The following is a 114,403-nucleotide window of genomic DNA, read 5'->3' as shown; positions in this document are numbered from 1 at the left end:
CCATGTTGCCCGTCACGGCACTCTCCGCGATCTTGTCCTTACGGACGTAGTGGAACATTTTCGGGGTGTCGTCACCCGTGGTGTCTGTTCCCTCCGGCCGAGTGTCGACCTCGGGCAGCGTTTGCGTACTCACGCCGCCAATGATGCCGGAAACGACCCGGTGGTCGCGCACCTGCTGGCAGGATGCGCCCATGTTCCAGAAGGTGATGGCCAGCTTCGGCCAGGGCGGCGCCACGGTCGACGCCCGGATTCTCGATCGGCACGTGCGCCCCGGCGGCACGCTGCGCGGCGAGGTGCTGCTCGCCGGTGGACAGGTCGACCAGGAGGTCGAGTCACTCGGCGTGACCCTGTTGGCCAGGGTCGAGCAGGGCACGGGCAACGGCGCGCAGCCGACCCTGGTCGACCTGCCGTTCCAGGAAGTGCACCTGGCCGGCAAGGAACTGGTCCGGGCGGGCGCCCAGATCAAGGTCCCGTTCGAGGTGCAGATGCCGTGGGAGACGCCGGTCACCACGGTGTTCGGCAAGTACCTCACGGGCATGGCGGTCGGGTTGCAGACCAACCTGAACCTGCTCAAGACCGTGGTCGACCCGCAGGACGTGGACGCGATCCCGATCGAGCCGCTGCCCGCCCAGCACCGCATCCTGGACGCGATGAGCAGGCTCGGCTTCCAGTTCCGCTCGGCCAACCTGGTCAAGGAGCGGCTCAACGGCGCCGACCAGCAGCTGCCGTTCTTCCAGGAGATCACCTTCGGGCCGTCGCCGGCGTTCGCCAAGGTGTTCAACGAGGTCGTGGTGAGCTTCCTCGCCCGGCCCCGGGACGTGCAGGTCGTGCTGGACGTGCACAAGCGGGTCCGGGTGACCAAGGGCGGCGGCGGGCTCGGCGAGCGCGGGCAGGCGATGCTCGGCCTGTTCCCCGTCGACTACGCCGCGCTCGGACGCACCAACTGGGAACAGCAGATCGAGGGCTGGCTGCGCGAGGTGGCCAAGCCGCGCGGGATCTTCGACTGACCGAGCCGGCGTGCCGGCCCGCCAGGACAATCGAGCGATGACCGAACCCGTGGCGTCCCGGCCGCACATGCCGGACTACGTGGTGACCCCGCCGGGCGACGAGTCGGGGTTGCTGCCGTGGTCGTGGGCGCTGGAGCGGATGGGCGACAGCCACAACTTCTGGCTGGCCACGGTCTGGCCGGACGGCCGCCCGCAGCTGACGCCGGTGTGGGCGGTGTGGGACGAGGGCGGGCTGTGGTTCTCCGCCGGCCCCCGGTCCCGCAAGATCCGCAACATCCGGGCGGGCTGCCGGGTCGCGGTGTCCACGGAGGACCCGGAGAACCCGGTCGTGCTGGAGGGCACCGCCGAGTTGGTGGACGAGCCGGAGCGGTTGGCCAGGTACGTGGCGGTGGTCAACATCAAGTACCGCACGGAGTACCCGGTCGAGTTCTTCAGCCCCGATCAGACGATCGTGGCCAAGGTACGGCCGGAGTGGGCGTTCGGGATGAAGTCGAACGACTTCGACGGATCACCCACCAGGTGGACGTTCCCACCCGACCGGTGAGCCCGCGCCCCGCGGTTATCCTCGGGCGGGGACGGCGAAAATGACCATGTCGGAGGTAGTCCAGTTGCGTACCGTGTGTGCCCAGCGCCATGACCGTGGCGCGCGCCCATGACCAGCCTCGAGGAAAGCGGGCACATGCTGGTTGCCGAGGAGGTGGCGGCGGCGCTGGCCGACGGCACCGCCGTGGTCGCCCTGGAGAGCACGATCCTGGCGCACGGCCTGCCGCCCGGCCGCAACCGCGAGGTGGCCACCTCGGTCGAGGACGCGGTGCGCGCCGTCGGCGCCGTGCCGGCGACGATCGCGGTGCTCGACGGGCAGCTGCGGGTGGGGCTGGACGACCCCGGCCTCGACCGGGTCTGCGACCCGGCGTCGGGGCTGGCCAAGCTCTCGGCGCGCGACCTCGGCCCGGCGATCGCGCTGCGCCGCGACGGCGCGACCACGATCGCGAGCACGACGCTGATCGCGCACGCCGCGGGGGTCCGGGTGTTCGGCACCGGCGGGCTCGGCGGGGTGCACCTGCCGGCGCCGGGGGCGGCCTCGTCCTGGGACGTGTCGGCCGACCTGGACGTGCTGGCCACGACGCCGGTGGCGGTGGTGTGCTCCGGGGTGAAGTCGGTGCTGGACATCGCGGCGACGATCGAGGTGCTGGAGACCAGGTCGGTGCCGGTGCTCGGCTACCGCACGGACACGTTCCCGGCCTTCTACCGCAGGGAGTCGGCGTTCCCGGTGCCCTGGCGGGTGGACTCCCCGGCCTCGGCCGCGCGGGTGATCGCCGCCCACCGCGCCGACGGGCCCGGCTCGGGGGTGCTGGTGGTGAACCCGGTGCCGCCGGAGCACGAGCTGGACGCCGACCTGCACGACCGGCTGCTCGCCGAGGGGATGGCCATGGTGGCCGAGGCCGACGTGCGCGGCGGGGACGTGACGCCCCTGCTGCTGGAGCACTTCCACACCGCGAGCGACGGCGCCTCGCTGGACGCCAACGAGGCGCTGGTCCTGGCCAACGTCCGGCTCGCCGCCGAGATCGCCACCCGCCTGCCCTGACTCAGGGGCGGCCGGTGGCGTAGAGGCGGGCGATGACGTCGTCGATCTCGGGTTCCTGGACGGACAGGTCGCGGAGGGCGACGGTGCCGGCGAGGCGGGCGACGACCTCGCCGGCGGTGGTGTCGGCCAACGCGAGGGTGACGCGCAGGCCGTCGGCCTCCACGCGTTCCACCGCCGCGCCGGGGATGGTCAGGTTCTCTGGCCACGGGGTGTCCAGGTCGACGACGACGCGGCGCTGGGAGCGGTAGGTCTCGTGGAGCTCGCGGACGGTGCCGTCGTGCACCACCCGGCCGTGGTCGATGACCACCAGCCGCCGGCAGAGCTTCTCGATGTCGGCCAGGTCGTGGGTGGTGAGCACGATCGTGGTGTCGCCGCGTGCGTCCAGCTCACCGAGGAAGCCGCGCACGGCCTGTTTGCTCAGCACGTCCAGGCCGATGGTCGGCTCGTCGAGGAACAGCACCTTCGGACCGTGCAGCAGCGCGGCGGTCAGCTCCCCGCGCATCCGTTGGCCAAGCGAGAGTTGGCGTACCGGGGTGGCGAGGAACTCGTCGAGGTCGAGCAGCTTGCGGCAGCGCAGCAGCCTGGCCGCGTGGTCGGCCGGCGGCACCCGGTACACGTGGCGCAGCAGGGAGAACGACTCCGCGAGCGGCAGGTCCCACCACAGCTGTGAGCGCTGTCCGAACACGACCCCGATCCGCAGCGCCAGCTGGGTCCGTTGCGGCACCGGCGTCAGCCCGCACACCGACAGCCGACCGCCGCTGGGCGACAGCACGCCGGTCAGCATCTTCAGCGTGGTCGACTTGCCGGCTCCGTTCGGTCCGATGTAGCCGAGCAGCTCCCCCTCGGGCACCGCGAGGTCCACACCGTCCACAGCGGACACCACGCGGCGTTCCCTGCGCAGCCTGCCGACCTTGTGCCAGACGTCGAAATCCTTACGCAGTGCGGAAGTCTCGATGATCACGAGCCGGTACTCCGATAGTGACGAATGCCGGTGCGCCAGAACAACGCGGCGAGTCCGGCGGCGAACATGGCGACGATCGGCGAACACCAGCGCAGCCAGTCGGGCAGGCCGAGCGGGTCGGACTGGCCGAGCAACGCCAGCGCCGGCAGGTACGCGACGAACGCGAACCCCAGCCCGTAGGCGAAAACCCGGCGGAACAGTCCATCGAAGACAGTCATCGGGTAGGAGGTGAAGTCGCGGCCGCCATAGGTGAACGCGTTGGCGATCTCCCCGGACTCGATCCACCAGAACGCCACCGTCGCGCAGGCGACGAACAGCGCGCCGAAGAACACCGCGGCGGCGGCCGGCGCCAGCACCACCCACACCACCGCCAGCGGCGACCACGCCACCGGCGCGACCACCACCGCGATGACGTAGACGACCAGCCCCTGGACCACCCGGCCGACCCGGCGCGGGGAGAAGTCCATCGCGACCAGCTGACCGAGCGCGGACAGCGGCCGGACCAGCACCGCGTCCAGCAACCCGGTGCGCACATAGAGCCGCAGCCGCTCCACGTTGCCCACGACCAGGTCGGCCATCGGGAACGCGCACGCCGAGATGCCGACGATCAGCAGCACCTCCGTGCCGCCGAACCCGCCGAGGCGGTCGTTGACGCTGAAGATCACGAACACCGTCACGACGTCGAGCGCGGTCATCAACGTGCTGAACACCAGCTCCACCGCGAACGACAGCCGGTACTGGGTCTGGCTGCGCACCTGCGCGGCGAGCAGTCGAAGATACGGCTCAACCACCCTGGACCACCAGCCTGCGCAACGCCCGCCGCTGCACCGTCCTGGCCACCGCGACCACCACCACCAGCCACGCCACCTGCCCGGCGACCAGCGCCACCCCGGACCCGCGCGCCACCAGCACGTCCAGCGGCGCCTGCAGCAGCGAGGGGAAGGGCGTGCCGACCCACAGCAACGTCACCAGCCAGTCCGGCAGCAGCGGTAGCGGGAAGTACAGCCCGCTCGCCGCGCCAGCCAGCAGCCCCCACAACGTGTTCACCCCACGCACGTCCAGCAGCCAGAACGCGGTCAGCGCCACCAGGTACAGGCAGGTCGCGCTGATCAGCACGGCCAGCAGCACCGACACCGCGAACAGGCCGTAGGTCACCGGGTTCGCCGGCAGGAACAGGTCGAAGGTGAGCAGGCCGACGGCCACCGGCACCACGAACCGGGTCAGCATGGCGTAGCCGGCCCGGCCCAGATCGCCGGCCAGGAACATCGTCATCAGGTCCACCGGCCGCAACAGGTCGGCCACCACGTCCCCGGTACGCACCCGCTCGGCCAGCTCGGGCGTCGACCAGAAGTTCACCACCGCGAGCAGGCCCTGCCCGACCCAGACGAACGTGGCGAGTCGCGCCTGGTCGTAACCGCCGACGTCGCCGGTCGCGCCGGCCACCGAGAGCAGGATGTAGCAGCGCATGAAGCCGAACATGGTATTGGTGAACGCGCCGGCCAGCGTCGCCTGCCGGTAGGTCGAGTGCCGCCGGAAGCCCGCGCCGGCGACCGCGACGAGGGTCGCGACGATGCCGCTGGTGTTCGCGCCGCGCACGCGGTTAGCCTCGCCTGTCGGAGATCGTTCTAGCGGGCGGGGCGCATGTGGGCACTGTGATCGTGGTCGGGGACGTCGCGGTGGACGTGGTCGCCACCCATACCTTGCCGGTCGTGCACGGCGGAGACTCGCGGGCCCGGATCGCCCTCACGACCGGTGGCGCGGGCGCGAACACCGCGGCGTGGCTGGCGTGGTGCGGGGTCGAGGTGGTCCTGGTGGCACGGGTCGGCGAGGACGTCGCTGGGCGGCAGGCACTCGAAGAGCTAACCACCGCCGGGGTGCGCTGCGCATTCACTTTTGACCAGGCGGCCACGACCTGTTGTGTGGTCGTGCTCGTGGACACCGAAGGCCAGCGCAGCATGCTGCCCGACCGGGGCGCGAGCGCCAGGATGACGCCCGCCGACCTCGACCCCGGCCTGCTCGCCGGCGCCGACCACCTGCACCTGTCCGGCTACGTGCTGCTCGACGAGTCCACCGAGGGCGCCGGGCTGGCGATGCTGGCCGCGGCCTCGGCGGCCGGCCTGAGCACCTCGGTCGATCCGCAGTCGGCCGGGCTGATCACCGACCCGGCGCGGTTCGTCGAGCAGTTGCGCGGGGTGGACCTGCTGTTACCCAACCTCGACGAGCTCGAGGCGCTGACCGGCTCCCGGGACGCGGCGAGCGCGGCGACACTGCTGGAGCACTTCGGCGCGGTCGCGGTCACCACCGGGCCAGACGGCGCGAGCTGGGTCGACCGCGACGGGATCGTCTCCGTGCCGGCCGACCCCGGCGACTGCGTCGACTCCACCGGTGCCGGCGACGCGTTCGACGCCGGCCTGCTGAGCGCCTGGCTGACCGGGAAGTCCACTGAGGACAGCCTGTTGGCCGGGGTGCGCGCCGGCGCGCTCGCGGTCGGCGGGGTCGGCGCCCAGCCGGCTAACCCTCGATGACGGAGTGGCCGTTGCCCTCGATCGCCGTCGACGAGCGCTGGTAGCGGTTGACCTCCTCCGCCCTGCGCGGCGGACGGTCGTTGGCGATCAGCACCGCGATCCACGGCAGCGGGATCGACAGCAGCACGAAGCCGAGCGCGAGCCACCAGGTGTCGTAGAAGATGCCGGCGAGGATCAGGCACGGCACCCGCAACAGCATCATGGTCAGGTATTTCCGTTTGCGCGCCGCGAACTCTTCTTCGTATGACGGCGCCGCCTCGGTGATGAGAACCGGGGTGTCGTCCCGCTCGGCCTTCACGACACCACCTCCTGGCACCCATGCTGCCACCTCCGGCGCCTCGCTGGGCCATCCGGGTGGAGATGGGTCGCTCGACCGGGTACAGCCGGTATGAAGGTGACATGACGGTGAGCGGGCTCGACCATCGACCGGACCTGTTCGCACAGCGCCCACTGGAGCGTCTGCGGTACGCCATCACCGAGTCCAACCTGCTGCGCCACCTCGATCCGACGCCCCAACGGGTGCTCGACGTCGCGGGCGGCACCGGGGTGGAGGCGGTGCGCCTGGCCGCGCTCGGCCACGAGGTGACAGTGCTCGACCCGGCGGGCGCGATGCTCAACCTGGCCATCGAGACCGCCGAGAGCCTCGATGTCGGCGACCGGTTACACGTGGTCCAGGCCGGTGCGCTGGACGCGCCGGAGGTGTTCGGCCGGGGCGAGTTCGACCTGGTGCTGTGCCACAACCTGCTGCACTACGTCGACGAGCCGGGCGAGGTGCTCGCCGCGGTGACCGCGCCGCTGCGCGACCGTGGCCTGTTGTCGCTGCTCGGGCCCAACGCCGACTTCGACCCGCTGCACGCGGTGGTCCGCGGCCTCGACCCGGACGAGGCGCTGCGGTCGATGCTCGAGGAGCGGCCGGCGCCGGTCGGTGAGCTGATCGCCATCCTGGCCGAGCTCGGGGTCAGCGAGGTGGTCCGCTACGGCGTGCGCTGCGTGGCCGACCTGATCGACCGCGACCACGCCGAGGACCCGGCGTTCTTCGCCGACCTGACCCGGCTGGAGATCACGCTGGCCGACCGCATGCCCCAGCTGCTGACCGCCCGCTACTTCCACCTGGTGGCCCGCGGCTAGGACCTGCCTGCCACCATGGCCGCCGTGCGGGCGGTGGTGGCGAGGGTGACCTCGGCGAGCGTGACGGTGGCCGGCGAGGTGGTGGGCGAGCTCGCCGAGCCCGGCCTGCTGGTGCTGCTCGGGGTCACCACCACCGACACCCCGGCCCAGGCCGCGACGATGGCCCGCAAGCTCCACGAGCTCCGCGTCCTGCGCGACGAGCAGTCCTGCGCGACGGCCGACGCGCCTCTACTCGTTGTAAGCCAGTTCACTCTTTACGGTGACACTCGAAAGGGTCGTCGTCCTTCGTGGACGGCCGCCGCGCGACCGGAGAGTGCCGAGCCGTTGGTGACCGCCGTCGTCGCCGATCTGCGTGACCGCGGTGCACGGGTGGAGACTGGAAGGTTCGGCGCCATGATGGCGGTCACGTCGGTGAACGACGGCCCGTTCACCGTCATCGTCGAGGTCTGAGCGCGGTCCGACCGCGGTCCGACCGCGACCTCGGCAACAGTCCCGACACACACCCGACATACCGCCCGACGCGCTGTCACGTTCGCCGAGTTCCCACCGTCTCTAAGGAAAACCTCAGGAAAAGCTCAGCCTTGGTGGAGCAACCGGTGTGGCATGCATGACGTCATCCAGGTTGAGATCTCGGGAACGAAACGAGCTACACGCGCGTTTTCCAGAATGTCCAGCCAACGACGGCCCAGGCGAGTACCCAGCGCCTGAAGACCCACAGCACACCCGGTCGATGGCTCACCGGACCACGGTGCCGGTGTGTGACACAGAGCACACCGACCCATGAACAGGGGGAGGGAGAGCATGACGGTCCCAACACAGCGCGAACCGGAGCCCGGCGAGATCGATCTCGACACGCAGAGCCCGGCGGCCGACTTGGTCCGCGTATACCTCAACGGCATCGGCCGGACCGCGCTCTTGACCGCGGCCCAGGAGGTCGAGCTGGCCAAGCGCATCGAGGCGGGCGTGTTCGCACAACACATGCTCGAACCCGACTCCGCCGAGCCGGACGGCGCGAGCCGCGCCGAGCTGGCCGCGCTCGTCCGCGATGGTCACCGAGCCAAGAACCACCTGCTCGAGGCGAACCTGCGGCTCGTCGTGTCGCTGGCCAAGCGCTACACCGGCCGCGGCATGCCGCTGCTCGACCTGATCCAGGAGGGCAACCTGGGCCTGATCCGCGCGGTGGAGAAGTTCGACTACACCAAGGGCTTCAAGTTCTCCACCTACGCCACGTGGTGGATCCGCCAGGCGATCACCAGGGGCATGGCCGACCAGGGCCGCACCATCCGGCTGCCGGTCCACCTGGTCGAACAGGTGAACAAGCTGGCCAGGATAAAGCGCGACCTGCACCAGCAGCTGGGCCGCGAGGCCACGCACGACGAGCTGGCCAACGAGGTCGGGCTCACCCCGGAGAAGGTCTCCGACCTGCTCGACCACGCCCGCGACCCGGTCAGCCTCGACATGCCGGTCGGCTCGGAGGAGGACGCCCCCCTCGGCGACTTCATCGAGGACGGCGAGGCGACCGACGCGGAGAGCGCGGTGATCTCCGGGCTGCTGCACGACGACCTGCGCCGGGTACTGGCGACGCTGGACGACCGGGAGCAGTCGGTGATCCGGTTGCGCTACGGCCTCGACGACGGCCAGCCGCACACCCTCGACCAGATCGGCAAGCGCTTCGGGTTGTCCAGGGAGCGGGTGCGCCAGATCGAGCGCGAGGTCATGTCCAAGCTGCGGCAGGGAGAACGCGCGGAACGACTCCGCGCCTACGCCAGCTGACCAGGTAGCTGACCAGGTAGGGAGCCACGTCGCGAAGCCGTGCAACGCTTCGTGGCGTGGCTCCGTCCTCTCTACGGAGGCGACTCCGCCAGATGGACCGGCATGTGGACTGGCATTGACAGGTGCCGCCGCACACGGCACGGTCGATGGACACGACTACGCGGCGCGGACTGTTAACGACGGTGCGTGATCGCTTGCGGCGGGAGGTCGGGACGGCCGGGGGCCGCCCCGGCCTTCCGGCATCTGGCGGTCGGTGGTGTTGGCCACCACCAGGAACAGCCGGCTCCGGTCGGGCGGTAACGTCGGGAATCCCACCACGCGACCAGGGAGTCCTCACGTGACCGCTTCCTTCGACCACGTCGAGTTGTTGCCGCTCGGGCAGGACACGAACACCGAGTACCGACTGCTGTCGGCCGACGGGGTCACCAGCGTGGCGGCGGCCGGCCGAACGTTCCTGCAGATCGAGCCGGACGTGCTGACCCTGCTCGCCAAGGAAGCCATCCGCGACATCCAGCACCTGCTCCGCCCGTCACACCTCGCGCAGCTGCGCGCGATCGTGGACGACCAGGAGGCCAGCGGGAACGACCGGTTCGTGGCCATGGACCTGTTGCGCAACGCGTGCATCTCCGCCGGCGGTGTGCTGCCGATGTGCCAGGACACCGGCACCGCCATCGTCATGGGCAAGCGGACGGAGAACGTGCTCACCGGCGGCGCGGACGAGGCCGCCATCGCGCGCGGGATCTTCGAGGCCTACCAGGAGTTGAACCTGCGCTACTCGCAGCTCGCGCCGGTCACGTTCTGGGAGGAGCGCAACACCGGCACCAACCTGCCGGCCCAGATCGAGCTGTTACACAAGGACGGCGAGCAGCCGGAGTACGAGTTCCTGTTCATGGCCAAGGGCGGCGGCAGCGCCAACAAGACCTTCCTGTACCAGGAGACCAAGGCGCTGCTGAACCCCACGCGGCTGGCCAGGTTCCTCGACGAGAAGCTCCGTAGCCTCGGCACCGCCGCCTGCCCGCCCTACCACCTCGCGATCGTCGTCGGCGGGACGTCGGCCGAGCACAACCTCAAGGTCGCCAAGCTGGCCTCCGCCAGGTACCTGGACACCCTCCCGCTGGCCGGCTCGCCGCTTGGCCACGCGTTCCGCGACGTCGACCTCGAGGCGCAGGTGCTCGAGCTGACCAGGCAGTTCGGCATCGGCGCGCAGTTCGGCGGCAAGTACTTCTGCCACGACGTGCGGGTCATCCGCCTCCCCCGCCACGGCGCGTCCTGCCCGGTGGGCATCGCGGTGTCCTGCTCGGCCGACCGGCAGGCCAAGGCGAAGATCACCGAGTCCGGGGTGTACCTCGAGCAGCTCGAACGCGACCCGGCCCGGTTCCTGCCGGAGGTCGCCGACGACGAGCTGACCGACGAGGTCGTCCGGATCGACCTCAACCAGCCGATGGCCGAGATCCGCGCGCTGCTGAGCACGCTGCCGGTCAAGACCCGGCTCTCACTCAACGGCCCGCTGGTGGTCGCCCGCGACATCGCGCACGCCAAGATCAAGGACCGGCTCGACGCCGGCGAGCCGATGCCCGACTACCTGCGCGACCACCCGGTCTACTACGCGGGTCCGGCCAAGACCCCGGACGGCTACGCGTCCGGCTCGTTCGGGCCGACCACGGCCGGGCGGATGGACTCCTACGTCGAGCAGTTCCAGGCCACAGGCGGCTCACAGGTCATGCTGGCCAAGGGAAACCGGTCGCGGCAGGTCACCGACGCGTGCCAGGCCCACGGCGGGTTCTACCTCGGCTCGATCGGCGGCCCGGCGGCCAGGCTCGCGCAGGACTGCATCAAGCGGGTCGACGTGCTCGAGTACCCCGAGCTCGGCATGGAGGCGGTGTGGAAGATCGAGGTGGTCGACTTCCCGGCGTTCATCGTGGTCGACGACAAGGGCAACGACTTCTTCGCCGGGACCTCCCAGCCGACCCTGCAGATCGCGTTCCGCCGCTGAGCCCGCGGGGCTACTCGCTCAGGTGGACTCTGCAGATCGCGCCCCGGCCGCTGAGAGGTGCGGGGCTCTACTCGCTCAGGTGGACCGTGCGGTCGCCGAGCGGGCCGTCCAGGGTGACCGCGACCGGGCGCGGGGTCAGCACCGAGGTGCACATCTGGCCGTCCGGGTCGCCGCCCTGCGGCTGGGCCTGCGGGCCCAGCTCGATCCGCACCTCGGTGGGTGTCTGGCCGGTGATCCTGGCCTCGACGCCGCCGCAGCCGCTGGTGGCCATGGCGACCATCTGCAGCGAGCGGCCGTCGTCGTAGAGCCACACCAGGCCGCGGTACTCGTTGAGCTCGGACACGCCGGTCGCGTCGACCTGCGCGGAGGGCACCTGGGTCACGCCGGGCGGCACGACCGGCCCGTCCGGCGCCAGGCTGACCGGCGGGGTCGGCGTCGCGGGCGCCTCGGTCGGATCAGCGGGCGCGATGACCGACGGTTCGGTGGTCGTCGGTTCGGTGACCGTCGGGTCCTGGGCCGGGCCGGCGCCGGAGTCGGCGGCCTGCCCGCATCCGGTGAGCCCACCGAGTGCGGCGGCGGTCGAGACCGCGATCAGTAATCCCCTCATGATCGTGGGACGGAAGCCGGCCGGGTTCCGGTTGCACGAGCACGGTGCCCGGTCGCGTGCGGGGACGCGGCCGGGCACCCTCGGGCAGGTCAGCTCTTGCGCTGCTCGTTGTTCAGCACGACGGTCCGCTGGTCCAGCGGCTGGTCGAGCTCGGTGGTCACCTTCGGGTAGCGCAGGTCCATCGTGCAGGCCTGTTGCCCGCTGGGCACGGTCTCGACCATGGTCACCACGACCTTGGTGGCGTCCTGCGTCGGCACCTCGACGCTGGCCTTGCCGCAGCCGCCCTCCTGCGCGACGACACCGATCGTGCGGCCGTCGTCCTCGGTCCAGACGAGCACCGGGTAGCCCTTGGGCAGGGCGGTGGCGTCGATCTGCCCGGCCGTGACGGACTCGCCGCCCGACGGGGGCTTTCTGGCGGGCTGGCGATCCGGCTCGGTGCTCGGCGGCGCCTGCGTGCTCGTCTCCGGCGGTCGGGGGTCGCCCGCGCCGCCCTGGTCATCCTGAGTGTTGGCGCAGGCGGTCAGGAGGAGCAGGACACCGGCGCCAACAACGATTCCTGGGCGTCTCATGTCAGAAGGACGAAGACCGCCTCGGCTGCCGTTGCACGCGGGTGGTCAAACACTACTTTCGTAGGACAGCGACCGAAGCCTGCGCGGTCCGGTGTCCGGCCGGGACGGTGGCCTGCCGACGAGCACCCGCCCGCGCAGCACCGCGACGCCGTCCGGGGAGGCGAGGATCGGCTCCAGGGCCAGCCAGCGGACCGCCGGCACGTCCTCGGCCAGCGCGGCGACCCGGACCACCAGGTCGGCCAGCGCGTCCAGGTCGACGGGCTCGCCGCCCCGGTAGCCGGTGAGCAGCGGTGCCGCCTTGGGAGCGCGGACCAGCCAGGCGGCGTCGACGTCGGTGAGCGGCAGGGCGCGGTAGGCGCGGTCGCCGAGCAGATCGCTGACCACTCCGGACAGTCCGAAGGAGATCAGCGTGCCGAAGGACGGGTCGTCCTGGACGCCGATGGCGCAGCCGGTGCCGGGACGCGCCATCCGTTGCACGTAAACGGATTCGACGCCGGACAGCTCGGCCAGCTCGGCGTACGCGGCCCGCACGGAGTCCTCTGTGGACAGATCGAGCCGGACGCCGACCAGACCGGGGCGACGCCAGAACCGTTCGCCGGTCGCCTTGACCGCGACCGGGAAGCCGAGCTCGGCGCCCGCCGCGACGGCCTCCCGCGCGCTGGTCACCACCCGGTAGGCAACCACGTCGATGCCGTAGCAGCCGAGCAGCGTGACCACCTGGTCGTCGGTCAGCTCGACCGGACCGTCCACATCAGACAATGTGCTGGCGACGAGTTCCCGCGCCCGCTTGACATCCGGGTTCGCCGGCCGGGCGAGCTCGCCCTGCGGAGCGGCGCGCCAGCCGGCGTAGCGGGTGGCCCGGGCAAGGGCGAACACCGCGCGCTCCGGACTCGGATAGCTCGGGATCGAGCCGCGGCCGGGAGCACCGCCCGGCCCAGGGACCGCGAGCTCGTCGGGAATGCCCTCGGTGGCCAGGAACGTGGAGACGATCGGCTTGCGCTCGTCCAGGTCGGCGACCGCGTCGCGCAGCGCCCTGGCGTAGGCCGCGCCCGGGGTGGTCAGCGGCGGCACGAAGACCACGACCAGCGCGTCCACCTCGGGCTCGCGCAGGGCGTCGCGCACCGCGCCGGCGAGCACGTCCGGGCCCGCCTCGGCGCCGACGTCGACCGGCGGGCGGGCGAGTTCGAGGTCGCGGGCGAGCGCGGCGTCGGCGGCGAGCACGCCGATGGCCGAGGAGTTGCCCACGATCGCGACCCGGTCACCGCGCGGCAGCGGCTGGTGGGCCAGCAGCAGCGCGGTGTCGAAGAGCTGGGCCAGCGACTCGACCCGGATCACGCCCGCCTGCTCGAACAGGGCGGCCACGCTCGCCTCGTCGACCGGGACCGAGGTGGCGGCCAGCGCGGGCAGCACGGCGTTGCGCCCGGAGCGCACCGCGACGATCGGCTTGACCCGGCCGAGCCGGCGGGCCAGCCGGGCGAACTTGCGCGGGTTGCCGAAGGACTCGAGGTAGAGCAGGACGACGTCGGTTGCCGGGTCGGTTTCCCAGTACTGCAGCAGGTCGTTGCCCGACACGTCGGCGCGGTTGCCGGCGGAGACGAACGTGGACAGGCCGAGTCCCCTGGTGGCCGCGTCGGCGAGGATCGCGGTGCCCAGCGCGCCGGACTGGCAGAAGAAGCCGGTGCGGCCCTGGCGGGGCAGGGCGGGGGCGAGGGTGGCGTTGAGCCGGACGGCGGGGTCGGTGTTGAGGACGCCGAGCGCGTTCGGGCCGACCACGCGCATGCCGTGGGCGCGGGCCTCGGTGGCCAGGCGGCGTTCGGCGCTCTGGCCGTCGGGGCCGGTCTCGCCGAAGCCGGAGGAGATGACCAGCAGGGCCTTGACGCCCTTGTCCAGGCAGGCGTCCATGACCTCGTCGATGCTGGCGGCCGGCACGGCGACGACGGCGAGATCGACCGGGTCGGGGATGTCCAGGACGCTCGGGTAGGCGCGCACGCCGCGCACCGAGGCGCGGTCGGCGTTGACCGGGTAGACCGGGCCGGTGAAGTCGGCGCGCAGCAGGTTGCCCAGGACGGCGTAGCCGATCTTGTCGGGGTCGGCGGAGGCGCCGATGAGCGCGACCGAGCGGGGGTGGAGCAGGTTGTGCACGCTGCGCGCCTCGGCGGCCTGTTCGCGCGACCAGGCGACCGCGACGGACTCCTCGGTGGGGTCGATGGCGAACTCGAGGTGGTAGACGCCTTCCTCCATGGCGCGGGTGACGTGGTAGCCGGCGGCGCGGAAGACGCCGAGCATGCCGGAGTTCTCGGCGAGCACCTCGGCCTCGAAGGTGCGGATGCCGCTCTCGCCAGCGGCCGCGGCGAGGTGTTCGAGCAGGATCGGCCCGAGCCCTCGGTGCTGGTGGGCGTCCTCGACGACGAACGCGACCTCGGCCGATGGCCGCTCCCCGAGCCGCTCGTAGCGGGCGACGGCGATGACGTCGTCGCCGAGCAACGCGACGAACGCGACCCGGTCGCGGTGGTCGACGGTGGTGAACCGTTCGAGGTCGCGGGGCGGGATCTTCGGGTAGGCGCCGAAGTAGCGCAGGTAGCGGGTGCGCTGGGACATGCGGCCGTGGAAGGCGACCAGCGCGTCGGCGTCAGTGGGCACGATCGGTCTCAAGTGGACGGTGCCGCCGTCGGACAGCACCACGTCCGCCTCCCAGAGCCTGGGGTAGTCGAACGGGTCCATGGTGTGGTGGTCCTCAGTCCCGTGGATCGCCGGGATCCAGGCCGTGCAGGGGGAAGATCGCGTGCCGGGTGTCGCGGATGCTCTTGTCGACGGCGAGTTCGCTGGTGCCGTCCCATGGTTCGTGGTCGGTGCTCTTGCCGTCACCCATGGTGGCTGGCAGTTCCGCGGTGGGCGCGATCCGGTCGATCAGGTCGGTCCACTCGCGCGGCAGCGGGGTGGCCGGGTCGATGTCCCGGTCGAGCATGGTGGCGATGAGGTGGGTCCACGACCGGGGGACGACGCGGATGAGCTGGTATCCCCCGCCCCCGGCGGCCAGCCAGTTGCCGCCGGCGTACCGCTCGGCGAGGTCGCGGACGGTCTGGTAGATGCGCCGGTGCCCGTCCACGGACAGCGAGAGCGCGGCGAGCGGGTCCTCGTCGTGGGTGTCCACCCCGCACTGGCTGACCAGCAGCTGGGGCTGGAAGGCCTTGAGCAGCGAGGGAACCACGGCGTGGAAGGCGCGCAACCAGGCGCGGTCGTCGGTGTGGGGCGGGAGGGCGAGGTTGACCGAGGTGCCCTCGGCGTGCTCGCCGCCGGTCTCGTCGGCGAAGCCGGTGCCGGGGAAGAGGGTGAGCGGGTTCTGGTGCATGGAGATGGTGAGCACGCGCGGGTCGTCGTAGAAGGCGGCCTGGACGCCGTCGCCGTGGTGGACGTCGGTGTCGAGGTAGGCGATGCGGTCGTAGCCGTTGTCCAGCAACCAGGAGATGGCGATCGCGGTGTCGTTGTAGACGCAGAACCCGGCGGCCCGGTCGCGCATCGCGTGGTGCAGGCCGCCCGCGATGCTGACCGCGCGTTTGGTGGCGCCGGTGGCGATTTGCCTGGCCGCGACCAGGGAGCTGCCGACGACCATCGCGGAGGCCTCGTGCATCCGGTCGAAGATCGGGTTGTCGGAGGTGCCGAGCCCGTGGCCGACATCCCAGCCGGCCAGCGGCGCCTCCCGGACGGCGGCGAGGTAGCCGGCGTCGTGGACGCGCTGGAGTTCCTCGTCGGAGGCAGACTCCGGCACGAGCAGCTCGACCCCGTCGAGCACCCCGAGCGCGGTGGCCAGGCGGACGGTCAGCTCCAGCCGGATGGGGTTGAGCGGATGCTCACCGCCCAGGTCGTAGCCGAGCAACGCCGAGTCCCAGACAATCGCGGCTGGCAAGACCATGCGGTCACCCTAACCTCGCCACGCCACCCCGGCCGATCCCGAGTGCTCGACGCGGTAGGCCACGCGGTCTCAGCCGGGCTCCGCGCCGGTGGCGACGGGCCGATCGGGATCGGCACTCCACTGCGACCACGAGCCGACGTAGAGCCGGGCCGGCGCGAGCGCGGAGGTGATTCCGGCCACTTCCAGCGCGAGCACCACCGAGGCGGCCGTCACACCCGACCCGCAGTACGCACCGACCGACGCGCCATCACCATCACCACCGTCGGCGTCGGCACCCACGTCGGTTCCGGTGCGGACGCCGACCTCGGCGAAGCGGGCCGCCAACTGGGCGGGCGTGCGCCAGCGGCCGTCGTCACCGACGTGGCCGGCGAACGGCGCGTTGACCGCACCCGGGATGTGCCCGGCCCGCGGATCGATCGGCTCCACGTCGCCGCGGTAGCGCTCCGGCGCGCGGGCGTCGATCAGCACGCCGCGGCGTGCCAGGTCGGCGGCCTCGGCCGTCTCGATGACGGGCATGCCGCCGGGCCGCACGGTGAGGTCGCCCGGCTCCGGGGTCGCCGTCGCGGTGGTGACCGGGTGGTGCCCAGCGCTCCAGGCCGCGAACCCGCCGTCGAGCACGCTCACCCGCGCGTGCCCCGCCCAGCGCAGCAGCCACCACGCCCGCGCCGCGACCGACCCGTTGTCCGCGTCGTAGATCACGACCGGCTGGTCCGCGCGCACCCCGGCGGCACACAGCGCGCGCTGCAGGAGGCCGGAGTCGGGCAGCGGGTGTCGCCCCCCGGCACCGGGCGGCCCGGCGAGGTCGGCGTCCAGGTCCAGGTGGACCGCGCCCGGCAGGTGCCCGTTGTCGTAGTCCACCCGTCCCGGCGGGCCGCCAAGACGCCACCGCACGTCCAGCACGACGGGCGGCCGCGGCCCGGCCAACGACACGGCGAGTTCGGTGCACGACACAAGCGGCGAGGTCACCGCGCCATTCTGGCCGACCCGGCACCAGTTCCGAACCGCGGACACGAATCGTGGGATGCTCCTTTCAGCCTTTCGGGTCAGTGCGTTGCGACTCCCACGTTGGTGCGCGCGCGGGCACTTCACCCTGTGCGACCGCGCGAATGCTCCAACCGGGCGAACGACTAATATGGATGCCGGACGAAGGGGATTGGCGTGAACGAGCTCATCGACACCACCGAGATGTACCTCAAGACGATCTACGAGCTTGAGGAGGAGGGCGTCGTCCCGCTGCGCGCCAGGATCGCCGAACGTCTTGGCCAGAGCGGTCCCACGGTCAGCCAGACGGTCGGCCGCATGGAACGTGACGGGCTCGTCATCGTCTCCAGCGACCGCCACCTGGAGCTCACCGACCACGGCCGCGCCCTCGCCATCACCGTCATGCGCAAGCACCGTCTCGCCGAGCGGCTGCTCGTCGACGTGATCGGCCTGGAATGGGAGCACGTCCACAGCGAGGCCTGCCGCTGGGAGCACGTGATGAGCGAGGCCGTGGAGCGCAAGCTGGTCAAGCTCCTCGGCCACCCGACCACGTCCCCGTACGGCAACCCCATCCCCGGCCTGGACAAGCTCGGTGAGGGCGAGCCGGCGCCGCCGGTCGAGGCCGGCCTCGTCCGCGTCGACGACGTGGCCCGGCGCGGCGGCGGCAAGGTCGAGATCCGCCGCATCGCCGAACACGTCCAGCTCGACCCGGACCTGATGGCCGAGCTCAAGGTCGTCGGCGTCGTCCCCGGCCAGACCGTCAACGTGGGACCGTCCAAGGGCGACGGCAACACCATCGAGGTCAGCAACGAGCACGCGTCCGCGCAGGTCGCGCCCAGCGTGCTGCACGCGGTGCTCGCCCGCGCCAAGTGAACGACCGCGGCGAGCGAGAGGACGGCCGCGTGTGGGCCAGGTGACCGCACCCCCCGAGGCCGGCGGTATACCGGCCAGGGCGGCGGCCGAGTTCGCCCAGTTGCACGGCCAGTCCCCCACCGGCGTGTGGTCGGCACCGGGACGGGTGAACCTGATCGGCGAGCACACCGACTACAACGACGGGTTCGTGCTGCCCTTCGCGTTGCCGTTCCGGATCGCGGTGGCCGCCAGGGCCCGCACGGACGGACAGCTGGCGATCACCACCGTCGGTGACGACGGCCGGCCGCAGCGGGCCGAGCCGGTGGCGGTCGACGCGCTGGCGCCGGGCGAGGTGGCCGGGTGGGCCGCGTACCCCTCCGGGGTGAGTTGGGTGCTGGGTCACGAGGGTTTCCCTTCTGGTGCCGATCTGCTCATCGCCGGCGACGTGCCGGCCGGGGCTGGGTTGTCCTCCTCTCATGCGTTGCAGTGCGCCACCGCGCTGGCGCTGCTCGGCCTGGCCGGGGTCGAGCTGGACCAGCCAGGAGCACCGGACCGGGCCACGATCGCCGCCTGGGTGCAGCGGTCGGAGAACGACTTCGTCGGCGTCCCGACCGGCCTGCTCGACCAGACCGCGTCCCTGTCCTGTGTCGAGTCACACGTGCTGTTCCTCGACGTGCGCTCCGGGGTGATGGAGCAGGTGCCGTTCGACACCGTGACGGCGGGCTTCGACGTGCTGGTGATCGACACCAAGGCCCGGCACTCCCACAGCGACTCCGGCTACCGCGAGCGCCGCGCTGGGTGCGAGCGCGCCGCCGGGTTACTCGGTGTGCCCGCCCTGCGCGACGTGTCCACCGACGGGACCGGGACACTGGGTCTCGACGGGGCCCAGGCCCGGCTGCCGGCCCAGCTCCGCCCGCTGGTCCGGCACGTGGTGACCGAGAACGACCGGGTGGAGCGCACGGTCGAACTGCTGCGTGCCGGGCGGCTCACCGAGATCGGCGAACTGCTCACCGCGTCGCACGTGAGCCTGCGCGACGACTACCAGGTGTCCTGCCTGGAACTGGACATCGCCGTGGACGCGGCGCTCGCGGCCGGCGCTCTGGGTGCCAGGATGACCGGCGGCGGCTTCGGCGGTTCCGCGATCGCGCTGGTGCCCCGCACGAAGCGGACCACCGTCGGGGACGCGGTGCTCGCGGAGTTCGCCGAGCGCTCGCTGCCGGCGCCAGGACTGTTCACGGCGGTGCCCTCGGCGGGTGCGGGCCGCGACAGCTGAACCAGGAAGCGAACATGCGGGCGGCGACCCGCGAACCCCAGGAAGCGAGGACCGCGGTGAAGCTGCTCGTGACGGGCGGAGCTGGGTATGTCGGAAGCGTCTGCGCGGCCCGGCTGGTCGAGTCCGGCCACGAGGTCGTGGTGCTCGACGACCTGAGCACCGGACACGCCGACGCCGTGCCGGCCGGTTGCCGGTTCGTCCAGGGCGATCTGGCCGAGGCGGCCCCCGATGTGCTCGCCGAGGGCTTCGACGGCGTGCTGCACTTCGCGGCCAAGTCGCTGGTGGCCGAGTCGATGCAGGATCCGGCGAAGTACTGGTCGGGCAACGTGCTCACCTCACTTCGGTTGTTGGACGCCATCCGGGACGCCGGCACCCCACGGTTGGTCTTCTCGTCGACGGCGGCGGTGTACGGCCAGCCCGATCAGGTGCCGATCCCGGAGGGGGCGGCCACCCGGCCGACCAACACCTACGGCGCCTCCAAACTGGCCATCGATCACGCGATCACCTCCTATGCCACCGCGTACGGCCTGTCCGCGGTGAGCCTGCGGTACTTCAACGTCGCCGGCGCGCACAGCGGGTTCGGCGAGCGGCACACCACCGAGACCCACCTCATCCCGCTGGTGTTGCAGGTGGCCCTCGGGCAGCGCGCGGCGATCCACGTCTATGGCGAGGACTACCCGACCCCGGACGGCACCTGCGTCCGGGACTACATCCACGTCGGTGACCTCGCCGACGCGCACGTGCTGGCCCTGGAGCACGCGGCGCCGGGCACCCACCGGATCTACAACCTGGGCAGCGGCACGGGATTCTCCGTGCGTGAGGTCATCGACGCCTGCCGGTCGGTGACCGGCCACGCGATTCCCGAGGAGGTGAAGGACCGCCGTGCCGGCGACCCGGCCACGCTGATCGCGTCGAGCGAGCTCGCGCAGTCCGAACTCGGCTGGAAACCCCAACACACCGACCTCGAGGGAATCGTGCGAGACGCGTGGGAGATCGTCGTTCCGCCTCCCCGGAATTAAAAGTGTTGGTTACGTTGGGTTGGCTTCCTCCGGGTGGGCACTGGGTTGGTGGCTGGGTTGCGTTCCGTTCCCCTTGGGTGCGGTTGGGAGCGTGGTTGACAGTGGGGGCTCATGGCTGCTCGTTGTGGGTGGCGCGGGTGGCGCGGTCGACGCTGGTGGCCAGGATGTCGCGGAGGGTCTCGGGGGGTGTGCCGAAGTCGAGGGCCTTGCGCAGCAGGAAGGTCATGCGGTGGTCGGGGTCGGCGTCCAGGGCCACCTCCATCGCCATGCCGGCGAGCACGGCCGAGCCTCGCAGGTAGGCGCACAGTGCGAGCAGGCATGCCGGTTCGGCGCGTTCCGGTGGGGGCACGGTCCTGACCAGGACCATCCACAGTCGTTCCGCGCCGGCCGCCTGGTCGTCCAGCGACAGGATCAGGCAGGCGTCGCGCACCCGCTGGTGGGTCAGCGCGACGGCCAGGCGCACGATCTGCTCGTCGTCCGGCTCGGGTAGGGACTCCTGGGCGGCTGCGGCGTCGACGGCGGCGCGCACCTCGGCATGGAGGCTCGCGACATCGCCCGCCTCGGTCTCGGTGACCGCGGCCAGCAGCTGGGCACGGTGGGCCACCCGGTCCTCGTCGTCCGGGGCGAGCACCTCGAACATGTCCTCCCGGCTGGCGAAGGTGACCATGCCCTCGACCGCCTGCATCGCGACGAGTGCCGAGGTGTGTGGGTCGGGCACCTGCCCGGTGCACTCCTCGTCCTCGTAGCACCACCACGTCGCGCCGGGTTCGAAGCCGGGCACCCACGCCGAGTGCGGGAGCCGGACGCCGAGGGCGGCGAGCTCCGTGGCCAGGAACTCGGTGAGCTCGCGATGAGGCAGGTCGGGTGGGTCGGCGTCGCCGCCGCCGACGATCACGGCGAACGCCAGGACGACGTCGTTCTGGTCCAGGATCGCGCGCAACCGGTCGACAAGTGCCGGTCTGTCGTCGGTCTCGTCGAGGCCGACACGCATGGTCGGGCCGAGGCGGTGGGTGTCGCTGACGGAGAAGGTGGCGAGCACGAGCGAGTCGACCGGGATGAAGCCGAGCTGACCGGGCAGGCCGGTGATCAGCTCGCCCAACTCGGTGATGCGGAACTCGCCGGGGAGGGACTGGGGCACGGGTGGCGTTGTCATGCCTCCACCTTGCGCGCGGACGCAGCGGCGGACAGCGACGAATACCCAACCTGTGGACAACCGGGGGCCTTGTGGACAACTGGCCGCGACAACGCCTGTCCACGACGGAATTGTCGGGGGTTGGCGCTACCCTGCCGCGCCGCGCGAGACGGCGGGGTCTGCCCGGGACACGTCGACCGTGCTCTCGAAAACTGTCGGTGCCCCGGTGCACCATGGGCTCATGCAGGATTTCGTCTCCGCGCTGCCCAAGACCGAGCTGCATGTGCACCTCGTGGGCTCCGCGTCCGCCGACACCGTCCTGGAGCTGGCCAGGCGGCACCCGGAGCTGGACGTGCCGACCGAGCGGGAGGCGCTGCACGCCTTCTACGAGTTCACCGACTTCGCGCACTTCATCACGGTCTACGTGCAGGTCAACCGGCTGGTGACCACGGCGGCGGACATCACCGTGCTGATCGACGGGCTCGCGGCCGACCTCGCGCGCAACGGCGTGCGCTACGCGGAGGTCACGGTCACCCCGTCGGCCCATCTGCTGATCGGCATCGACCCGGCGGAGCTGGCCGAGGCGCTGACCGCCGGGCGGGCACGAGCCAGTGACCGGCACGGCGTCGAGCTGGCGTGGGTGTTCGACATCGCCGGCTCGCTCGGCTACCGCCAGGGCATCGCGACGGCCGAGTGGGTGCTGGCCCACCGGCCGGCGGGCACGGTCGCGTTCGGGCTCGGCGGCAACGAGGTCGGCGTGCCGAGGGCGAAGTACCGCGACCCGTTCCGCATGGCGCGCGACGGCGGGCTGCACCTCGTGCCACACGCCGGGGAGACCACCGGCCCGGAGACGATCTGGTCGGCCCTGCACGACCTGCACGCGGAGCGGATCGGACACGGCACGAGCGCGGTCGACGACCCGGAACTGGTGGCGTACCTGGCGGGCGAGGGCATTCCGGTCGAGGTGTGCCCGAGCTCGAACATCCGCACCAGAGCGGTCGCCACGCTCGCCGAGCATCCGTTACCCAGGCTGCTCGAGGCCGGTGTCCCGGTCACGCTCGCCACCGACGACCCCGGCATGTTCCACACCGACCTCAACTCCGAGTACCTGCTGTGCCACGAGCACTTCGGACTCGGCCGGTCCGAGCTGGCGGACCTGGCGCGGGCCGGCGTGCGCGCGGCGTTCTGCTCGGCGAAGCTGAAGTCGGCGTTGCTGCGCGAGATCGACGCGGTCGAACGAGGTCCGGCGACCTCGTAGCGGCCTGGATATGATTTCTCGATTTTCCGTCGATGGATATCTTTTTACCGGTGTAGAAATACAAGAAATGGCTTGATCGTCCGACCCCCGTGGGTAATCCTGTCACGGTCGAAGTCGCGATGAGACACCCGCGACATTCGACAGAATCAGGCAAGCCACTCAAGGGGGCGAAGAACAGTGGCTGAGGACAATCCTGTTGGCGGCGGGCAAGATCCGGACCACACGCGGGTCGAGCGCCGGGCATGGTGGGCGACGATCAGAATGCTGCCACTGACCCGTTTGACGGTGGTGTTCGCCGGCCTCGGTGTGATCGTCGGCCTCGTCTTCGGCTTCGCGAGTGCCTGCGGTCCCGAGGAGCCGTCGACGCCGAGTCAGTCGGGCGCGGGGAACGTGAACTGTTCCGGCGATTCCGCCTGTGGCGATATCGAACTCAACATTTCGCACGTGCAGGAAATCGTGGCGTCGGCCTCGGCCGACGCCGGTGGCGACGACGCCGAACTCAAGAAGAACCTGCGGACCGTCGACGGCGCGACACAACCGCCGACGGAGTCCGCGCCCTATCCGTTCATCGTGGTCGATACGGGCGAGCTTGGGTTGTTCGCCAGGACCACCAACGTGATGAACGGCGTCCGGGTCGGGAACGCGGGCAACCGCGCACTGGTCTGGGCCGACTGCGTCACCCAGAGCGACTTCACGCCCAGCGATGTCACCAACAATGCCGGACCACAATGGGTGCGGGTCCGCTGGAAGCATCTGGCCGGTGGCCAGGTTCGCGGCCTGTCCGAACCCAACGAGACCCAGACCGCCTGGATGTACCGCGGCGGCCTGGAGCCCGTTGGGCACAACGGCGCCATTCCCCACTGCTGAGCCCGGTTCGCCGGCGCCGAGCGTCCCCTCGGGACGGTCGGCGCCCGACCGGCGGGTCCCCGCGGTTGTCGGCGCGGTAGCTCACCCGATCGTGTTCGGCGGGCACATCCGTCGATCCGGCGCGATCCCGCACGGGCCGACCACCAGCCGGATCACGCCGTCGGCCCCGGTACAGTCGCCACGACGCGACCCGCGCTGATCATCGACTGCGCGCTCCCGCGGCACAACCGAGCACATGGCACAAAGCACCAGAACTCGAAAGCTGAGAACCATGTCCGAACGGACCGAAGCACCGCCGGAACCGAACGACCTCGCGTCGGCCGAGTCCGCCGAACCGTCCGATCCGGACACCAGCACCAGCACTCTGCGCAGACGCCTGCCCGGCGCGTTGACCAGCGTCAGCCTGATCGCCGCGGTGTTCTTCATCCTCGCCGGCATCGGCACCCCGCTGCTCGGCACGTCGGTCTTCTCCGCGACCGACGAGTTGTCCATCACCAGCCCCTACTTCGACAGCGGGCTCGGTGGCATCGAGGTGCAGAACTCCTATATGGACGACACCTACGACGCCATGCTGCCGAACACCATGCTGTACATGGAGTCGCTGCGCGCCGGTGAGTCCGCCCAGTGGAACCCCTACATCGCGGGCGGCACCCCGCTCGGCTCGATCCCCAGCTACGCGCTGTTCTCCCCGCTGAGCATCCCGTACTACGTGCTGCCCGCCTGGCTGGCCCCCGCCTACGTCAAGCTGCTCGAACTCGCCGTCGCGCTCATCGGCGGCTACCTGTTCCTGCGCCGCCTGAGTCTCAGCAAGCCGGCCGCGCTGCTGGGCGGGATGGTGTTCACCAGCTCGGCGTTCATGATCATGTGGTCCAACTGGCCGCAGACCAGGGTCGCCGCGATGATCCCCTGGGTCTTCTGGGCGGCCGAGCGGCTGATCCAGCGACGACGGCCGACCGACGTCGTCCTGCTCGCGCTACCGGTGGCGTTCATGCTGCTCGCCGGGTTCCCCGCGGTCACCGCGCTGTCCCTGCTCACCGCCGGGATCTACTTCCTGGTCAGGGTCTGCGCCGAGTACTTCGGGCAGTGGCGCCGGATCATCGGCGTCACGCTGAGCGCGATCGGCGCGATCGCCGCCGGCGCGGCGCTGTCGGCCTTCCAGCTGCTCCCGTTCGCCAAGTTCTACCAGAACTGGCTGATCGAGGGCAGATCCCAGACCCCGGACGACCATCTCGGGCTGGCCGAGCTGACCACGGCCATCGCACCGCGCGCGATGGGCAGCCTCAACCCGGCCGACCCGCCGGTCTGGTACCTACCGCACTTCGGGCGCAACATGGTCGAGGCCATGTCCTACGTCGGCGCGGGCGCGGTCGTGCTCGTCGTCGTGGCCATCGCGCTCGCCCGCTCCGGCCGGTCGATGCTCCCCCGCGGCGCGTGGTGGGTGCTCACCGGCATGAGCCTGGCCTGGATCGCCCTCATCTACCTCCCCGGCCCGCTGGCCGTCGTGCACCGGCTGCCGGTGTTCTCCAGCAACTACGTCGGCCGGGCCCGCTGCGTGCTCGGCCTGTTGCTCGCCGTGCTCGCCGCGATCGGCTTCGAGTTGTTGCTGCGCAACCGCAAGCGGGTGGGCGAAGCCCTGCGCGGCGCCCGGTTCCGGGTGGTCTACGGCCTGGTCGTGGTGCTCGCGACCGCCGCCGGGATCGCCATGGTGTGGCTGGCCGGCCGCCGGGCCGCGGGCGACAAGGACCTCGAGGTCGGCACCGACCCGGTCAGCCGCCTCGCCCACCTCGACCAGCACATGATCATCGGGGTCGGGCTGGTCGCCGCGGCGGTGCTGGCCGCGGTCCTGATCTACCTCTCCGCCGGGCGCACCACCGGCGGCTGGCGGTTCACCCGCTTCGGCGCGGCCACCGTACTGCTCGCGATCATCGCCGGGCAGTCGTTCACCCTGGCCAACTCCTACTACCCCAGGGTCGACAAGGACACCTTCTACCCGACCACCGACGTGCACGCGTTCCTCGCCGACAACCTCGGCGCGGACCGGTTCGCCGGGACCGTCGACGCCATGGTCATGGGTGCCGACTCGGCCAAGAAGCTGCGCGCGCTGACCGGGCACACGTTCATCGACAAGAACTTCGCCACCCTGGTGCGCAGCATGCCGGGCAACCCGATCCCCTACCCGACACACCTCAACCTGCGCCCACAGCTCGCCGTGGCGGCCAGCCCGATCCTCGACCGGCTCGCCGTGCGCTACTTCGTCACCGCGCCGTTCAGCCAGGTCTTCGGCCCGGCCCGGTTCTCCTGGGGCGACGGCACGATGGTGCCGATGCCCGACGAGACCCCGGTCTCGCTGCCGGTGCCGGGCACCGGACCGGTCCGCGCGGTCGGCTTCATCCCGGCGGTCAACTTCGCCGACCAGACCGACCCGGATCTGGGCGTCGACGTCGTGGTGACCGACCAGAACGGCGAGACCGTCGCCACCGGCACGCGCAACACGCGCGGCATGAACGCCAGCCGGCCGTTCATGATCGCGGTGGACGCCGAGCACGTGCCGGCCGGCACCGAGCTGACCGCGACCTTCACCCTGCACACCAACGGTCAGCTCGCGGTACGCGGCACCGAGAACGGACCGGTGGCCTCGGCGGTCGGCGTGGCCGACGACGGGCTCGAGCTCGCCCACGTCGGGTCGTCGGTGGTCTGGGAGCGGACCACCGCGCTGCCCCGGATCCGCTGGGCGTCCACCGCGATCGCCGAGGCCGACGAGACGCAGCGGGTCGCGCTGCTGGCCGCCGACGCGATCGAGCCGGACGAGGTGCTGCTCAACGAGGACGCCGCGCCCACCTCCGGCCAGCCGGCCGACGTCGAGATCGTCGAGGACGGCAACGACCGCGTCGAGACCACCGTGGACGCCCGTGGCGACGGCTACCTGGTGGTCGCCGACGCCGACCAGGTCGGCTGGGAGGCCACCCTGGACGGCCAGCCGGCCGAGCTGGTCCCGGCCGACCAGGGCGTGGTCGCGGTCGCGGTGCCCGAGGGCCGGCACACCGTGACGCTGCGGTACGTGACCCCGTACAGCAACGCCGGACTGTGGTTGACCCTGTTCACCGTCGTGCTGCTCGTCGGGCTGGTGGTGGTCGACCTCTACCGGGGCAGGCGGGCCAGGCGGGCGTGAGGGAGCCGGCCGCTCAGTCGAGCGGCTTGCGCGCCACCGCGAAGTAGCCAAGCGACATCAGCCCGCCGCCGAACCGGACGCCCCGGCGGGTGCCGCGCAGCCGGTAGCGCACGAGGATGGCCAGCTGCTGGGGCAGGCACAGCAGATGCCGCAGTCCGGGCACCAGGCTGAGCGGCCGACGCATCCGCAGCAGCCTGCCGAGCGCGTTGAGCCCCTGGGAGAAGGCCAGCACGCCGAGATGGCTGCCGAGCAGCAGCGGGCCACCCTGGGAGTCGACCCGCTCGACGTCGAACCCGGCGTTGCGCAGCACCGCGGTCAGGCCGAAGCGGGTGAAGCGGGCGAAGTCGTATGGCGCCTCGTGCGTCGGGTAGAAGAACGGCACGGTGACCACCAGGTACCCGCCGGGGCGCAGCACCCGGAACGACTCCCTGGCCGCCGCCCCCGCGTCCTCGACGTGCTCCCAGACCTGGGTGGAGAGCACCGTGTCGAAGCTGGCGTCCTGGAAGGGCAGCCGGTTGGCGAAGGCCAGCGCCGACAGCCCCTCGATCGGTGCGGCGTCGACCGCGACGACCTGGTCGACCCGCGGCTCGTACCACTCGCGGTAGGGCTGGTTGCCCGCGCCGGCGTCGAGCAGCCTGCCGGTGAACACGTCCGCGACATCGGCCAGCCACTCGCCGATCGCCGCCCCCGGCAACAGCGACAACGTGCTGGTCGGGTCCGAGTACGGCACGCCGCCCCGGATGCGGGCCTTGCCCTGCCGATGCCGGACCCGGCCGTTGGCGGCCTGCTCCGGAGCGGCTACGGGCGCGGACCGCGCGTCGGTGGTCACCTCGGTGGTCTCGGTCACCCGAGCGATCCTAGCCAGTGCCTAACCTCGGCCCCGAACGTCCGCACCCCGAACGTCCGCCCAGGCCGCGGCCAGCCCGGTCCGCAACGTGGTGCGCGGCTTCCAGCCGAGCACGTCACCGGCCAGGCGCACCTCCAGCCAGGAGTGCGGGATGTCGAAGCCGCGCGCGGGCTCGCGGCGGACGCCGGAGAACGGCGAGCCGGTGACCTCGCAGACCAGCTCGACGAGGTCACCGAGGGCGGTGGGCACCCCGGAGCCGACGTTGAGCACCGGCGGCAGCGGCGCGCAGTGCTCGTGGATCGCGGTCAACGCCTCGGCGATGTCGTCGACGTAGACGAAGTCCCGGGTGGTCGCCGGGTCGCCGAACAGCGTGATCGACTCGCCCCTGGCCAGCGCGCGCATCCAGTAGGCGATGACGCCCTGCCCGCTGAGCGCGGGTTGGCCGGGGCCGTAGGCGTTGGCCACCCGCACCACGAGCGTCCGGTCGCCGGCCAGCGGGGTGGCGCGCAGAAACTCCTCCAGCGCCAGCTTCGCCTGACCGTAGACGCTGTGCGGGCGGGCGGGGGAATCCTCGCGATAGGGCGGCTCGCCCGCCGGGTCGTACACGGTGCCGCCGGAACTGATCAGTACTATTCGCGGTGGATTGGCGAGCTGTTCCACCGTGCGCAACATCGACGCGAGCGTGTCGCGGTCTTCCTGAATCCGCCACGGCTCCGCGTCCGCGACCGCCGGGTTGATGCTCGTCGCCAACCAGAACACTGTCCGGGCCGTCAGCAGTTGGTTGTCGGGCACCCCGGAACCGGTCAGAAAGGGAACTCTCCGAGTGTATTCCGCGACGCGAACCCCACCCGCGCGCAGCGTGCGAACCAGCGCCGAGCCGAGGAACCCGGAGGCCCCCACGACCGCGGCGGACCCCGCGGGTGTGGCGTCCGCGTCGTCGACCAACGTGCTGTCCTGGTCCATGTTGACGTTCCTCCATGGCAGTGACCGGTGACCCGGCGACCGCGTCTGCTCGTCGTCGCCTCTACGTTTCCCGCGTCCGCAGAGGATGGCACACCGGCCTTCGTTCGTGACCTGGCAGCCTATGCCGCGCTGGAGTTCGACACCGAGGTACTCGTTCCCCAGGTGAGGGGCGCCAAACGGGTGGAATCGGTCAACGGCATGACCGTGCGCCGGTTCCGGTATTTCCCCCGTCGGTGGGAGGACCTCGCCGACGGCGCGATCATCGAGAACCTGCGTTCCAAGCGGTCCCGCTGGCTGCAGGTGCTGCCGTTCTTCCTCGCCGAGATCGTGGCGCTGCGCCGCGCGGTGCGTCGGCATCGCCCGGATGTGGTGCACGTGCACTGGATGATCCCGCAGGGGGTGTCCGCGCTGGTCGCCGCGCGCACGGTGCCGTGGGTGGTGACCACGCTCGGCGGCGACGTGTACGCGCTCAAGGACCCGGTCAGCCGCCGGCTCAAGGGAGCCGTGCTGCGCCGCGCGCGAGCGGTCACCACGATGAACGACGACATGCGCCAGCGCCTGGTCGACCTCGGCGCCACCGCCGAGACCACCGAGGTGCTGCCGATGGGCGCCGACGTGGAGACGATCACCGCCGCGGGCGCGGGCATCGAGCGCGAGGCCGGCCGGATCCTGTTCGTCGGCCGGTTGGTGGAGAAGAAGGGCGCCGCCGACCTGCTGGCGGCGATCCGCTCGCTGGACGACCTGCCCGGCTGGCAGCTGGACGTGATCGGCGACGGGCCGCTGCGCGCGGAGTTGGAGCGCCAGGCCGCCGGGCTGCCGGTCACCTTCCACGGCACCGCGGGGCGCGGCCAGCTCGCGGCCGCCTACGCCAGGGCGCAGATCGCGGTGTTCCCGTCGAAGGCGGCGGCCTCCGGCGACCAGGACGGGCTGCCGGTCGCGCTGCTGGAGGCATTGGCCGCCGGCTGTGTCGTGGTGGCCTCGCGGATCCCGGGGATCGACGCCGCCGTGGTGGATCAGACCAGCGGGGTGCTCGTGCCCCCCGGCGACGCCGCGGCGCTGGCGGCCGCGTTACGCGCGCTGCTGCCCGACGCCGCGCTGCGGGAACGGCTCTCGGCGGCGGGCAGGGTGCGCGCCGAGGAGTTCTCGGTCAGCTCGCTCGGCGCGCGCTACTGCGCCCTGCTGCGCCGGGTCGCCGGTTAGCAGGCGGTACCGCCGGCCGCGATGCCCTGAATGAGGCATTGGCGACGCTCAACGTCCCGAATGGGGCATTCAGGGCACTCGGTCGACAACGGGACCAAGGGGTCAGAGATCGACCTTTGTCGGTGCGAGGCGGGTCGGGCCGCCCGCCGGCGCGGGGCCGGTCTTCGAGCCGAGCCACAGGTAGGTCGGGATGATCGGCGAGAGCGCCTTCCACAGCGCCGGCGGCGCGCTGGCCAGCCGCGCGGGCACCATGTCGTCGGCGGCGAAGCGCTCCGGCTCGCCGAGCACCGTGTAGGTGTAGTCCCAGATGTGCAGGTCGTGGCAGAGCTTCTTGAGTCCGGGGCGGGTGCGGAACCGCTCGTAGTACCGCTCGCCCTTGCCGGCGAGCTTCATGTAGCGGTCGGCCACGCCGTAGGGCAGCCAGGACAGCAGCGGCAGCCCGTAGTGCGGCTCGATGACCTGCATCCGGTTGCCGAGCCCGAGGTAGGCCACGCCGGTTGGCGACAGGACGCGGCGGATCTCATCCATCACCGCGTCCGGGTCGACCACGTGCTCGTAGATCTGGTTGAACACGACCACGTCGACCGAGTCGTCCGGGAACGGCAGCCCGCTGCCGTCGGTGCACAGGAAGGCCACGCCGCTGCCGAACCGCTTGCTGGCGGCGACCAGCCCCGGCTCGTCGATGTCCACGCCGACCACCTGACCGCCGGCCTTGGCCAGCTCGTCGGTGATGAACCCGGTGGAGCAGCCGAGGTCGAGGACGACCAGGTCCTTGAGGTCGGTGCGCCCGAGGTAGTGCTCGAGCACCCGGATGATCTTCTGGGCCTTCTTGCGCCGCCCGGACTCCGCATGCATCTCCGGCTGAAGGTCGGAGTAGGCAAGCTGCATTTCGCGCTCGGCCACGTCGGCTGGTCCTCTCTGCTCAGAGCTGGCGGAAAGCCACGGCCAGGATGGTACTGGCGTCCCGTCACCCGCCGCGCACCCCGTGTCAAGGGGATTGACCGTGTCGACGACGGACACCCACCGGCGCGTCGCTACGCTCGCGTCGATGACAGGTCGGTGGGAGCATCCGCGAGGACCGAAGAACGGTGGGCATGTCGACGGTGAGTGAGCAGACCCCGGAGGTGGCGGTCACCGCGACGCCGGCACCGGTGTCGCGCAAACGGGTCTGGTTCCGGCGGGTCATGCTGGTCCTGCTCCTCACGTTCGCCGTCACGGCGATCGTGGCCAACCGCGACGGCCTGCTCGAAGCGCTGCGGGAGACCGAGCCGTGGGCCATCCCGGTCGCCTTCGTGCCCGGCCTGATCGCGCTGCTGACCTCGCTGGGCGCGTGGCGCTCGCTGCTGGCCGACGTCGGCTCGCGGCTGCCGTGGCGGGCGGCGGCGCGGATCTTCTTCCTCAGCCAGCTCGGCAAGTACGTGCCGGGCAGCGTGTGGTCGATCCTCACCCAGATGGAGCTGTCCCAGCAGCACAACGTGCCGAAGCGGTCCATCCTCATGGTCGGCATCGTGTCCATCGCGGTCGCGGTGACCAGCGGGTTGACCCTGGCCGTGGTGATGCTGCCCTTCGCCGTGCCGGACGCGATCGCCAGGTACTGGTGGGTGCTGCTCGTGCTGCCGGTGCTGCTGTCGGTGCTGCATCCGGCCGTGCTCACCCGGTGTCTCGGCATCGCGATGAAAGTGCTGCGCCGCGAGCCGCTGCCCAAGCCGCCGTCCTGGCGTGGCCTTGGCACCACCGCCGGTTTCCAGTTCGGCACCTGGATGCTGCTCGGCCTGCACGCGTGGATCCTGCTGATCGGCCTCGGCGCGTCACCGCTGGCCGCGCTGCCGGTGGCGATCGGCGGCTACGCGCTGGCCTACTCGATCGGCCAGCTGGCCATCGGCCTGCCGGCCGGGGCCGGGGTGCGCGAGGCCGGACTGACGCTGGTGATGTCGACCGTGGTGCCCGCGCCGGCGGCGCTGCTGCTCGCGCTGTTGTCCCGAGCGTTACTAACGCTGGTTGATTTGACGATGGCGGGAACGCAGTACGTGATCGGCCGCCGAGTGGCCAAGAAGGCCGCTGACCAGGGGGTACCCGCCACCGAATCCTGATCGGCCACGAGCGTCCACTACGGAGTGTGAGACGCGGATACCCCTGTGCGTATACCTCGATAACGACGCCATAACGTCTGCGCTACTCTGTCGCTCCTGCCTGTGGAGAGGTTCACATGAGCAGAGTGCTGGAGGACGAGGCTCGCCACCTGCCCGGCGCCGTCTCGACCCATGAGCCCGACGGGCCCGCCGAGGGCGACAGACCCACGGCGCGGCTACTTTCGTTGTGCCTGTTGGGCGCCGTCGGCGCGTTCACCGTGGTCGGGATCGGGTGGCCGCTGGTCGGCCGGGGCGTGTTCGCGCCGACCGACCTGCTCGCGAACTGGTCGCCGTACGCGGAGACCGTGCTGGCCGGGGTGGTGCCGGACAACCGGTTCCTCCAGGACGTCGCCGACGGAGTGATCCCGCAGACCGTTCTGCTCGTCGACCTGGTTGTGAACGGCTCCGGCGGCGCGTGGAACCCGTATGTGCTCGGCGGTGTGCCGCTGGGCGCGGTGCCGAACAACGCGGTCTTCAACCCGTTGACCCTGCCCTACTGGGTGCTGCCGGCCTGGCTCGCGCCGGCGTGGGTCAAGGTCGCGGAGATCGCGGTCTCGGTCGGCGGCACGTTCCTGTTCGCCCGGCGGCTCGGTCTGGGCCGGCCGGCCGCGCTCGTCGGCGGGCTGGCGTTCACCACGAGCGCGTTCCTGCTGGCCTGGACCGGTTGGCCGCAGACCCGGACGGCCGCGTTCGTGCCGGTGCTGTTCTGGGCGGTCGAACGGCTGGTGACCCGGCGGCGGCCGGTCGACGGCGTGCTGGTCGCCCTGGCGACAGGGGCGATGCTGCTCGGCGGGTTCCCCGCGGTCACCGGGTACGCGCTGCTCGCGGCGGGGGTCTACTTCGTGGTGCGGCTCGGCGTGCTGCACCGGGGGCGGCGGCTGGCCGGGGTGGCCGCCGGTGGGGTCGCCGCGGTCGCTGGCGGGGTCGGGCTGGCGGCCTTCCAGCTGCTGCCCTTCGCCCACTTCATGTCGCAGGCCTACGTCTGGGGTCGCGAACAGACCCCGGCCGACCATCTGCCGTTCCGGGCGCTGATCACCGCGATCGCGCCGGACGCGCTCGGCTCGGCCTTCGCGGGCACCAACATCGTCGAGGCGTTGTCCTACGTCGGCGCGGCGACCGTGCTGCTGGCGGTGGCCGGGGTCGCCGCCGGGCGGGCGCTGCTGCCGGGCGGGGTGTGGCTGTTCCTGGTCGCCGCGACCGGGGTGGCGGTGGTCCTGACGTACGCCGGTGGTCTACCGCTGGCCATCGCCCAGCGGCTGCCGGTGCTGTTCGCGGACAACTTCGTCGGCCGGCTGCGGTCGGTGCTGGGGTTGCTGGTGGCGGTGTTGGCGGCCGTCGGCTTCGAGGCGGTGCTGCGCCGGCACCGGGCGGTCAACCGGGTGTGGGGCCCGGCGGTGTGGGTCACGGCCGGGCTGGGTGGCCTCGTGGTGGTGCTCGCCGCGTGGCCGGCGGTCACCGCGGTCGACGTGCTCGTCGGCCTGGCGTTCCTGGCCGTGGCCGGCGGCCTGCTCGCGCTGGCCTGGTGGGGTCGCCGGCCGGTCGCGCTGGCCGGGATCCCGCTGCTGGTCGCGGCCCAGGCACTGCTGTTCGCCGGACCGTACTGGGCGCACGCGGACCGGGACACCTTCTACCCGAGGACCCCGGTGCACGAGTTCCTCGCCGCGCGTCTCGGCCACGACCGGTACGCCTCCCCCGTCGACACCCTGCTGCCGGGGGAGAGCTCGCTGCACCGGCTGCGCGGCCTGACCGGGCACGGGTTCGCCGACCGGCGGATGGGCGAGCTGGTCGAGGCGTTGCCCGGCCGGCAGTTCCGGGATCCGCCGACGCTGCCCTCGCTCGTCCCGCGCGCGCCGATCGTCACCAGCCCGATCCTGGACCGGCTCGCGGTCCGCTACTTCGTCGCCTCGACGGCGTCCCCCGTCATCGACGCGCCGGCGACGCCGGTGGTGCTGGCCGAACCGGCGGTCGTCTACGAGCGGGAACACGCGTTGGCGCGCATCCGGTGGGCCGGCACGGCGGTGGTCGAGCCGGCGACCGACCGCCGGTTGGCGCTGCTCGCGCGCGGTTACCTCGGTCCCGACCAGGTGCTGCTCGACCGCCCGGCCGGCGCGTCGAGCGGGGCCGCCGCCGTGGTCGAGGTCGTCGAGGACGGAACCGAGGCCATCGAGGTGACCGTGGCCGCCGAGGGCGCCGGCTACCTGGTCGTCGCCGACGCGCTGCGCACCGGCTGGCAGGCCAGCGTCGACGGCGCGCCCGCCGAACTGCTCGCGGCCGACCACGCGCTGGTCGCCGTCCCCGTCGACACCGGAAGGCACACCGTCCGACTCACCTACACCACGCCCTACCACAGCACCGGCACGTGGCTGTCCGCCGCGACCGGGGCGTCCCTGTTCGTGCTGCTCATCGTCGAGCGGTTGGCGCGCAGGAGGCAGTACGCATCGACCCATACCGATGTCGAACCCGAAACCAGGGACTAGAGGCTGCCATGCGGATTGCCGTCATCGGCCCCACACACCCGTTCAAGGGTGGAATCTCCCAGTACACCACCGAACTCGCCCACCAACTGAGCTCAGCGGGACACGACGTGCGGCTGGAGTCCTGGTCGCACCAGTACCCGGCCCGGCTGTACCCGGGGCGGCTGACCGTCGACAAGCCGGAGCTGCCGATCTTCCCCGACACCCACCGGCGGCTGTCCTGGCGCCGGCCCGACTCCTGGTTCGCCTGCGGGCGCCGGGTCCGCGACCACGACCTGGTCGTGCTGGTCGTGGCGAGCCCGGTGCAGATGCCCGCCTACCGCGGCGTGCTCGCCGGCCTGGGCACCGGCCGCCACGCCCGGGTGGTCACCCAGTGCCACAACGTGCTGCCGCACGAGCGCAGCCCGGCCGACCTGCGGCTGATCCGGGGCCTGCTGGCCAAGGTCGACGGCGTGATGACGCACTCCAACGCCCAGGCCGAGCTGGCCACCTCGCTGACCGAGGCGCCGGTGGCCGTCGAACAGCTGGCGCCGCTGGTGGTCGCACCGTCGCGCAACCGCTACCGCGACCCGACGCTCTACCGCAAGCTGCTGTTCTTCGGCCTGATCCGCCCGTACAAGGGGCTCGACGTGCTGCTGCGCGCGCTGGTCGACGGCCCGCCGGACGTGCGGCTCACCGTGGCGGGCGAGTTCTGGGGCGACATGGCCTCGGTCGTGGAGGGCCTGGTCGACGAGCTCGGGCTGGCCGACCGGGTCGACCTGCGGCCCGGCTACGTCGACGCGGACAACGTGCCGGCGTTGTTTCGCGGTGTGGACGCGCTCGTGCTGCCCTACCGGTCGGTCACCGCGTCGGTCAACACGTTCCTGGCCTTCGAGCACGGCGTCCCGGTGATCGCCAGCGATATAGGTACGCTGCCCGACGATGTCCAGGACGGAGTCGACGGCCTGCTCGCGGTGCCCGACGACGTGGATTCGCTGGCGGCGACGCTGCGCGAGTTCTACGCCGGGAACACCGCGCTACGGCTGCGGGCCGCCGTCCGCCGACCAGACGCGGAGCCCCAGTGGAACCGCTACCTCAAAGCGCTGACGTCATTCGCCGAGGACGCCCGGTGACCCGACCCGGACCCGCTCAGTGGGTCCGGGTCGGATTCCTCGTCGCGGTACTCGCGTTCGGGGCGGTCTTCGTGATCGCCCGCTGGGACGAGCTGCTGGCCGCGCTCGGCCGGCTGTCCTGGGGTCTGGTGGTGGCCGCCGCGGTGCCCGCGGCGGCGAGCATCCTGGCCACCGGGCTCGGCTGGCGCGCCATGCTGGCCGATCTCGGCGGGCGGCTGCCGGTGCGCGGCGCGGCCAGGGTGTTCCTGCTCGGGCAGCTCGGCAAGTACCTGCCCGGCTCGGTGTGGTCGTTCCTCGCCCAGGCCGAGCTCGCCCGCGACCACGCGGTGTCCAGAAAGGTGACGGTCACCGGCAGCGTGCTGGGCCTGCTGCTCGCGCTGAGCACCGGCGCGGCCACCGCGGTCATCATGCTGCCGGCCGCCGACGGGGTGCTGCGGCGGTACTGGTGGGTGGTGCTGGTCGTGCTGGCCGGCGTGTTGTTCCTGCACCCCAGGGTGGTCGGCCCGGTGCTGGACCGGGTGCTGCGGCTGCTGCACCGCACGCCGCTGGACCGGTGGCCGAGCTATCGCGGCCTGCTCACCGCGGCCGGCTGGTACACCGTCGGCTGGCTGCTGCTCGGGCTGCACTGCTGGCTGCTGATGATCGGCTTCGGCGCACCGCCCGGCACGTCGTTCCCGCTGGCGGTCGGCGGCCTGACCCTGGCGTTCTGCCTCGGTCTGCTGTTCGTCCCCGCGCCGGCCGGTGCCGGGATTCGCGAGGTCACGCTGGTGCTGGCGTTCGGGTCGGTACTCGGGCACGGCGAGTCGCTCGCCGTGGCCCTGATCTCCCGGATAATGCTCACCATGCTGGACTTCGCCCTGGCCGCCGCCACCGTTCCGGTGTGCCGGGCCGACCGGTCCACGCTGCGTACCCGGGCCGCCGCGGACGAAGGGACCTGACCATGACCCAGGCCGCTCCACCGGGCGGGATCGCGCTCGCCGTCGCCAGGCGCGTCGCCGAGCGGGTCCTGTGGACCAGAGTGGCGCTGCGGCGGCGGATCGAGGCGGGTTCGGGCGAGCCACGTCCGGTGCCCCCGCCGATGCCGGACACCGATCTGCTGCGCGACTCCGCGTCCTGGCAGGCGGCGGTCGCCGAGTGCAAACGGCTCAAGCTGCCGCTGCACCGGGACATCCCGAAGAACTGGGACGCGCTCGGCGCGATCGGTACGGTGCTGCGCACGGTCGGCCGGGAGGCCGCGGTGCTGGACGCGGGCGCGGCCAGGTACTCCTCGATCCTGCCCTGGTTACGGCTCTACGGGCTGACCGACCTGGTCGGCATCAACCTGGAGTTCGGCTCCCAGGTGCGGCGCTCCGGGGTGGTGTTCCGTTACGGCGACATCACCAACACCGACTTCCCCGACGGCCGGTTCGACGCGGTGACCTGCATGAGCGTCATCGAGCACGGGGTCGAGCTGGAACCGTTCGCGGCCGAGTGCGCGCGGATCATCCGGCCGGGCGGGCTGCTGATCGTGGCCACCGACTACGACATGGACCCGCCGGACACCACCGGGGTCACCGCCTACGGCCAGCCGGTGCACATCTTCTCCCCCGACGACATCCGGGACTTCGTCTGGCTCGCGACCAAGCACGGGCTGCGGCTGCGGGGCGAGCTGAACCTGGAGCACATCGAGCGGCCGGTGTACTGGAATCGGACCCGGCTCGACTACACCTTCATCCGGCTGGCCTTCGACCGGGTCTGATCGGGCAGACTCGAGTACATGACCGATGAGCAGGATCCCTACCGCTGGCTGGAGGAGGTCACCGGCGACACCGCCCTGGACTGGGTCCGGGAGCGCAACGCCGAGACCATCGCCGAGCTGACCGGCGCACCGCGCTTCGCCGCCCTGCGCGACGAGGTCCGCGAGGTGCTCGACGCCGACGACCGCATCCCGTACCCGCGTCGCCGGGGGGAGTACCTGTACAACTTCTGGCAGGACGCCGCCCACCCGCGCGGCCAGTGGCGGCGCACGAGCTTCGAGTCCTACCGCGGCGCCGAGCCGGAGTGGGAGATCGTGCTCGACGTGGACGCGCTCGCGAGCGCCGAGGACGAGAGCTGGGTGTGGCAGGGGGCGGCGGTGCTGCGGCCGGGATACCGGCGGGCGCTGGTCGAGCTGTCCCGCGGCGGGGCGGACGCGGCCGTGGTGCGGGAGTTCGACCTCACCTCGTTGTCCTTTGTGGACGACGGGTTCTCGTTACCGGAGGCCAAGAGCCGGGTCAGCTGGATCGACGAGGACCGGATCTTCGTCGGCACCGACTTCGGCGACGGCTCGCTGACCGCGTCCGGCTATCCGCGGATCGCCAGGGAATGGCACCGGGGCACCCCGCTGGCCGAGGCGACGACGGTGTTCGAGGGCAAGCCGGACGACGTCTCGGCCGGCGCGTACCACGATCCGACGGCCGGCTTCGAACGCGACTTCGTCTACCGCAACCTCGACTTCTACCGCAGCGAGCAGTTCCTGCGCACGGCGTCGGGGCTGGTGCGCATCGAGGTGCCGGACGACGCGGAGATCGCGGCCCACCGGGAGTGGCTGCTGATCGACACCCGGTCGCCGTGGACGGTCGGCGAGCGGACCTATCCGGCGGGCGCGCTGCTGGCCGCGCGGTTCGACGACTTCCTCGCCGGCGGGCGGGACCTGGAGGTGTTGTTCGCGCCGGACGAGCACACCTCGCTCGCCTACCACGCGTGGACCCGCAATCACCTGATCGTGGCGACGTTGTACGACGTGAAGAGCCGGTTCGAGGTGCTCACCCCCGGGCCGGCCGGGTGGACGCGGGCGCCGCTGGCCGGGGTGCCCGAGGTCGGCTCGGCCGACGTGCTGGACACCAACCCCGACGAGGACGACGAGTACCTGCTCAACGCCAGCGGCTTCACCCAGCCGGCGACGCTGTACCGCGGTGAGATCGGCGGCGAGCTCGAGGTGCTCAAGCGCGCGCCGGCGTTCTTCCCGGCGACCGGCATCGAGGTGCGTCAACAGTTCGCGGTGTCCGACGACGGCACCCGCGTGCCGTACTTCGTAGTCGGCCGCCCTGGCGCGACCGGGCCGACGCTGCTCTACGGCTACGGCGGCTTCGAGGTGTCCCTCACGCCGAGCTACAGCGGCACGATCGGGCGCGGCTGGCTGGCGCGCGGCGGCACCTACGTGGTGGCCAACATCCGGGGCGGCGGCGAGTACGGGCCGAACTGGCACCAGTCGGTGATGCGGTCGCAGCGGCTGCGGGTGTACGAGGACTTCGCCGCCGTGGCCAGGGATCTGGTGACCACCGGGGTGACCACGCCGGCGCGGCTGGCGATCCAGGGCGGATCCAACGGCGGGCTGCTGATGGGCGTGATGCTGACCAGGTACCCCGAGCTGTTCGGCGCGATCGTGTGTCAGGTGCCGTTGCTGGACATGCGGCGGTACCACCTGCTGCTGGCCGGGGCGTCCTGGATGGCCGAGTACGGCGACCCGGACGAGCCGGCGGACTGGGAGTTCCTCCGGGAGTACTCGCCGTACCAGAACGTCGCGCCCGACCGGCCCTACCCGCCGACGTTCGTGCTGACCTCCACCCGGGACGACCGGGTGCATCCCGGGCACGCGCGCAAGCTGGTGGCGCGGATGCGCGAGCTGGGCTACGACGTGCGGTACTACGAGAACATCGAGGGCGGCCACGGCGGGGCGGCGGACAACGAGCAGGCCGCGTTCAAGTGGGGCCTGGTGTTCGAGTTCCTGCAGGAGACGGTCAGCGATCCCGCCTCGTCGTGATCCACGCCATAGCCGGGCCCTGTCAGGAATCCAGGACCTGTCTCGTTCAGAGCGCGAACGAACAGACAGGAGCAGGAACATGGGGCACCGCATTATCGTCCTCGGAGCCGGATACGCCGGCGCATCGGCCGCCGGCTACCTCGCCCGCAACCTCCACCCCGACGACGTCGAGATCACCGTCGTCAACGCCGAACCGGACTTCGTCGAGCGGATGCGCCTGCACCAGCTCGCCGCGGGCCGCGAGCTTCGCCGCCACGAGCTGGCGACGATGTTCGCGGGCACCGGCATCCGGCTACGCGTGGCACACGTCATCGCGGTCGACGCCGACCACCGCACGGTCACCGTGACCGACGGCGAGGGCACCGACCTCCTCGAGTACGACACGCTGCTGTACTCGCTGGGCAGCACCACCGCCGACCACAGCGTGCCCGGCGTCGACGAGCACGCCTTCCACATCGCCGGCCGGTCGGCCGCCCAGCGCCTGCGCGGGCGGCTGGACGAGCTCGGTGAGCACGGGTCGGTGCTGGTCGTCGGCGGGAACCTGACCGCGATCGAGGCCGCGACCGAGATCGCCGAGTGCTGGCCGGGGCTGCGGGTCACCCTGGCCACCACCGGCGAGGTCGGCGGCTGGCTCGGGCAGAAGGCCCGCCGGCACCTGCTGCGCGCCTTCGACCGGTTCGGCATCACGGTCCACGAGCACACCACCATCGACCGCGTCGAGGCGACCGGGGCCGTCGCGCAGGACGGCACCCGCTTCGTCGCCGACGCGACCCTGTGGGCGGCCGGATTCGTCGTGCACCCGATCGCGGCCGCCGGCGGTCTGCGGGTCGAGGACGACGGCCGGATCACCGTCGACGAGCGGATGCGGTCGGTCTCCCACCCGGAGGTCTACGCCGCGGGCGACAGCGTCCACGCCATCGGCGAGAACGGCCAGCCGCTGCCGATGTCCTGCGCGTCGGCGGGGTTCACCAGGATGCGGGCGACGGCCGCGATCATCGGGGAGCTGACCGGGCGCAAGGTCGCCAAGTCCCCGCTGGCCTACCTCGGCAACTGCATCAGCCTGGGCAGCAGGGACGCGATCTTCCAGGCGGTCGACGGCGACGCGCGGTCCAGGGCCTGGTCGCTGCGCGGCCGGACGGCGGCGCGGGTCAAGGCGTTCGTGCTCAGCGGCGCCGCGTGGAACATGCGCCACCCGACCTACGGACTGCCGGCCAGCAGGCGCCGGTTGGCCGTCACGGCTGACCGCCCCGTCGAGCCGGTCGGCGCCTAGAGTCGCCTGCATGGACACGGCCACCGTGGAGCACTTCGAGGCCAACCGGAACCGGTTGGCCTCGTTGGCGTACCGGCTGCTCGGCTCGGCCGCCGACGCCGAGGACGCGGTGCAGGACACGTTCCTGCGTTGGCAGGCCGCCGACCGGGCGCGCATCCAGACCCCCGACGCCTGGCTGACCAAGGTCGTCACCAACCTGTCCCTTGACCGGCTCCGGTCGGCGGCCAGGCGGCGCGAACGCGCGGCCGGCGACTGGCTGCCCGAGCCGTTGCTCGACGGCGACCCGATGCTCGGCCCGGCCGACGCCGTCGAGCAGCGCGAGTCGGTGACGTTGGCGGTGCTGTTGCTGATGGAGCGGCTCCCGCCGATCGAGCGGGCGGTCTACGTGCTGCGGGAGGCGTTCTCCTACCCCCACGCCGAGATCGCCGAGCTCCTCGACATCACCGAGGCCGCGAGCCAACAGCACGCCCACCGGGCCCGGCGGCACGTCACCGCCGAGCGCACCGTCAACGGCACCGAGGTCACCGACGCCGCCGCGCGCGACATCGTCCAGGCGTTCGTGGACGCCGCCGCCTCCGGCCGCACGGAACGGCTGGTGGCGTTGCTGACCGACGACGCGACCGCGATCACCGACGGCGCCGGGTTGGCCAGGAAGCTGCTGCGGTACACCCTGCCCGAGCAGGTCGCCACGGTGGTGCGCGCCGGCTTCAAGCCGAACGAGGCGAAGCGCAGGCTGGCGGGCGGCTCACCCATGCTGCACGCCGCCGTGGTCAACGGCTCCCCCGCGGCGATCGCCACGGTCGACGACCAGGTCGTCGGCCTGGTGGTGCTCGAGGTCCGCGGCGACCGGATCGCGGCCGTGTGCGGCATGGCCGACCGGCGCAGGCTCGGCCGCTTCACCGAAACCTGGCGTCGGCGCGAGCACGAGGCCCCGCTACGCGCACTGTGGTGACCGGATCACCCGACCAGGCGACCGTCGGCGAGCGCCAGCTGGGTGCCCTGGAAGCGCCGACGTAACGCCCGGTCGTGGGAGACGACCACCAGCGCGCCGGGGAACTCGTCGATGGCCTGTTCCAGCTCCTCCACGAGCGCGAGCGACAGGTGGTTGGACGGCTCGTCGAGCAGCAGCAGGTCCACCGGCGCGGTCACCAGCCGGGCAAGGCCGAGCCGGCGGCGCTGCCCAGCGGACAGCGCGCCGACCGGTACGCGCAGGTCAGCCGCCCGGAACAGGCCGAGTGACAGCAGTTGGGTCGCGTGGTCGACCGGCAGGCCGGCGCGCCCGTCGGCGAAGGCCGCCAGCAGGGAACGGCGCGGGTGGTCGGTCGGGATCTCCTGGGCGAGATAGCCGATGCGCCCCCGGTGGGCGACGGTGCCCTCATCGGGGTCGATCGCGCCGGCCAGCACGCGCAGCAGCGTGGTCTTGCCGGCGCCGTTCGGGCCGTGGACCAGCAGCCGTTGCCGGCCGCCGACGGCAAGCTCGCCGACCTCGAGGCGGTCGCCGACGCGGACCCCGGACAGTGCGACGACCTGGTCGGGCGCCTCGCCCGCGGTGATGCGGGCGGCGAAGCGCAGCGGGTCCGGCGGTTGGGGGACGGGGGCGTCGCGCAGTCTGCGCAGGCGCTCCTGGGCGTTGCGTACCCGGCTGGCCACCGAGCTCTGCACCCGGCCGGCGTCGCGGTCGTAGGCCACCTTGTTGCGGTCCTTCATCACCCGGCCGGGGGCCACGCGGTGCGCGGTGGTGGCGGCGAACTCGGTGAGCTCGTCGATCTCCGCGCACCAGCGCTGGTAGGCCAGCTCCCAGCGGCGGCGCGCGGCGGCCTTGGCGGCGAGGTAGCCGGGGTAGCCGTCGCCGTAGCGGGCGACGGTCCGGCGGTCGCCATCCACCTCGACGATGGTCGTGGCGACCCGTTCGAGGAACACCCGATCGTGGGAGACCGTGACGATGGTGCCCTTGTGCGCGCGAAGGTGGTCCTCGAGCCAGGTCAGCGCGGTGGCGTCCAGGTGGTTGGTCGGCTCGTCCAGCAGCATCACCTCGGGGGCCGCGGCCAGCAGGCAGGCCAGGCCGAGGCGGGCCTGCTCGCCGCCGGACAGCGTGCCGAGCAGGCGGGTGCGGTCGATCGCGCCGAGGCCGAGGGCGTGCGTGGCCCGGTCCACTCTGGCGTCGGCCTGGTAGCCGTCGCGCAGTTCGAACGCGGTCAGCAGGTCGCCGTACTCCCGCATGGCCGCCGGAGAGTCCATCGTGGACTCAAGAGACCGCATTCGCCGTTCCATGGCGCGGAGATCGGCCAGCGCGCCGTCGATCACGTCGTCCACAGTGGACGATCCGGGCAGCTCGGGCGTCTGCGAGAGATAACCGATGCTCGACGCGGTGACCACCAGCTCACCGTCGTCCGGCCGCTCCCGCCCGGCGATCAGGCGCAGCAGCGTCGACTTGCCGGCACCGTTCTCGCCGACGATGCCGACACGTTCGCCGGGACGGACGGCGAGCGTCACGTCGTCGAGGAGCAACCGCTCACCGTAGGACTTACGCACCGCGTGCAGGGACAACTGGGTGGACAAACCAACCTCCAAGACAAGCCCAGAAAGAACGAACCGGGGGGTTGTCTCAGAAGTCCATGTCTCCCGCGCTCCCTAATGCGACTGATGTTGCATTAGGATGATGCCATGCCCACGCCGACGACGCAACCGAGTTCCCGCCCCGGCGGCCGCACCGCCCGCACCCGCGCGGCGGTCCGGGACGCGACGCTGGCCGAACTCGCCGCGCACGGCTACCGCGGCCTGACCGTGGAAGGCGTCGCCGAACGCTCCGGAGTGCACCGGACGACGGTCTACCGCCGCTGGGGCGGGGTCGACGAACTGATCGTGGACGCCCTCGACCTCGCCGGCGACGACAAGTGGCGCCCACCGGACACCGGCTCGTTCGCCGGCGACTGCCGGGCACTGGCCGAGGAGGTGGTGCGCTCGTTCGCCGACCAGGCCGAGGGCGCGGCGGCCACCGCGATCGTCGCGGCGTCGTTCCAGTCCACCCGGGCGGCGCGGGCGCTGCGGGCGTTCTACGCGGACCGGCACGAGCGCGCGGAGATCATCGTGACCAGAGCCGTCGCCCGCGGCGAGGTGGCCGCCGGCACGGACGCGGCGGAGGTGGTCCGCGCGGTGGTCGCGCCGCTGTACCACCGGCTGTTCATCACCAACGAGCCACTGACCGACCACATCGCGACCCGGTCCGCGGCCGCCACCGTGGCCGCCGCGACCGCCGGAGTGTTCACCCGATCGACAGCTGACCAGCAAGAACCATCCCATCAGCAGTAGTATTCGTCACTTCACCCGTTGGGTGAATGATGCTATGCTCGACTGAGTCGACCAGCCTCAGTCAATGCCTCGACGACGAGGTACGCTCCGCATCTATTTTGGGCCTTCAGCCCAAAGGTGATGGGGTGAAGGCGAGTTGCGAGTCGAGTACGGTGACGAGGAACTGCGTCGGCTGACCGAGGACGCCGATTTTGCACCGAGGAGATGGGGACGCGATGTCGTCAAGGCGTACCGGAAGACGATCCAACTCATCCTCGCCGCGCAGGACGAGCGTGACTTGTACGCACTTCGCGGGCTTCGTTTGGAGAAACTACGGGGCGACCGCGCGGGCCAACACTCGATGCGCCTGAACGACCAGTTTCGGTTGATCGCGACCTTCAAGACCGATGGCGACCGCATCGCGGTGATCATCGAACTCGTTGACTACCACTAAGGGAACCGCTCATGGACACCGTACTCGCCGAGGTATTTCCCGTCGGGGAACACCTCGCCGACGAGCTGGAAGCTCGGGGTTGGACTCAGGTTGAGTTCGCCGAGATTCTTGGGCGTCCAACCCAGTTCGTCTCTGAGATCATTAACGGCAAGAAGGAGATCACCCGGGAATCTGCCGCCCAGATCGGCGCGGCGCTCGGGACCAGTACCGAGTTCTGGCTCAACCTGCAGGACTCCTATTTTCTGCGAAAGCAGCAGCAGGACCCGGAAACCCAAGAAATCCTCGACGAGGTCAAAACCCGTGCCAAACTCAACGCGCTGGCCCCAATGGCAGTGCTGCGCAAGCGCGGAGTCATCAACACCACTAACGTCGCCGACCAGGCAAAGCAGCTCATGCACCTGATGGAGATCGACAATCTCGACGCGCCACCCCGATGGCAACTCGCAGCCCGGCGCACCAATGGGAACGAACCCCTGACACCGACCCAAAACGGCTGGTTTGCCTGCGTTCGGAAGGCGGCATCCACGGCACCCACTCAAGCCTATTCTCGACGGAAGCTCGAAATACTCGCGAAGCAGCTGAGTCGTCTCGTTCGTGACCCGAGCGGATTCACAGATTTTCCGGAACGGTTCGACGCTGTCGGCGTTCGGCTCGTGTTCGTAGAAGCATTCCCGTCCAGTAGGATCTCCGGTGCGTCCTACCAGGACGAGACTGGTCCGGCCATCGCGCTGTCGGGACGAGGCCAGCGTCTCGACAAGGTGCTGTTCACCCTGTTGCACGAAATCGCGCACGTTGTTCGTGGCGACGTCACCAGGGACGGAAGACCTCTCATCGATGAGGATGACCACACCCTGGGCGATGAGGACATGGCGGATGAACTCGCGTCCGGATGGGTGTTCGACCAGCCGCTTCCCGAGCCGACTTCGCGGATCGGCGCGCAATGGGTCAACGCCGTCGCCAGAGATCGAGGAGTGCACCCCGTCGTAGTCGTTGGCCGGCTCCAGCGCGAGGGCGCACTGCCGTGGCACAGCGCGCTGGCCAAGAACGCCCCCACCGCGACCTCGTACCTCAGGACATGGAACCCCGAAATTCGACTCGACGACGCCGGGCGGGGCCGGCCACCACGCTGACCCAACCTGAGCGTTGCAGTTTCGCCAGCGCCTCGTCCTTGCTCAGGGCGGCCACCTCGCCCTCATCGACACCGGCACACGAGATCAGTCTTCGGTCTGGCCGAACATCTCGTGATCCCTGCGGGTTGGTCGCGGCCAGGAAGTCACCGCGCGGTACCGACAAGCCAGTCACGCAGTTGCCCGTCATCACCGAACTGATCAGGTGCACCAATCCCCAGTTGTCCCGATAGTTCGGCGCGTCCAGCAGCCGCTCCTGCCATTCCTGGACGTACGCTCGCAGGGCGTCGACCATCTCGTCGACCGCCTCGGCGAACGACGCGCCGTCCGCGGCCACCGGGAGCCCCGGAATGAACACCGACCAGCCACCGGCCTCTGGCACGACCTGGGCGCGCGAGGGGACGATCGATGCGAGCAAGTCGCGCAGCCGCTTGACATCAACCACAGCCGATATCGCGGAGTCACGTCGAACGGTGGCCACTCGCCCCTTCTCGGCAGCGTCCAGCAGGTCCGTCAGATGTGAGCGCGCTTCGGCGTAGCTGTCGTAGTGAACAGCGGACATGGGCAGCCACTCAAAGTACGTCAAGTCCGTGACCTACGGAGTGGGGCCGGCCGGACGGCCGACCCCACCCTGAGTCAGCTGCAGCCCGAGGTGGAGCCGCAGCCCTCACACAGGTAGCAGGAACCGGCCGGGCGCATCTTCGTGCCGCAGGTCATGCACAGCGGCGCGTCGGCGACCTTGCCGAGGTGCAGTTCCAGCAGCTCGGTCGAGCTGTGCGCCTCGGTGATCTCCGGCTTCCGCTCGGGGGCAGCCGCCGCCTTCGGGGACGCGTCGACCGAGGTACGCAGCCCCTCCAGGTCCACGTCCGAGGGCGTGCCGTAGTCGGAGCTGACCTGCGCGGCCCGCTCGTCCGCGGTGAACACCCCGAGCTGGGCCCGCTTCTCGTAGGGCAGGTAGTCCAGCGCCAGCCGACGGAACAGGTAGTCCAGCACGCTGGTCGAGATCCGGATGTCCGGGTCGTCGGTCATGCCGGCCGGCTCGAAGCGCACGTTCTGGAACTTCGAGACGTAGAACTCCAGCGGAATGCCGTACTGCAGACCGACGGAGATGGACATCGAGAACGCGTCCATCACCCCGGCCAGCGTCGAGCCCTGCTTGCCGAGCTTGACGAAGATCTCGCCCAGCCCGTCGTCCGGGTACGAACCGGCGTGCAGGTAGCCCTCGGCGCCGCCGACGGTGAACGACACCGTCTGCGACGGGCGCTTCTTGGGCAGGCGCTTGCGGACCGGGCGGTACTCGATGACCTTCTCCGGCTCGGCGGCGGCCTTCGCGCCCTTGCCGGCCGACAGCGGCTGGCCGACCTTGCAGTTGTCGCGGTAGATCGCCAGTGCCTTGAGGCCCAGCTTCCAGCCCTCGAAGTAGATCTGCTCGACGTCCTCGACGGTCGCGGCCTCCGGCATGTTCACCGTCTTGGAGATGGCGCCGGAGATGAACGGCTGCACCGCGGCCATCATCCGCACGTGGCCCATCGGCGCGATCGACCGCTCGCCCATCGCGCAGTCGAACACCTCGTAGTGCTCGTGGCGCAGGCCGGGCGCGTCCACCACGTGACCGTGCTCGGCGACGTACTCGACGATCGCCTCGATCTGCTCGTCCTGGTAGCCCAACGACTTGAGCGCGCCCGGCACGGTCTGGTTGACGATCTGCATCGACCCGCCGCCGACGAGCTTCTTGAACTTCACCAGCGCCAGGTCCGGCTCGATCCCGGTGGTGTCGCAGTCCATCATCAGGCCGATGGTGCCGGTCGGCGCGAGCACCGACGCCTGGGCGTTGCGCCACCCGTTCGCCGCGCCGACCGCCAGGCCGCGCTGCCATTCCTGGGTCGCCAGGCGCTGCACGGTCGCGTCATTGCCGTGATAGGTGCGGATCAGGTCGTTGGCCGCGGCGTGCTTGCGCATGACCCGCTGGTGCGCGTCGGCGTTGCGGGCGTAGCCCTCGTACGGGCCGACGACACCGGCCAGCTCGGCCGACCGCCGGTAGGCGGTGCCGGTCATCAGCGAGGTGATGCTCGCGGCCAGCGCCCGGCCACCCTCGGAGTCGTAGGCGTGGCCGGTGGCCATCAGCAGCGCGCCGAGGTTGGCGTAGCCGATGCCCAGCTGACGGAACTTGCGCGTGGTGTCGCCGATCGGCTCGGTCGGGAAGTCGGCGAAGCAGATCGAGATGTCCATCGCCGTGATGACCAGTTCGACCGACCGGGAGAACACCTCGGCGTCGAAGGTGCCGTCCTGGCGCAGGAACTTCATCAGGTTCAGCGACGCCAGGTTGCAGCTCGAGTTGTCCAGGTGCAGGTACTCGCTGCACGGGTTGGACGCGGTGATCCGGCCGGACTCCGGGCAGGTGTGCCAGTCGTTGATCGTGTCGTCGTACTGCACGCCGGGGTCGGCGCAGTCCCACGCCGCCCGCGCCAGCTTGCCGAACAGCGTCTTCGCGTCGACCCGCTCGATCACCTCGCCGGTGGTGCGCGCCCGCAGGCCGAAGTCGTTGCCGGCGTCCACCGCACGCATGAAGTCGTCCGAGACGCGGATCGAGTTGTTGGCGTTCTGGTACTGCACCGAGGTGATGTCCGAGCCGCCGAGATCCATGTCGAAGCCGGCGTCGCGCAGGACGCGGATCTTGTGCTCCTCCTTGGCCTTGGTCTCGATGAACTCCTCGACGTCGGGGTGGTCCACGTCGAGCACGACCATCTTGGCCGCCCGCCGGGTGGCGCCGCCGGACTTGATGGTGCCGGCCGAGGCGTCGGCGCCGCGCATGAACGACACCGGCCCGGAGGCGGTGCCACCGGAGGACAGCAGCTCCTTGGACGAGCGGATCCGGGAGAGGTTGAGCCCCGCGCCGGAGCCGCCCTTGAAGATCAGGCCCTCCTCGCGGTACCAGTTCAGGATCGAGTCCATCGTGTCGTCGACCGCGAGGATGAAACACGCGCTGACCTGCTGCGGGGAGCTGGTGCCGACGTTGAACCAGACCGGCGAGTTGAAGCTGAACACCTGGTGCAGCAGCATCCACACCAGCTCGTGCTCGAAGACCTCGGCGTCGGCCGGCGTGGTGAAGTACCCGTGCTTGACCCCCGCGTCCACATAGGTCCGCACCACGCGGTTGATCAGCTGCTTGAGCGAGTGCTCCCGCACCGGGGTGCCCACCGCGCCCCGGAAGTACTTGCTGGTGACGATGTTGGTCGCGTTGACCGACCAGAACTCGGGGAACTCGACGCCACGCTGCTCGAAGTTCACCGACCCGTCGCGCCAGTTGGTCATCACCACGTCGCGCTGTTCCCAGGTCACCTCGTCGTACGGGTGCACGCCCTCGGTCGTGTGCACCCGCGCGACGGTGAGCCCACCCTCGGTCAGCCCTCGCTCCGACGTGTCGACGGTCTCCGTCATGCCCTGTCCCTCTCCCTCGTTGCTCGCTCGCCCCACACGTGCCACCGGATGCCCGGTCCGGTGAGGTCTGGATTGCTGCTGCCTGGCACGTCGCCGAATCGCGGCCCGACGGCTGGTTCGGCTCATGTCCCCTCTTGTTCGGATTTCCTCGCCATCGCCTCGCGCAACCCCGTGATCTCCTTCTCGAAGTCCTCGATGGAGGAGAAGGAGCGGTAGACGCTGGCGAAGCGCAGATAGGCCACCTCGTCGAGCTCGCGCAGCGGCCCGAGGATCGCCAGCCCGACCTCGTGGCTGGGGATCTCGGCCGCGCCGGTCGACCGGATCGCGTCCTCGACCCGTTGGGCGAGCTGCTGCAGGTCGTCCTCGTCGACCGGCCTGCCCTGGCAGGCGCGCCGCACGCCGGTGACGACCTTCTCCCGGCTGAACGGCTCGGTCACCCCGGAGCGCTTCACCACGGCGAGCACGGCCTCCTCGACGGTGGTGAACCGACGGCTGCACTTGGCGCACGACCGGCGACGGCGGATGACCTGGCCCTCGTCGACCTCACGCGAGTCGACGACCCTGGAGTCCGAATGACGACAGAACGGACACCGCATGCCAACCAACCCCTCGTGCGCGCCGGCCAGCCCAACAGGTGATCATCTTGTGGATGTACTGGTGGACAACCGGTGGACAGGTCGCCCCAACCTGTGGACTAACTACAGTGATGTAACTACTAGATGTTGGGGTCGACGGTATGCCTAGACGCCACATGATGCAAGTCGACACCGGTGCGACACGCGGACGAGTCGATGTTCGCCCGGCTTGCTCACCGAGGGTGCCGAGCCGGCGACGACCCGAGCACGAAGGCTGGACGCAGGGGTGGGCACCGGTTACCCAGCGCGCAGGCGCCCCGGACGCGAGGCCATCGGGCGGCGCGGATCGTGGCACACGCCACACCGGGCGAGGTGCCCAGGGCGTGGACTCAGCCCTCGGACGGCACGCGCAACGGCTGACCGGGCCGGACGCCGTCGGCCACGCCGCTGTTCAACTCCCGGATCCGGTCGACGACCGCGGCCTGGTCGCTCGAGGGCGCCATCCTGGCCGCCAACTCCGAGAGGGTCTCCCCCGACCGCACCCACACCACCTCGGTGCGCGTCGGCACCTCGGCCGCGCCGGCGCCGGCCAGCGTGCCGAGGCCGACCACGACCAGGCACACCGACGCGCCGACCGCGAGCAGCGACAGCACCGAGATCCGCTGCCGAGGCCGGCAGGCGGCGGACGCGACCACCCGTGGCGCGCCGGCCACCCGGCGGCGGGCGGGCGGGCCGACATAACCATGGACCCGTACCCGACGTGGTGGCGAGACGACCGGGTCGGCCGGGGTCGTGCGCTGAACGGGCACGCGCACCGCACGCTGCCCCACCTGCTCCGTCCTGTGCGCCGTAACGCTCATGGCCGCCTCCCGCACCGCTCGAACACCTGACCGAACCTCGAACAGTAGTTCGATCGAACCTTCGTGCGAATTTGTAGCACAGGGGACCGACAGAAAACGAGTCCACCACGGCGTGTCGTCGAACAGGTGTTTGATCTCGTCGTGGCGGACGGTTAACGTCGATGGTGCAGATGAAAACAGACAGTCACCCCCGGATCGATGACCGATCCGGCACGCAGGGAGGCAGGGCAGTGCCACGCAAACCCGGAGGAATACCCAAGGGCGTCCCCAAGCGGAAGCCGTTGCGGGGCAACCTACGTAATTTCCCGGACGTGAGCCCCGGCGACGACGCCGACCTTCCTGTCCGGCAACGGGAAGTGCTCGAAGTGATCCGCACCTGGGTCGAGCGGTTCGGCTACCCGCCGAGCGTCCGGGAGATCGGTGAGGCGGTCGGTCTGACCTCCACCTCGTCGGTCGCCTACCAACTCCGCGCGCTGGAGCAGAAGGGCTACCTGCGCCGCGACCCGAACCGGCCGCGCGCCATCGGCGTGCTGCCCCCGGACGCGATCCCGGTGCCGGCCGAGGTCGGCGCCACCACGCTGGTCGGCGAGGCCGCCGGTGAGGACACCGCGCCAAGCTCGGACAGCTCGCGCCCCACCTACGTGCCGGTGCTCGGCCGGATCGCCGCCGGTGGGCCGATCCTGGCCGAGGAGGCCGTCGAGGACGTCTTCCCGCTGCCGAAGGAGATCGTCGGCGAGGGATCGCTGTTCCTGCTCCGGGTCACCGGCGACTCGATGGTCGACGCGGCCATCACCGACCAGGACTGGGTCGTGGTGCGCCAACAGCCGACCGCCGACAACGGCGAGATCGTCGCCGCCATGATCGACGGCGAGGCCACGGTGAAGACGTTCAAGCGCAAGGACGACCACGTCTGGCTGATGCCGCACAACGACGCCTACGAGCCCATCCCGGGCGACGACGCCACCATCCTCGGCAAGGTCGTCGCGGTACTGCGGCGCCTCTGAGGCCGCCGCCGCGCCAGGGCGTCAGCGCCGCCGGCGCGCCTTGCGGCCGAAGAACACCAGCGCACCGCCCACCAGCGCGACGGCGACCGCGGCGGCCGGCAGGGCGGGCAGTCCGTCCTCCCCTGACCGGCCGCTGGTCGGGTCGTCCTCGGCGACCTTCGGCGCCTCCGGTTCCGGTGTCGGCTCTGGCGGGATGACCAGCGCGGCCGCCCCCGGCACGGCGCGGACCGGTTGCCCGGTGTTCTCCGAGGCGGACACCAGCGTGCCGTCCGGCTCGAACGCGATCGCCTCGCCCTGCGCCTCGTCGGGCAACGGCACCCGCACCGGCTCGGTACCCAGCGCGGCCACCAGGTCGTCGTCCTGGACGTGCCACAGGTAGGCGTCGGTGTAGGTGCGCAGCGCGACCACCGAGCCGTCGTGGCTGGTGGCGCCGCCGGTCACGGTGACCGAGCCGATGATGCCGGGTATCGGGCCGCCCGAGGTCGTGGTGGACTCGATCGCCACCGAGCCGACCAGCTCCAGCGGCGTGGGCCCGGGGCTCGCGAGTTCGCCCGCCGGCCGGTAGACCTGCGCGGTGCCCGACGTGGACTTCGTGACCAGGTGGGGTGTGCCGGCGGTGTCCAGCAGCAGCGCCTCGGTGTCGTGCGCGCCGTCGGGATAGCTGAGCCGGTAGAGGGTCGAGACGCCGTCGGGGGTCAGCGAGATCAGCGCGATGGTCTCGCGGTCGCGGTCGTTGTCGCCGGTGTCGGACAACCAGAACGTGCCGTCCGCGTCGCGGGCGAGGTCCTCCACGTCGTACGGGTCGATATCGCCAACGATCTCGCGCTCCACCGCGCAGTCCTTGGTGAGCACCTGGACCGTGGCCGCGGTGCCGCCGTCGTTGACCGCGTACCACCGCTGGTCGTCGGCGACCAGTCCGGACAGCTCGGCGAGCCGCGGATCGGTGACCGCGCACCGGACCACGGGCGCCGCCGGTTGGCCGGCGACTGCCTGGGCCGGCAGCGCCACGACCATCGTCGTGGCGAATACCAACCCAGGCAGCAACACGCCCAGTAGTGCTCCCCGCAAACTGACACACCTCCGTGGCCCCACTTCCGTGGTCCACGGTAGCGATCAGACGGCGGTGCCGTTCACCGAGAAGCCGGCCAGCGTCCCGGCGAGGTCCGGCTTGACCTTCGCGGCCAGCACGGTGCCCTGCTCGGTGTGCCGCTCGGTGAGCACCTCACCCTCCCGGTGTACCCGCGCGACCAGCTCGCCGCGCGCGTACGGGACCAGCACCTCGACCTCGACATCCGGCCGGGGAATCAGCATGGCCACCCGCTCGCGCAGCTCCTCGATGCCAAGGCCACTGTGCGCGGAGACGAACACCGCGCCCGGCAGCAGGTTGCGCAGCCGGGCCAGCGCCAGCTCGTTGGTCGCGTCGATCTTGTTGACCACGACCAGCTCGGTCGGCAGCTTCTCCTCCCGGCGGTCGGCGATCTCGCCGAGCACCTCGCGCACCGCGTCGACCTGCCACTCCGGGTTCGGGTCGGCCCCGTCAACGACGTGCAGGATCAGGTCGGCGTCGGCCACCTCGTCCAGCGTCGACTGGAACGCGTCGACCAGCTGGTGGGGCAGGTGGCGCACGAACCCGACGGTGTCGGTGAGCGTGAAGGTGTGCCCGTCGGGCGTGGTGGTGCGCCGGGTGGTGGCGTCCAGGGTGGCGAACAACGCGTCCTCCACCAGGACCCCGGCGCCGGTCAGCGCGTTGAGCAGGCTCGACTTGCCGGCGTTGGTGTAGCCGGCGATGGCAACGCTGGGCACCTCGTTGGCCACCCGGCGGCCCCGCTTGGTGTCCCGCACGGTGCTCATCGCGGTGATCTCCCTGCGCAGCTTGGAGATCCTGGTCCGGATGCGCCTGCGGTCGGTCTCCAGCTTGGTCTCACCGGGACCACGAAGGCCCACACCGCCGGTCGCGCCGCCTGCCCGGCCGCCCGCCTGGCGGGACAGTGCCTCACCCCAACCGCGCAGGCGCGGCAGGAAGTACTGCAGCTGGGCCAGTTCGACCTGCGCCTTGCCCTCCTTGGAGCGGGCGTGCTGGGCGAAGATGTCCAGGATCAGCGCGGTGCGGTCGATGACCTTGACCTTGAGCTTGGCCTCCAGCTGGCGCAGCTGTGACGGCGAGAGCTCGCCGTCGCAGATGACCGTGTCGGCGCCGGCCGCGGCGACCACGCCGGACAGCTCGGTGACCTTGCCGGAGCCGATGTAGGTGGCCGGGTCGGGCCGGTCGCGGCGTTGGACCAGGCCGTCGAGCACTTCCGAGCCCGCGGTCTCGGCGAGCCGGGCGAGCTCGGCGAGGGAGGCGTCCGACTGCGCGGCGCTGCCCTCGGTCCACACGCCGACCAGCACGACCCGTTCGAGCCGCAGCTGGCGGTACTCGACCTCGGTGACGTCCGCGAGCTCGGTCGACAGACCGCCGACCCGCCGCAGCGCGGCACGCTCGGAGAGCTCGAGTTCACCCGCGGAGAGCTCAGCCAGGTCAGTCAACCCGTAGTCGGTTTGCCCGTCGGTTTGCCGCTGATTGAGATTCTCTGTCACGTGGTGAAACCCGCTTTCTCGATCCGTTTTCGTGCGTGGTATGCACATGTTCCCATGCGGCAGCGAACGAATCGACGGAATTATTCCGATACCGACTCCCACCAGGACTGATCGATTTCGCCGCGCGCGACGAATACGGCAGGCCCGGTGAGCGTGCACGTGTCGTCACCGACCACGACGTGCACACGTCCGCCTGGTATGTGAACGTCCGCGGCGCCGGATTGGTGCCCGGCGCCGTGCAGAATGCCGGCGACCGCGGCGACCGTGCCGGTGCCGCACGAGCGGGTCTCGCCGACCCCGCGCTCGTGCACCCGCAGCCGAATCCGGTCCGGCGCCTCGACCACCACGAACTCGACGTTCACCCCGTCGGGGAAAATCATCCGATCGTGTACAGGTGGCGCGCTGAGGTCGAGATCGTCCAGCCGGTCGACCCGGCACACCAGGTGCGGGTTGCCGACGTCGACCGCGACGCCGGGGAACCGCCGCTCGCCGATCGTGGCCACCGACTCGCCGAACACCCGAGCCCGGCCCATGTCGACGGTGACCGCGCCCCGGTCGTCGATCCGCACGCCCCGCTCGCCCGCCCGGGTGCCGATCGTGAACTCCCTGGTGCTGACCAGGCCCTCGTCGAGCAGGTAGCGGGCGAAGACCCGCACCCCGTTGCCGCACATCTCGGCGACCGAGCCGTCGGCGTTGCGGTAGTCCATGAACCAGGTGCCCTCCGCGCGCACCACCCGCAGCACGCCGTCGGCGCCGAGCCCGGCCCGGCGGTCGCACACGGCGCGCACCCGCGCGGGGGTGAGGTCGAGGGCGGACTCGGGGTCGGGCAGCAGCACGAAGTCGTTCTCGGTGCCGTGCCCCTTGACGAACGGAATGTGCACCAGCCGACCCTATGACAGGTCGCGGACGGTCCCCAGCAGACCGTCACCGGCGGCGTCCAGCCAGCGAACGCGCTGGTCACGGCGGAACCAGGACCGTTGGCGGCGGACGAACCTGCGAGTGGCCCGCACCGTGGCCTCGGCGGCCTCGGCCAAGTCGTGGCGGCCGTCGATGGCGTCGAGGACCTGCTGGTAGCCAAGGGCCCTGGCAGCGGTGCGGCCGGTGCGCAGGCCATGGTCGTCGAGCCGGCGGACCTCGTCGACCAGGCCGTCGGCGAACATTCGCGCCACCCGCTGCTCAACCCGCCGATCGAGTGAATCGGTGTCCAGGTCGAGGCCGACCTGGAGGGTGTCCCAGCGGGCCGGGCCAGGCCGGGGCATCGTCGCGGAGAACGGCCGGCCGGTCAGCTCGATGACCTCCAGCGCGCGGACCACCCGTCGTCCGTTGCTCGGCAGGATCGCGGCCGCGGCCAGCGGGTCGAGGGTGGTCAGCCGGGCGTGCAGGTCCGGCGCGCCGGACTCGGCCAGCTCGGCCTCCAGCCGGGCGCGGATGTCGGGGTCGGTGCCGGGGAACTCCAGGTCGTCCAGCACGGCGCGCAGGTAGAGGCCGGAGCCGCCGACCAGGATCGGCACCCGCCCGGCGGCGAGCAGCCGGTCGACGATCGCGCGGGCGTCGCGCTGGTAGGCGGCGACCGAGGCGGTCTCGGTGACGTCCAGGACGTCGAGCAGGTGGTGGGGCACGCCGTGCCGTTCGGCCTCGGTGACCTTGGCGGTGCCGATGTCCATGCCGCGGTAGAGCTGCATCGCGTCGGCGTTGAGCACCTCGCCGCCGAGTGCCTCGGCCAGCGCGATACCGAGCTGGGACTTGCCGGTCGCGGTGGGGCCGACGATCGCGATCGGCCTCATCCGGCGGGGTTCCAGACCGCGAAGTGGTAGGCGACGCCGAAGGGCACCAGCAGCCGGGTGTCGGTGCTCTTCCAGCGGCGCGGGTCGACGGCGGCCATGCCGGCGAGGACCTGCCAGGGGGCTCGGCCGACAGCGCCCAGTTCGCTGGCCAGTGCCGGGTCGATGGCCAGCAGCGCGGCCGGGTCGGCGGCGGCGAGCGCGGTGTGCACGGCGTCGTCGAACGCGGCGGCGCGCGGGTCGGGGCGGCCGACGGCGCGGTCGCCGTGGCGGTGGGAGCCGTCGCCGAGGATCAGCAACCCGACGGGTTCGGGTCCGGCGAACTCGGCGGCGAGTTGTTCGCCCAATGTGGCGCATTCGGCGGGCGGGAGGTCCTGGTCGACGAGCCGGACGGTGACCTCGGCGGCGCCCGCCCGCGCTCGCAGCCAGCCGGCGACCAGCGCGGGCAGCGGCATGGCCGGATCGGGCACGGTGTCGGTGTCGGTGTCGGTGTCGGTGTCGGTGTCGGTGGCCGCGAGCCGGGCGACCACGTCTACGCCGTAGCCGCGGAAGGTGCCCGCCTGGTCGCCGGCCAGCACCCGGGGCCCGGCCGGATCGGCGCCGACACCGACCCAGCGAGACGCGGCGGCGGCCAGCTCGGCGACGACGGCGAGGCTCGCGTCCCGCACGCGCCGGGCGTCGGGGTCGTCGCCGGCCACGAGTTCGGGCACCAGCAGCGGCGGGTGCGCGACGACGGCGACACGGACGATCACGGTGTTCGAGGCTACCGACCCCCTTCGGCGTGAACTCTCCGGACTCGGGGCGTCACCCTGTGCTGTTGGGGTCGACCGTGGAGTACCGAGGCGGGCCATGACCTGTTTGAATGCGCGCGGGTACCGCGCGATTTCGACGGCCCTTGGCGGGCCGGGTACCGACGTTGCCAGGCCCCGTGGGAACGGGGCGCCCGCAGGTACGCGGGCAACGCAGGCGGGAGGAGCCGGCCATGACGGACAGGGACACGAGCCAGGAGACGAGCGCAGCCCAGGTCGAGAGTTCGGCCAATGGGGTCGCCGACAGCGTCGGCGTCCCTGCCGAGCAGCCGACCCCGGAAGGCGCCAGCCGTACGGAGACCGACCCGGTCACCGAGTCGGCCATCGAGTCGGCCATCGAGTCGCCGCCGGAGTCGACACCTGCGCCGCCGCCCGAGCCGGCAGCCGAGTCCGCACCCGCACCCGCGCCGGCGCCTGAGTCGGCAGCCGAGCCGGTCGCTGAGTCCGCACCTGAGTCGGCGTNGCCAGCCGCCGAATCGACGGCCGCGCCGGCAACCGAGCCAGCCGCCGAATCGACGGCCGCGCCGGCAGCCGAGCCGGTCACCGAATCGGCGTCCGAGCCGGTCGCCGAGTCCGCGCCCGCATCAGCAACCGAGCCGGTGGCCGTGCCAATGCCTGCCCCGCCGGCCTCCGCGCCGGTCGCCGAACCGACACCCACGCCAGCAGCGGCGGCCGAACCCGAAGCGAAGCCCGAGCCCGTGGCCCCGCCGGCACCGCCGCCCTCCAGCGTCATGCCGCCGCCGGCCATGCCGATCGCCGCCGCGATCGGCCCGGTGGCCGAGGCGTCGGCGAACCCCGCCAAGTGGGGCCGGGTCGACGCCGACGGCACGGTCTACGTGACGACCGGGGACGGCGAGCGGGCGGTCGGCTCCTGGCATGCCGGCGAGCCGGCGGAGGGCCTTGCCCACTACGCGCGCCGGTTCGACGACGTGCGTACCGAGGTCGAGCTGCTGGAAGCGCGGCTGACCGCCGGCTCCGGCGACCCCAAGCACACCCTGACCAGCGCCAAGCACATCAAGGACAGCCTGACCGACGCCGCGCTGGTCGGTGACCTCGCCGGCTTGGCCGCGCGGATCGACCACGTGCTCGACCGCGCGCAGCAGGCCGTCGAGTCGGTCAAGCACGCCCGCGACGAGGCCCGCCACCAGGCGCTGGCCCGCAAGCAGGAACTGGTCGACGAGGTCGAGAAGATCGCCGAGTCCTCGACCCAGTGGAAGGCCGCCGGCGACCGCCTGCGCGCGATCCTGGACGAGTGGAAGACGATCAAGGGCGTCGACCGCAAGACCGACGACCAGCTGTGGAAGCGCTTCTCCAAGGCGCGGGACACGTTCAACCGCCGCCGGGGATCGCACTTCGCCGACCTCGACCGGCAGCGGGGCGCGGCCAAGGAACGCAAGCAGGAACTGGTCAACCTGGCCGAGGAACTGTCCGAGTCCGACGACTGGGGCCCCACCGCGGCGCGCTACCGGGACCTGATGACCGAGTGGAAGGCCGCTGGCCGCGCGCCCAAGGAGGCCGACGACCAGCTGTGGCAGCAGTTCCGGGCCGCGCAGGACAAGTTCTTCAGCCGCCGCTCGTCGGTGTTCAACGAACGCGACGCCGAACTGGTGGACAACGCCAAGCGCAAGGAGGCGCTGCTGGCGGAGGCCGAGAAGATCAACCCACGGGGTGACCTGGAGGCCGCCCGGGCGCAGCTGCACCGGATCCAGGAGCGCTGGGACGAGGTCGGCAAGGTGCCGCGGGAACGCATCCGTGACCTGGAAGGCAAGCTCCGCGCGATCGAGGACAAGGTCCGCAACGCCGCCGACGCCCAGTGGCGGCGCACCGACCCCGAGGCCGAGGCACGCGCGGCACAGTTCCGGGAGCGGGTGGAGCAGTTCGAGGCACAGGCCGCGAAGGCCAGGGCCGCCGGCGACACCCGCCGCGCCGAACAGGCCGAGGCACAGGCCGCCCAGTGGCGCGAATGGCTCACCGCCGCCGAGAACGCGGTAGCCAGCCGGTAACCGTCATCAGCCCCAAGCCGGCCAGCCTCGGGAGCGTTGGACTCGCGAGGTCAGCCGGCTGGCGTCGGTTAGGCGGGTGGGGTGGTTGGAGGGCGGGACCAGGCGACTCGGAACCACTGGGCGGCGATCACGATCATGGCGATCTCGGCGATGATCAGGCCCAGGCCGAGGTCGCCGTTGGAGGACTGGCGGGACCAGATCGCCAGGACGCCGTCGACCGAGGCGAACCAGCCGCCCAGCGCCCCCACCCAGGTGACGACCCACAGCCGGGTCATCAGAGCCACCGCCGAGGCCAGGACGCCGAACAGCAGCGCCGTGGCCGCGAACAGCCTCGGCACCATGCTCGCCTTGCCAACGGCGTCACCCGATCCGGTGCCGAGCAGCACCTCGTACCCGGCCGCCCCGCCGAACCACGGCAGGACCAGCCCGACGATCAGCACGAACACCGCGACGGAGATCACCATCGCCCGGGTGTCCAGGTCCACCTTCCGCGCCGCCCGGCGCTCGACCTGATCGATCTCTCTACGCAACTCGTCCTCCGGATCGGTCACGGAACCGAACAGCCCGCGGCCGGGACCACCGCCGGCGGCCCGAACGAGGGCAGCCCGAGTCCGACACCGGACGTCTTCGGCCGCAGACCGGCCTCATGGTTGTCGCCGGCACGGGTCCGGCGGTGCGCCCGCAGCGGCCCGTCGGCCACCAGGTAATGGGGGGCCGCGTAGGTCAACACCGTCTCCACCACGTCGCCCGGCCGCACGTCCGCGTCACCCGGCGCGAAGTGCACCAGCCGACCGTCGCGCGCCCGCCCGCTCAGCCGCCGCGTGTCCGCGTCCTTACGACCCTCGCCGACCGAGGCCAACACCTCCACCGTCGACCCCACCAGCGCCCGGTTCTGCGCCCAGGAAACCTCCTCCTGCACGGCGATCAGCCGCTCGAAGCGCTCCTGGACGACCTCCTTGGGCAGCTGGTCGGGCAGGGTGGCCGCCGGCGTCCCCGGCCGCTTCGAGTACTGGAAGGTGAACGCGCTCGCGAACCGCGCCGCCCGCACGACCGCCAGCGTCTGCTCGAAGTCCGCCTCCGTCTCGCCGGGGAAGCCGACGATGATGTCGGTGGTGATGGCCGCGTCGGGCATCGCGGCGCGCACGTTCTCGATGATCGACAGGTACCGGGCCTGCCGGTAGGACCGGCGCATCGCCTTGAGTACCCGGTCGGATCCCGACTGCAACGGCATGTGCAGCTGGTGGCACACGTTGGGCGTCTGCGCCATCGCCGCGATCACGTCGTCGGTGAAGTCCTTCGGGTGCGGCGAGGTGAACCGGACGCGCTCCAGACCGTCGACGTCGCCGCAGGCGCGCAGCAGCTTGCCGAACGCCAACCGGTCGCCGAACTCGACGCCGTAGGAGTTCACGTTCTGTCCCAACAGGGTGACTTCGAGTACACCCTCGGCGACCAGTGCCTCGACCTCGGCCAGCACGTCGCCCGGCCGGCGGTCCTTCTCCCGCCCCCGCAACGACGGCACGATGCAGAACGTGCAGGTGTTGTTGCAGCCGACCGAGATCGACACCCAGCCGGAGTGCGCCGAGTCGCGCCGCGCGGGCAGCGTGGACGGGAAGGTCTCGAGCGACTCGAGGATCTCCACCTGCGCCTGCTCGTTGTGCCGGGCCCGGTCGAGCAGCACCGGCAGCGCGCCGATGTTGTGCGTGCCGAACACGACGTCCACCCACGGCGCCCGGCGCACGATCTCGCCGCGGTCCTTCTGCGCCAGGCAGCCGCCGACGGCGACCTGCATGCCGGGGTTGGCGAGCTTGGTCGGCCGCAGGTGACCGAGGTTCCCGTACAGCTTGTTGTCGGCGTTCTCCCGGACGGCGCAGGTGTTCAGCACCACGACGTCGGGCACACCACCCGCCTCGGCCGGCGCGTAGCCCGCGTCCTCCAGCAGGCCGGCCAGCCGCTCGGAGTCGTGCACGTTCATCTGGCAACCGAACGTGCGGACCTGATAAGTGCGCGTGCTCATGACAGCAACCGAGCGTACCGGGCGTGACCGAGTTGAAACCGTACTGGTGACCCAAGCCGCTGATTCATCCCGCGAACGAGTGTAAGTTGCCGCCATCACCTGGCCACTAGTCTTCACTTTTCGAACCTGATCGCGCGCGTGGAGGATTGATGACCGAAGCGAACACCACACCACCGATGATCCGGATGGTCGAGGTGGACAAGTACTTCGGGCAACTACACGTGCTCAAGAACATCAACCTCGAGGTACCCCGGGGTCAGGTCGTCGTGGTGCTCGGCCCGTCGGGGTCCGGCAAGTCCACCCTGTGCCGGGCGATCAACCGGTTGGAGCCGATCAACTCGGGCGTGATCGAGGTCGACGGCAAGCCGCTGCCCGCCGAGGGCAGGGACCTGGCCAACCTGCGGGCCGACGTCGGCATGGTGTTCCAGTCGTTCAACCTCTTCGCGCACAAGACCATCGTCGACAACGTCATGCTCGCGCCGATCAAGGTGCGCAAGACGCCCAAGTCCGACGCCCGGCGCACGGCCATGGAGCTGCTGGAGCGGGTCGGCATCGCCAACCAGGCGGAGAAGTACCCCGCCCAGCTCTCCGGCGGCCAGCAGCAGCGCGCCGCGATCGCCAGGGCGCTCGCGATGAAGCCGAAGGTCATGCTCTTCGACGAGCCGACCTCGGCGCTCGACCCGGAGATGATCAACGAGGTGCTGGACGCGATGACCACCCTCGCCGAGGAGGGGATGACCATGCTGGTCGTCACCCACGAGATGGGCTTCGCCCGCAACGCGGCCAACCGGGTGGTGTTCATGTCCGACGGTGACATCGTCGAGGACGCCACCCCCCAGGAGTTCTTCACCGCGCCGAAGTCGGCCAGGGCGAAGGACTTCCTCAGCAAGATCCTCACTCACTGACGAGCTCACAGCCGAGTTCACGGACGAGGTACGGATACGGACGACCCGCGTTCGCGGGTGGACAGATCGGAAGGAACGAACATGCGGTTCAGCCGAGTACTGCGTGCCGGCGCGGTCGTCGCGGCGGCCACCCTCGCGCTCGCGGCCTGCGGCGGCGGGGGCGACGACGGTGATGGCGGCGGAAGCGGCGACGGTGGCGGCGACGCCGGCGGCGGCGTCAGCTACGACGAGCTGGTCATCGGGATCAAGTTCGACCAGCCGGGCATCGGCCAGAAGACCCCCGACGGCTTCGCCGGCCTGGATGTCGACGTCGCCAAGTACGTCGCCAAGGAGCTCGGCGTCGAGGAGGCGAACATCGAGTTCGCCGAGGCCAAGACCCCCGAGCGCGAGCAGCTGATCAAGCGTGGGGACGTCGACTTCATCGTCGCCTCCTACTCGATCAGCGACAAGCGCAAGGAGGAGGTCAGCTTCGCCGGCCCGTACTTCGTCGCGCACCAGGACCTGCTGCTCAAGGCCGACAACACCTCGATCTCCAGCGAGGAGGACCTGAAGTCCTCGTCGCTGCGGCTGTGCTCGGTCACCGGGTCCACCTCGGCGCAGAACGTCAAGGACGACTTCGCGCCGAACGCCCAGCTCAAGGAGTACAACAGCTACTCCCAGTGCCTGACCGGGGTGGAGAACGGTGAGATCGACGCGCTGACCACCGACGACACCATCCTCGCCGGGTACGCCGCGCAGTCGGCCAACGAGGGCAAGTTCAAGCTGGCCGGGCTCAACCTGTCCGACGAGATGTACGGCATCGGCCTGGAGAAGGGCAACACCGAGCTGCAGACCGCCATCAACGACGCGATCACGAAGATGATCGAGGACGGTTCGTGGCAGAAGGCCGTCGAGGAGAACCTCGGCCCCGCGGGCTACGAGACCCCCGAGGCGCCGGAGATCACCGAGACCAGCTGAACACGTTGAAGGTGGCGCGTCGCGGTACTCCGCGACGCGCCACCTTCGCCTTATCAGGCAGGAAAGGCGAGGGTGCGATAGCTCGTGTTCGATTTCCTCGATGAGTACGATCTTCTCGGTGCGTTCTGGGAGACCGTCCAGCTCACTTTCTTCTCCGCGATCGGCTCGGTGATCTGGGGAACGATCCTGGTGGCGATGCGGGTCAGCCCGATTCCGATGATGCGGGCGTTCGCGTCCGCGTACGTCACGCTGGTGCGCAACACCCCGTTGACCGTGATCATCGTGTCGACCTCGCTGATCCTCAGCGACACCCTCGGCATCACCATCGCCGGGGACACCGTCAGCGACCAGATGTTCTGGCTGGCCGTCCTCGGTTTCGTCGCCTACACCGCGACGTTCGTCTGTGAGTCGCTGCGTGCCGGCATCAACACCGTTCCGGTCGGGCAGGCCGAGGCGGCCAGGGCGCTTGGCCTCGGTTTCGGTCAGGTGCTGCGGATCGTCGTGCTCCCCCAGGCCTTCCGGTCGGTGGTGGCGCCGCTGAGCAGCGTGCTGATCGCGCTGACCAAGAACACGACGGTGGCGGCCGCGATCAGCGTCGCCGAGGCGGCCTTCTTGATGAAGGAAATGGTCGAGAACGAGAGCGACGCGATCCTGTTGGTGTTCGGGATCTTCGCGCTCGGGTTCGTGGTGCTCACCCTGCCGACGGGGCTGCTGCTCGGCTGGGTGTCCAGGAAGGTCGCGGTGAAGCGATGAGTGCTCCCTCGGTCCTCTACGACCAGCCCGGCCCCCGCGCCAAACAACGCAACCTGCTCTACTCCGTGCTGTTCCTCGCCGCGCTCGGCGCCGTGCTGTGGTGGGCGCTGAGCATCATGAACGACAAGGGGCAGCTGGACTGGGCGAAGTGGAGCCCGTTCTTCGCCGACGGCCAGACGTGGACCACCTACCTGTTGCCCGGCCTGCAGGCCACGCTCATCGCCGCCGGGTTGGCGATGGTGATCGCGCTGCCGATCGGCGCGTTCTTCGGTATCGCGCGGATGTCCGACCACCTGGCGGTGCGCGCGCCGGCGGGCATCGTGGTGGAGTTCTTCCGCGCCATCCCGGTGCTGCTGCTCATGGTGTTCGCGAACGAGGCCTACGCCCTGTTCACCGACATCGACCGGGACGTCCGCCCGCTGTACGCGGTGGTCACCGGTCTGGTGCTGTACAACGCGTCGGTGCTGGCCGAGGTGGTGCGGGCCGGCATCCTGGCGCTGCCAAAGGGCCAGACGGAGGCGGCACTCGCGGTCGGCATGCGCAAGGGCCAGCTGATGACCAACGTGCTGCTGCCCCAGTCGGTCACCGCCATGTTGCCGGCGATCGTGAGCCAGCTCGTGGTCATCGTGAAGGACACCGCGCTCGGCGGCTACATCCTCGGTTACGCCGAACTGCTCAACGAGTCCGGCTCCGCGAACAGCAACGCGGGCGGCACGTCGGCCATCGCGCAGATGACGACCGTCGCGATCGTCTACATCGTGGTGAACGGGATTCTCACGTCGTTCGCCAGCTGGTTGGAGCGGCGGATGCGCCGGAGCAAGAAGAGCACCGGCGCGGTGCTCGGCGGCGGCATGATCGAGGAGCAGGCCCCCGGCATGCACCTGACCGGCCAGCGGACCGGCGACGGCGCCGCCGGCGGCGGCATCTAGTCGCAGCTCGCATACGAAAGCGGGCGGCCCCGGTGGGGGCCGCCCGCTTTGTTGTCCAGGTCAGCGCTTGTTGTGGCTCCCGCGCCGGAACAGCTGGTTGCCCAGCCACACGATCGGGTCGTACTTGCGGTCGGCGACGCGCTCCTTCATCGGAATCAGCGCGTTGTCGGTGATCTTGATGTGCTCCGGGCAGACCTCGGTGCAGCACTTGGTGATGTTGCAGTAGCCGAGACCGTGCTCGTCCTGCGCCTCCCGCACCCGGTCCTCGGTGTCCAGCGGGTGCATCTCCAGCTCGGCCACCCGCATCAGGAACCGCGGCCCGGAGAAGTGTTCCTTGTTCTCCTCGTGGTCACGGATCACGTGGCAGGTGTCCTGGCACAGGAAGCACTCGATGCACTTGCGGAACTCCTGCGAGCGCTCCACGTCGCGCTGGCCCATCCGGTACTCGCCGAGCCCGAGCTCCTTTGGCGGCGCGAAGGACGGGACCTCACGGGCCTTCTCGTAGTTGAAGGACACGTCGGTCACCAGGTCGCGGACCACCGGGAAGGTGCGCAGCGGGGTGACGACGATCGTCTCCTCCTCGGTGAACACCGACATCCGCGTCATGCACAGCAGGCGGGGCTTGCCGTTGATCTCCGCCGAGCAGGAGCCGCACTTGCCGGCCTTGCAGTTCCAGCGAACCGCGAGATCCGGGGCCTGGGTGGCCTGCAGGCGGTGGATGATGTCGAGGACGACCTCGCCCTCGTTCACCTCGACGACGTAGTCGTGCAGCCCGCCGGACGTGTCGTCCCCGCGCCACACCTTGAAGTTGGCCTTGTAGGTCACTGTCCAGCCCTCCCCGAATGCTGCGCGAGTTCCTCGTCGGTGTAGTACTTCTCGAGCTCGGCGAACTCGAAGAGCTCGAGCAGGTCAGGGCGCATCGGCTCCTGCGGCTTGCTCGCGACCTCGGCCCTGGTGCCGCTCTCGTCGGACGTACAGACCAGCAACTTGTTGCGCCACTGGGCATCCATGCCGGGGAAGTCGTCGCGGGTGTGCCCGCCACGGCTCTCGGTGCGCAGCAGGGCCGCGCGCGCGACGCACTCGCTGACCAGCAGCATGTTGCGCAGGTCGAGGCAGAGGTGCCAGCCGGGGTTGAACTCGCGGCGGCCCTCGACGCTGACGAACCTGGCCCGCTCCCGCAGCTCCACCAGCTTGTCCAGCGCCTGCTGGACTTCCTCCTGCTTGCGGATGATGCCGACCAGGTCGTTCATCGACTGCTGGAGCTCGGCGTGGATCGTGTACGGGTTCTCCGTCTGGCCTTCGGTCGGCCAGTCGAACGGGGCGACCGCGCGATGGGCCGCGTCGTCCACATCGGACTCGGAGATCTTCGGGCGGTCCGTCAGCGAGTCCACATAGGACACAGCGCCGATGCCGGCGCGGCGGCCGAACACGATCAGGTCGGACAGCGAGTTGCCGCCGAGGCGGTTGGAGCCGTGCATGCCGCCGGCGACCTCACCGGCCGCGAACAGCCCGGGCACGATCGAGGAGGTGGTGTCCGGGTCGACCTCGACGCCACCCATCACGTAGTGACAGGTCGGGCCGACCTCCATCGGCTGGCTGGTGATGTCCACATCGGCCAGTTCCTTGAACTGGTGGTACATCGAGGGCAGCCGGCGGCGGATCTCGTCGGCCGGCAGGCGGCTCGCGATGTCCAGGAACACGCCGCCGTGCGGTGACCCCCGGCCGGCCTTGACCTCGGAGTTGATCGCCCTGGCCACCTCGTCGCGGGGCAGCAGGTCGGGCGTGCGGCGGTTGTTGTCCTGATCGTTGTACCAGCCGTCGGCCTCTTTCTCCGTCTCCGCGTACTGGCCCTTGAAGACGTCGGGGACGTAGCCGAACATGAACCGCTCGCCGGTGGAGTTCTTCAGCACACCGCCGTCGCCGCGCACGCCCTCGGTGACCAGGATGCCCTTCACGCTGGGCGGCCAGACCATGCCGGTCGGGTGGAACTGGACGAACTCCATGTTGATCAGGGTGGCGCCCGCGCGCAGCGCGAGGGCGTGACCGTCCCCTGTGTACTCCCAGGAGTTCGAGGTGACCTTGAACGACTTGCCGATGCCGCCGGTGGCGAGCACGATCGCCGGGGTCTCGAAGAGGATGAACTTGCCGCTGTCGCGCCAGTAGGCGAACGCGCCGGAGATCCGGTCGCCGTCCTTGACCAGCTCGGTGACCGTGCACTCGGGGAAGACCTTGAGCATGGCGTCGTAGTCGCCGTACTCCTCGAAGTCCTCCTGCTGCAGCGAGACGATCTTCTGCTGCATGGTGCGGATCATCTCGAGGCCGGTGCGGTCACCGACGTGCGCGAGCCTCGGGTAGGTGTGCCCACCGAAGTTGCGCTGGCTGATCTTGCCGTCCTTGGTGCGGTCGAACAGCGCGCCGTAGGTCTCCAGCTCCCAGACCCGGTCCGGGGCCTCCTTGGCGTGCAGCTCGGCCATCCGCCAGTTGTTGAGGAACTTCCCGCCACGCATGGTGTCGCGGAAGTGCACCTCCCAGTTGTCCTTGGCGTTGACGTTGCCCATCGAGGCGGCGCAGCCGCCCTCGGCCATCACCGTGTGCGCCTTGCCGAAGAGCGACTTGCTCACGATGGCGGTGCGCTTGCCCTGCTGCCTGGCCTCGATGGCCGCGCGCAGTCCGGCGCCACCGGCGCCGATCACCACCACGTCGTAAGGAAACCGTTCGACCTGAACCTGAACCATGAGTCCTTCTTAGTTGAAGATCCGCAGGTCGGTGATCCAACCGGCGGCCACGGACATGATGTATGCGTCGGTCAGGATCACCGTGACGAGCGAGATCATGGCGAACTGACCGTGCCGCCCGTTGAGCTTCGACACGAAGGTCCAGTAGCGGTAGCGCAGCGGGTGCTTGGAGAAGTTCTTGAGCCGGCCGCCGACGATGTGCCGGCAGGCGTGGCAGGAGAGCGTGTAGGCCAACAGCATCGCCACGTTGATCAGGATGATGACGGTGCCCAGGCCCATCCCGATGCCGCCGTCCTTGCCGTGGAAGGCGAGGACCGCGTCGTAGATGTTGATCGCGGCGAAGACGAGCGCGCCGTAGAAGAAGTAGCGGTGCGCGTTGAGGACGATGAGCGGGAACTTGCTCTCCCCGGTGTACTTCTTGTGCGGCTCGGGAACCGCGCAGGCCGACGGCGCGAGGAACAGCGACCGATAGCCGGCCTTGCGGTAGTAGTAGCAGGTGGCCCGGAAGCCGGCGAGGATGATGAAGGTGATGAACGCCATCGGCAGGAACGCCGGAATCGCGCCCATCGGCTGGCCGAAGTGACTCGAGCCCGGTACACAAGAGGTGCTCAGACACGGTGAGTACAGCGGCGTGAGGTAGTGCTCGTCTGGCGCCCAGTACCACTGGTTCATAAAGATGCGAACCGTGGCGTAGATGATGAAGAAGATGAGGATGGCGGCGGTGGTCAGCGGGTAGAGCCGCCAACGGTCGGTTCGAAACGTGCGCTCCGCTATTTGCGCCCGACCCGGGGCAGCGACGCCTGCCTTCATTGTTGTCCTCGACTCCAGACGACAGATTTGATTGTTAGAGACTAACCGTGCTCAGCGGGTATGGCGGCGTTCCTCGTGTCACACCAGCAGGACGGCATCATGCCCCCAACAGCGCCGTCCCTGACGCGTACGGACCAGGCCCCATGCCGAAAACCCCCGGTCGACGGCATGCGACGAAGGGCGGTGTGCGGCACCCGGGCTGGTCACGCGCTGACCGTACTCCTGGCGGCGACAGGGTACTGGAGGGCCTACGCTTTGTGTTGCGCAGCCCACTCAGGAATTGTGTATACAGTTTCCGTTGGCGGGTAATGGCCGGCCGGCGCGGCCTCGATGGTCGGTGGATTTTCCTTGTCCCGCGCCGATTCCCGGCTGATCACGCCGTGCCGACGGCGGGGTCGTCGTCCCCGCCGGTCAGCTCATCGCTCGCGGAGTCCTGGTGGGCAGCCCAGTCGGCCGCACGCCGCGGTCGGTGCGTCGTCGCACCCGGCGGAGTGATGGAGATCTCCCTGTCGCCGAGCGCCTGTCCGTGGTTCGAGGCGTGGTTCGAGGTCCCAGCCACACCAACCGTTTCCGGCCCGGGCGGCGCGCGAGGGAGTCGGGATCGGTGCTACTGCCACGATTCAGCCCCGCGGTCCTGGCGTCGACCGCTCGGCTACAGCGGGCCGTCCAGCAGGTCGCTTTCCTCCCCCGCCGCCCGCAACTCGTCCCGGACCACCCGGAACGCCAGGCCTTCCGAGTAGCCGCGACGGGCCAGCATGCCCACCAGCTTGCGGATGCGGGCCGTCTCGTCGGCACCGGTCAGCGAACGGAGACGTTTGCGCACCAGCTGCCGCGCCCGCTCCTCCTCCGCGTCGGCGTCCACAGTGGCCACCGCCTCGGCGGCCACGTCGTCGGCGACCCCCTTGCGGCGTAACTCCATGGCCAGCGCGCGCCGGCCGAGCCCCTGGTACGTGTGCCGGGACCGCACCCAGACATCGGCGAAGGCCGCGTCGTCGATCAGGCCGACCTCGTCCAGCCGACCGAGAACCTGGTCGGCGACGGCCTCCGGGATCTCCTTGCGCAGCAACGCCTGCCGAAGCTCGGCACGAGTCCTCGGCCGCACGGTCAACAGCCGCAGACAGATGTCCTTGGCCTGCTGGGCTGGAGTTGTGCTGTCTGGTCGCTCCGAAGGTCGTGCTGGGGCTCCGGAGGACGAGTCGCCGTCGCTCGTCCTCCGGGAGCGTGGGGTGACCATGTGGTCAGAAGTCGACTGGCGCGGGGGCCGGCTCTGCCTCGGCGTCGAGCTTGGCACCGATGCCCAGCTTGTCCTTCATGCGCTTCTCGATCTCGTTGGCGATGTCGGGGTTGTCGCGCAGGAACTTCCGCGCGTTCTCCTTGCCCTGGCCCAACTGGTCGCCCTCGTAGGTGTACCAGGCGCCGGACTTGCGCAGGATGCCCTGCTCGACGCCCATGTCGATGAGCGAGCCCTCGCGGGACACGCCCTTGCCGTAGAGGATGTCGAACTCGGCCTGCTTGAACGGCGGGGCGACCTTGTTCTTCACGACCTTGACGCGGGTGCGGTTGCCGACCGCCTCGCCGCCGTCCTTGAGCGTCTCGATGCGACGGACGTCCAGCCGGACCGACGCGTAGAACTTCAGCGCCTTGCCACCGGTCGTCGTCTCCGGCGAGCCGAACATGACGCCGATCTTCTCGCGCAGCTGGTTGATGAAGATCGCGGTGGTGCCGGAGTTGCTCAGCGCGCCGGCGATCTTGCGCAGCGCCTGGCTCATCAGGCGGGCCTGGAGGCCGACGTGGTTGTCGCCCATCTCGCCCTCGATCTCGGCGCGGGGCACGAGGGCCGCGACCGAGTCGATGACCAGGATGTCCAGCGCGCCGGAGCGGATCAGCATGTCCGCGATCTCCAGCGCCTGCTCACCGGTGTCGGGCTGGGACACCAGCAGGGCGTCGGTGTCCACGCCGAGTGCCTTGGCGTACTCCGGGTCGAGCGCGTGCTCGGCGTCGATGAACGCCGCGATGCCGCCCAGCGCCTGTGCGTTGGCCACGGCGTGCAGGGCCAGCGAGGTCTTACCGGACGACTCCGGGCCGTAGATCTCCACGACGCGGCCGCGCGGCAGCCCGCCGATGCCGAGCGCCACGTCCAGCGCGATGGAGCCGGTCGGGATGACCTCGATCGGTGCCCGGGTCTCGTCGCCGAGGCGCATGACCGAGCCCTTGCCGAAGTTCTTGTCGATCTGGGCGAGGGCAAGGTCGAGCGCCTTCGCGCGGTCGGGTGCTGCTGGTGCCATCTGAGATCCACCTTGGTTGCTTCGAGGCTTTTTTGAACTCACGCTTCGACGCTATCTGGAGGGGCCGACAGTTTCTGGCCGCGGTAGGCGACCTGTGGACAGCTGACCCGGTTGTGGATAACCACGCTAGCCGAACTGGTGTTCGAAGCGGGTGCGACACGCCGAGGAGTATCCTGTGCCGCCGCGCTAGCGGCGCTCCGGTGGCACCTCGAACGCGTCGCACACGGCACGCCAGATCTCCTTGGCGGACACGCCGGCCTCGATGGCCTGGTCCACCGTCTGGTTGCCCAACGAACCGAACACATGATCGCGAGCCATCGTGTCGGCGCGGATCTCGCCGAACTCCTCGGCCATCATCTTGCGAAACACCGTGATACGCATCGACACCAGCCTACGAGACCTGGAGGATGGCCGGTATGGCGCCAACCAGCACGGAGTCGATCCTGCTCGACATCGCCATCCTCGCCACCCTGCTCGTGACGATCGTCCTGGGCATCCGCGCCCTGCGAAACCGGCGTTAGCCGCCAGGCCCGACCAGGCGCCGGTCAGGTGCCCGGCTGCACGTTGGCCTCGAAGAAGTCGGCCATCGCGTCCGGGGTGAACTCGTCGGAGGCACGCAGCTCGGTCTTGGTCAGCCAGCCGACCAGCGGCCGGTCCTCGACCGTGAACACGAGCACCCCGGTGCCGCCGCTGACCCCCGCCCGGTACTGGCCGTCCAGGCCGTTGCCCCGCCAGTCCGCCCGCACATGGTCGCCGTCGGTCATGTTGGCGAGCTGGGCGGACGCGGTCTGCTGCGCGTCCTCGACCGAGGCGACGTGCGCGTAGCTGACCCGGTAGTCCTCCGGCAGCACACACGCCACGTCCGCGTCGGAGTCCTCGCCGCCCGCCCGGCACTCGTTGCCGTCGGCGACCGTGCCGGCGAGCTGGCGAAGACACTCGCTGAACCCGGCGCCGTCGGTGGCGCCCTTCTGCTGGCAGCCCTCCGCGCTCGGCAGGCCGCCGCCGCGGTCCTGGTTCACCAGGAACACCGCGCCGACGGCGACCACCGCCAGCACCACGGCCGCGGCGATCCCGATCATGAGCCGCCGACGCCCGGTGTCGGCCCGCGCCGGCTGGTGGGCCGGCACGGGTGGCGGTGGCGGGGCGGGGTAGTTGGCGGGCGGGCCCGGCCGCACCGGCTGGTGGGCCGGGGACGTCTGCATGGCCGCGAGCGGTGGGCCGCCGAGGTTGTGGGTGCGCATGCTGACGCCCTCCGGCGTCACGTGGTGCGCGCCGAGGGCCACGGCGGTCTCCGGCTGGTCGAGGCTGGTCGGCACGACCCGCAGCTGCTCCGCGATCAGCGTCGCGACCAGCGGGATCCGGCTGGAGCCGCCGACCAGGTAGATGCCGGCCAACCGGTCGGGGGTCATGCCGGTGGAGCGGATCGTGCCGGCGAGCAGCTCCACGCTGCGCAGCATGCTCGGCCGGATCAGCGCCTCCAGCTCGACCCGGGTGACCAGCACGTCCGGGAACGGCTCCGGCAGCGGCACCTCGGTCTGCGGATGCCGCGAGAGCGACTCCTTGGCCGCCTTCACGTCCTCGGCCATCGCTCGCCTGGCCCGCCGGTCGGCGGTGGTCTCCGGGCGCAGCATGCTCTGCCAGCGACCCGGCTCCCGGTGCGAAACCTGCCGGCCGACGTGCTCGAGCAGCGCCTGGTCGACGTCCATGCCGCCCAGATCGGGCAGCCCGGCCTCGGCGAGCACCACGAACCCGTTCTGGGTGGCGCCGACGATGGCCACGTCGAACGTGCCGGCGCCCAGGTCGTAGACGGCGATCGCCTGGTTGGGCGCCAGCGTCTGGCCGGGGAAGGACGCGAAGTGCGCCGCGGCCGCGACCGGCTCCGGCACCAGCACGAGGTTGGGCCCGAGGCCGGCGAGCCTGGCGGCGGCGAGCAGCACGTTGCGCCTGGCCGGGCCCCACTGCGCCGGGTGGGTCAGCCGCACCTCGTCCGGTTTCGCGCCGCCGAGCTGGCGGGAGGTCTCGTCGGCGACCCGGCGCAGCACCGCGGCGAACGCGTCGGTGACCGGCACGACCTGGTCGCCAAGCAGCAGGGTGCCCTCGTCGACGCGGCGTTTGGGGTTGGGTTCGAAGCGGGCCGGGTCGAGCCGGGCGCGCCGCTCGGCGTCCCGGCCGACGACCAGGTTGCCGTCCTCCGCGGCGAACAGGGCCGACGGCATGGTGGCGGAGCCGTCCACCTCGATCACCCGGGGCGCGCGGCCGTGCGCGGCCAGCACGGCGACCGTGTTGGAGGTGCCGAGATCGACGGACAGCACAACGGTCACCTCAGGCGCCCCCGTCGCTTCCCGGCTTGACGTGCTCGTCGTAGAAGTCGGTGAGCGACGCCCCGCCCGCGGCTGCGTCGGCCCGGATGAGCACGCCGATCAGCGGTGAGTCGGTCACCTGGAAGACAAGCACGCCGACGCCCCGGTTCTCGATGGCGGTGTAGGTGCCGGCCAGCCCGGCGCCGTCCCACTCACCGGTGTTCGACTCGCCGTTGCCCCCGTTGCTGGCCTCGAAGCTCGAGTTGAAGGTGTCGACGTACTCCTGCGCCTGGTCCTTGCCGGCGGCCTGGTCCGACGAGCCGAAGTGCATGTAGATGACGCTGTGGCTGTCGGCCATGGTGCAGGTGACCGAGGTCGTGTTCGGCGCCTCGAGGGAGCCGTCGCCGAGGGGGTTGATCGCGCCCCGCTGGCACTCGTTGTGGTCGGGCACCGAGCCGGCGAGGTCGCGCATGCACTCGCTGAAGCCCTGGTCGTCGGCGTCGTTGCTGGTGCAGTCGGCCGCCGTGCCGCCCTCGCCGCTGCCCGAGGTCATCACCAGGACGCTGATCACGGCGATCACCAGTACGGCGACCGCCGCGGTGGCGAGGTACCAGGGCTTGTTGGAGCGTTTCGCGGCGGCCGGCTGCGGTGGCGCCTGGCTGAAGGCGGGGACCGGCGGGCGTGGCGGCTGGTGGACCGGCTGTGGACCGGTCGGCAGCCGCTGCGGGCCGCTGTTCGGGTACGGGTTCTGCGCCGGGGTCGCGCCGGTCGGTGGCGGGATGAAGGCGGCCCGTGGCGTGACGACCCTGGCGGTGCGCTGGACGTCCTCGATCGTGTTGCTGATATCGCTGGTGCGCATCGTGACGCCCTCCTGCGGCACGTGGTGCGCACCGAGGGCGACGGCGGTCTCCGGCTGGTCGAGGCTGGTCGGCACGACGCGCAGCTGTTCGGCGATCAGCGTGGCGATCAACGGGATCCGGCTGGAGCCGCCGACCAGGTAGATGCCGACGAGGCGGTCGGGGGTCATGCCGGTGGAGCGGATCGTGCCGGCGAGCAGCTCGACGCTGCGCAGCAGGCCGGGGCGGATCAGCGCCTCCAGCTCCAGGCGGGTGACCAGCACGTCGTCGAACGGTTCCGGCAGGGGGACCTCGGTCTGCGGGTGGCGCGAGAGCGACTCCTTGGCCGCCTTCACGTCCTCGCGCAGTGCCCGCTGCGCACGCCGGTCGGCGGTGGACACCGGGCGCAGCAGGCTCTGCCAGCGGCTGGGCTCCTTGTGCGAGACCTGCCGGCCGACGTGCTCGAGCAGCGCCTGGTCGACGTCCAGGCCGCCGAGGTCGGGCAGGCCGGCCTCGGCAAGCACGACGAAGCCCTTCTGGGTGGCGCCGACGATGGCCACGTCGAACGTGCCCGCGCCGAGGTCGTAGACCGCCAGCGCCTGGTTGACGGCCAGTTTCTGGCCGGGGAAGGACGCGAAGTGGGCCGCGGCGGCCACCGGCTCTGGCACCAGCACCAGGTTGGCGCCCATGCCGGCCTGGCGGGCGGCGGAGAGCAGCACGTTGCGCCGCACCGGGCCCCACTGGGCGGGGTGGGTGAGCCGGACCTCGTCCGGTTTGCCGCCGCCGAGCTGGCGGGAGGTCTCGTCCACGACCCGCCGCAGTACCCCGGCGAGCGCGTCGGTGACCGGCACGACCTGGTCGCCGAGCAGCAGCGTGCCCTCGTCCACCCGACGTTTGGGGTTGGGTTCGAAGCGGGCCGGGTCGAGTCGCGCGCGCCGCTCGGCGTCCCGGCCGACCACGAGGTTGCCGTCCTCGTCGGCGAACACGGCCGAGGGCATCATCGACGCCCCGTCGACGTCGACCACCCTCGGCGGGCGACCGTGCGCGGCCAGCACGGCGACCGTGTTGGACGTGCCGAGATCCACCGACAGGACGTTCACGTCTATCCCCTTCGTTCGGACCCGCTCGCGTCCCACCGCGGAGACGGTGCCCATCTTGTGGGGAGATGCTGCCATGCGTGCCAACCCCGTGAGACAGGTCCCATAGATAGTGTGTTTGATTGCTCGCTTCCCGGACTGTCGGTCCCCGGGTTCATGATGGATTCGTGAGCTCAGACGTGCTCGACCTCTTCTCACCGGCGACCAGGCAGTGGTTCGCCGGCGCGTTCGCCGCGCCCACCGAGGCGCAGGCCGGCGCCTGGCGTGCGGCCGCGGCGGGTGAGCACGCACTGGTCGTGGCGCCGACCGGGTCGGGCAAGACGCTGGCCGCGTTCCTCTGGGCACTGGACCGGCTGGCCGCGCGCCCCCGGCCGGCCGAGCGCACCCGCCGGTGCCGGGTGCTGTACGTCTCCCCGCTCAAGGCGCTGGCCGTGGACGTGCAGCGCAACCTGCGCGCGCCGCTGGCCGGCATCGGGCAGGCCATGCACCGCCTCGACCTCGGCGAACCGGGGATCACCGTCGGCATGCGCACCGGCGACACCCCGGCCGACGAGCGCCGCGCCTTCGCCCGCACCCCGCCCGATGTGCTGGTCACCACGCCCGAGTCGCTGTTCCTGCTGCTGACCTCGGCCGCGCGCGAGTCGCTGCGCGGCGTGGAGACCGTGATCGTGGACGAGGTGCACGCGATGGTCGGCGCCAAGCGGGGCGCGCATCTCGCGGTCTCGCTCGAACGCCTCGACGAGCTGCTGGCCGCCCCGGCGCAGCGGATCGGCCTGTCCGCGACCGTGCGGCCGATCGACGAGGTGAGCACGTTCCTGGCGGGCACCCGGCCGGTCACGGTGGTGGCCCCGAAGATCGGCAAGACCATCGAGATGCGGGTGGTCGTCCCGGTCGAGGACATGACCGAGCTGGACGGGCCGCCGGCGCCGGACGGCCCGGTCACCCCCGATCCCGACCTCGAGTCCCCGCCCGCGCGCAGGCCGTCGATCTGGCCAGCGGTGGAGGACCGGGTGCTCGAGCTGGTTCGCCAGCACCGGTCCACGATCGTGTTCACCAACTCGCGGCGGCTGGCCGAGCGGCTGACCTCGCGGCTCAACGAGCTGGCCGCCGAACGCCCAGTCTACCCCGCCGACGTCGGCCGCTTCCCGGCCGAGGCGATCGCGGAGTCCGGCTGGGCGGCGGGCGTCGAGACACCCACCGTGGCCCGCGCGCACCACGGGTCGATGTCCCGGGAGCAGCGCACCTCGGTGGAGGAGGACCTCAAGTCGGGGCGGCTGCCGTGTGTGGTGGCCACCTCGTCGCTGGAGCTGGGCATCGACATGGGCGCGGTCGACCTGGTCATCCAGATCGAGGCGCCGCCGTCGGTGGCCTCCGGCATGCAACGGGTCGGCCGGGCGGGCCACCAGGTCGGCGCGGTCTCCCGGGGGGTGATGTTCCCGAAGTTCCGCGGCGACCTGGTCTCGTGCGCGGTGGTCGCCGAGCGGATGGCCGATGGCGCCATCGAGTCGATGCGCTACCCGCGCAACCCGCTGGACGTGCTGGCTCAGCAGATCGTGGCCATGGTGGCGCTGGAACCGTGGCCGGTGGCCGAGCTGTCGCGGGTGGTGCGCCGGGCGGCGCCGTTCGCCGCGCTGGGGGACAACGCGCTGCACTCGGTGCTGGACATGCTGGCCGGGCGGTACCCGAGCGAGGAGTTCGGTGAGCTGCGGCCGCGGATCACCTGGGACCGGGTCAACGGCGAGCTGCGCGGGCGGCCGGGCTCCCAGCGGCTCGCGGTCACCTCGGGCGGCACCATCCCCGACCGTGGCCTGTTCACCGTGATGACCCCGCCGGGCGAGAGCGGCCCCGGTTCGCGGGTGGGCGAGCTGGACGAGGAGATGGTCTACGAGTCGCGGGTCGGCGACACGTTCCTGCTCGGCACCTCGGCGTGGCGGATCCAGGACATCACCCACGATCGGGTGATCGCGGTGCCGGCGCCGGGCGAGCCGGCGCGGATGCCGTTCTGGAAGGGCGACGCGCCGGGTCGGCCGCTGGAGCTCGGCCGGGCGCTTGGCAGGTTCCTGCGGGAGATGTCCGGCCTGGCCGAGCCGGACGCGCGGGCGCGGGCCACCAGAGCCGGGCTCGACCAGCTGGCGGCCAACAACCTGATCGCCTACCTGGCCGAGCAGAAGGAGGCCACCCGCCACGTGCCCGACGACCGCACGGTGCTGGTGGAGCGGTTCCGCGACGAGCTCGGCGACTGGCGGCTGGTCGTGCACTCGCCCTTCGGCGCGCAGGTCAACGCGCCGTGGGCGTTGGCGATCGGCGCGCGGCTGCGGGAGCGGCGCGGAGTGGAGGGCCGGGTGGCGCACTCCGATGACGGCATCGTGATCCAGCTGGCCGACACCGTCGACGACGAGGGCCGGGAGATCCGCGCCGGCGCCGAGGACGTGCTGGTCGACCCGGAGGACGTGGAGCAGATCATCGTCGCCGAGGTCGGCGGCTCTGCGCTGTTCGCCTCGCGGTTCCGGGAGTGCGCGTCCCGCTCGCTGCTGCTGCCCCGGCGCGATCCGCGCCGGCGCACTCCCCTGTGGCGCCAGCGGCAGCGCTCGGCGCAGCTGCTGTCGGTCGCGGCGAAGTACGAGCGGTTCCCGGTGGTGCTGGAGGCCATGCGGGAGTGCCTGCAGGACGTCTACGACGTGGCCGGGCTGCGTGAGCTGATGGCCGACGTGCGGTCGCGGCGGGTGCGGGTGGTCGAGGTGGAGACGCCGTCGGCCTCGCCGTTCGCCCGCTCGCTGCTGTTCGGCTACGCGGGCATGTTCCTCTACGACGCCGACCAGCCGCTGGCCGAGCGGCGCGCGGCGGCGCTGTCGCTGGACAGCTCGTTGCTGGCCGAGTTGCTCGGCTCCGAGGCCATCCGGGAGTTGCTCGACCCCGAGGTGCTGGCCGAGGTGGAGCGCTCGCTGCAACGGCTCGACGGGGAACGGCGGCCCCGGCACGAGGAGGACGCGGCCGACCTGCTGCGTTTCCTCGGCGACCTGACCGACGAGGAGGCCGGGGCGCGGGGCATCCCGCCGGAATGGCTGGCCGAGCTGGTCGAGCAGCGGCGGGTGATCCGGGTGCGGATCGCCGGCGAGGACCGCACGGTGATCATCGAGGACGCCGGCCGGCTGCGCGACGCGCTCGGCACGGCGTTGCCGGTCGGCGTGCCCGAGGCGTTCACCGAGCCGGTCGCCGACCCGCTCGGCGACCTGCTCGCCCGCTACGCGCGCACGCACGGCCCGTTCACCTCGGCCGACGCGGCGGCGCGGTTCGGGTTGGGGGTCGCCGTGGTCGTCGGGGTGCTCGACCGGATGGTCGGCACCGGCCGGATGGTGCGCGGGGAGCTGCGCCCCGGCGGCACGCACACCGAGTACTGCGACGCCGACGTACTGCGGCGGTTGCGGCGGGCGTCGTTGGCGCGGTTGCGGGCCGAGGTGGAGCCGGTCGAGCCGGCGGCGCTCGGCCGGTTCCTGCCGGCCTGGCACGGGGTCGGCAGGCGGTTGCGCGCCGCGCCGAGCGCCGAGGACGTGCTCACCGTGGTCGAGCAGTTGGCCGGTGCGCCGCTGCCGGCGAGCGGGTTGGAGTCGCTGATCCTGCCCTCGCGGCTACCCGGATACCAGCCGGCGCTGCTCGACGAGCTGACCGCGGCGGGCGAGGTCACCTGGTGTGGCACGGGTTCACTGGCCGGCGGGGACGGCTGGGTCGCCGTGGCGCCCGCGGATGTGGCTGACCTGTTGTTGCCCGATGTCGAGGAGACGGTGCCGGACTCACCGCTGCACACGGCGCTGCGCTCGGCGCTCGACGGTGGCGCGCTGTTCTTCCGGCAGCTGGCCGACCGGGTGGGCGCGCGGCTGACCGAGGACGGCGAGGCGGCGCCGACCGACGCGGACACCGTGGCCGCGCTGTGGGAGCTGGTGTGGGCGGGCCTGGTCACCAACGACACGATCGCGCCGCTGCGCGCGGTGGTGTCGGGTCGGGGGGCGGCCCACCGGCCACGCGCGTCCGCGCCGCGCGGCCGGTACGCGCGGCTGCGGGGGGCGCGGCCGGCGATGCCGTCGCGTACCGGTCCGCCGACGGTCGCCGGCCGGTGGTCGCTGGTGGTCGCGCGCGAGCTGGACCCGACGCGGCGGGCACACGCGCGCGCGGAGTCCTTTTTGGAGCGTCACGGCGTGTTGACCAGGGGTGCGCTGGACACCGAACGGGTGAGCGGCGGGTTCACCGGGGTGTACAAGGTGCTGCGCGCGATGGAGGAGTCCGGGCAGATCGTGCGCGGTTATGTGGTGGAAGGCCTTGGCGCGTCCCAGTTCGCGGTGCGCGGCGCGGTCGACCGGCTGCGGGCGCTGTCCCGTTCGGACGACGCGCCGAGGGGGGACGAGGTGGTGTCCCGGGTGCTCGCCGCGGCGGATCCGGCCCAGCCCTACGGCGCCGCGCTGCCGTGGCCGAACCCGGTCGGCGACGGAAAGCACCGCGCGGCCAGGAAAGCCGGTGCGCTGGCGGTACTGGTCGACGGCCGGCCAGCACTGTATGTCGAGCGCGGCGGCCGGTCGCTGCTGTCGTTCACCGAGGAGGACGCGGTGCTGCGGTCGGCGGCCGAGGCGCTGTCCCTGGCAGTGCGCGAGGGCTGGTTGGGACCGTTGGCGGTACAACGCGCGGACGGCGAGGTGGCCTTGACCTCAAACCTGTCCACGATCCTGCGCGAAGCCGGCTTCCGCGCGACCCCCAAGGGCCTTCGCCTACGCGCCTGACCACAAGCCCGCGCCGACAAGCGGTCCGTCGCGACAGAGCGGACCGGGCGCGATGGTGGGGGTCAGCGGGCTTCCAGGGCGGTTAGGCGGAGTTCTAGTTGGTCCACGCGGCTGCGTAGCAGGGTCACCTGGGCTTCGAGGCTGAGCTCGCGTTCGGCTCTGCGTTGGATTCTCGGTGACCTGGCCGCGCGCTCGACCACCGCGTCCAGCGGCACCAGTCGCTGTGGGCCGTTGGGGCCGTCGGCCAGGCGCGACTGGATCTCGCCGTTGCGGTACCAGGCGCGCAGTGCCGACCTGGACACGCCGGTCTCCTGCTCGGCCCTGGTCAGGGTCACCCACGGGGTGTCCGACAGCTGGGCGAACAGCTCCAGCTCGTCCTGCCAGCGCGCCAGCCGGTCGTCCCATTCCGAGGCAGTCATACCCTCACCCTACTACTGACACTGTATTGACAGGGTTGTAAGCGGTATCCATGCTGAGTCACATGTTTGAGCGATTCACCGCGGACGCCCGTAACGTCGTCGTCCACGCCCAGCAGGAAGCCCGCACCCTGCAGCACTCGCGGATCGGCACCGAGCACGTCCTGCTCGGCCTGCTCGCCGTGCCGACCGGGATCGCCGCGCAGGCCCTTCGCCAACTCGGCATCGGCGCCGACCTGGTCCGGACCGAGATCACGGAGCGAGTCGGGGTCGGTGAGGAGTCCTCCCCCGCCGGGCACGTGCCGTTCAGCTCGCGCGCCAAGAAGGTGCTCGAACTGTCCCTGCGGGAGGCGTTGAACCTCAACCACAACTACATCGGCACCGAACACATCCTGCTCGCGATCGAGCGCGAGAACAAAGGCGTCGCCGCGCAGATCCTGGCCAAGCACCTGCCGACGGGCCGCACCATCGGCCAGACCGTGAAACCGTTGCTGGACAACTCCTCCCCAGCAGGCGACACCCCCGCCAAACAGACCCGCACCACCGCCGCGGCCGAGGTGGTCGCGGCCGCGGAGGCGCTCGCCGGCGACGCCCCCATGGGCAGCCACCACCTGCTGGAGGCGCTGATCCGCGCCGAGGGCAGCATGGCCGCGACCGTGCTCACCCAACTCGGCGTGCACCCCGACGCGGTGGCCACCAAGGTCGACGCGCTGGACACCGACGCCACCACCGACGCCACCCCGGAGGAGACCGCCGCCCGCAAGATGGAGGTCCGCGTCGAGGGCGACGAGGTCCACCTGGTCTTCCGCGACGCGGCGACCCTGTCCCTCGCCCGCACCGCGCAGGAGCTGACCGGCGGCCCGATCCGCGCGGCCGGCCCGCTCGCCGGCCAGTTCGTGCCGCTGTGGACCCGGACCAACGACATCCTGCTGACCCTCGTCCAGTCGCTGAAACCGGACGCGGACACCGAGGGCCGGGACCTGCCCAAGGCGACCATGCTGGTACGCCGCGTCCTGCACGACCGCCTGCGCCGCCGCAACTGAACGACGACCGTCCATAATGGGCCATGCGCCCAAGACTGATGGTCCTGTTCTTGTGCCTGCTGGCGACAACGGGCTGCGGCCTCGCGGGCAGCGCGGTGCTCTCGGACGGGACGGCGGTCATGCCCGACGAGGGCTTCGACGTGACCGACCCGGTGCTGGTGCAGTCGACGTGGTGGACCTGGGCCGCGTCCACGCCCGCGGCGAGCAACCCCGTCAGCGACCCCACCGGCGCACACTGCGACCACGACCAACAGGTGGGGGTCTGGCTGCTGGCCGGGTCCTTCGGCGAGCCGGTGACCCGCCGGTGCACCGTGCCGGCCGATGTCCCGCTGGTCGGCCCGGCGGTCAACCACGTGGCGGCCACGAGCGCGGAATGCGACGAGTTCCTCCGTACGGCCACCGGAGAGGTGCAGCTCGGCAAGAAATCACTGCCGCTCGAGAAGCTGGGCCCGGTGCCGGTCACCTTCCCCACCGTGGCCGGCAACCCGGTGACCGGTGAGGAGGGCGAGTTCGACGGCTACGCCTGTGGTCTGTGGTTCACCGAGAACGGCCTCGGGCCGAACGAGTACTCGCTCACGATCGAGGGGAGCGGCCCCGGCATCATGGTGTCGGTGACCTACGAGTTGACCGTCGAGGACGTCAGCGGGGCGTGAGCACGCAGAACTCGTTGCCCCCCGGATCGGCGAGCGTCACCCAGGGCACGTTGCGCTGACCGACGTCGGCCGGGCGGGCGCCCAGCGCGGTCAACCGCTCGACCTCGGCGCGCACCGAGCCGTCGGCGAACGGCGCGACGTCGAGGTGCACGCGGTTCTTCACCACCCGCGCGTCGGTGCCGCGGAGAAACTCCAGCCACGGGCCCCGGCCGCCGGGGTCGCGCAGGGACACCAACTCGGCCCCGGCGCGCACCACCGGCCAGCCGCCGGCCGCCGACCAGAACTCGGCCAGCGCCGCCGGATCGTCGGCGTCGACCACGATCGCGGCGATCGCCCCGGCGTCGACGTACTCCGGCCGGGACTCCAGCACGCAGAACTCGTTGCCCTCCGGGTCGGCGAGGACGAACCACGGCACGTTGCGCTGACCGATGTCGATCCGTTTGGCGCCAAGCGCGACCGCCCGGTCGACGATGGCCATCTGCTCGTCGGCCGAGCCGCTCGCCAGGTCGAGGTGCAGGCGGTTCTTGACCGTCTTCGGCTCGGGGACCGGGACGAAGACCAGGTCCCACGGGCAACCGTCGGCCCGTGGGGCGCGTAACTCGACCTCGGCGGGCGCGGGCTCGCTCAGTGGCCAGCCGAGCAGCTCGTGCCAGAACTCGGCCAGGGCACGCGGATCGGCGGCGTCGACGACCACATTGACCAGTCGCGTGGACATGATCGAAACGCTAGCCGACGACACCGACAGTTCCGCGAAACTAGTGGGTCGCCAGTCGCAACAGGTGCCACAGCTGCGCGATCCCTGCCCGGTCGCCCGCCGGGGTGACCGTGCGGATCGGGCGCCTGCCCCACAGCCACAGGTACATCCCGGTCGGGTCGGTGGTCACGCTGGCGTCCACGCCCTCCATCTCGTCCTCGCCCGCCCGCCACGCGGCCGTCCCGGTCGCCGTCATGTGCGCGATCCACCGGCGTCTGCCGGCGAGCACGGCGACCTGGCCATGCCACGAGTTCGTCACGCCGAGCACCCCGAGCCGATGGGTGAACCACAACGTCAGCGCCTCGTCGACGCCGTCGAGTGCGACGTCGTCGCTGATGCCGCCGACGGTCATGCCGGCCGCCGCCTGCTGCACGTCGATGCGGTGCACGGTGCTCTCGTGGGCCAGCCTGCGGTACCAGAACCCGTAGGCCTGGTGCACCGGCCACCAGGTGGCGCAGCCCTCCTCCGGGTCGTGCGCGGCCAGCTCGTCGAGCACCGCGCGGTGTCCGGTGCGCAGGTAGTCCGCCAAGGACTGGCCGTCGTCGGGGGCGCGCTGCCATCTGGTCGGCTGGTTGCCGCCGGCCCGCACCCAGGCCACGACCATCCGGTACACGCTGCCGACGTGCCGGACCGTGCCGCCCAGGGTCATCCCGGGCGCGTTCGGCACGGCCAGGCCGGGATCCGCGCCGCGCGCCGACGACGCGAGCAACTCCCCCTCCAGGTCGAGCGCATCGAGCAGGCGGCCGTAGTCGGCCAGTGCCCGTGTGGTCATCGCGGGCCGCGGATCGCGCGCGCGACCAGGTCGAGGAACTGGCTGGTCTGGCGGACCAGGTCGTCGGCGGAGCGGTTGGTGACCGCACGGGTGATGCCGGCCTGCACCGACGCGCGGGTGGCCGAGCAGGAGGCGAAGAACGCCGCCCACTCCCGCATCTCCGGGGCGACCGAGGCGAGCAGCGTCCACACGCTCATCGGCCGTGACCTGGCCCGGTGCGGCCGGCCGCGCAGGGCGAGCAGCGCGGCGCCACCGCGCAGGGCGGCCAGGTAGGCCATGGCGAACCGGTTGGCCGCCGCCGGCTCGACCTCGGCCTCTGCGAGGCCGTTCTCGGCCTGGGAGAGCAGGGTGAGCGCGGACTCCGGCACGTTCGACTGTGGGTCCCGATGGTCCAGAGTTGTGGTCACCTGACTCCTCCTCGCGGTCCAATAACGTCACTGACAGTGACGCTGTGCCGAGGGGAAGCCGGCGGTGCTCGGTGGCGAGGCGCTTCCCCCGCCCCACCACCGAGCTTTCGCTCGAACGTATGTTCGAGCAGATTCGAGCTTAACTCCGCCTACCGGCAGACTCAACCTCAGTGCGGATTTTCCGCGCGACGCTGGCCACATCTGTGCTGTTATGTGCCCATGACCTCTCTTGACCACCCTGCGATCAGCAAGATCTCCGCCGCCCTGCGCGAAGCCGGGCTCACGGAGGCGGCCGACGGCATCCGGATCCTCGACGACGACGTGCGCACCGCGGCGGCCGCCGCGCAGGCGGTCGGGGTGCCGGTCGGCGCGATCGCGAACAGCCTGGTGTTCCGCGCTACCGAGGGTGAACAGGAGTTCCCGTTGCTGGCGCTGACCTCCGGCGCGCACCGGGCCGACACCACGCTGCTGGCCGGCCTCGCCGGGGCGAGCGCGGTCGGCCGGGCCAACCCCGCGTTCGTGCGCGAGCACACCGGGCAGGCGATCGGCGGGGTGGCGCCGATCGGCCACCCCCGGTCGATCCGCACGCTGGTCGACCGGGCGCTGGCCGGCCACGAGGTCGTATGGGCGGCGGCCGGCCATCCGAAGGCGGTGTTCCCGACGACATTCGCCGACCTGGTGGCGCTGACGGGGGGCGTGCCCGCGGACGTTGCGGGCGAGGAGGAGAATCGCGTGTCGTGACGACGGTGCCACCCCGAGTCGAACGCTTCGTCGACCTCAGCCAGGACGAGCTGCGGGCGCGCCTGCCCGAGGCACTGTCGCTCTACGTCACGGCGATGCACTACCCGGTGGGTACCGCCGAGCAGCGCGCGCCGATGTGGCTGGCGCACATGCTGCGCGCGGACTGGCGCTGCGTGGCCGCGTTCGACCCCGGCGACAAGATGGTCGGCGTCGCCTACGGCTACCGGGGCGCGACCGGCCAGTGGTGGCACGAGCAGGTGCGGCGCGGGGTCATCGAGCGCTCCGGGGTCGACCTGGCGAACCGCTGGCTGGACGACTACTTCGAGCTGACCGAGGTACACGTGCACCCCGGCGCGCAGGGACGCGGCGTCGGCGGGGACCTGTTACGCCAGCTGCTGGCCGCGGTGCCGGCGAGCAAGGTGCTGCTGTCCACGCCGGAGGGCCCGTCCCGCGCGTGGCGGCTGTACTACCGGATGGGCTTCAGCGACGTGTTGCGCAACTACCGGTTCACCGGCGACCCGCGCCCGTTCGGTGTCCTCGGGAGAACACTTCCCCTCGGGGACCGGCCGGCCGAGTAGCTAGGACAGGTCGGCGAGGCGTTCGCGCAGGGTGTCCAGGCCCATCTGGCCCATGCGCAGGGCCTGCATGTGGAATCGCTTGAGGTCGAAGTCCGGGCGGGACCTGGCCTCCTCGCGGGCCGAGAGCCACAGCCGTTCGCCGAGTTTGTAGGCCGGGGCCTGGCCCGGCCAGCCGAGGTAGCGGTCGATCTCGTCGACGACCAGTGCCTCCTCGGTGATCGTGCGGGTCAGCATGAACTCCAGGCCGAGCTCGGGCGTCCAGCGCGCCCCCTCGTGGAAACCGGTCCCACGCGGGATCTCCAGCTTCAGGTGCATGCCGATGTCGATGATCACCCTGGCCGCCCGGAACAGGCTCTCGTTCAGCATGCCGAGCAGGTCGCCGTCGTCGGACAGGTAGCCGAACTCGCGCATCAGCAGCTCCGCGTACAGCGCCCAGCCCTCGCTGTAGGCCGGCACCGAGGCCAGCATCCGCTGGAACTTGTTCAACCGGTCCGCGCTGTACTGCGCGGTCGCGATCTGCAGGTGATGGCCGGGAGCGCCCTCGTGGTAGACGATGCTCACCTCCCGCCAGGTGGAGAACTCCTCCTTGTCCGGCGGCAGCGCCCACCACATCGCGCCCGGCCGGCCGAAGTCCTCCGACGGGTGGGTGTAGTACGCGCCGGCACCGCCACCCGGCGGCGCGATCCGGCAGTCGATCCGCATGACCTCGTCCGGAATGTCGAAGTGCGTTCCCCGCAGGTCGGCCAGCGCGCCGTCGGACAGCCGCTGCATCCAGTCCCGGAACGCCTCCCGGCCGGCGACCCGGTAGCGCGGGTCGGCGTCCAACGCCGCGGCCGCCTCCGCGATGGTGGCCCCCGGCCGGATCCGGTTCGCCACCGCCGTCATCTCCGTCTCGATCCGGAGGAACTCCGCCCAGCCCCACTCGTAGGCCTCGCGCAGGTCCAGCCGCGCGCCGAGGAACAGCCGCGACCACAGGCCGTAGACCTCCTCGCCGACCGCGTCCTCGGCCGGGGCCCGCGCGAGCAGCTCCTCGCGCAGGAACACCGCCAGGTCGGCGTAGGCCTGGTTGGCCGAGGCCGCGCCGGCGGCCAGCTCGGCACGCAGCTCCTCGGGACCGGCGGCCACGAACGAGGTGAAGAACGACGGCTCGGCGCCCTGCCCGGTCCAGGTCACGCACTGCTCGGCCACCTTGCGCACCTGGCGCGCGGCGGCCACCACGCCGTTGTCGGCGGCGTGGCGCAGGCCGTCGCGATAGCTGGCCACCGCCGCGGGCATCGCGGCCAACCGGCGGGCGATGGTGTGCCACGCGTCGGTCGAGTCGGTCGGCATCAGGTCGAGGATCTGCCGCAGGTCCTGCGCGGGGCTCGCGATCACGTTCAGCCCACCGGTCAGCAGCCCGGCCTCGTACATCGCCCGCTCGGCGCCGAGCCGCTCGGTGAACACCGCCTTGGCGTCGCGCTCACCGTCGTCGACCGGCTCGATGGCCTCGACCTCGGCCAGCGCGGTGGCCGCCAGCGCGGCGCGCTCGTCGTGGCCGGCCGCGGACAGGTCCGGCCACTGGTCGTCGTAGGCGGTGACGCCGAGCGCGGTCGCCGCCAACGGGTCGAGCCGAAGATAGTCGTCCACATAGGAGTCACAGACGCGGTGCACCGGGGTGTCCATTGTTCGGACGCTACCCAATCCCGCCACCGAATTATCCGGCTGGTGTGGGTTGGAGCGCTCCCTCTGGCAGGATGTCCCGGTGCGCAAAGCCGGCCGACACAGCCTCCGCAGGGTGATCGGACTCGTCGTACTGCTCAGCATGATGATCATGTCGCTGACCGGGTGCCTACGGATGCACGCGGCCATCGCCGTCTCCCCCGACGACCTGATCTCCGGCGAGCTGGTGATCGCGGCCATGCCGACCGGCCAGGACGACAACGGCCCCGACCTGACGATCAAGCCGGAGCTCGCCGACCAGGTGCACGCCGAGCCGTACACCGCGGACGGCTACGTCGGCCAGAAACTCACCTTCACCAACCTGACCTTCACCGACTTCAGCCTCCTGGTGGAGACGATCTCCTCGGTCAAGCAGTACCGGATGTCCTTCCGCCGCTCCGGCGGGCTGGTGTCCCTTGCCGGCTCCATCGACCTGACCAGGGTCCCGGCCGAACGCGCCGACGTGCAGCTGAAGATCGCCTTCCCGGGCACGGTCTCGCGCACCAACGGCGACAACACCGACGGCGAGATCACCTGGACGCCCAAGGCGGGCGCGGTCACCGAGTTCAACGCGACCACGCAGTACAGCGGCGACACCGGGATGACCTGGGCACAGTGGGTGGCCGTGGTCGGCGGCGGCGCGGTGGTCGTGGCCGCGCTCGTGGTGCTGCTCGCGCTGTACACCCACCGCCGCGCGTTGCGTGCCGAACGGGCACAGGCCGCGGCGGTGGCCGGCCGCTAACCGACAGCCGAGGCCGGTGGCGCGGTGGGCACCAGGTTGAGCCGGTCGACCATCTCCCTGGTCGCCTTCGCCCGGTTGAACGTGTAGAAGTGCAGGCCGGGCACGCCCTCGGCGAGCAGCTTGGCCGACAGCTCGGCGGTCACGTCCATGCCGACCGCGCGGAACGCCGCCGGGTCGTCGGCCACCGGGTCCAGCCGGTTGGCGATCGACGCCGGCACCGGCGCGCCGGACAGCTCCACCGACTTGGACAGGATCCTCGGCGTGGTCAACGGCATCACACCCGGCAGCAGCAGCGCGTCACAGCCGCGCGCGGCCACCCGGTCGCGCATCCGCAGGAAGTCCTCCGCCTCGAAGAACAGCTGCGCGATGGCGAAGTCGGCGCCCGCCCGCAGCTTGCGGACCAGGAACTCGGTGTCGGTGTCCAGGTCGGCGGAGCGGGGGTGGCCGTAGGGGAAGGCGGACACGCCGACGCAGAAGTCCCCGAGCTCGCGCACGAGCCGGACCAGGTCCTCGGCGTACTCCAGGCCCTCCGGGTGCTGTACCCAGTCGCCCATGACATCGCCCGGCGGGTCGCCGCGCAGCGCCAGCACGTTGCGGATGCCGAGCGAGGCGTACCAGCCGATCACGTTGCGTAGCTCGGCGACCGAGTGGTCGACCGCGGTGAGGTGGGCCATCGAGACCAGCGTGGTCTCCTTGACCACCCGGCCGGTCGTGCGGATCGTCCGGTCCCGGTTCGACCCGCCGGCACCGTAGGTGACCGAGACGAAGGCCGGGTCCAGCCCCTCCAGTGAGCGGATGGCGTTCCACAGCCGCCGCTCGTCCGCGTCGTCACGCGGAGGCATGAACTCCACGGAGAACACCGGCCGGTCTCCCGGGATCCGCTCCATCACCGAAGTCATGCTCTTCAGGGTAGTGAGATCGCGTCGGGTGCGACCAGGCTCCTGGCCGAGCCTCAGTGGACCCCCGCTGGTATGCCGGTCGGGCCGACCACGCACCATGGTCGCCGTGCCGACCACCGACCAGTCCATCGACGGTCCGATCGACAGTTCGATCGACGCCGCCGTGCATCGCCACGTCGAGCAGATACTGGCCGGCTACCTCACCGCGCGCCAGGCCGAGCTGCCCGAACTGGCCAGGACGTTCGCCAGGGCGGTCGACCACCTCTCGGACTTCGCCCTGCGTGGCGGCAAGCGGTTGCGCCCGACGTTCGCCTGGTGGGGGTGGCGGGCGGCCGGCGGCGACGCGGACGGGCCGACGGCACGCACGGTGCTGCGCACGGTGAGCGCGCTCGAGCTGATCCAGACCTGCGCGCTGGTGCACGACGACATCATGGACGCCTCCGAGCTGCGCCGCGGCCAGCCGACGGTGCACGTGCGGTTCACCGAGGCACACCGGGCTGGCGGCTGGCTCGGCGAGCCGGAGCGGTTCGGCGCCGCGGCCGCGATCCTGCTCGGTGACCTGGCGCTGGCCTGGGCCGACGACATGTTCGAGAGCGCGCCACTCACCCCGGCGATGCGGGCCGCGGCGCGCGACCCGTGGCAGTCGATGCGCGCGGAGATGTTCGCCGGCCAGTACCTGGACGTGCTCGCCCAGGCCGAGGGCGACGAGTCCGAGGAGCGGGCGCTTGGCGTGGCCCGGCTCAAGACCGCCGCCTACACCGTGGAGCGGCCGTTGCACCTCGGCGTCGCGCTCGCCGGGGCCGACCAGCCGACCGTGGACGCCGTGCGGACCTTCGGCACCGACATCGGCGTGGCGTTCCAGCTGCGCGACGACGTGCTCGGCATCTACGGCGACACCGAGCTGACCGGCAAGCCGGCGGGCGACGACCTGCGGGAGGGCAAGCGGACGCTGCTGGTGGCGCTCAGCCTCGGCTATGCGGAACGGGACGGCCGGCACGCCGACGCGGAGCTGCTGCGGGGCGCGCTTGGCGACCCCGACCTGGCGCCGGCGACCATCGAACGGGTGCGTGAGCTGATGGTCGAGGTCGGCGCGGTGGCCGAGCTGGAGCGCCGGATCGAACGGCTGACCGGCTCCGCGATGGCCGCGCTGGCCACCGCCGGCCTGGCCGAGCCCGGCGTGACCAGACTCGCCGACCTCGCCGTCGCGGCCACCAGACGGGACCGTTGAGCATGCGCACCGTCACCGGGCCGACCGACCACGTCGTCGTCGTCGGCGCAGGACTCGCCGGGTTGTCCACCGCGCTGCACCTGCTCGGCGCCGGCCGGGAGGTCACCCTCATCGAGCAGGAGCAGACCCCCGGCGGCCGCGCGGGCGGCGACCGGCTCGGCGACTACCGGATCGACACCGGCGCCTCCGTGCTCACCATGCCCGAGCTGATCGACGAGGCGTTCGCCGCGGTCGGCGAGTCGCTGGCCGACCGGGTCGAGCTCACCCGCCTGGACCCCGCCTACCGCGCCCACTTCGCCGACGGCGCCAGCCTGGACGTGCACGCCGACCGTGAGGCCATGGCCGACGAGGTCCGCCGCTTCGCCGGCCCCCGCGACGCCGCCGGCTACCTGCGGCTGCGCGACTGGCTGACCGAGCTGTACCGGCTGCAGCGGGACACGTTCATCGGCGCGAACTTCGACTCCCCGTTCGGCATCGTGTCCCCGCAGCTGGCCCGGCTGGCCGCGATCGGCGGCTTCGGCCGACTCGGCCCGACCGTCGCCAGGTTCCTGCGCGACGAGCGCCTGCGCCGGGTGTTCTCCTTCCAGGCCCTCTACGCCGGCCTGGCCCCCAGCCAGGCGCTGGCCGCCTACGGGGTGATCGCCTACATGGACACCGTGGCCGGGGTGTGGTTCCCCCGCGGCGGGGTCGGCGCGGTCGCCGAGGCGATGGCCGCCGCCGCGACCACCGCGGGCGCGCGGATCCACTACGGCACCGGCGCGGCCTGGCTGGAGCGCACCGGCGGGCGGGTCAGCGCGGTCCGCACCACCCAGGGCGAGCGGATCCCGTGCGACGCCGTCGTGCTCACCCCCGACCTGCCGGTCAGCTACCGCCTGCTCGGCGGCGCGCCCCGCCGCCCGGTGCGGCCGCGCTGGTCGCCGTCGGCGGTCGTGCTGCACGCCGGCCTGACCAGGTCCTGGCCCGAGCTCGCGCACCACACGGTGTTCTTCGGCGGCGCGTGGCGGCGCACCTTCGACGAGATCCTGGTCAAGGGCTCACTGATGAGCGACCCGTCGCTGCTGGTTACCCGGCCGACCGCGACCGACCCGACGCTGGCGCCCGCCGGCCGGCAGCTGGTGTCGGTGCTGGCGCCCTGCCCGAACACCGAGGTCGGCCGGATCGACTGGGCGCGGGTCGGGCCCGCCTACCGCGCGGAGCTCGGCCGGGTGCTCGCCGCCCGCGGGCTGACCGGGTTCGACGCCGCGGTCGAGGTCGAACGGCTGGTCACGCCCGCTGACTGGGAGGCGGCCGGGCTCGCCGCGGGGACCCCGTTCTCGCTCGCGCACACGTTCCGCCAGACCGGCCCCTTCCGCCCGCGCAACCTCGCCCGCGGCGTGGACAACGTGGTGCTCGCCGGCTGTGGCACCACCCCGGGGGTCGGCGTGCCGCCGGTGCTGGTCTCCGGGCGGCTGGCCGCGGCCAGGGTCGTCGGTTCGCCGGTTCGTACCCGACGAGTGCCCGAGGTTGCCCTCACGACCGCACACTGAACTGGGATACTCCTGGCGGAAGTGCGTGGGCGAGGCCAGCCGCCTCGGCGCAGCCGGATGGGGAGGCACCATGCGATCACGACCAGGCCGGACCAGGCTCGCGCTGCTGGCGACCGGAGTGGTCCTGCTGGTCGCGAGCTGTACCAACGCGGTCGCCGGCAGCCCGGCCGGCATCGACATCGGCCCGCCGACCACCGAGGAGGCCACCGCCCAGTCGCTGGTGGACTTCGCCGAGGCGGGCGCGGTGCACTACACCGGCAACCTGCTCGCCGCGGACGGCACGCCGACCACTGTCGACCTGCACGCGCTGCCCTCCGGTGAGGTGTTCGGCGCGATCTCGGTCAACGGCCTCGGCGCCACGGTCACCATGATCGGCGACGACCTCTACCTCAGGGGCAACGTCCAGTTCTGGGGCGCGATGGCCGCCAGGTTCGGCATCAACGACGGTGACGGCGGCGCGCTGGCCAACCGCTGGGTCAAGCTGCCGACCTCGCTGATCGGCATCGAGTTCGGCCAGGTCTTCACCCCCGACCTGGTCAGCCAGGCCGCCGGCCAGGTGGTGGAGTCCGACAGCGGCACCGAGCTGAGCGCCAACCCCCAGGAGACGATCGCCGGCGTGGCCGCCTACGTGGTCACCGTCGATGGCGGCACGGTCTACCTGGCCACCGAGGCGCCGCACGGGCCGCTGCGCTTCGCGCTGGACCGGATCGGGGGCGCGAACACCGCCTCGGTCGAGCAGGTGGAGCTGGACGTGGTCGACGTGTCGCCCCAGGCGCCGACCCACTACCAGAACCTGGCCAAGCGGGCGTCCACCGAGCTGACCACCGCGGTCGACGCGCTGGTCGGGATCGAGCAGGGCGAGCACCGGTTCGACGCGTGCGGCGCGCCGAGCTGCACGCTGGTCGTCGACCTGCGCAACGCCGGCAAGTCGGCGGTCCGGGTGCATCTCAAGGCCGACTGGACCGGCGACGGCCAGCCACTTGGCAGCTGTGAGGCGAAGGTCGGGCCGGTGGCGCCGGGGGCGGGCTCCTCGGCGAGCTGCAAGATCGCCACCCCGCAGTGGGCGAGCTTCTACCAGCGCGCCAACTCGGTCCCCGGCACGCACCCCTACGGTGCGCAGTGGTCGGCGCTGGTGCTGGCCGAGCCGCCGGACGTGACCGAGCTGACCAAGGCGGCGCAGGCCACCCCGGCCGTCGCCGACATCGAGAAGACCGAGGGCTCCCACGCGGTGTACCAGATCACCTACGCCGGCACGACCTACAAGTACGGCGTGGTCCCCACCCGGTACTGGCGCGACCACGCAGCCGCGCAGCTGCGCGGCTGCCTGGCCGCCACCAAGTCCGCGTGCTCGGCCTCCCTGGTGACCACGGCCGACGGCGTCGCCCCGGCGCACGCACTGGTCACCTCGCTGATCGGGACCTTCCGGACGGAGAACGACGCGTGCCCGGTGGGCCAGTGGGTCAGCTGCGCGCCCGCCGGTTAGCCGGGCCACTGGCGGCCGCCTACCGCGAGTGCCGCCGGATCAACGCCCGGCACGGCCGTACCTACTTCCTGGCCACCCGTCTGCTGCCGGCCGACCGCCGCCCCGCGGTGCACGCGCTCTACGGCTTCGCCCGGCTGGCCGACGAGATCGTCGACGCGGCCGAGGTGCCCGACCGGGCGGGCGCGCTGGCCGGTCTGGCACACGCGCTCGACCAGGCGCTGGCCGGTGGCCCGGCGGCCAACCCGGTGCTGCTGGCGCTGACCGACACCGTGCGCCGCCACGACATCGACCCCGGCCTGTTCACCGAGTTCCTCGCCTCGATGCGGATGGACCTGTCGGTCACCGACTACGCCAGCCGCGCCGAGCTGGCCGCCTACATGCACGGCTCGGCCGGCGTGATCGGCCTGCAGCTGCTGCCGGTGTTCGGCACCGACGGCCCGGTGGCCGACGCGGCGCCGGCGGCCGCGGCGCTTGGCGAGGCGTTCCAGCTGACGAACTTCCTGCGCGACGTCGGCGAGGACCTCGACCGGGGGCGGGTGTACCTGCCGGCCGAGGAGCTGGCCGCGTTCGGCGTCGACCGGGCCCGGCTGGAGCACGCCTACCGGACCGGCAGGCCGGACCCGGCGGTGCGGCGCGCGCTGGCCCACCTGGTGTCGTACACGCACGCGGTCTACCGGCGCGCGGAACCGGGGATCGCGTTGCTGCGCAAGGAGTCCCAGCCCTGCGTGCGGGTGGCGTACACGCTCTACCGGCGGATCCTGGACGAGATAGTCGACTGCGACTACGCCGTCCTGAGCCGTCGGGTGGTGGTCCCGACCCACCGGCGTCTCGGCATCGCGCTGCCCGGTCTGGTCAGCGCCTACGCCAGCCGTATCGGGTCGACTCGGCGTGCCGGCTAGAGCGCCAACGCCTGCGCGCGGCGCTTGACCTCACGCCCGCCCGTCGCCCGCAGGGCGTCGACCGGGCGGCCGGGGAGCGTGTCGTCCGCGGTGAACAACCAGCGGATCATCTCCTCGGTCGAGAAGCCGGCGTCGGCGAGCACGTTGATTGTGCCGGGCAGGCCTTTGACGATCTCGCCCTCGTCGGTGAGGAAGACGGCCGGGACGGCAAGCACGCCGTCGCGACGAACCGCGACCAACTGCCCGTCCCGCAACGCCTGCCTGACCTTCGTGACCGACAAACCGAGGCGCTCCGCCACATCGGGCAGAACGAGCACCTCAACCTGCGGATCGAGCACATCGTCGGCGAAAGGTGTCGCACTCACCCTGCCCACGATGCCACACCGGGGATCCACGCGCCTCGATGTTTTGTCGGCAACCTCGTTACATAATCGGTGGCTCCGCCACGGACCCCGCTCGTCGTCATTACCATCACAAGCGTGGACGAAAGGGGAGTCGGGCTGATCGGTGCGCTGCTCGAGCAGCGCTACCGGGTGGACGCACTACTCGCGCGCGGTGGCATGTCGGCGGTCTACCGGGGCCTGGACACCAGACTCGACCGGCGGGTCGCGGTCAAGGTGATGGACGGGCGGTTCGCCGACGACCAGACCTTCGTCGACCGCTTCGAGCGCGAGGCGCGGTCCGCGGCCAAGATCCATCACCCGAACGTCGTCGCCGTGCACGACCAGGGGGTCGACCGCGGCCCCGGCGGCGACCTGGTCTACCTGGTGATGGAGCTGGTCGACGGCGGCACGCTGCGTGACCTGCTGCCCGAACACGGCCGGGTGGACCTCCCGCTGGCGTTCGCGATCATCGAGCCGGTGCTCGCCGCGCTGGCCGCCGCGCACCGGGCCGGGCTGGTACACCGGGACGTCAAGCCGGAGAACGTGCTGATCGGCCACGAGGGCGAGCACGGCACCACGGTCAAGGTCGGCGACTTCGGCCTGGTCCGGGCCGTGGCCAGCGCCGGGACGACCAGTTCGAGCATCATCCTCGGCACGGTCGCCTACCTGTCCCCCGAGCAGGTCACCACCGGCAACGCCACCTCCCGCGGCGACGTGTACTCGGCCGGCATCCTGCTCTACGAGATGCTCACCGGCGGCACGCCCTACACCGGCGACAACCCGCTGTCCATCGCCTACCGGCACGTGAACGACGACGTGCCGGCGCCGAGCCTGAGCGTCGGCGGCCTGCCGCCCGCGCTCGACGAGCTGGTGGTGCGCGCGACCCGGCGCGACCCGGCCGCCCGGCCGGCCGACGGCGCCGCGTTCCTCGCCGAGGTCCAGGCCCTGCGCGCCCACCTGGCGATCCCCAGGGTCGGGGTGCCGGTGCCCGAGCCGACACTGGACGACCGCACGGTCCCGGTGACGCCCGCGGAGCTGGCGCGGGCCAAGGCCTGGCCGCCGCCGGCGGACCGGGACGCGGGCACGCTGACCTCCGACGGCACCTCCGACGGGACCTATGACGGCGGCCTGCTGGACTTCGCCGAGCAGACCAAGCCGGCGACCCCGGTGCCGACTCCGCTGCCGACCGCCGGCGCGGGCAACGCCACCATCGTGCGCCAGGTGCCGGCCGGGTTCCAGGCCGCGGGCCCCCGGGGCACCAGGGCGATGCTGCGTACCGACCTCGACCAGGTCGCCGCCCGCCAGGACCTCGGCCAGCCGAGCATGGCCACCCCGGTCCCGCCGATGGCGCCACCACCGATGGGCCAGCCGATGGGTCCCCCGATGCGGCGACCACCAGGGACCCCCGGCGCCGGGATGCCGCTCGGCCGGCCGGCCAAGCGGCGCGGGACGGTCGTGCTGTGGAGCCTGGTCGCGGTGCTCGCGCTGGCCATCTCGGCCACCACGACCTGGTGGTTCGTCGACGGCCGGTGGAGCACCGTGCCGACCGTGGCCGGCCTGGACGCCGACCGGGCCCAGGCACTGCTGGTCGAGAACGACCTGCAGGGCGACATCAAGCAGGTACCTGACGACGCCGTCGAGGCCGGGGTGACGATCGGCACCGAGCCCAAGAGCGGTCAGGACGTGCTGCGCGGCGAGTCGGTCACGCTGCTGGTGTCCTCCGGCCCGCCGAAGGTCCCCGACGTGCGGCAGGGGGTCACCGTCGAGGAGGCCGAGCGGGCCATCCGCGACGCCCAGCTCAGCCCGGCGACCGACGACGGCGCCAACGAGTACCACGACGAGGTCGAACAGGGCAGGGTGATCCGCCTCGACCCGGCGTCGGGTGAGGTCGTCGACCTCAACCAGCGGGTGGAGATCGTGGTGAGCAAGGGCCCGGCGCCCCGGCCGGTGCCCGACGTGCGCAACATGACCCCCGACGAGGCGTTCGCCGAGCTGCGCGCGCAGAAGTTCGAGCCGGTGGAGCGTGATCCGCAGTTCGACGCGGAGATCCAGGGCGGCCGGGTGGTCGGTACCGATCCGGCGGTCGGCACCACGCTGGAGGCGGGCAGCGAGGTCGGCGTCGTGACGTCCAACGGGGTGTCCGTGCCCGACGTCGGCGGCAAGAGCGCCGAGGAGGCCACCCAGATCTTCGCCGAGCTGGGGCTGCAGACCAGCGTGCAGGCCTACGGCGGCACGCGCGTGATCGGGCAGAACCCACCGCCGGGCAGCAACGTGGCACCCAACTCGGTGATCACGATCTACACGTTCCTGTAGTGGGGGCAGTGGGCAAGGCCGCACCGCTGTCGACGTACGGCGCTTCCCTGGCACCGATACCCTTAGCCCGTGAACTGGACTGTGGACGTCCCGGTGGACACCCTCCCCGAGCTACCCCCGCTGCCGCAGGAGATGCGGGCCCGCCTGGACGAGGCGCTCACCCGGCGGGCCGCCCAGCAACCGGAGTGGCCTGACCGCGAGCAGGTGGACCAGGTACGCACGGTGCTGGAGAGCGTGCCCCCGATCACCGTGCCCAACGAGATCGACCGGCTGAGCACCAAGCTCGCCGAGGTCGCCCGCGGTGAGGCGTTCATGCTGCAGGGCGGCGACTGCGCCGAGACGTTCGTGGACAACACCGAGCCGCACATCCGGGGCAACATCCGCACCCTGCTGCAGATGGCGATCGTGCTGACCTACGGCGCGAGCCTGCCGGTGGTCAAGGTCGGCCGGATCGCCGGCCAGTACGCCAAGCCCCGCTCCAACAAGCTCGACGCGCTCGGCCTGCCGGTCTACCGGGGCGACATCATCAACTCGCTGGCCCCCACGCCCGAGGCGCGGGTGCCCGACCCCGGCCGGATGATCCGCGCCTACGCCAACGCGGGCGCGGCGATGAACCTGCTGCGCGCGCTGACCGCGGCCGGCATGGCCGACCTGACCAAGGTGCACGAGTGGAACAAGGACTTCGTGCGCAACTCGGCGGCCGGTGAGCGCTACGAGGCGCTGGCCACCGAGATCGACCGCGGCCTGCGGTTCATGGCCGCCTGCGGCGTCGAGGACTACTCGCTGCACTCCACCGAGATCTTCGCCAGCCACGAGGCGCTGCTGCTGGACTACGAGCGCGCGCTGCTGCGCCTGGACACCCGCAACGAGCCCCGGCTCTACGACCTGTCGGCGCACTTCCTGTGGATCGGCGAGCGCACCAGGCAGCTCGACGGCGCGCACATCGCGTTCGCGGAGCTGCTGTCCAACCCGATCGGCGTGAAGATCGGCCCGACGACCACCCCGGAGATGGCCGTCGAGTACGTCGAGCGCCTCGACCCGCACAACACCCCCGGCCGGCTGACGCTGATCAGCCGGATGGGCAACGGCAAGGTGCGCGAGGCGCTGCCGCCGATCGTGGAGAAGGTCACCGCGTCGGGCCACCAGGTCATCTGGCAGTGCGACCCGATGCACGGCAACACCCACGAGTCGTCGACCGGCTACAAGACCCGCCACTTCGACCGCATCGTGGACGAGGTGCAGGGCTTCTTCGAGGTGCACCGCAGGCTGGGCACCCACCCCGGCGGCATCCACGTCGAGCTGACCGGCGAGGACGTCACCGAGTGCCTCGGCGGGGCGCAGGACATCTCCGACGCGGACCTCAACAGCCGCTACGAGACCGCCTGCGACCCCCGGCTGAACACCCAGCAGAGCCTGGAGCTGGCGTTCCTGGTCGCGGAGATGCTGCGTAGCTGAGCCGGCCTACCCGTCGGCCGGCCGGTCGCCCGCCCACGGGTGGGCGCGCTCGAGCTGGCCGGACAGCGACAGCAGCCGGTGCTCGCTGCGCGGCGGCCCGACCAGCTGGACACCGATCGGCAGGTCGGCCTCGTCGCGGGTGACCGGGACGGCGGCCACCGGGTAGCCGACCACGTTCCACAGCGGGAAGTAGGCGATCGGGTTGGTCAGCGCGGCCAGGGTGTGTACCGCGCCGGCGCCGTGGAAACGGCCGATCGCCGGTTGCCTGGTGGTCCAGCCCGGCGCCAGCAGCACGTCGTAGCCGCCGAAGAACTCCCGCAGCGCGGTGTCCAGCCGTGCCTCGGCGGCCAGGGTCCTGGCCAGCGTGCTGTCCGGGATGCGCCGGCCGATCGCGGCGGCCCGGCGGGTGCGCGGCTCCAGCCACTCCGGGTGCGGCAGGCTGGCGGCGTCGTCGGAGATCCCGCGCAGGTAGCGGGCCATGAACTGGCTGCTCGGCCGCAGCCCCAGCGGCGGGTCGGCCTCGGTCACCTCGTGGCCAAGGTCGCGCAGGCGGCGCGCCATCTCCAGCACGGCCTGCTTGCGGGCGGCCTCGACGGGCGGCCGCTTGCCGAGTGGGGCGTACCAGGACAGCGCGATCCGCAGCGGCCCCGGGTCGGCGTCGACGGCGTCGCGGTAGCCGTCCTCGTCGGTGACCACGTCGAGCATGGCGGCCGCGTCGGCCACCCGGCGGCCGAGCGGGCCGACCACGGTCAGGCCGTGCCAGTGCTCGTTGCCGTCCGGCTCCATCTCGATCAGGCCGCGAGTGGTCTTCAACCCGAACACCCCGCAGAAGTTCGCCGGGATGCGCACCGAGCCGCCGCCGTCGGTGCCGGTGGCCAGGCCGACGATGCCGGCGGCGACCGCGCCCGCCGAGCCGCCGGACGAGCCGCCGGTGGTGTGGTCGGGGTTCCACGGGTTGCGGGTCGCGCCGTGGGTGAGGGTCTCGGTGAACGGCCACAGCCCCCGGTCGGGCATGTTCGTGTGCCCGACGATGACCGCGCCGGCCGCCCGCAGCCGGGCCACCGTCGGCGAGTCCCGCGCCGCGGGCGGCCCCTGGGCACGCCCGCCGCGCGTGGTGACCTCGCCGGCCACGGCCGTGTCGTCCTTGACCGCGACCGGCACGCCGAGCAGCGGGGTCCGCTCCCCGGCGTCGAGCCTGCGCTGCGCCTCGACCGCCGAGGCCCGCGCGGACTCGGCGTAGACCGCCCGGAACAGGTTCAGCCGGGGGTTGACCGCCGCCGCCCTGGCCAGCACCGCCTCGAGCAGATCGGGGGCCGTGACCACGCCGTCGCGTAACGCCTGCGCCTGCGCGTCGGCGCCCGCCCACCGCAGCTCATCGAGATCCATGCCAGGACCCTAGCGCTGCCACCGGGTCGGCCACAGCGCTCAGCCGAAGAAGGCCTCGGCCTCCAGGTAACGCTCGAGCGGCACGGTCTTGAGCTCCGCGGTCGCCTCGGCCAGCTTGACCCGGACGATGTCGGTGCCCCGCAGAGCGACCATCACGCCGAAGTCGCCGTCCTGCACGGCGTCCACCGCGTGCAGACCGAACCGGGTGGCGAGCACCCGGTCGTAGGCGGTCGGGGTGCCGCCGCGCTGTACGTGCCCGAGCACGACCGCGCGGGACTCCTTGCCGGTGCGGTGCGCGATCTCCTCGGCCAGCCAGGTGCCGATGCCGCCGAGCCGCACGTGCCCGAACGCGTCCTTCTCCCCGGTGACCAGCGTCTCCTCGCCGCCCTCTGGCAGCGCGCCCTCGGCGACCACGATGATCGGCGCGTACTCGCGCTCGAACCGGCGCTCGACCCACGAGACGACCTGGTCGACGGAGAACTGCCGCTCCGGCACCAGGATCACGTTGGCACCGCCGGCCAGGCCGGAGTGCAGCGCGATCCAGCCCGCGTGCCGGCCCATGACCTCGACGACCAGCGCCCGGTGGTGGGACTCGGCGGTGGTGCGCAGCCGGTCGATGGCCTCGGTCGCGATGTGCACCGCGGTGTCGAAGCCGAAGGTGTAGTCGGTGGCACCCAGGTCGTTGTCGATGGTCTTGGGCACGCCGACCACGCCGATGCCGTCGTCGGTGAGCCGCTTGGCGACCCCGAGGGTGTCCTCGCCGCCGATCGCGATCAGCGCGTCGACACCGTGCTCGGCGAGGGTGGCCCTGATCCGCTCGACGCCGCCCTCGACCCGGTAGGGGTTGGTCCGCGACGAGCCGAGGATGGTGCCGCCCCTGGTCAGGATGTCCTCGACGTCGTCAAGCCCGATCGGCTTGAGCAGGCCTTCGATCGGCCCGAGCCAGCCGTTGCGGAAGCCGACGGTCTCCCAACCGTGGGCCTCGATTCCCTTGCGGACAACGGCCCTGATGACCGCGTTGAGTCCTGGACAGTCACCGCCACCGGTGAGCAAGCCGACGCGCATGTGCTGATCCTCCATCCGGCTGCTTGTGCGGACTGATACCGCCTGTTGGACCCGTAGCCTTTCACCTACTGGATCGGTGCAGCAACCAGGTACGGTCAACGTTCGCTGAAGCCTTGGCGAACCCACTCCGCGTCGATCACCTTCCACCGCGCGAGGTTGTGCCGGGCGTCGGCGAGCGCGTCGTGCGCGTCCTTGGGCGGGCTCGGCAGCACGGGCTTGCCGACGTCCTCCCACCGCTGGCGCAACTCCCTGGTGAACCGGGGCAGCTCGCGCGGCAGGGCCGGCATGTCGCCCCACAGCTGGGCCAGCGCGACGTGGTCGTAGGCGGCGAACCAGGCCCACAGCTCGACCCGGTGCCGGCCGCGGTTGAGGAACTTGAGCAGTTCGTCGCGGATGGTCGCGCGGTCACACCACGCCTGGTCGGCCGGCGGCGGCAGCTTGTCCAGGACGTTGTCCCGGACCCACTGGCCGGCGCGGTTGGGGTCGAACTCGGTGGACACGGCGTAGAACTCGCGCCCGTCCTCGTCGACGACGCCGATCGACACCAGCTCGATCGTGTTCCCGTCCTCGATGAATTCGCAATCGTAAAAATAGCGCACTCTGCTGTTTCTCCTATGACGCCGGATGCCTGTCGAACGTGGACCGCGACTCAGCCGGCCTCGGTCTCGGGGATGCGATCGGCGTCCTGCGCGGACCGCCGCTGCTGGGTCGGCAGCGCGGGCGGCTGCCCGTTCTCCTCGGCGGCCTGCAGCTCCTTGGCCTTGGCGGCGTACATGTCGACGTACTCCTGGCCGGAGAGCTCCATCAGCGCGTACATGATCTCGTCGGTGATGGAGCGCTCCACGAACCGGTCGCCGGCCAGCCCCTCGTAGCGGGAGAAGTCCATCGGCTTGCCGATCCGGATGCGGATCTTGTGCGGACGCCACATCCGCGAGCCGATGGGGTTGGCCTTGTCGGTGTCGAACATCGCCACCGGGACCACCGGCACCCGCGACTCGAGCACCATCCGCGCCAGCCCGGTCTTGCCCTTGTAGAGCCGGCCGTCCGGTGAGCGGGTGCCCTCGGGGTAGATGCCGAGCAGGTGGCCCTCACTCAGCAGCCGGGTGCCGGTGTCCAGCGCGGCCTGCGCGGCGGCGCCGCCGGAGCGGTCGATCGGGATCTGGCCCATCCCGGTGAGGAACCACTTCTTGAACCTGCCCTTGAGCCCCCGCTGGGTGAAGTACTCCAGCTTGGCCGGGAAGGTGACCCGCCGCCTGAGCATCAGCGGCAGGAAGAAGGAGTCGGCGACCGCGAGATGGTTGCTCGCGAGCAGCGCACCCCCGGTGGTCGGGACGTTCTCCTCACCCTCCACCTCCGGCCGGAACAACAGCCGCAGCAGTGGTCCGAGAAACACGTGCTTCATCAACCAGTACACCGCTACCCGCGCCTCCTGAGTCTCCCGGCCGTTCGACGAGCGTACGAAGGGTGTAGGGACGACACAATGCTGTGTTACCCGAAAGTCGGAACATGTAACAGTAGACAAGCCATGGAGATCGGAGCACACCCGATCCAGTTCGTGCGACGATGGCCACATCACCTGCACGTGCCTGACCAAGGAGGCCCAGGTGCCCGACCGGCCCGAGGATGTCGACGCCGCGTTCGCGGAGATCGTGGCGGGGCTCGAACGCGAGGGCGTTGGCAAGCTGCCCGACCCGGAGGAGCCAGAGCCGGCCGGCGATACCGCCATGGCCGGCGGTCCGCCGGACGAGCAGCCGACCGCCGAGTCCCCCCGGCCGGCGGCGCCCCCGCCGGCGGCCTGGCGCGGCTCGGAGACCGAATGGGACTGGAGCTGGGGCACCGACGAGGAGCACTACGTGCCGCCGGAGCCGCCGCCGCTGCCCCGGCTGCGCCCGCTGACGATCGTGGCACTGGTGCTGATCGTGGTGGCGGTGCTGCTGCTGTTCGCGCCGGGGCTGATCGGGCTGGCACCCCAGGTCGGCACCCCGATCGCGCTGATCGCGCTGATCGGTGGCGGCGTCCTGCTGCTTCTGCGGGTGCGCAAGAACCCCCGTCACGACAGCGACCGGGACGACGGCGCGCAGCTCTGAGACCGCCTCACTCCGCGGCCAGCGTGGCCGCGCCGACCAGCGCCGCGTCGTCGCCGAGCTGGGCGGTGCGGATGCGCGCCAGCGGGCGGTACCCGGCGCCGGTGACCCGCCGCTTGTAGTGCTCCCTGGCGTCGTCGAGGAACAGCGTCGCCGACTCCGACACCCCGCCGGCGATCACCACGATCTCCGGGTCGTAGATGTCCGCGACCAGCGCGAGGCCCTCGCCGAGCCAGGTGGCCAGCTCGGCCATCGCCCGTTGGGCCAGCGGATCGCCGTCCTTGGCCGCGGCGGCCACCTTCCTGCCGGTGACCGCCCGCTTGTCGCCGGCGACCTCCCGGTCGAGCACGGTCGAGCGGCCGGGGTGGCGGGCGAGCAGCTCGACCGCGGTGGTGGCCAGCGCGGTGCCGCTGCAGTAGCGCTCCCAGCAGCCGGTCTTGCCGCACGGGCACGGGCGCCCGCCGGGCACCAGCGACAGATGCCCCAGCTCGGGCGCGACGCCGTAGGCGCCGCGGAACACCTTCCCGTCCAGCAGCAGGCCGCCGCCGATGCCGGTGCCGACGGCCACCAGCAACGCGACCCCCGCGCCCCTGGCGGCGCCGAACCGGTGCTCGGCGAACACCGCGGCGTTCGCGTCGTGCTCCAGCACGACCGGCAGCCCCAGCCGCTCGGAGATCCGGTCGGCGACCGGGGCGTCGCGCCACGCCAGATGCGGCGCGAACATGACCGAGCGCCGGTCGGTCGCCACGAACCCGGCGACGGCCAGTCCCACCGCGCTCACCCGGTGCCTGGCCGCCAGCCCGCCGACCGCGGCCACGATCGCCGCCTCCAGTGCCGCCTCACTGGTCGGCGTCGGCGCCCGCGCGGTGTCCAGCACCGTGCCGTACCGGTCGACCACCCCAGCCCGCACACTGGTCCCACCGATATCAACCCCGATGGTCATCTTCGCCCGCTGCTTGATGGGTCACTCCCGTGCTGTGTTGATTGGCCGCCCGGCCCGGGTCAACTGCCCTGAATGCCCCATTCAGGACGTTGAACGTCGTCAATGCCCCATTCAGGGCATCGCGGAGCCGTTTCGGCGTACTGGGATCGGCTGGACTTTCGGGCGGCCGGGTGGGCGGGGCTCGTCGGCCGGGGTGAAGCCCGGCATGTGTGGCGTGCCCGGCTCCCAGCGGTCGGCCAGTACCGCCCGTAGCAACGCCACCAGGTCGGCGGCGTGCTCCAGGCCGCGCGCGGCGAGCTGGTTGGGCTCGCCGCGCACCAGCGCGACCACCGCGCACACCGGACACCACCCGCAGTCCGCCCCGGACGCCGCCGCCCGGTCCAGCCACGGCCCGGCCCGTTCGGACACGGCGTCGAGCAACAGCCGCAGCTCCGCCACCAGTCGGGTACCCGCATCGGCGCGGTCGGTCACGCGAGCCCTCCAGAGGTGTCGACGGCCTCGAACCGCAGTACCAACCCATCGCCGTCCGCGGCCGCGTCCACCACGGTGTGCCGGCGCAACAACACCGGCAGCGCCACCAGCCGGCGCACCCCGTCGACCGTGATCGCCAACTCGTCGCCGACCCTGGCCAGGTCGAGGTCGCTGGAGTCCGCCAGCGGCAACGCGATGCCGAGCTCGTGCACGGACTCCGAGATCGTCCGGATGCTCAGCAGTGGGCGCGGCGGCGCGCCACCGAAGGGCACCGCGAGCGGGTCGGCCTCGCCGTACAGCTCGTCGGCCAGCTCCAGCAGCTGGCCGGTGCCGACCGGCTCGACCGGCCGGTGCTCCACCAGGTGCACCGGCAACGTGGTCGAGGCGACCAGCTCGGCGAGCACCGCGTCCTGCTCGGCCCGCCGGGTGCGCAGCCAGCTCGCCGCCGGCCCGCGCCACCTGCTCGCCCTGGGCACCAGCCGGTTCGCGATCAGCCCGTCGACCTGGATCCCACGCAGCGCGAGCGCCGCGAGCGTGCGCCTGGTCTCGGCGACCACCAGCCGCTCCGGGGTGAGCACCACCCGCACGCTGGTCACCGCCGGGTCGACCAACAGCGCACGCAGCCCGCCGAGGTGCTCGGCCAGCCTGCTGACCGCGTCGGCGGTCGACCGGGACGCCAGCCGCGCCGGGCCGCGCAGCCGCTCGACGTAGCCGGCGATCGCCTCCGGCAGGGCCAGCAGCCGCAGGGTCTCCGCGGTCGGACCGCAGTCGACGACCACGACCTCCCACGGGCCCTCGCGGGCCAGCCTGGCGACCTCGGTCAGCGAGACCAGCTCGTCCACCCCGGGCAGCACGGTCAGCTCGGCCGCGTCCAGCTCGTCGATCCCGGCGCCGGCGAGCACGCCGCGCAACTGGCGGCGCAGCTCCTGCCACGACCGGTCGACCAACCCGCGCGCGTCCACGTGCGCCGCGTACAGACAGGTGTCCACTTCGGATGGTTCGCCGGTGAGCCGCCGGTCGAAGGCGTCGCCGAGGGAGTGCGCCGGATCGGCGGAGCAGACCAGCACCTTGTGCCCGCCGACCGCCAAGCGGGCGGCCGTCGCCGCGGCGAGGGTGGTCTTGCCGACTCCCCCCTTGCCGGTGAACAGCAGGATCCGCGTCCGACCCACCTAGTGCACCTAGGCGCCCTCAACTCGACGTTTGAGCTCCTTGAGCGCGATGTCCATGATCATCTTCTCGGCCTTGCGGCGGAACAGACCGATCATCGGGACCGCGAGCTGAACGGCGAGGGTGTAGGTGACCGTGGTCCGGTCGCCATCCGGGGTGAGCAGGTAGCGGCCGTTCTGCGAGCGCTGCATCTGGCCCTTGACCAGGGTCCAGCTCACCGACAGCCCGTCGCCTGCCCAGTCGTAGGCCAGGGTGTAGACGTCCTTGAACGGGCCGGCGTCCAGGGTGAACCGCACCTGCTCGGCCCTGCCCTCCTGGCCGTCCGCGAGCACCTCGGTCTGCTTCACCGCGTTGGCCCATTCCGGGTACGCGGGGAAGTCCGCGATCACCGCCATGATCTCCGCTGGCGGCGCGTCGACCACGATGGACTGGGTGGACTCATCGGCCATGTGGCGCAGGCTACCCGGTGCCACCCCCTACCAGCGCAGCACGTAGGGCCGTTCGGTGCGCTGGAAATGGCCGACATTGACGCATTCGGTGAACGCGAGTCGCATTCGGGGCGCGAGCGGTTGGTGCACGTGACCGAACAGCGCCCACCTCGGCCGCTGCGCGACGATCTGCTCGCGCAGCGCCGCCGAGCCCATCTCGGTCCGGCGGGCCACCACGTCGTAGGTCAGTTCCGGCACGTCCGGCGGGACGTGGCTGCACAGCACGTCCACGTCGGTGAGCGCGGCGACCCCGATGGCGAAGTCCTCGGGGGTGCGCAGGTACGAGCGGAACACCCCGCCCCGGTACGGGGGCGTGTTCGGCGCCAGCAGCGCGCCGCCGACGAAGCCGAACCGCAGCCCGCCCAGCTCCACCACCTCGCCGTCGACGATCCGCAGGCCCTCACCGGCGAACTCCGGCCACAGCGCCGGCACGTCGACGTTGCCCGGAGTGGCGTAGGCCGGCGCCGGCAGCACCTCGAACAACCGCCGGTACTGGTCGCGCACCGCCTCCTCGACCACCGCGGCCGGGTCGGCGATGCCGGTCCACAGGCTCCTGGAGTACTCGGCCAGCTCGGTGTGCAGGCGCAGCCTGCGCAGCCGTGCGAACTCCGCGACCTTCTCCGGCCCGAACACCGCGCCCATGATCCCGCCGGCGTGGTCGTGGTAGTCCACGAAGTCGATCAGGTCACCGAGGATCAGCAGCGCGTCGGCGCCGTCCCCGGCCTTCGCCAACGCCTCGACGTTGCCGTGCACGTCTGAGACCACGTGAACCCGCACATGGGCAGATTAGTTGCCCGGCGGGCATCCAGGTGGCCGCCCGTCCTCGAGGATCGTCTTCAGCTCCAGCGCGACGGACTTGGCGGCCAGCTGCCGGCGGGTCTTCTCCCTGGCCAGGCGGCCACGGCTGGGCACGCGGCCGGGCGGCAGGTCGCCACGGAGGAAGTAGTGCAGCACGGTGCCGTCCAGCACCGGCTCGAGCCAGACCTCCATCGTGCCGACCAGCGCGCCGCGCACGGTCCAGCGCAGGCCCTCGACGCCCCGGTCGGCGTAGACCTCGAGCCGCAGATCCGGCCAGAACCGCCGCCAGGCACCGGGATCGGCGAACACCGCGGCCACCGTTCCCGGCGGCACAACGAGGAACGTCTCGTCGATCACATCCACCGCTGGCACCCATGCAGCATGGCACGGACGCCAACGCGCTAGTTTGCCTGGTGTGACCGACCAGGAGAGCTTGACCGACATGGTCAGAGCGAACGCGGAGCGGTTCGGGGGCACGATCGGCGTCCGGCGCCGGACCGGCGGCTCCTGGCTGGACGTGACCACGCGCGAGTTCGCCGCCCAGGTACACGACCTCGCGCGCGGCCTGATCGCCGCCGGGCTGCGGCCGGGCGACCGCATCGCGCTGCTGGCCGGCACCCGGTACGAGTGGACGCTGTTCGACTTCGCCGCGTGGTCGGCCGGCTGCCAGACGGTCCCGATCGACCCGGCCGCGAGCCCGGAGCGGATCGAGTGGATCCTGTCCGACTCCGGCGCGTGCGCGGTGGTGCTCGAGCACTCCGGCCACCGGGCCACGCTGCGCCGGATGGTCGACCGGCTGCCCGAGATCGGCTGGGTGTGGCAGCTGGACGCCGAGGACCCCACCGGCGAGGTGGTGCCCGCGGTCACCGAGCTGACCGAGCTGGCCGGCGAGGTCGACGAGCACACCGCGCACCGGCGCAGGCTCGACGTCGGCACCGACGCGGTCGCCACCCTGGTCTACCCGATGGATGTCGACCAGCCGAAACGGGTGGAGCTGACCCATGGTGAGCTGCTCGCCGAGGTCCGGGCCGCGATCGCCACGTGTGCGCCACTGCTGCGGGCCGGCAACTCGCTGCTGGTGCTGCTGCCGCTGGCCGACCTGTCGGCGCGGATCCTGTCGATCGCCTGCGTCTACACCAGGACCACGCTCGGCCACGGGCCCAACCTGACCGACAACCTGACCACCGAGCTGGGCATCTTCCGGCCAAGGGTGATCGTCGCGGGCACCGAGCTGCTGCGCGCGCTGCACGCCACCGCACGGGCGCGGGCCGCCGACGAGGGCCGGGCCACGGTGTTCGACGCGGCCGCGGCGGTGGCCGCCGAGTACGGCGGCGGACGGCGCTCGCTCGCGATCCGGCTCAAGCACGCGGTGGCCGACACGGTGGTGTACCCGAAGCTGCGGGCGAGCTTCGGCGGCCGGTGCGTCGCGGCGATCACCACCGGCGCGCCGCTGGACCCGGCGGTGGCGCGGTTCTACCGGGGCATCGGCATCGGCGTGCGCGCGCTGCCCCGGTCGGAGTCCGTCGCGGGATAGTCCCGCCCCGGCGTGCAGCCGGTGTGTCCGTGCGTGCACCGTCGCTGGGCAGGGTGGCCGTCACCGGTGAAGGTGGACGGCATGGACAGCAGGGGTATCGCGCGCGAGATCGCCGGACAGCTGATCGCGCACCGCAACACGCTCGCCGGCAAGGCCGACGACGCCAACCGGGCGCTGGCCGCCCTCAGCGCGACCGCGCGGACGGTCGAGCGCCACCACGACGACCACCGCACCGGGGCGGCGACCGCCACCGGGTTCTGGGAGGGCCGCGCCGCCGACGGCTTCGACCGGCGGGCACGCCGGCTGACCAAGGGCCTGCGGGCGACGGCGACCTCGGCCGAACGGGCCGAGAAGATCGTCGCGAGCGCGGAGGCCTCGCTGCGGGCCAACCACCGCGCGGTGGCCCACCTGGTCGAGGAGTACACGACCACCGCGACCCAGGTGCTCGACGCCGCCAAGGCGGTCACCGGGGCGGGCGCGCGGGCGGCGCTGGTCCGGGCGGCCGGTCAGGTCGCCGACCTGGTCCGGACCTACACCAACGAGTCGACCAGGCACGTGCGCGCGGTCCGCGGCCAGCTGACGGACGCGGCCGCGGAGCTGCGCGGGCTGACCAGGGCGATCGAGGCCGACGGCCACCACGATCCCGCCGACCGCCGCCGGGACCGGGACACCCACCGCGGCGGCGACCGGGGGACGCGGATCCGGGACATCGCCAGGGGCCAGCTCGGCTACCGCGAGGGACCGGGCAACCGGAACAAGTACGGCCCGGCCGGACCGTGGTGCTCGAACTTCGCGACCTGGGTGTGGCGCAAATCCGGCGTGGACATCGGGATCCTGCCGTTCACCGGCGACGTCTACCAGTGGGGCCGGGAGCACGGGCTGGCCTACGGCGAGCGGTCTCTCGACCAGGCGCGGCCGGGCGACGTGCTGCTGTTCGGGACCGGCCCGCAGAGCACGACGACCAGCACGCACATCGGGATCGTCGAGAGTGTGCGCGGCAACGAGGTGACGTTGCTCGAGGGCAACTCGGCGGACCAGGTGCGGCGAGTGACCCACACCCTGTCCAGCGACACGTTCTACGGAGGAGTCCACCCCCGATGAGTGAGATCACCGCCAGCCGCACGACCGACGGCGTGACGGTCGAGGTCCATCCCGGCGGCGCGCTGTCGTCGCTGTCGCTGACCAGGCACGCGCTGGCACTCGGCCAGGACGCCCTCGCGGCGACCATCGTCGCGACCGTGGCCGAGGCGACGGCGGTGGCCAACCAGCGGACCAAGCACGCCCTGCGCGACGCGCTGACCGGTCTCGACGAGCGGTCGCTGACCGCGCTTGGCCTGCACCAGGACGCGGCCACGACCGAACGCGCCGAGTCGACCGTGCCGGACACCTGGAGCGTGCGGTGAACCCCGACACGGACGCCGAGGACCGCTTGGTCGACGAGCTGAACGACAACGTGGACGAGCTGTTCACCCGGCTGGCCGGGATCGAGTGCACCGCGCACGGTGACGGCATCGCGACCACGGTCAACCTGGATGGCAGGCTGACCGGCCTCACCCTGTCCGCGACGGCCGTGACGCTGCCCCCGGACGAGCTGGCCGCCGAGATCTTCCGCCTCACCCAGGAGGCGTCGGCCACGGCACTGGCCGAGGGCCTCGGCGCGCTGACCCCGGTGGCCGGCGAGGAGCTGACCGCGCGGTTACGCGCCGAGATCGACGCACACACCTCGCCGGCACCCCGCGCCGGCGACGACGACTTCACGCCCGCGACCTGGGCGGTCGGCTCCCCGGGAACCTGACCGAGTCAGTCGGCGAAGTCGGAGGTCAGCCAGCGGTCCGGGCGGGCGGTGAACAGCACGAAGGTGCCCGTCGGCTCGCGGAGCTCGGTCTCGACGAAGCCAGTGGCCATCTCCGGCGGCAGATAACGGCTGGTGATCGCGACGACGTCGGCCAGCGCCGGCGCGCGATCCGCGCTGACCAGCGTGCACTCGACGGTCACATACCGGTACGGCGGCTCCGGCCGCTGCACCGAGAAGCTCAACTTGCCGGCGCGTTCCAGCAGCCGGGTCTTGCGCGCGCGCCGCCCCTGCGTCCCGGTGAAGAACGTGAGGTTCCCGCCGGGCGTGTAGGCGTACCAGATCGGGATCGTGAGCGGTGGCCGGTCGTCGTCGCTGGCCACGCTCAGCACGCCGATGTGCGGTTCGGCGAGAAAGCGCTCGCGCTCGGCCTGGTCCAGTACTCGTACCATCGATGACTCCTTCGCGGTCAGAACGCGCTGCCGTCCAGCAGGCGGGCCAGGCGCCGGGCGATGTCCTCCCAGCGCCAGTGCCGGGAGACCCAGCGCCGGCCGGCCTCGCCCATCTCGCCCGCCCAGGTGGGGTCGGCCAGCAGGCTGCCCACCCGCTCGGCGATCCGCGCCACGTCCCGGCCGTCGACGAGGTGCCCGGTGACGTCGTCCAGGACGGTCTCCGGGGCGCCGCCGGACAACCCGGCCACCACCGGCAGCCCGGACGCCGACGCCTCGAGGTAGACGATGCCCAGGCCCTCCACGTCCAGGCCGCGACCGTGGGTGCGGCAGGGCATGGCGAACACGTCACCGGCGACGTAGTGGGCCGGCAGCTCCTCCCACGGGACCCGGCCGGTGAGGATCACGTCCTTGGCGACGCCGAGCTGGTCGGCCATGGTGCGCAGCCGGTCCTCGTAGGGCCCGCCGCCGACCAGCAGCAACGCCGCCTCGGGCACCTTCTGCCTGATCAGCGGCAGCGCGCGGATCAGCATGTCCTGGCCCTTGCGCGGCCACAGCCGGGACACACACACCGCGGTCGGCCGGTCACCGAGGCCGTAGCGCGCGCGGATCTCCTTGCGGGCGGCGAAGTTCGGTTGGAACTGCTCGGTGTCCACGCCCGATGGCAGGTACTCCAGCGCGGCCAGCCGGCCGAACGCGGCGGCGAAGCGGGACCGGGTGTACTTGCTGACGTAGGTCACCACGTCGCTGGTCGAGCCGATCCGGCGCAGTGCCTGGCGGGCACCCGGCAGCATGGACCAGCCGACCTCGTGACCGTGGGTGCTCGCGATCACCCGTTGGGCGCCGGCTCCCCGCAGCGACGGGGCGAGCAGGCCCAGCGGCGCGGCGGCGCCGAACCAGACGGTGTCGCAGCTCTCGGCCAGGAAGATCTCGCGCGCCCGGCGGGCCACGTCCGGTGTCGGCAGCATCAGGCCGCCTCGGTGCCGCACGACCGGGAAGGGCTGGGCGGCGTCGAACTCGGTGTGCGAACCGGTGTGGTGCTCCCACGACGGCGCGTAGACCACCAGATCCTGGTCCGGCAGCCGGGTCGCCAGCGCGTGCAGATAGGACTGGATCCCGCCGGGGCGGGGCGGGAAGTCGTTGGTCACCACCAGGGTCCGAGGCACCGGCAAACCCTACTCGAGGGCCGCCAGCAGGTATTCCCGCCAGCCCCGCACGAGCTCGGCCCGGTCGAGGCCGAGCACGTCGCGCAGCAGGTCGTCGGTCTCCCGCGCGGACACCGCGCCCGCCGAGGCCAGCGTGCGGTACAGCTCGATGAGCCCCGGCTCGCCGTACTCGGCCGCGATGAACCGCGCCAGCGACCAGCTCTCCTGGTAGGCCTGGTCCAGGTCGGGGCCGCTCATCCGGAACGCCCGGTCCTCTGGCAGTGAGCTGGGCAGCCGGTCCGCGCGTACCGCCCGCATCAGGTCCGGCGCGCCGTCGGCCAGGGTGACGCCGCTGTCGCGGTAGCCGACGTAGTCGGCGAAGCCCTCCAGCAGCCAGGTCGGCGAGCCGTCCACGGTGTCCGCCCTGGCCGCGACGTGGGTGATCTCGTGGCGCAGCACCACCCGCAGCGAGGTGGCCGACAGCGCCCGCACCGCGGTGGGGCTGAGCACCACCCGCTGCCCGGTGACCGAGCGGGTGGCGTTGTCCACCCGGTCGGCGACCGCGACCGCCACCACCGCGTCGACCGGGAAGTCCTTCGCGCCGACCAGGGCACGCATCTCGCTCGGGGAGTCCGGCAGCATCAGCACCACCCGCTCCGACCAGCTGGTCGGCCACAGCTCGCTGACCGCGAGCACCGAGGAGTCCAGCTCGCCGACCAGCCGCCGCACCATCGGCTCGTCCCCTGGGTGGCTCACCACGATGCCCTTGCGGGTGGTGGTCACCACGCACGGCCCGAAGTCCCACGGCCCGCGCCAGCTGCGTCTGCCGAGCCGGTCCAGCGCGTTGTCCGAGCGCAGGTACCAGGCGTCGCCGTGCCGGGCGAACAGGTAGCCCATGGCGCGGCTGGTCGGGGTCACGTCCCCGCCACGCAGCGCGTAGCGCAGGTCGACCCCGGGCGCCCAGACCTCGTCGGCGCCGGCGGCGGCCTCGTCCGGCAGGTCGGTCACGTCCAGCGTGTCGTGCGGCTTGAGGTGGTAGGCCCACTCGTCGAACGTCACCCCGGCGAGGTTGTCGAACAGCCGCCGCTGGGTGGTCAGGAACGCGGGGTCGGCCTCGGGGTCGATGGTGGCCAGGAACGCCCGCTCGTCGTGGTCCTGGACGGCCCGCGCGCGGCGGTCGAGCAGGGCGGTGACGGCGTCGGCGCGGGTGAGGTCGGCCCGGGGCTGCGGGCTGACCGCGCCCAGCGGGCGGCCGGGGCCTGGCGATGGCGGCTGGCCGGTGCCCGGCAGCGAGACCACGGCGATGCCGAGCAGGAGGACCGCGGCGATCGCGGCGCCCAGCCAGGTGCGCGGTCCCGCCCGGTTGGTCACGTCCTAGATGTTAGGTGCAAACAGGACTCGGGGCCGGCACGCACCGCGCGCCGGCCCCGAGGTCCACTGACTTCGCCCTAGCCGGCAACCCGGCGGGCGGCGAAGTAGTCCGACCCGCCGCCGTCAGGCGCCGCGCCGGTCTTCACCGGCACGCCCGGCTGGGAGGCGTGGACCAGCATGCCGTCGCCGATGTACATCGCGACGTGGTGGATCGAGCCGGCGCTGCTGCCATAGAACAGCAGGTCACCCATCTTCCACTCGCCGTAGGCGACCGAGGTGCCGACGTTGTACTGCTCGCGGCTGGAACGCGGCAGTTGAATGCCGGCGGCCGCGTAGGAGTACTGCATCAGCCCGGAGCAGTCGTACGTGTCCGGGCCCTCGTCGCCGTAGATGTAGGGCTTGCCGACCTGCGCCATGGCGACCTTCGCCGCGGAGCCACCCGCGCCGGGACCACCGAGGAAGACCCCGTTGTCCGCGGGACCGGGACCAGCGAGCTCGGCCTGCTCGTCGCCGCTGAGCTCCTCGTAGGCGTCGTTGACGACTTCCTTCTGCTTCTCGAGGTCGCGCGCGGACTTCTCGATCTTCTTCAGCGCCTGCTCAGAAGCGACGGTCGCGTCCTTCGCCCTGGTCTGGGCGTCGGTGGCCTTCGCCTGTGCGGCGGCGGCCATGTCGACCGCACCACTGAGCTTGGACAACGCCTTCTCGTTGTCCGACGCGAGCACGCCCAACGCCGTCGCACGCTCCAGGAAGTCCTCGGTGGACGAACCGGTGAGCAGGGCGGAGAGCTTGTTGAACCGGGCACCCTGGAACGAGGCGTTGGTCAGGTCGTCGACCTGACCGCGGAAGGCCTCCTCGTCGAGCTTCGCCTGCTCCTGCGCCTTCTGTGCGCTGGCGAGGTCGGCCTTGGCCTTGGCGAAGACCTTCTTCTTGTTCTTCAGGTCGTCCTGGGCCGCGAGCAGGTCCTCGTTCACTTTGGCGGCCTGCTTCGTCAGCTTCTCGTACTGGGCGAGAGCCTCGGACGCGGTGTCTGGTTTGTTGGGTTGCTGCTGGGTATGAGGCAGCGCGAGGGCAGGCGTAGGGGACACGCTCACCACGGCAATGGCGGCCGTGACACTGACTGCAGCCCGGAATGCGCGCTTCATTCGATGCGACGCCACGTCGCGCGGGTCTCCTTCGTCCTCAAACCGCCGACAGGGACGTGCGCATCTCTCCGGACCGCAAGGGGCCGCAACTGCGGACCCGCGATCGACGCACACACCCCACCGTAGGGGAAATCCGGCTCAGCCCCCCGACAAGGCCGACTCGGCGGTGAACCCACGGAGTCACCCTCGGGGTGGGTGACTGTCGACCGTGAGATCTCGGACAGGTTACGAAAAGTAGGTCCCCCCGTCTATGGGCACCTTGAAAAAAGTTCTCGTGCGCCCTGGAACCCCCAATGGAGCAGTCCTAATCGCACTCTGTGACGAGGACAACATCGCAGTTCACCCGGTCCGTGGCAACCGTGTTTTCCGCTCGGCGACGGGATCCGACCGTTGGGCGAACGGTGCGGCGGGGCCGGGCGTTGGCGGACGATCACGCCGATTTCTCGATCGGCTCGAGCCGTAGTCGAGGGACTATGCCGGCCCGACCAAGGGCATCGATGGCCCGCTGCTCGGTCACGTCGAGCTCGATGGCGGGCGGCGCGCCGAGGAGCACGCTCACCACGCAGTCGCCACACGCCAGACCCCGCACCACACAGCTGTCGCAGTCGATGATCATTTCCCGCTCCTTTCGAACTGATGTCCACCTGACAATCAGGCTAGGAGGGGGCACCGACAATTTCGGCGCGCGGCGCGGCTACCAGCCGGTGAACTCCCAGTGCCATGGCTCTTCCCGACCGTTGCCCTGACGCGCCCACAGTGGGTTTGACCAGCCGAAACGTGGGGCGTTGGCCAGCATCCAGGAATAGTGCGCTGACCCGAAGGACTGAATTCCACCGCACAGGTCGACGGCCAGTGCCCAACCGTGGTTGCTGGTGCCGGGAATCGCCGCCAACGCCGGTTTGGCGCCGTAGAGACGCACCTGCTCGGCGAAGGTCCGATAGGAGTCGGTGACGCACAACGGCCGCCCGAACGCGGCCGTGAACGCCTGCCGAAGCTGACCGAGCGCGGCCGCGGCGTCACACCGCAGCACGTGCTCGCCGACCCCGACCGGGCACAGCGCGGTGCGCGGGAAGAAGCCGTTGGGATACCCGCCCCACGCGCCGGGCGCCTCGCCCGGCCCCCTGGCCGGCAGCTCGACCCCGCCGCAGCGCCACGTCAGCCCGCCGTCGGTGGCCTCGGGGACCGCGCGGGCCCGCCCGGCCGGCAGCGACGGCCTGGCGAACCCGAGCACCGTGTCCGCGCCCGGCAGGTCGGCCACCACCACGCCGGCCAGCCTGGCGTCCGCGGTGATCATCGTCCGCCCGTCGAGCACGATCCCCACGCCCTGCGCGCCGTACCGTCGCGGACCGAGAAACACCAGGTCACCCGGCTGCGCGTCGGCCGACGGCACCGGCGTTAGCCGGGCGAACTGCGCGGCCAGCGTGCCGGGCACCGCACCGCCGTACACCGCGCCGTACACCGTGGCGACCAGACCGTCGCAGGAGTACGCCGCCGGTCCGGTCCCGCCCCTGCCGGGCACGTACGGCTTGCCGAGCGCGCCGATCGCCGCACTCACCGCGGCCACGGTCTCCCTCGGCAGCACCAGCAGATTAGTGATCTTCGCCACCCCGGCCTGGGGTCCGGCCGCGCCGGGCAGCCGGCTCAGCCCGGCCAGCAGGCGCGCCGGATCGGCCAGCGCGGCCGCCGGTGGCGGCTCGACGGCGGCCGCGGCCAGCGGGTCGAGGTAGGCCTGCCAGTTCGCCGAGGTGCGCTGGTCACGTTCCCGCTGCTCCCGCTGCCTGGCGACCACGGCGGCATCGGTGTCGGCGACCACCCCGCGCAGCTCGCCGGCCACCGCGGCCGCCCGGTCGCTGGCGTCGGCGGTGAGCCGGTCGAGGTCGCCGCGGCGGG

At 71.5% G+C, this 114,403-nt stretch carries 107 protein-coding genes (1 of these 107 cut by a window edge); 49 read left to right on the top strand and 58 right to left on the bottom strand.

The annotated features are described in order from the left end of the window. On the bottom strand, positions 1-133 hold the 5' portion of the coding sequence (locus tag ACYVIP_RS38630) for a DUF3039 domain-containing protein (RefSeq protein WP_460405727.1). Its footprint begins 104 nt before the window's first position; the window shows 133 of its 237 coding nt (coding positions 1-133); it begins with the start codon at positions 131-133; its stop codon lies off the left edge, out of view. Between the two features lie 58 nt (positions 134-191). Here ACYVIP_RS38630 and ACYVIP_RS38625 point away from each other — a divergent pair, with 58 nt between their 5' ends. The 3 genes from ACYVIP_RS38625 to ACYVIP_RS38615 all read left to right on the top strand — a co-directional run bounded on the left by ACYVIP_RS38625 (position 192) and on the right by ACYVIP_RS38615 (position 2,592). After that, complete coding sequence (locus tag ACYVIP_RS38625; RefSeq protein ID WP_460405725.1) at positions 192-1,007, top strand: sporulation protein; 816 nt, start codon at positions 192-194, stop codon at positions 1,005-1,007. 37 nt (positions 1,008-1,044) lie between these two features. Then, positions 1,045-1,551 carry a pyridoxamine 5'-phosphate oxidase family protein gene (locus tag ACYVIP_RS38620; RefSeq protein WP_460405723.1) on the top strand — a complete coding sequence of 169 codons (507 nt, stop codon included), beginning with the start codon at positions 1,045-1,047 and terminating at the stop codon, positions 1,549-1,551. A gap of 108 nt (positions 1,552-1,659) precedes the next feature. Beyond that, the gene (locus tag ACYVIP_RS38615; protein ID WP_460405721.1) at positions 1,660-2,592 is read left to right on the top strand and encodes a pseudouridine-5'-phosphate glycosidase; all 933 of its coding nucleotides are present in this window, start codon (positions 1,660-1,662) and stop codon (positions 2,590-2,592) included. 1 nt (position 2,593) lies between these two features. Here the strand turns inward: ACYVIP_RS38615 and ACYVIP_RS38610 are convergent, their stop codons facing one another. The 3 genes from ACYVIP_RS38610 to ACYVIP_RS38600 are packed head-to-tail and all read right to left on the bottom strand — an operon-like array spanning position 2,594 to position 5,149. After that, complete coding sequence (locus ACYVIP_RS38610; protein WP_460405719.1) at positions 2,594-3,553, bottom strand: ABC transporter ATP-binding protein; 960 nt, start codon at positions 3,551-3,553, stop codon at positions 2,594-2,596. Next, on the bottom strand, positions 3,550-4,344 hold the full coding sequence (locus tag ACYVIP_RS38605; protein ID WP_460405717.1) for an ABC transporter permease: 795 nt from the start codon (positions 4,342-4,344) through the stop codon (positions 3,550-3,552). The genes ACYVIP_RS38610 and ACYVIP_RS38605 overlap by 4 nt, the downstream gene beginning before the upstream one ends. Next, on the bottom strand, positions 4,337-5,149 hold the full coding sequence (locus tag ACYVIP_RS38600) for an ABC transporter permease (protein WP_460405715.1): 813 nt from the start codon (positions 5,147-5,149) through the stop codon (positions 4,337-4,339). The genes ACYVIP_RS38605 and ACYVIP_RS38600 overlap by 8 nt, the downstream gene beginning before the upstream one ends. Positions 5,150-5,196: 47 nt before the next feature. Here ACYVIP_RS38600 and ACYVIP_RS38595 point away from each other — a divergent pair, with 47 nt between their 5' ends. Then, positions 5,197-6,078: a carbohydrate kinase family protein gene (locus tag ACYVIP_RS38595; RefSeq protein WP_460405713.1), complete on the top strand. Its 882-nt coding sequence runs from the start codon at positions 5,197-5,199 to the stop codon at positions 6,076-6,078. Here ACYVIP_RS38595 and ACYVIP_RS38590 read toward each other — a convergent pair. Then, complete coding sequence (locus ACYVIP_RS38590; RefSeq protein ID WP_460405711.1) at positions 6,065-6,376, bottom strand: DUF3099 domain-containing protein; 312 nt, start codon at positions 6,374-6,376, stop codon at positions 6,065-6,067. The two genes, ACYVIP_RS38595 and ACYVIP_RS38590, sit on opposite strands and share 14 nt — an antisense overlap. Before the next feature lie 101 nt (positions 6,377-6,477). Between ACYVIP_RS38590 and ACYVIP_RS38585 the strand changes: the two genes are divergently transcribed. From ACYVIP_RS38585 to ACYVIP_RS38570, 4 genes are all read left to right on the top strand, one after another. Next, complete coding sequence (locus ACYVIP_RS38585; protein WP_460405709.1) at positions 6,478-7,206, top strand: class I SAM-dependent methyltransferase; 729 nt, start codon at positions 6,478-6,480, stop codon at positions 7,204-7,206. A 24-nt stretch (positions 7,207-7,230) separates the two neighbouring features. Continuing rightward, entirely contained in the window at positions 7,231-7,656 is a 426-nt protein-coding gene (gene dtd, locus ACYVIP_RS38580) for a D-aminoacyl-tRNA deacylase (RefSeq protein WP_460405813.1), read from the top strand. Positions 7,657-8,007: 351 nt separating this feature from the next. After that, positions 8,008-8,979: a sigma-70 family RNA polymerase sigma factor gene (locus tag ACYVIP_RS38575; protein WP_460405707.1), complete on the top strand. Its 972-nt coding sequence runs from the start codon at positions 8,008-8,010 to the stop codon at positions 8,977-8,979. A 337-nt stretch (positions 8,980-9,316) separates the two neighbouring features. Next, positions 9,317-10,972, top strand: coding sequence for a fumarate hydratase (locus ACYVIP_RS38570; RefSeq protein ID WP_460405705.1), 1,656 nt, complete (start codon positions 9,317-9,319; stop codon positions 10,970-10,972). A 67-nt stretch (positions 10,973-11,039) separates the two neighbouring features. Here ACYVIP_RS38570 and ACYVIP_RS38565 read toward each other — a convergent pair whose 3' ends face one another. The 5 genes from ACYVIP_RS38565 to ACYVIP_RS38545 form a co-directional block, all read right to left on the bottom strand. Further along, positions 11,040-11,579 (bottom strand): hypothetical protein, encoded by a 540-nt coding sequence (locus ACYVIP_RS38565; protein WP_460405703.1) that lies wholly within the window; start codon positions 11,577-11,579, stop codon positions 11,040-11,042. Between the two features lie 89 nt (positions 11,580-11,668). After that, a complete protein-coding gene (locus ACYVIP_RS38560; RefSeq protein ID WP_460405701.1) occupies positions 11,669-12,148 on the bottom strand; it encodes a hypothetical protein in 480 nt (159 codons plus the stop codon). A gap of 45 nt (positions 12,149-12,193) precedes the next feature. Then, the gene (locus tag ACYVIP_RS38555) at positions 12,194-14,869 is read right to left on the bottom strand and encodes a bifunctional acetate--CoA ligase family protein/GNAT family N-acetyltransferase (RefSeq protein ID WP_460405699.1); all 2,676 of its coding nucleotides are present in this window, start codon (positions 14,867-14,869) and stop codon (positions 12,194-12,196) included. Between the two features lie 13 nt (positions 14,870-14,882). Further along, complete coding sequence (locus tag ACYVIP_RS38550; RefSeq protein WP_460405697.1) at positions 14,883-16,058, bottom strand: acetoin utilization protein AcuC; 1,176 nt, start codon at positions 16,056-16,058, stop codon at positions 14,883-14,885. 69 nt (positions 16,059-16,127) lie between these two features. Further along, the gene (locus ACYVIP_RS38545; protein WP_460405695.1) at positions 16,128-17,024 is read right to left on the bottom strand and encodes a sulfurtransferase; all 897 of its coding nucleotides are present in this window, start codon (positions 17,022-17,024) and stop codon (positions 16,128-16,130) included. A 192-nt stretch (positions 17,025-17,216) separates the two neighbouring features. Between ACYVIP_RS38545 and ACYVIP_RS38540 the strand changes: the two genes are divergently transcribed. The 3 genes from ACYVIP_RS38540 to galE are packed head-to-tail and all read left to right on the top strand — an operon-like array spanning position 17,217 to position 20,183. Next, positions 17,217-17,912: a metal-dependent transcriptional regulator gene (locus ACYVIP_RS38540; protein ID WP_460405693.1), complete on the top strand. Its 696-nt coding sequence runs from the start codon at positions 17,217-17,219 to the stop codon at positions 17,910-17,912. A gap of 40 nt (positions 17,913-17,952) precedes the next feature. After that, positions 17,953-19,164 (top strand): galactokinase, encoded by a 1,212-nt coding sequence (gene galK / locus ACYVIP_RS38535; protein ID WP_460405691.1) that lies wholly within the window; start codon positions 17,953-17,955, stop codon positions 19,162-19,164. 14 nt (positions 19,165-19,178) lie between these two features. After that, a complete protein-coding gene (gene galE, locus ACYVIP_RS38530; RefSeq protein ID WP_460405689.1) occupies positions 19,179-20,183 on the top strand; it encodes a UDP-glucose 4-epimerase GalE in 1,005 nt (334 codons plus the stop codon). A 109-nt stretch (positions 20,184-20,292) separates the two neighbouring features. Here the strand turns inward: galE and ACYVIP_RS38525 are convergent, their stop codons facing one another. Then, the gene (locus tag ACYVIP_RS38525) at positions 20,293-21,336 is read right to left on the bottom strand and encodes a DUF4192 domain-containing protein (protein ID WP_460405687.1); all 1,044 of its coding nucleotides are present in this window, start codon (positions 21,334-21,336) and stop codon (positions 20,293-20,295) included. Between the two features lie 220 nt (positions 21,337-21,556). Here ACYVIP_RS38525 and add point away from each other — a divergent pair, with 220 nt between their 5' ends. From add to ACYVIP_RS38510, 3 genes are all read left to right on the top strand, one after another. Next, complete coding sequence (gene add / locus ACYVIP_RS38520; protein WP_460405685.1) at positions 21,557-22,573, top strand: adenosine deaminase; 1,017 nt, start codon at positions 21,557-21,559, stop codon at positions 22,571-22,573. Between the two features lie 177 nt (positions 22,574-22,750). Further along, positions 22,751-23,440, top strand: a complete 690-nt coding sequence (locus ACYVIP_RS38515; RefSeq protein ID WP_460405683.1) for a hypothetical protein — start codon at positions 22,751-22,753, stop codon at positions 23,438-23,440. Positions 23,441-23,711: 271 nt separating this feature from the next. Continuing rightward, entirely contained in the window at positions 23,712-26,609 is a 2,898-nt protein-coding gene (locus ACYVIP_RS38510) for a YfhO family protein (protein WP_460405681.1), read from the top strand. Positions 26,610-26,622: 13 nt separating this feature from the next. Here ACYVIP_RS38510 and ACYVIP_RS38505 read toward each other — a convergent pair whose 3' ends face one another. After that, complete coding sequence (locus ACYVIP_RS38505) at positions 26,623-27,456, bottom strand: class I SAM-dependent methyltransferase (RefSeq protein WP_460405679.1); 834 nt, start codon at positions 27,454-27,456, stop codon at positions 26,623-26,625. 21 nt (positions 27,457-27,477) lie between these two features. Beyond that, a complete protein-coding gene (locus tag ACYVIP_RS38500) occupies positions 27,478-28,419 on the bottom strand; it encodes an NAD-dependent epimerase/dehydratase family protein (RefSeq protein ID WP_460405677.1) in 942 nt (313 codons plus the stop codon). A gap of 27 nt (positions 28,420-28,446) precedes the next feature. Between ACYVIP_RS38500 and ACYVIP_RS38495 the strand changes: the two genes are divergently transcribed. Beyond that, on the top strand, positions 28,447-29,619 hold the full coding sequence (locus ACYVIP_RS38495; protein ID WP_460405675.1) for a glycosyltransferase: 1,173 nt from the start codon (positions 28,447-28,449) through the stop codon (positions 29,617-29,619). A 102-nt stretch (positions 29,620-29,721) separates the two neighbouring features. Here ACYVIP_RS38495 and ACYVIP_RS38490 read toward each other — a convergent pair whose 3' ends face one another. After that, positions 29,722-30,522, bottom strand: a complete 801-nt coding sequence (locus ACYVIP_RS38490) for a class I SAM-dependent methyltransferase (RefSeq protein WP_460405673.1) — start codon at positions 30,520-30,522, stop codon at positions 29,722-29,724. A gap of 200 nt (positions 30,523-30,722) precedes the next feature. Here ACYVIP_RS38490 and ACYVIP_RS38485 point away from each other — a divergent pair, with 200 nt between their 5' ends. From ACYVIP_RS38485 to ACYVIP_RS38450, 8 genes are all read left to right on the top strand, one after another. Beyond that, the gene (locus ACYVIP_RS38485) at positions 30,723-31,709 is read left to right on the top strand and encodes a lysylphosphatidylglycerol synthase domain-containing protein (RefSeq protein WP_460405671.1); all 987 of its coding nucleotides are present in this window, start codon (positions 30,723-30,725) and stop codon (positions 31,707-31,709) included. Positions 31,710-31,825: 116 nt separating this feature from the next. Further along, complete coding sequence (locus tag ACYVIP_RS38480; protein WP_460405669.1) at positions 31,826-34,225, top strand: YfhO family protein; 2,400 nt, start codon at positions 31,826-31,828, stop codon at positions 34,223-34,225. An 8-nt stretch (positions 34,226-34,233) separates the two neighbouring features. Next, complete coding sequence (locus ACYVIP_RS38475; protein WP_460405667.1) at positions 34,234-35,334, top strand: glycosyltransferase family 4 protein; 1,101 nt, start codon at positions 34,234-34,236, stop codon at positions 35,332-35,334. Beyond that, positions 35,331-36,272 carry a lysylphosphatidylglycerol synthase domain-containing protein gene (locus ACYVIP_RS38470; RefSeq protein WP_460405665.1) on the top strand — a complete coding sequence of 314 codons (942 nt, stop codon included), beginning with the start codon at positions 35,331-35,333 and terminating at the stop codon, positions 36,270-36,272. Before ACYVIP_RS38475 ends, ACYVIP_RS38470 begins: the two co-directional genes overlap by 4 nt. Before the next feature lie 2 nt (positions 36,273-36,274). After that, a complete protein-coding gene (locus ACYVIP_RS38465) occupies positions 36,275-37,072 on the top strand; it encodes a class I SAM-dependent methyltransferase (protein WP_460405662.1) in 798 nt (265 codons plus the stop codon). An 18-nt stretch (positions 37,073-37,090) separates the two neighbouring features. Beyond that, positions 37,091-39,115, top strand: a complete 2,025-nt coding sequence (locus tag ACYVIP_RS38460; RefSeq protein ID WP_460405660.1) for a prolyl oligopeptidase family serine peptidase — start codon at positions 37,091-37,093, stop codon at positions 39,113-39,115. 79 nt (positions 39,116-39,194) lie between these two features. After that, positions 39,195-40,385: an NAD(P)/FAD-dependent oxidoreductase gene (locus tag ACYVIP_RS38455; protein ID WP_460405658.1), complete on the top strand. Its 1,191-nt coding sequence runs from the start codon at positions 39,195-39,197 to the stop codon at positions 40,383-40,385. Between the two features lie 10 nt (positions 40,386-40,395). After that, entirely contained in the window at positions 40,396-41,337 is a 942-nt protein-coding gene (locus ACYVIP_RS38450; protein ID WP_460405656.1) for a sigma-70 family RNA polymerase sigma factor, read from the top strand. 5 nt (positions 41,338-41,342) lie between these two features. On the opposite strand, the gene abc-f is transcribed toward ACYVIP_RS38450, so the two are convergent. Next, positions 41,343-42,944 carry a ribosomal protection-like ABC-F family protein gene (abc-f, locus tag ACYVIP_RS38445; protein WP_460405654.1) on the bottom strand — a complete coding sequence of 534 codons (1,602 nt, stop codon included), beginning with the start codon at positions 42,942-42,944 and terminating at the stop codon, positions 41,343-41,345. Positions 42,945-43,049: 105 nt separating this feature from the next. Here abc-f and ACYVIP_RS38440 point away from each other — a divergent pair, with 105 nt between their 5' ends. From ACYVIP_RS38440 to ACYVIP_RS38430, 3 genes are all read left to right on the top strand, one after another. Then, entirely contained in the window at positions 43,050-43,694 is a 645-nt protein-coding gene (locus ACYVIP_RS38440) for a TetR/AcrR family transcriptional regulator (RefSeq protein ID WP_460405652.1), read from the top strand. Between the two features lie 136 nt (positions 43,695-43,830). Then, on the top strand, positions 43,831-44,127 hold the full coding sequence (locus ACYVIP_RS38435) for a type II toxin-antitoxin system RelE/ParE family toxin (protein ID WP_460405650.1): 297 nt from the start codon (positions 43,831-43,833) through the stop codon (positions 44,125-44,127). 11 nt (positions 44,128-44,138) lie between these two features. Continuing rightward, on the top strand, positions 44,139-45,257 hold the full coding sequence (locus tag ACYVIP_RS38430) for a HigA family addiction module antitoxin (protein WP_460405648.1): 1,119 nt from the start codon (positions 44,139-44,141) through the stop codon (positions 45,255-45,257). Here ACYVIP_RS38430 and ACYVIP_RS38425 read toward each other — a convergent pair. From ACYVIP_RS38425 to ACYVIP_RS38410, 4 genes are all read right to left on the bottom strand, one after another. Next, positions 45,196-45,840 carry a type II toxin-antitoxin system HicB family antitoxin gene (locus ACYVIP_RS38425; protein WP_460405646.1) on the bottom strand — a complete coding sequence of 215 codons (645 nt, stop codon included), beginning with the start codon at positions 45,838-45,840 and terminating at the stop codon, positions 45,196-45,198. The two genes, ACYVIP_RS38430 and ACYVIP_RS38425, sit on opposite strands and share 62 nt — an antisense overlap. Before the next feature lie 50 nt (positions 45,841-45,890). Further along, positions 45,891-48,692: a vitamin B12-dependent ribonucleotide reductase gene (locus ACYVIP_RS38420; RefSeq protein ID WP_460405644.1), complete on the bottom strand. Its 2,802-nt coding sequence runs from the start codon at positions 48,690-48,692 to the stop codon at positions 45,891-45,893. A gap of 122 nt (positions 48,693-48,814) precedes the next feature. Further along, entirely contained in the window at positions 48,815-49,288 is a 474-nt protein-coding gene (gene nrdR, locus ACYVIP_RS38415) for a transcriptional regulator NrdR (RefSeq protein ID WP_460405642.1), read from the bottom strand. A gap of 368 nt (positions 49,289-49,656) precedes the next feature. Continuing rightward, the gene (locus ACYVIP_RS38410; protein WP_460405640.1) at positions 49,657-50,127 is read right to left on the bottom strand and encodes a LysM peptidoglycan-binding domain-containing protein; all 471 of its coding nucleotides are present in this window, start codon (positions 50,125-50,127) and stop codon (positions 49,657-49,659) included. 311 nt (positions 50,128-50,438) lie between these two features. On the opposite strand from ACYVIP_RS38410, the gene lexA reads away from it, so the two are divergent. Next, positions 50,439-51,131: a transcriptional repressor LexA gene (gene lexA, locus ACYVIP_RS38405; RefSeq protein WP_460405638.1), complete on the top strand. Its 693-nt coding sequence runs from the start codon at positions 50,439-50,441 to the stop codon at positions 51,129-51,131. 21 nt (positions 51,132-51,152) lie between these two features. On the opposite strand, the gene ACYVIP_RS38400 is transcribed toward lexA, so the two are convergent. The 5 genes from ACYVIP_RS38400 to ACYVIP_RS38380 form a co-directional block, all read right to left on the bottom strand. Next, positions 51,153-52,172, bottom strand: a complete 1,020-nt coding sequence (locus ACYVIP_RS38400) for a hypothetical protein (protein WP_460405811.1) — start codon at positions 52,170-52,172, stop codon at positions 51,153-51,155. A 72-nt stretch (positions 52,173-52,244) separates the two neighbouring features. Further along, complete coding sequence (gene hflX, locus ACYVIP_RS38395; RefSeq protein ID WP_460405636.1) at positions 52,245-53,657, bottom strand: GTPase HflX; 1,413 nt, start codon at positions 53,655-53,657, stop codon at positions 52,245-52,247. Between the two features lie 131 nt (positions 53,658-53,788). Continuing rightward, the gene (gene dapF, locus ACYVIP_RS38390) at positions 53,789-54,592 is read right to left on the bottom strand and encodes a diaminopimelate epimerase (RefSeq protein WP_460405809.1); all 804 of its coding nucleotides are present in this window, start codon (positions 54,590-54,592) and stop codon (positions 53,789-53,791) included. A gap of 6 nt (positions 54,593-54,598) precedes the next feature. Beyond that, entirely contained in the window at positions 54,599-55,492 is an 894-nt protein-coding gene (gene miaA, locus ACYVIP_RS38385) for a tRNA (adenosine(37)-N6)-dimethylallyltransferase MiaA (protein ID WP_460405634.1), read from the bottom strand. Further along, the gene (locus ACYVIP_RS38380) at positions 55,489-56,241 is read right to left on the bottom strand and encodes a class III extradiol ring-cleavage dioxygenase family protein (protein WP_460405632.1); all 753 of its coding nucleotides are present in this window, start codon (positions 56,239-56,241) and stop codon (positions 55,489-55,491) included. The genes miaA and ACYVIP_RS38380 overlap by 4 nt, the downstream gene beginning before the upstream one ends. Positions 56,242-57,029: 788 nt before the next feature. On the opposite strand from ACYVIP_RS38380, the gene ACYVIP_RS38375 reads away from it, so the two are divergent. Beyond that, positions 57,030-58,301 carry a DUF349 domain-containing protein gene (locus tag ACYVIP_RS38375; protein ID WP_460405807.1) on the top strand — a complete coding sequence of 424 codons (1,272 nt, stop codon included), beginning with the start codon at positions 57,030-57,032 and terminating at the stop codon, positions 58,299-58,301. A 68-nt stretch (positions 58,302-58,369) separates the two neighbouring features. Here ACYVIP_RS38375 and ACYVIP_RS38370 read toward each other — a convergent pair whose 3' ends face one another. Both ACYVIP_RS38370 and miaB read right to left on the bottom strand, forming a co-directional pair. Beyond that, on the bottom strand, positions 58,370-58,852 hold the full coding sequence (locus ACYVIP_RS38370; RefSeq protein WP_460405630.1) for an Rv2732c family membrane protein: 483 nt from the start codon (positions 58,850-58,852) through the stop codon (positions 58,370-58,372). Continuing rightward, the gene (miaB, locus tag ACYVIP_RS38365) at positions 58,849-60,315 is read right to left on the bottom strand and encodes a tRNA (N6-isopentenyl adenosine(37)-C2)-methylthiotransferase MiaB (protein WP_460405628.1); all 1,467 of its coding nucleotides are present in this window, start codon (positions 60,313-60,315) and stop codon (positions 58,849-58,851) included. The genes ACYVIP_RS38370 and miaB overlap by 4 nt, the downstream gene beginning before the upstream one ends. 176 nt (positions 60,316-60,491) lie before the next feature. On the opposite strand from miaB, the gene ACYVIP_RS38360 reads away from it, so the two are divergent. The 4 genes from ACYVIP_RS38360 to ACYVIP_RS38345 all read left to right on the top strand — a co-directional run bounded on the left by ACYVIP_RS38360 (position 60,492) and on the right by ACYVIP_RS38345 (position 63,859). After that, positions 60,492-61,220, top strand: coding sequence for an amino acid ABC transporter ATP-binding protein (locus tag ACYVIP_RS38360; protein WP_460405805.1), 729 nt, complete (start codon positions 60,492-60,494; stop codon positions 61,218-61,220). 81 nt (positions 61,221-61,301) lie between these two features. Further along, entirely contained in the window at positions 61,302-62,177 is an 876-nt protein-coding gene (locus tag ACYVIP_RS38355; protein ID WP_460405626.1) for a glutamate ABC transporter substrate-binding protein, read from the top strand. Positions 62,178-62,261: 84 nt separating this feature from the next. Further along, positions 62,262-62,930 (top strand): amino acid ABC transporter permease, encoded by a 669-nt coding sequence (locus tag ACYVIP_RS38350; protein ID WP_460405624.1) that lies wholly within the window; start codon positions 62,262-62,264, stop codon positions 62,928-62,930. Beyond that, entirely contained in the window at positions 62,927-63,859 is a 933-nt protein-coding gene (locus tag ACYVIP_RS38345) for an amino acid ABC transporter permease (protein ID WP_460405622.1), read from the top strand. Before ACYVIP_RS38350 ends, ACYVIP_RS38345 begins: the two co-directional genes overlap by 4 nt. Before the next feature lie 60 nt (positions 63,860-63,919). Here the strand turns inward: ACYVIP_RS38345 and ACYVIP_RS38340 are convergent, their stop codons facing one another. From ACYVIP_RS38340 to ACYVIP_RS38300, 9 genes are all read right to left on the bottom strand, one after another. Beyond that, positions 63,920-64,684 (bottom strand): succinate dehydrogenase/fumarate reductase iron-sulfur subunit, encoded by a 765-nt coding sequence (locus tag ACYVIP_RS38340; protein ID WP_460405620.1) that lies wholly within the window; start codon positions 64,682-64,684, stop codon positions 63,920-63,922. Then, on the bottom strand, positions 64,681-66,594 hold the full coding sequence (locus ACYVIP_RS38335; protein ID WP_460405618.1) for a fumarate reductase/succinate dehydrogenase flavoprotein subunit: 1,914 nt from the start codon (positions 66,592-66,594) through the stop codon (positions 64,681-64,683). Before ACYVIP_RS38335 ends, ACYVIP_RS38340 begins: the two co-directional genes overlap by 4 nt. A 9-nt stretch (positions 66,595-66,603) precedes the next feature. After that, complete coding sequence (locus tag ACYVIP_RS38330; protein WP_460405616.1) at positions 66,604-67,404, bottom strand: hypothetical protein; 801 nt, start codon at positions 67,402-67,404, stop codon at positions 66,604-66,606. 373 nt (positions 67,405-67,777) lie between these two features. Further along, the gene (locus ACYVIP_RS38325) at positions 67,778-67,963 is read right to left on the bottom strand and encodes a hypothetical protein (RefSeq protein ID WP_460405614.1); all 186 of its coding nucleotides are present in this window, start codon (positions 67,961-67,963) and stop codon (positions 67,778-67,780) included. 93 nt (positions 67,964-68,056) lie between these two features. After that, positions 68,057-68,638 carry a regulatory protein RecX gene (locus ACYVIP_RS38320; protein WP_460405612.1) on the bottom strand — a complete coding sequence of 194 codons (582 nt, stop codon included), beginning with the start codon at positions 68,636-68,638 and terminating at the stop codon, positions 68,057-68,059. 4 nt (positions 68,639-68,642) lie between these two features. After that, positions 68,643-69,689, bottom strand: a complete 1,047-nt coding sequence (recA, locus tag ACYVIP_RS38315; RefSeq protein WP_460405610.1) for a recombinase RecA — start codon at positions 69,687-69,689, stop codon at positions 68,643-68,645. A 186-nt stretch (positions 69,690-69,875) separates the two neighbouring features. Further along, positions 69,876-70,070 carry a DUF3046 domain-containing protein gene (locus ACYVIP_RS38310; RefSeq protein ID WP_460405608.1) on the bottom strand — a complete coding sequence of 65 codons (195 nt, stop codon included), beginning with the start codon at positions 70,068-70,070 and terminating at the stop codon, positions 69,876-69,878. Between the two features lie 164 nt (positions 70,071-70,234). Continuing rightward, entirely contained in the window at positions 70,235-72,010 is a 1,776-nt protein-coding gene (locus ACYVIP_RS38305) for an Hsp70 family protein (protein WP_460405606.1), read from the bottom strand. Between the two features lies 1 nt (position 72,011). Then, positions 72,012-73,925 carry an Hsp70 family protein gene (locus tag ACYVIP_RS38300; protein WP_460405604.1) on the bottom strand — a complete coding sequence of 638 codons (1,914 nt, stop codon included), beginning with the start codon at positions 73,923-73,925 and terminating at the stop codon, positions 72,012-72,014. Between the two features lie 164 nt (positions 73,926-74,089). On the opposite strand from ACYVIP_RS38300, the gene ACYVIP_RS38295 reads away from it, so the two are divergent. Next, complete coding sequence (locus tag ACYVIP_RS38295) at positions 74,090-78,688, top strand: ATP-dependent helicase (protein ID WP_460405602.1); 4,599 nt, start codon at positions 74,090-74,092, stop codon at positions 78,686-78,688. Positions 78,689-78,750: 62 nt separating this feature from the next. Here ACYVIP_RS38295 and ACYVIP_RS38290 read toward each other — a convergent pair whose 3' ends face one another. Next, positions 78,751-79,107, bottom strand: a complete 357-nt coding sequence (locus ACYVIP_RS38290) for an excisionase (protein ID WP_460405600.1) — start codon at positions 79,105-79,107, stop codon at positions 78,751-78,753. Between the two features lie 62 nt (positions 79,108-79,169). Between ACYVIP_RS38290 and ACYVIP_RS38285 the strand changes: the two genes are divergently transcribed. Beyond that, on the top strand, positions 79,170-80,147 hold the full coding sequence (locus tag ACYVIP_RS38285) for a Clp protease N-terminal domain-containing protein (RefSeq protein WP_460405598.1): 978 nt from the start codon (positions 79,170-79,172) through the stop codon (positions 80,145-80,147). Positions 80,148-80,170: 23 nt separating this feature from the next. Continuing rightward, the gene (locus tag ACYVIP_RS38280) at positions 80,171-80,800 is read left to right on the top strand and encodes a hypothetical protein (protein WP_460405596.1); all 630 of its coding nucleotides are present in this window, start codon (positions 80,171-80,173) and stop codon (positions 80,798-80,800) included. On the opposite strand, the gene ACYVIP_RS38275 is transcribed toward ACYVIP_RS38280, so the two are convergent. From ACYVIP_RS38275 to ACYVIP_RS38265, 3 genes are read right to left on the bottom strand one after another with little or no spacing between them, the layout of a single operon-like run. Continuing rightward, positions 80,787-81,515, bottom strand: a complete 729-nt coding sequence (locus ACYVIP_RS38275; RefSeq protein WP_460405594.1) for a VOC family protein — start codon at positions 81,513-81,515, stop codon at positions 80,787-80,789. The two genes, ACYVIP_RS38280 and ACYVIP_RS38275, sit on opposite strands and share 14 nt — an antisense overlap. A 40-nt stretch (positions 81,516-81,555) precedes the next feature. Beyond that, positions 81,556-82,326, bottom strand: a complete 771-nt coding sequence (locus ACYVIP_RS38270) for a maleylpyruvate isomerase N-terminal domain-containing protein (protein WP_460405592.1) — start codon at positions 82,324-82,326, stop codon at positions 81,556-81,558. Next, positions 82,323-82,733 (bottom strand): SAV_6107 family HEPN domain-containing protein, encoded by a 411-nt coding sequence (locus tag ACYVIP_RS38265; protein ID WP_460405590.1) that lies wholly within the window; start codon positions 82,731-82,733, stop codon positions 82,323-82,325. Before ACYVIP_RS38265 ends, ACYVIP_RS38270 begins: the two co-directional genes overlap by 4 nt. Positions 82,734-82,952: 219 nt before the next feature. Between ACYVIP_RS38265 and ACYVIP_RS38260 the strand changes: the two genes are divergently transcribed. Both ACYVIP_RS38260 and ACYVIP_RS38255 read left to right on the top strand, forming a co-directional pair. After that, positions 82,953-83,474 (top strand): YbaK/EbsC family protein, encoded by a 522-nt coding sequence (locus ACYVIP_RS38260; RefSeq protein ID WP_460405588.1) that lies wholly within the window; start codon positions 82,953-82,955, stop codon positions 83,472-83,474. Beyond that, positions 83,471-84,052, top strand: a complete 582-nt coding sequence (locus ACYVIP_RS38255) for a GNAT family N-acetyltransferase (protein WP_460405586.1) — start codon at positions 83,471-83,473, stop codon at positions 84,050-84,052. The genes ACYVIP_RS38260 and ACYVIP_RS38255 overlap by 4 nt, the downstream gene beginning before the upstream one ends. Here ACYVIP_RS38255 and ACYVIP_RS38250 read toward each other — a convergent pair whose 3' ends face one another. After that, positions 84,053-85,714 (bottom strand): DUF885 domain-containing protein, encoded by a 1,662-nt coding sequence (locus ACYVIP_RS38250; protein WP_460405584.1) that lies wholly within the window; start codon positions 85,712-85,714, stop codon positions 84,053-84,055. It lies immediately after the preceding gene. A gap of 112 nt (positions 85,715-85,826) precedes the next feature. On the opposite strand from ACYVIP_RS38250, the gene ACYVIP_RS38245 reads away from it, so the two are divergent. Continuing rightward, positions 85,827-86,492, top strand: coding sequence for a DUF3153 domain-containing protein (locus ACYVIP_RS38245; RefSeq protein ID WP_460405582.1), 666 nt, complete (start codon positions 85,827-85,829; stop codon positions 86,490-86,492). Here ACYVIP_RS38245 and ACYVIP_RS38240 read toward each other — a convergent pair. Continuing rightward, positions 86,489-87,391 (bottom strand): methylenetetrahydrofolate reductase, encoded by a 903-nt coding sequence (locus ACYVIP_RS38240; protein WP_460405580.1) that lies wholly within the window; start codon positions 87,389-87,391, stop codon positions 86,489-86,491. The genes ACYVIP_RS38245 and ACYVIP_RS38240 overlap by 4 nt on opposite strands. A gap of 97 nt (positions 87,392-87,488) precedes the next feature. Here ACYVIP_RS38240 and ACYVIP_RS38235 point away from each other — a divergent pair, with 97 nt between their 5' ends. From ACYVIP_RS38235 to ACYVIP_RS38220, 4 genes are all read left to right on the top strand, one after another. Further along, a complete protein-coding gene (locus tag ACYVIP_RS38235; protein ID WP_460405578.1) occupies positions 87,489-88,619 on the top strand; it encodes a polyprenyl synthetase family protein in 1,131 nt (376 codons plus the stop codon). A gap of 2 nt (positions 88,620-88,621) precedes the next feature. Then, entirely contained in the window at positions 88,622-90,145 is a 1,524-nt protein-coding gene (crtI, locus tag ACYVIP_RS38230; RefSeq protein WP_460405576.1) for a phytoene desaturase family protein, read from the top strand. Positions 90,146-90,215: 70 nt separating this feature from the next. After that, a complete protein-coding gene (locus tag ACYVIP_RS38225) occupies positions 90,216-91,628 on the top strand; it encodes a hypothetical protein (RefSeq protein ID WP_460405574.1) in 1,413 nt (470 codons plus the stop codon). Then, positions 91,601-92,527 (top strand): phytoene/squalene synthase family protein, encoded by a 927-nt coding sequence (locus ACYVIP_RS38220; protein WP_460405572.1) that lies wholly within the window; start codon positions 91,601-91,603, stop codon positions 92,525-92,527. Before ACYVIP_RS38225 ends, ACYVIP_RS38220 begins: the two co-directional genes overlap by 28 nt. Here ACYVIP_RS38220 and ACYVIP_RS38215 read toward each other — a convergent pair. Continuing rightward, positions 92,524-92,892: an Rv2175c family DNA-binding protein gene (locus ACYVIP_RS38215; RefSeq protein ID WP_460405570.1), complete on the bottom strand. Its 369-nt coding sequence runs from the start codon at positions 92,890-92,892 to the stop codon at positions 92,524-92,526. The two genes, ACYVIP_RS38220 and ACYVIP_RS38215, sit on opposite strands and share 4 nt — an antisense overlap. 114 nt (positions 92,893-93,006) lie before the next feature. Between ACYVIP_RS38215 and ACYVIP_RS38210 the strand changes: the two genes are divergently transcribed. Together ACYVIP_RS38210 and ACYVIP_RS38205 are read left to right on the top strand one after the other, a co-directional pair. Continuing rightward, the gene (locus ACYVIP_RS38210) at positions 93,007-95,223 is read left to right on the top strand and encodes a Stk1 family PASTA domain-containing Ser/Thr kinase (RefSeq protein WP_460405568.1); all 2,217 of its coding nucleotides are present in this window, start codon (positions 93,007-93,009) and stop codon (positions 95,221-95,223) included. A 69-nt stretch (positions 95,224-95,292) separates the two neighbouring features. Further along, positions 95,293-96,678 carry a class II 3-deoxy-7-phosphoheptulonate synthase gene (locus ACYVIP_RS38205; RefSeq protein ID WP_460405566.1) on the top strand — a complete coding sequence of 462 codons (1,386 nt, stop codon included), beginning with the start codon at positions 95,293-95,295 and terminating at the stop codon, positions 96,676-96,678. A gap of 6 nt (positions 96,679-96,684) precedes the next feature. Here the strand turns inward: ACYVIP_RS38205 and ACYVIP_RS38200 are convergent, their stop codons facing one another. The 4 genes from ACYVIP_RS38200 to ACYVIP_RS38185 form a co-directional block, all read right to left on the bottom strand. Further along, entirely contained in the window at positions 96,685-98,064 is a 1,380-nt protein-coding gene (locus tag ACYVIP_RS38200; protein ID WP_460405564.1) for an amidase family protein, read from the bottom strand. A 39-nt stretch (positions 98,065-98,103) separates the two neighbouring features. Then, on the bottom strand, positions 98,104-99,129 hold the full coding sequence (locus ACYVIP_RS38195; RefSeq protein WP_460405562.1) for a 6-phosphofructokinase: 1,026 nt from the start codon (positions 99,127-99,129) through the stop codon (positions 98,104-98,106). A 95-nt stretch (positions 99,130-99,224) separates the two neighbouring features. Then, positions 99,225-99,728, bottom strand: coding sequence for a polyadenylate-specific 3'-exoribonuclease AS (locus tag ACYVIP_RS38190; protein ID WP_460405560.1), 504 nt, complete (start codon positions 99,726-99,728; stop codon positions 99,225-99,227). A 50-nt stretch (positions 99,729-99,778) separates the two neighbouring features. Further along, positions 99,779-100,531 (bottom strand): lysophospholipid acyltransferase family protein, encoded by a 753-nt coding sequence (locus ACYVIP_RS38185; RefSeq protein ID WP_460405558.1) that lies wholly within the window; start codon positions 100,529-100,531, stop codon positions 99,779-99,781. Between the two features lie 202 nt (positions 100,532-100,733). Between ACYVIP_RS38185 and ACYVIP_RS38180 the strand changes: the two genes are divergently transcribed. Next, complete coding sequence (locus ACYVIP_RS38180; RefSeq protein ID WP_460405556.1) at positions 100,734-101,216, top strand: hypothetical protein; 483 nt, start codon at positions 100,734-100,736, stop codon at positions 101,214-101,216. Positions 101,217-101,223: 7 nt separating this feature from the next. Here ACYVIP_RS38180 and ACYVIP_RS38175 read toward each other — a convergent pair whose 3' ends face one another. The 6 genes from ACYVIP_RS38175 to ACYVIP_RS38150 all read right to left on the bottom strand — a co-directional run bounded on the left by ACYVIP_RS38175 (position 101,224) and on the right by ACYVIP_RS38150 (position 105,452). After that, a complete protein-coding gene (locus tag ACYVIP_RS38175; RefSeq protein WP_460405554.1) occupies positions 101,224-102,156 on the bottom strand; it encodes an ROK family protein in 933 nt (310 codons plus the stop codon). A gap of 111 nt (positions 102,157-102,267) precedes the next feature. After that, positions 102,268-102,627, bottom strand: coding sequence for a hypothetical protein (locus ACYVIP_RS38170; protein ID WP_460405552.1), 360 nt, complete (start codon positions 102,625-102,627; stop codon positions 102,268-102,270). After that, positions 102,624-103,796 (bottom strand): ArsA family ATPase, encoded by a 1,173-nt coding sequence (locus tag ACYVIP_RS38165; RefSeq protein ID WP_460405550.1) that lies wholly within the window; start codon positions 103,794-103,796, stop codon positions 102,624-102,626. Before ACYVIP_RS38165 ends, ACYVIP_RS38170 begins: the two co-directional genes overlap by 4 nt. A 9-nt stretch (positions 103,797-103,805) precedes the next feature. Next, positions 103,806-104,243, bottom strand: a complete 438-nt coding sequence (locus ACYVIP_RS38160; RefSeq protein ID WP_460405548.1) for an SRPBCC family protein — start codon at positions 104,241-104,243, stop codon at positions 103,806-103,808. A 27-nt stretch (positions 104,244-104,270) separates the two neighbouring features. Next, a complete protein-coding gene (locus tag ACYVIP_RS38155; RefSeq protein WP_460405546.1) occupies positions 104,271-105,059 on the bottom strand; it encodes a metallophosphoesterase family protein in 789 nt (262 codons plus the stop codon). Between the two features lie 9 nt (positions 105,060-105,068). Further along, positions 105,069-105,452, bottom strand: coding sequence for a polyketide cyclase / dehydrase and lipid transport (locus ACYVIP_RS38150; protein WP_460405544.1), 384 nt, complete (start codon positions 105,450-105,452; stop codon positions 105,069-105,071). A 43-nt stretch (positions 105,453-105,495) separates the two neighbouring features. Here ACYVIP_RS38150 and ACYVIP_RS38145 point away from each other — a divergent pair, with 43 nt between their 5' ends. The 4 genes from ACYVIP_RS38145 to ACYVIP_RS38130 all read left to right on the top strand — a co-directional run bounded on the left by ACYVIP_RS38145 (position 105,496) and on the right by ACYVIP_RS38130 (position 108,409). Beyond that, the gene (locus ACYVIP_RS38145; RefSeq protein ID WP_460405542.1) at positions 105,496-106,614 is read left to right on the top strand and encodes an AMP-binding protein; all 1,119 of its coding nucleotides are present in this window, start codon (positions 105,496-105,498) and stop codon (positions 106,612-106,614) included. An 81-nt stretch (positions 106,615-106,695) separates the two neighbouring features. Beyond that, positions 106,696-107,715, top strand: coding sequence for a CHAP domain-containing protein (locus tag ACYVIP_RS38140; RefSeq protein WP_460405540.1), 1,020 nt, complete (start codon positions 106,696-106,698; stop codon positions 107,713-107,715). Then, a complete protein-coding gene (locus ACYVIP_RS38135; protein WP_460405538.1) occupies positions 107,712-108,017 on the top strand; it encodes a hypothetical protein in 306 nt (101 codons plus the stop codon). The genes ACYVIP_RS38140 and ACYVIP_RS38135 overlap by 4 nt, the downstream gene beginning before the upstream one ends. Next, positions 108,014-108,409, top strand: coding sequence for a hypothetical protein (locus ACYVIP_RS38130; protein WP_460405536.1), 396 nt, complete (start codon positions 108,014-108,016; stop codon positions 108,407-108,409). The genes ACYVIP_RS38135 and ACYVIP_RS38130 overlap by 4 nt, the downstream gene beginning before the upstream one ends. Positions 108,410-108,414: 5 nt before the next feature. On the opposite strand, the gene ACYVIP_RS38125 is transcribed toward ACYVIP_RS38130, so the two are convergent. The 6 genes from ACYVIP_RS38125 to ACYVIP_RS38100 form a co-directional block, all read right to left on the bottom strand. Continuing rightward, the gene (locus ACYVIP_RS38125; RefSeq protein WP_460405533.1) at positions 108,415-108,858 is read right to left on the bottom strand and encodes a pyridoxamine 5'-phosphate oxidase family protein; all 444 of its coding nucleotides are present in this window, start codon (positions 108,856-108,858) and stop codon (positions 108,415-108,417) included. 17 nt (positions 108,859-108,875) lie between these two features. Beyond that, complete coding sequence (locus tag ACYVIP_RS38120) at positions 108,876-110,021, bottom strand: glycosyltransferase family 4 protein (RefSeq protein WP_460405530.1); 1,146 nt, start codon at positions 110,019-110,021, stop codon at positions 108,876-108,878. Between the two features lie 9 nt (positions 110,022-110,030). Continuing rightward, entirely contained in the window at positions 110,031-111,371 is a 1,341-nt protein-coding gene (locus tag ACYVIP_RS38115; RefSeq protein ID WP_460405528.1) for a basic secretory protein-like protein, read from the bottom strand. Positions 111,372-111,448: 77 nt separating this feature from the next. Next, positions 111,449-112,456 carry a C40 family peptidase gene (locus ACYVIP_RS38110; RefSeq protein WP_460405526.1) on the bottom strand — a complete coding sequence of 336 codons (1,008 nt, stop codon included), beginning with the start codon at positions 112,454-112,456 and terminating at the stop codon, positions 111,449-111,451. A gap of 487 nt (positions 112,457-112,943) precedes the next feature. After that, positions 112,944-113,129, bottom strand: a complete 186-nt coding sequence (locus ACYVIP_RS38105) for a hypothetical protein (protein WP_460405524.1) — start codon at positions 113,127-113,129, stop codon at positions 112,944-112,946. A 78-nt stretch (positions 113,130-113,207) separates the two neighbouring features. Continuing rightward, positions 113,208-114,403: D-alanyl-D-alanine carboxypeptidase family protein (locus tag ACYVIP_RS38100; RefSeq protein WP_460405522.1), on the bottom strand; the 1,196-nt coding region annotated here is incomplete at its 5' end.

The sequence above is a fragment of the Actinophytocola sediminis genome, from assembly GCF_054779715.1.
The sequence above is the reverse complement of the archived record's forward strand: the minus strand, read 5'-3'. Positions and strand labels throughout refer to the sequence as shown.

Bases quoted from the DNA above. Each gene is read 5' to 3' on its own strand.
- ACYVIP_RS38335 (WP_460405618.1), bottom strand. From the start codon at position 66,594: ATGGTTCAGGTTCAGGTCGAACGGTTTCCTTACGACGTGGTGGTGATC.
- ACYVIP_RS38555 (WP_460405699.1), bottom strand. From the start codon at position 14,869: ATGGACCCGTTCGACTACCCCAGGCTCTGGGAGGCGGACGTGGTGCTG.
- add (WP_460405685.1), top strand. From the start codon at position 21,557: ATGCAGGATTTCGTCTCCGCGCTGCCCAAGACCGAGCTGCATGTGCAC.
- ACYVIP_RS38185 (WP_460405558.1), bottom strand. From the start codon at position 100,531: ATGAAGCACGTGTTTCTCGGACCACTGCTGCGGCTGTTGTTCCGGCCG.
- ACYVIP_RS38550 (WP_460405697.1), bottom strand. From the start codon at position 16,058: ATGGTCTTGCCAGCCGCGATTGTCTGGGACTCGGCGTTGCTCGGCTAC.
- ACYVIP_RS38475 (WP_460405667.1), top strand. From the start codon at position 34,234: ATGCGGATTGCCGTCATCGGCCCCACACACCCGTTCAAGGGTGGAATC.
- ACYVIP_RS38565 (WP_460405703.1), bottom strand. From the start codon at position 11,579: ATGAGGGGATTACTGATCGCGGTCTCGACCGCCGCCGCACTCGGTGGG.
- ACYVIP_RS38285 (WP_460405598.1), top strand. From the start codon at position 79,170: ATGTTTGAGCGATTCACCGCGGACGCCCGTAACGTCGTCGTCCACGCC.
- ACYVIP_RS38140 (WP_460405540.1), top strand. From the start codon at position 106,696: ATGGACAGCAGGGGTATCGCGCGCGAGATCGCCGGACAGCTGATCGCG.
- ACYVIP_RS38440 (WP_460405652.1), top strand. From the start codon at position 43,050: ATGCCCACGCCGACGACGCAACCGAGTTCCCGCCCCGGCGGCCGCACC.
- ACYVIP_RS38525 (WP_460405687.1), bottom strand. From the start codon at position 21,336: ATGACAACGCCACCCGTGCCCCAGTCCCTCCCCGGCGAGTTCCGCATC.
- ACYVIP_RS38250 (WP_460405584.1), bottom strand. From the start codon at position 85,714: ATGGACACCCCGGTGCACCGCGTCTGTGACTCCTATGTGGACGACTAT.
- ACYVIP_RS38175 (WP_460405554.1), bottom strand. From the start codon at position 102,156: ATGACCATCGGGGTTGATATCGGTGGGACCAGTGTGCGGGCTGGGGTG.
- ACYVIP_RS38310 (WP_460405608.1), bottom strand. From the start codon at position 70,070: ATGCGTATCACGGTGTTTCGCAAGATGATGGCCGAGGAGTTCGGCGAG.
- ACYVIP_RS38420 (WP_460405644.1), bottom strand. From the start codon at position 48,692: ATGACGGAGACCGTCGACACGTCGGAGCGAGGGCTGACCGAGGGTGGG.
- miaA (WP_460405634.1), bottom strand. From the start codon at position 55,492: ATGAGGCCGATCGCGATCGTCGGCCCCACCGCGACCGGCAAGTCCCAG.
- ACYVIP_RS38585 (WP_460405709.1), top strand. From the start codon at position 6,478: ATGACGGTGAGCGGGCTCGACCATCGACCGGACCTGTTCGCACAGCGC.
- ACYVIP_RS38455 (WP_460405658.1), top strand. From the start codon at position 39,195: ATGGGGCACCGCATTATCGTCCTCGGAGCCGGATACGCCGGCGCATCG.
- ACYVIP_RS38290 (WP_460405600.1), bottom strand. From the start codon at position 79,107: ATGACTGCCTCGGAATGGGACGACCGGCTGGCGCGCTGGCAGGACGAG.
- ACYVIP_RS38355 (WP_460405626.1), top strand. From the start codon at position 61,302: ATGCGGTTCAGCCGAGTACTGCGTGCCGGCGCGGTCGTCGCGGCGGCC.
- ACYVIP_RS38135 (WP_460405538.1), top strand. From the start codon at position 107,712: ATGAGTGAGATCACCGCCAGCCGCACGACCGACGGCGTGACGGTCGAG.
- ACYVIP_RS38480 (WP_460405669.1), top strand. From the start codon at position 31,826: ATGAGCAGAGTGCTGGAGGACGAGGCTCGCCACCTGCCCGGCGCCGTC.
- recA (WP_460405610.1), bottom strand. From the start codon at position 69,689: ATGGCACCAGCAGCACCCGACCGCGCGAAGGCGCTCGACCTTGCCCTC.
- ACYVIP_RS38345 (WP_460405622.1), top strand. From the start codon at position 62,927: ATGAGTGCTCCCTCGGTCCTCTACGACCAGCCCGGCCCCCGCGCCAAA.
- ACYVIP_RS38125 (WP_460405533.1), bottom strand. From the start codon at position 108,858: ATGGTACGAGTACTGGACCAGGCCGAGCGCGAGCGCTTTCTCGCCGAA.
- ACYVIP_RS38270 (WP_460405592.1), bottom strand. From the start codon at position 82,326: ATGACCACACGGGCACTGGCCGACTACGGCCGCCTGCTCGATGCGCTC.
- ACYVIP_RS38500 (WP_460405677.1), bottom strand. From the start codon at position 28,419: ATGGACCAGGACAGCACGTTGGTCGACGACGCGGACGCCACACCCGCG.
- ACYVIP_RS38275 (WP_460405594.1), bottom strand. From the start codon at position 81,515: ATGTCCACGCGACTGGTCAATGTGGTCGTCGACGCCGCCGATCCGCGT.
- ACYVIP_RS38575 (WP_460405707.1), top strand. From the start codon at position 8,008: ATGACGGTCCCAACACAGCGCGAACCGGAGCCCGGCGAGATCGATCTC.
- crtI (WP_460405576.1), top strand. From the start codon at position 88,622: ATGCGCACCGTCACCGGGCCGACCGACCACGTCGTCGTCGTCGGCGCA.
- ACYVIP_RS38510 (WP_460405681.1), top strand. From the start codon at position 23,712: ATGTCCGAACGGACCGAAGCACCGCCGGAACCGAACGACCTCGCGTCG.
- ACYVIP_RS38450 (WP_460405656.1), top strand. From the start codon at position 40,396: ATGGACACGGCCACCGTGGAGCACTTCGAGGCCAACCGGAACCGGTTG.
- ACYVIP_RS38360 (WP_460405805.1), top strand. From the start codon at position 60,492: ATGATCCGGATGGTCGAGGTGGACAAGTACTTCGGGCAACTACACGTG.
- ACYVIP_RS38375 (WP_460405807.1), top strand. From the start codon at position 57,030: ATGCCGCCGCCGGCCATGCCGATCGCCGCCGCGATCGGCCCGGTGGCC.
- miaB (WP_460405628.1), bottom strand. From the start codon at position 60,315: ATGAGCACGCGCACTTATCAGGTCCGCACGTTCGGTTGCCAGATGAAC.
- ACYVIP_RS38260 (WP_460405588.1), top strand. From the start codon at position 82,953: ATGACCTCTCTTGACCACCCTGCGATCAGCAAGATCTCCGCCGCCCTG.
- ACYVIP_RS38410 (WP_460405640.1), bottom strand. From the start codon at position 50,127: ATGAGCGTTACGGCGCACAGGACGGAGCAGGTGGGGCAGCGTGCGGTG.
- ACYVIP_RS38615 (WP_460405721.1), top strand. From the start codon at position 1,660: ATGACCAGCCTCGAGGAAAGCGGGCACATGCTGGTTGCCGAGGAGGTG.
- ACYVIP_RS38280 (WP_460405596.1), top strand. From the start codon at position 80,171: ATGCGCCCAAGACTGATGGTCCTGTTCTTGTGCCTGCTGGCGACAACG.
- ACYVIP_RS38235 (WP_460405578.1), top strand. From the start codon at position 87,489: ATGGTCGCCGTGCCGACCACCGACCAGTCCATCGACGGTCCGATCGAC.
- ACYVIP_RS38465 (WP_460405662.1), top strand. From the start codon at position 36,275: ATGACCCAGGCCGCTCCACCGGGCGGGATCGCGCTCGCCGTCGCCAGG.
- ACYVIP_RS38430 (WP_460405648.1), top strand. From the start codon at position 44,139: ATGGACACCGTACTCGCCGAGGTATTTCCCGTCGGGGAACACCTCGCC.
- galE (WP_460405689.1), top strand. From the start codon at position 19,179: ATGCGGGCGGCGACCCGCGAACCCCAGGAAGCGAGGACCGCGGTGAAG.
- ACYVIP_RS38320 (WP_460405612.1), bottom strand. From the start codon at position 68,638: ATGGTCACCCCACGCTCCCGGAGGACGAGCGACGGCGACTCGTCCTCC.
- ACYVIP_RS38160 (WP_460405548.1), bottom strand. From the start codon at position 104,243: ATGGCCGATGAGTCCACCCAGTCCATCGTGGTCGACGCGCCGCCAGCG.
- ACYVIP_RS38460 (WP_460405660.1), top strand. From the start codon at position 37,091: ATGACCGATGAGCAGGATCCCTACCGCTGGCTGGAGGAGGTCACCGGC.
- ACYVIP_RS38105 (WP_460405524.1), bottom strand. From the start codon at position 113,129: ATGATCATCGACTGCGACAGCTGTGTGGTGCGGGGTCTGGCGTGTGGC.
- ACYVIP_RS38240 (WP_460405580.1), bottom strand. From the start codon at position 87,391: ATGACTTCGGTGATGGAGCGGATCCCGGGAGACCGGCCGGTGTTCTCC.
- ACYVIP_RS38625 (WP_460405725.1), top strand. From the start codon at position 192: ATGTTCCAGAAGGTGATGGCCAGCTTCGGCCAGGGCGGCGCCACGGTC.
- ACYVIP_RS38560 (WP_460405701.1), bottom strand. From the start codon at position 12,148: ATGAGACGCCCAGGAATCGTTGTTGGCGCCGGTGTCCTGCTCCTCCTG.
- ACYVIP_RS38620 (WP_460405723.1), top strand. From the start codon at position 1,045: ATGACCGAACCCGTGGCGTCCCGGCCGCACATGCCGGACTACGTGGTG.
- ACYVIP_RS38330 (WP_460405616.1), bottom strand. From the start codon at position 67,404: ATGAAGGCAGGCGTCGCTGCCCCGGGTCGGGCGCAAATAGCGGAGCGC.
- nrdR (WP_460405642.1), bottom strand. From the start codon at position 49,288: ATGCGGTGTCCGTTCTGTCGTCATTCGGACTCCAGGGTCGTCGACTCG.
- ACYVIP_RS38195 (WP_460405562.1), bottom strand. From the start codon at position 99,129: ATGCGCGTCGGCTTGCTCACCGGTGGCGGTGACTGTCCAGGACTCAAC.
- ACYVIP_RS38200 (WP_460405564.1), bottom strand. From the start codon at position 98,064: ATGGATCTCGATGAGCTGCGGTGGGCGGGCGCCGACGCGCAGGCGCAG.
- ACYVIP_RS38225 (WP_460405574.1), top strand. From the start codon at position 90,216: ATGCGATCACGACCAGGCCGGACCAGGCTCGCGCTGCTGGCGACCGGA.